The sequence below is a fragment of the Anabaena sp. CCY 9910 genome (assembly GCF_963920875.1).
GTDB lineage: Bacteria > Cyanobacteriota > Cyanobacteriia > Cyanobacteriales > Nostocaceae > Trichormus > Trichormus variabilis.
In genome coordinates this window covers 115,344-217,684 of record NZ_CAWUDJ010000005.1, presented here as the reverse complement: position 1 = coordinate 217,684, position 102,341 = coordinate 115,344, and the positions used below count along the sequence as shown (strand labels likewise).

Genomic DNA, 102,341 nt, shown 5'->3' with positions numbered 1-102,341 from the left:
TTGCTTTGTCTGCTTTCTTCCTGATTATACTCTCCCCGTAGTAACAAAAGAGGGACTAATACCAATTTGAAAAAAGAATGCGACAAATAAACCATTTGTAGAGACGCGATTCATCGCGTCTTCACCCAAGGATGTGTTGCTAGAGTTTTATTCACACCCCTACACCCCTACACCCCTAATTAACTAGCCTCAGCCAATTTATTTTCTATTTCTGATAACTCGATGCCACCAGAGAAAGTTTTACTATTCATAATGAAGAAAGGTGTGCCAGCAATAGCTAACTTTTGCGCTATTTGGATATCTTTACTAATTGCGGCATCAGCAAGCAGGCGATCGCTGTTAAACTTTTCTAAATCCAGATTGAGTTTTTTGGCAATATCTAAATATAAAGCTTCGCCAAGTTGCTTTTGATTAGTAAACAAAGCATCGTGATATTCCCAGAACTTACCTTGCTGAGTGGCTGCCCAAGCCGCCTTGGCTGCTGGCATAGCTTCATTATGAATAGGTATCAAAGGTAGATGTTTATAAACTAAGGTTATTTCACCCGGATGCTTGGCTAGTAACTGTTTCAATGTGTCATGGGCTTTCGCACAGTAAGGACATTGAAAGTCAGAAAATTCCACGACTACCGCCTTTGATTGAGTGGCGCTAGTAGTAGGAGAATCGCCAATTACCGCTTGCGGATTAGTTTTTAAATCTTGAAGAAATGCCTGCCGTATTTGATTTACTTGCTCTTGTTGTTGCTGCTGATAAACTTGAACAGAATCAATAATTACGTCTGGATGTTCGCGGAGAATTTGTAAAACCTGTTCTTCTAGTTTGGGACTGATGCGGCTGGCTGCTTGTACCGGCAAAGACCAACTTAAAACTAGGCACAATAGACCAAATATCACCCAATTACGTAGATACTGAAATAATTGACGCATAGAAATATCTGGGAGAAAATAACACCTCCCTAGTATTCCCTGGAATTGCACGAAGTAATAGACTTGTTGCAAAAATCCAAAATGTTATACCAATGGGAAAAAAGAATGCGGCAAATAAACCATCCGTAGAAGACGCGATCCATCGCGTCTTCACCCAAGGATATACTGCAATCATTAATTAAATCTGTATTATAAATTATTACAAATCAATTACTTGACTATCAATAGGTAAAGAAAAGTCACGCGACCACTCATTCCAAGAGCCAAAATAATTCCTAGCAGCAATTCCCACTTCATAGAGAGCCATAATTGTATTAGCAGCCCTAGAACCTTTAAAGCAATAAACATACACAGTAGACTCGGAAGTAATACCAACAGATTGACAAATGTCTAAGATTTCTGCTGGGGAACGGAACATGGGGATTCCCGCCTCAGATTTCATGAAAAGATGCCATTCCAACCAGATAGCGTTAGGGATTCGTCCTTTGCGGGGGCAAAAATCAGTACCGTAGGGAGAAGAACTCAGTCCTTGCCATTCCTGGCGATCGCGCACATCTAATTTTATAATGGCTGGATTATCCAGTGCCTCTAACATCTCACTTGTCGTCACTATCATCTCGGCTTGAGGACGTAATCTAAAGATACTGCTATCCCCTTGCGGAACTTCATCAGTGGTAGGTAAACCAGCCGCCAGCCAAGCTTGATATCCTCCGTGTAAAACAGATACTTGAGGACAACCCAAATACTTGAGTAAAAAAGCGGCTCGACAAGATTGTCCGTAGCCTCTATTAAACGCATCTTCATAGACAATTATTCTCTCCCCTCCAGATATTCCTAAATTGCTCATAATTTTTGCAAAATACTCTTGCAAGTTCTTTAATCCGGTAAGAGAAGAATCTTCTAAAAGATAAGTGAAAAAATCTCGAATATTGACAGATTCAGGAATGTGAGCAACTGCATAATCTTCTGGAGCGCGTGTATCGATAATGACGGTTTTAAATGACTTTAGTGCTAATAAAGACGTGAGTTCTTGAGGAGTGATGAGGAGTTTTGTATTCACGCTTTCATACTTCTGTTATCGTGCTATTGGGCATTATCGCGCCCAGTTAATTTGCACTTTGAAGTCAAAATAACAGAAGTTGACTATAAATCTAGGTAAACGCTAGGGTTAGGCGATCGCTTGTGAAAATTTAGGTGTATTATCTGCCATAAATACTTTCATCACCTGACTAACTCTCACTTTACTGTAAGTTGACTAACAATACAGACAGGCTCGGAATTAGATCAAAATAGAAATGTAACTTGTTGTTTATCCTAACCCCGTGCGTAATCTCCAAGAAACTCATCTAAACCGCGCCCGTGCCAGCTTGAGACAAGCACTGTCTTGGTATGGATATCTTCGTAAATCGGGGCATTTATCATCTAACCCAGAGTTGGCAGGTTTGGTGAAACCAGAAATTGAAGCTTTAAACTCCACACTGAACAAGCTGGACTCGAATGTGATTAGAATCGCCGCTTTTGGTTTGGTGAGTCGCGGTAAGTCGGCGGTGTTAAATGCTTTATTGGGCAGTAAAATTTTGCAAACTGGCCCCCTCAACGGTGTAACTCAATGGCCGCGTTCTGTGCGCTGGCAGCCAGGGGGCAAGGTGATAGTAGAGTTAATTGATACCCCAGGACTGGATGAAATTCAGGGCGAGTCACGCGCACAAATGGCGCGGGATGTGGTGCGTCAAGCTGATTTGATTTTATTTGTGGTGTCTGGGGATATTACCCGGACTGAATATCAAGCACTCTTGGAATTACGGCAGGCACAGAAACCGCTAATTTTGGTGTTTAACAAAATCGACTTATACCCAGATACAGACCAGGCGGCAATTTATCGAAATTTACAACAACTAGGCGCAGGAAACCCCCAAGCCAAGCCTTTGTTACCTGATGAAATTGTTATGGTGGCGGCGGAACCTGCACCGATGGAGGTGCGAGTTGAGTGGCCTGATGGGCGGGTGAGTTATGAATGGGAAACACCACCACCCCAAGTAGACGAACTCAAGCAGACTATTTTAAACATTCTCAACCGGGAAGGCCGATCGCTCCTAGCTTTAAATGCCCTGATTCAAGCACGGGAAGCAGAAGCAGCGATCGCCCAAAAAACTATTGACATCCGCCAACAAGAGGCGGAAGATATCATCTGGCAATTTACTAAATACAAAGCCCTCGCTGTAGGACTAAATCCCATTGCCTTTTTGGATATCTTGGGCGGAACCGTGGCTGATTTGGCTTTAATTCGCTCTCTGGCGCGGTTATATGGTCTGCCTATAACTAGCTATGAAGCCGGAAAAATTTTAAAAACAATCTTCATCAGTTCCGGTGGCTTATTGCTGGGAGAATTGGGCAGTAGCTTTTTATTAGGATTAGGTAAAAGTGCTGCGGCTTTAAGTAGTGGCGATAATCCGACAAATGTTACTGCCTTTGCTGGTAGTGCGATCGCTCAAGCTGGAATTGCCGGTTATGGAGCCTATTCTGTTGGCAAAGCTGCCCAAGTATATCTGGAAAAAGGCTGCACTTGGGGGCAGTTAGGCGCTAGTACCGTGATTACAGAAATCTTGTCTCAAGTTGACCAAAATACAATTCTGTATCGGCTGCAACAAGAATTAGGCATGAAATATTGAGAATAAATAAATAATATTGCCCTAATTATTACTATTGTTGAGAAATTGTCAATTTCCATCAAATTCCTCTGATAAACGTGTTCAAATCCGATTTTCAGAGGCAACATAAAAGATATGGCAGTTATTTGCTAATAGTCCAGTTAGCACAGCACTTATACCTGTTTCCATTCAAGATGAAAAGAGAGGAATTCCCAATAAGATTGGCTCACAAAATGGCGGTGTTCACCACTACAATCTTGGGAAAGCCTATCTAAACTGGAAATATCTGCTCTGAAATCAGTTAACTGTTAACTGTTAACAGTCACAGCGTAGTCATAAAAAGGCGAAAAACCATGACAATGACCTTCAATGTAGCCCCAGCAGCCGCAAACTCTGACAACAACGGGACTACAAATTTAGAAAAAGCCATCCTCGCAGCGATCGCTGAAGCTCGTAATACTTGCGAACAAAACGGTGATGGTTCTCCCAACTGTGCCGTAGCTTGGGATATTGTGGAAGAATTACAAGCTGAAAAGTCTCATCAACAGCAAGCACAAAAACGTAAAAATTCTCTAGAAAGTTTCTGCGACCTCCATCCAGAAGCCTTGGAATGTCTGATTTATGATGTTTAATCAATAAGACTTACGCAACCAGATTTTCTGTTGAGACCGGGTGTAAGGGTGTAAGGGTTTCCAACATTTATACCCATAACGGCTAACTGGTAAAACACAATTACCAATTAGCCATTATCAATTTCTTGATAAATATTTAACTAGACTTGATATCAGTCATAGCCAATTGAGTAACTTGTTGAATCGCATTTAAATCTGGTGGTGGCGTTTCGCTTTCCATGTTTAACCATAGGAGATATTCGATATTTCCCGCCGGGCCAGTAATCGGTGACCAAGTTAAGCCCTTATACTTCCAGCCTAATTTATCAGCCGCTTGCCACACCTGAAAAATAGCGTCAGCTTGGTCGTGGGGATCGCGAACAACGCCTTTTTTACCCACACGCGATTTTCCCACCTCAAACTGTGGCTTAACCAATAGCACTGCTTCTCGCGGGGGTTGAGTTAATTGCCATAAAGCTGGCAAAATCTTCGTTAAAGAAATAAAAGAAACATCCACCACCGCCAAATCGGGGATAGCATCCCCATCACCATATAAATCCCCAGGTTGCAATTGACGTAAATTAGTACGTTCACGCAAAATCACCTGGGGATTGTTTCGTAAACCCCAATCGGTTTGTCCGTAACCCACATCGATACCGTAAACTAGCTTTGCCCCAGCTTGGAGTAAACAATCAGTAAAACCACCAGTCGATATACCCCCATCCAAGCAAACACGACCATTTACAGAGATGGCAAATAATTCTAAACCTTTAGCCAGTTTCTCACCACCACGGGAAACAAAGCGCGATCGCTCTTTAATTTTAATCTGAGCCGCAACATCAACCTCTGTCCCCGGCTTATCAATTACCTGCTCATTAACAGTCACTTCCCCCGCCTGAATTAGCCTCTGTGCTAAAGTGCGAGAATTACATAAGTTTAACTCTACTAATAAATTATCTAATCGCTGTTTAGCCAAATTTACCTTCCACAAATATTCTGGAAATACTAATAATATCAATTCTGGCTAATTACTCACCTTATTCTTAACCTCGTTGCAGGCTATTACAAATTACCCAAGTCTGCTTAAAACATATTCACGAGTGCGAGAATCATGAGGGCTGTTAAATATTTTCTTAGTCAGACCAAATTCAACTAATTGACCAATTCTACTTTCATTGCCTTTAAAAAATGCAGTGAAATCTGATATACGACTAATCTGAGGTAAATTATGGCTGACTATCACCATCGTTAATTCAGAACGAAGACGTAAACTCTGAATTAAACTTTCTACTTTCATACTAGCTATAGGGTCAAGACCAAAACAAGGCTCATCCATTAACAAAACTTTTGGCTTAACTGCTAAAGCACGGGCAATACAAAGTCGCTGCTGTTGACCACCAGAAAGGTCTAACGCGGATTTGTGTATTTTATGTTTTATTTCATCCCACAAATCAGCATCTTTAAGCGCGGATTCTACAATATCATCTATTTCTAATTTTGGTCGCCATCCAACTATTTTCACTCCATAAGCCACATTATCATAAACACTCATGGGGAAAAGATTCGGTTTGGGATGTACCATACTCACTTGTCGGCGTAGCCGATTCAAGTTAACTCGACGCTCATAAATGTTTTGATTAAAAAATTCTACCCTGCCTTCTACACGCACTTCTGACTCTAGTTCATTCATCCGATTGAGACATTTAAGAAAGGTAGATTTTCCACAACCACTAGGGCCAATAATAGCAGTTACTTTGCTCTGGTATATCTCCATAGACACCCCCTCAAGTATTTTTTGGGTGTCATAATAAAAGCTGAGATTGTTGACTTTAATGGCTGGAATTAGTTTACTCATAAAAAGGCTGGCAATAAATATTGACTCGACAAAGTAGTAGAAATCAGTGCTGTTGTTTCACGATTTGTGAAGCCAATATTGAATAGTCATGCTTCCAGATTGGGAAGACCAATATTCATTTATAGCTAGATAGCATTTTTTATCAAACAGATATTTGCATCACAAGCATTTTCCTTATCAAAGATATGTGGTATTATTCAATCAAGTTAAAATCAAGCAGTTAGCAAACCAAACTAAACCTACACTTACTCATGAGTTTAAGGTAAGGTAATTTTTTGTTTATCGTTTGAAATTATCTCATTCCTGTGCCCCAATATCAGGAAGTATATTACTTTTATTGCCTAAAGATTGAAAATACTAGTGTATACACTGACTAAATTTAATTTAGACGCTCTGATAAATGGTGATAATTAATTCATGAGACAGATATCTAATACAACACTTACTTAATCATTTATATCTCTGTATTTTACAAAGTATATAATAATTACTATTTTATAAGATGTATTAAAAGTCTTGGTAAACTCATTCGCCCATAAGCGATAAAGTTTACCAAGACTTTATATTATTTAGACGCAAGAAATTTACCCAAGAAATTAGTTGGTCATTTTTATAAATATAGGGCTTACGCAAGTGTCATCATCAAACTAACTGTAGTGTGCGTCAAACCGGATATGGTGGGCAATGCCCACCCTACAGATACTTACCGTTGTTCAATAATCAAATATAATTCCTGTAGTTAGGTTCTATCGCACTGACGCACTTTACCAAACCATCTATTTCAGATAATTTATTGTTTGGTGTTTCCTAAATACCTCACTTTAGCCAAAGCGACCTGAAACATAATCACGGGTGCGAGAATCGAGGGGGTTGCTAAAGATTTGAGTAGTTACACCAAATTCCACCATTTGACCAATACGACTTTCATCCGTACTGAAAAAAGCTGTGAAATCAGATACGCGAGTTGCTTGCTGCATATTATGCGTGACGATCGCAATGGTCAATTCTGAGCGTAAACTATGAATCAGTTCCTCAACTTTCATCGTAGCGATGGGGTCTAGTGCAGAACAAGGCTCATCCATTAACAAAACTTTTGGTTTAATTGCTAAAGCACGCGCAATACAAAGCCGTTGCTGTTGACCTCCAGAAAGCCCTAAAGCTGATTTATTTAGCTTATCCTTGACTTCTTGCCATAAAGCTGCACCCTTGAGGGCAGATTCAACAATTTCATCTAAATCTGCTTGTGGTAATTTAGCAGATATTCTCACACCATAAGCCACATTTTCATAAATACTCATGGGGAAGGGATTAGGTCTTTGAAAAACCATACCAATTTGGCGGCGTAATCTATTAATATTGATGCGCGGGTCATAAATATTTTGACCAAAGAAATCAACAACCCCTTCTACCTTGACTGGGCCTTCTAATTCGCTGATACGGTTGAGGGTTTTGATAAAGGTTGACTTACCGCAACCACTAGGGCCGATAATTGCTGTTACTTTATTGCGGTAAATATCCATTGAAATCCCTTCAATGGCTTTTGATGTGTTGTAATAAAAACTCAGGTCTTTAACTTTAATTGCAGGGATTAATTGTTGATTCATAGTGCTAAATTAGGTCAGTATAAATAATTGACTTTAGGTACAAGTAAATTAAGTATTATGTTTCTGCTGGGCATTGCTCATTATATAAGTGCCGAGATTTTTGAGAAAATCCCATCAGATTCCCACATAAAATCAAGAAGAAGCTGTTGTCTTATACCAACTTTATATAAGATTTCACATAATATAAAATTCATTGATTTATCCGCATTTATCTGCGTGCATCTGTGTTCAATTATTCTCGGCATATCATTCTATTTAGCTTCATATTAATTTTGTATGAGTTTGGGTTATATTTTCTATTTAATCTTCTTCTTACGAGTAACTAAACGAGAAAGCAAACTAAAGCTCAAAACTAAGCCTAGTAAAACAATAGAAGTTGTCCAGACGAGTTGATTTTTCTGGGGGTCAGGGTCGTTGTAAAGGTTGTAAATTAAGACTGGTAAGGAAGCTGTGGGGCCGAGTAATCCGGCTGACCAATCTAGACTAAATAAGGCTGTAAAAATTAGGGGTGCTGTTTCACCAGCAGCACGGGCTACAGCTAGTAAAATACCTGTGGTAATTGGGGGTATAGCAGCAGTAACAACAATACGAATCGTAGTTTGAAAGCGTGTTCCTCCCAAGGCTGCTGAGGCGAGGCGTTGGTCTATGGGAATGAGTTTTAACGCTTCTTCGGTAGTCAGGGCGATGATAGGTAACATGATTGTGGCTAAGGCGAATCCACCAGCGATCGCGCTAAATTGTTTAGTAGCCAAAACTATTAAACCATAAGCGAAGATCCCAACAACAATTGAGGGAACACCAGTCAGGATACTAACGATGAAGCGGACAAAGCGAGCTAAGGGACTAGTTTGGCCAAATTCTGCTAAAAATATGCCTGTAAACAACCCTATAGGAATACTGAATAAAGAACCAAGAGCAACAACTGTAATAGTTCCTAAAATAGCATTACCAAATCCGTTATCGATGACAGATTTGACAAACATTTCTGCTTTTAAACCGATGATTCCTCGTGTAATAATTTCCCAAAGAATCGAAAATAAAGGAATTAAAGCTAATGCAGAGAATGCAAAAGCGATCGCATTCATTACATAAGTAAAGAAAAGTCTTCTTGGTGGTAGAGGACTACATAACTCTGACGCTAAAAGCTGGTCAATTTCTGACGGTTGAGAACTGGTCATATCGTTGACTATTGACTATTGACTATTGACTATTTATTCTTACTACCAACCCACTGCACTAATAACCTAGCGCTAATATTTACAGCTAGAGTGACAGCAAATAATACTAATCCCAAATAACATAAAGCCCCAATGTGTAATCCAGGTTGAGCTTCGGCAAATTCATTCGCTAATACCGAAGGAATTGTATAAGCTGGATCAAGCAAAGAAAGACTAATTTGCGCTGAGTTTCCTATCACCATCGTTACAGCCATTGTTTCGCCTAAAGCTCTACCTAAAGCCAGCATGGCTGCACTGACAATTCCCGAAAATCCCGCAGGTAACAATACCCGAAAAATTGTTTCCCAACGAGTACCACCCAAAGCCATAGAAGCACTACGTAATTCTTTAGGGATGGCTCGCAATACATCACGGCTAATTGCTGACATTGTTGGCAAAATCATAATGGCTAAAATAATCCCAGCCGTTAACATATTTGTGCCAACTGGAAATTCAGAATTAAATAATGGTATCCATTTAAAATTAGTTCCTAACCACTTTTGTACAGGTTCTAAAACTGGAATAAAAATAAAAATCCCCCACAAACCAATAATGACGCTGGGGATAGCAGCAATTAACTCTACAACAAACGCTAAAGTTGTTTGTACAGATGGTGGTAAAAAGTTTTCACTAGTGACTAAAGCAACAGCTATACTCACAGGGACTGCGAAGAAAATAGCGATTATGCTACTCACCAAAGTGCCGTAGATATAAGGTAATGCTCCGAAAATCTCATTAGCTGTATCCCAATCTTGACCCCAAAGAAAACCAATACCAAACTTATCAATGGCTGGTTTAGCTTCGAGGAAGATAATCCAACTCATCACGAATAATACAGCAACGGCGATCGCTGCAAAAGTATAAACTAACCATGTAAATCCTTTGTCTAGCAAAAAATTTCTGCCGTCGTTAGCTGTTAATCCGAGATTTTCATGATCAAAATTGGGTGGAGCTAAATTTGTCATATAAATTTTAGTAATTATATTAATCAATATCTTGGGACTCGTAAGGGTGGACATATAGCCCACCCAACTTAGAAAAGCCAGTATTAAAATTCCTGACTATGGTTTGACGTTGCTATTGACTGTTTGCAACACACGATTAGCTACAGCATCAGGAATTCTTGTGTAATTAAGGTCATCATTGAATTGTTGACCGTCTTTGAGAACCCAGTTGATCCATTTCTTGATAGCTTGAGACTTAGCAGCATCAGCATATTGTCTATAAACCATCATCCAGGTGAGTCCCACAATGGGATAACCTTGTCCTGGATCTCCCACAAAAACGCGGAAATTGTCTGGGAAACTGACAGCTGATAAAGCAGCGTTAGCAGATTGGAGAGAAGGGGCTACAAATTCTCCTTTTCTGTTTTGAATCTGGGCTGATTTGAGGTTATTTTTGGCTGCATAAGCATATTCAACATAACCAATAGAGCCAGGAGTACGAGCCACTAATGATGCTACACCAGGGTTTCCTTTACCTTTGAGAACATTAGGTAAAGTCCATTTGGGTGCAGTATTAGCTCCAATTCTGCCTTTGAAATAACCACTAATAGCACTCAGGTGGTTTGTAAAAATGAATGTGGTACCACTACTATCCGCACGCACAGCAAATCTAATTGGCTGGTTTGGCAGATTTACACCAGGATTATCAGCTTTAATTTTGGCATCATCCCAGTTGGTAATTTGACCAGAAAAAATTGCTGGTAGTGTAGTACGGGATAATCTCAGATTGTTGACACCCGGAACGTTATAGACGACGGAAACAGCACCGCCGGCTGTGGGAACAAGGATGACACCATTTTTGACTTTAGCAATTTCAGCATCTGTCATTGCCGCATCACTACCACCGAAGTCAACAGTTCCGGCTGTTACTTGCCGAATACCACCACCACTACCAATTCCTTGATAGTTAATTCTCAGTTCTGGATGCTTCTTTCTAACTTCACGAGCATACCGTTCATAAAGTGGAGCCGGAAAAGTCGCTCCTGCACCGTTGAGAGTTTGAGCTTGAGCGATCGCTGTAAAAATAGGAGTAACAACAACAGCAGATGTTACCACAGCAGTAGTAAATACACGCTGTAAGACGGTGGTGGAAAAATTCATATTACCTCGTAACGTAGCGATTACTTTCGACTTTCATCACAGCAATCAAAAGGTTATATTTATTACCTTTAATTCAAGTTAAGTATAGGTAAACGAGAAGTTAAGATATCTTTAAACTATGCAATTTTCTTCTTTAGGTTTTTCAATAAACTTTTGAAATAATTCTTGGCAGCAATGATGGGTTAAATTTAAGTGCTTACGGAAAAGGAGCTAATCTAATTATTCGGATATCCCAAAATAAATAAACCCAGCAGGGGCTAAAACAGCAGACCACCCGCCAGGAAGGCACGGTATATTCTCGCCATGTTTGATCGGGGTAGAGCTTATTTATGAGAAATAATGCCTATCCGTAATCAGGATAACTGAACTAGTTATAACTAAGGGTTAAGAAAATTCAGTGATATGGTTAATTTCAAGTTAAAATATACAAATACGGGAAAGAAAAGATATTACAAAAAAATATTGTTTTATTGTGAATTGATTCATCAAAATTTTTAAATGAATTATGTCTTACGAAATAAATTTGTAGAGGAATATTTGGTTATTTTAGTTTTTTAAAATATAATTAACATAAATTTTACAGGACTTAATTTAAAATATAGATTATCTCCAATTATCATTGGAAATAAATGTCATCTTTTTAAGTGCTTGATTTTACAACATAAGTAGAACGACTTGAGAAAACAACCTATGTTAAGTGATGTAAAATACTAGGCTTCAGTTCGCAGTAAGGAATTTAGTCCTTGTTTGAGAACTAAAGTTTTCACTACAAAAATTTAATTATTTACCCTGTTCTACTTAGTAAAAAGTTCAGCAGAAATAAATGTTTCTCCTATTGCAAGTTAAGGAAACTCAGAACTAAATGTACAGCAGATAAGAGCATAATACTTGAATTAGAGCAATCCCCTAAAGGAAAGATAATTTTAGATTTTTGTATATTCATATCTCATTTTTTGAGATTAAAGCTAAATATATTTAGTAGTAGATTAAACTAAAGCAAGGCAGTTCCCCCGAAAATCCCAGGGTGAATTTATGCGGGTTATGTGTCTAAAGAAAAAACTAAGTTATCCCAGCTAGAAAATATGACGGCGGAACTAAAAGTGGCTAGTATTGATAATCACATCTCCTCCTTGTCAGGCGAAGTATCAATTCCCCAAGCTCCACCTGAATTTAAATCAGGGTTTATCGGCATTATCGGTCGTCCCAATGTCGGCAAATCTACCTTGATGAATCAATTAGTAGGACAAAAAATTGCCATCACTTCACCAGTAGCCCAGACAACACGCAATCGTTTGAGAGGAATTGTTACTACACCAGAGGCGCAGTTAATCTTTGTTGATACGCCAGGAATTCACAAACCCCATCATCAATTAGGTGAAGTACTGGTAAAAAATGCCAAACTCGCTATCGAATCAGTGGATGTAGTATTGTTTGTTGTCGATGGTACAGTGGCTTGTGGTGCAGGCGATCGCTTTATTGCCGATTTACTAATTCATAGCAAAACCCCAGTTATCTTGGGTATCAATAAAGTAGACCAACAACCCTCCGACTCCCAAAACATAGATGATAGCTACCAGCAGTTAGCAAGTGCTTATCAATGGCCGACGGTAAAATTCTCGGCTAAGACTGGTACAGATTTGCCCCAACTACAACAATTATTAGTAGAGCATTTAGAGCATGGGCCGTACTATTATCCCCCAGACTTGGTAACAGACCAGCCAGAAAGGTTTATTATGGGGGAATTAATCCGAGAGCAGATTTTGCTGTTAACTCGTGAAGAAGTACCTCATTCAGTAGCGATCGCCATTGACTTAGTCGAAGAAACACCAACTATTACCCGTGTTCTCGCAACAATCCACGTTGAGCGGGATTCCCAAAAAGGCATTCTCATCGGGAAAGGTGGCTCAATGCTCAAATCCATCGGTAGCGCAGCCCGCGAGCAAATTCAAAAGCTCATTGCTGGTAAAGTCTACCTAGAGCTATTTGTCAAAGTCCAACCAAAATGGCGACACTCCCGCGTCAGACTAGCAGAGTTAGGCTATCGCGTGGAAGAATAGAAAGTTAGTCATTGGTCATTAGTCAACAGTCAAAACAGTTTTAGACTCTGAACTATAGACTATAGACTATAGACTATGGACTATGGACTATGGACTATGGACTCTTAACTATTGACAAAAAAATGTCTCCAAATACCGGCTATTTTCTCAATCTGCCAAGTAATGCTCCCCGGTTGCGAATTTTGATTGTAGAAGATGATCCGATGATGCAACTGGGGTTGGAACAGTCATTAATGGCTCATCCCCAATTAGAGATTGTGGGACAAGCAGAAGACGGCTATTTAGGTGTACAAGCAGCACTAGCACTGAAACCGGATTTGGTAGTCATGGATATTGGCTTACCGCGACTTGATGGGATTGCAGCCACACAGCAAATCAAGGCCGCACTACCAGAAACTCATGTGGTTATGCTGACATCCCATAAAACAGAAACAGAAATTATTGCCGCACTTTCTAGTGGTGCAGATGCTTATTGTATCAAAGGCGCAAGCATCGAGCGATTATTGAACGCGATCGCCGCCGCCGTTGATGGTGCAACCTACCTCGATCCCCAGATTGCGCGACAAGTAATTGATCATCTCAAACCCCCCTCAGCCAAGGGAAATACCGCCAATCTATCTGGACGAGAGTTAGAAGTATTAAAACTCATGGTAGAAGGACTGAGTAACCCAGAGATAGCCGAAAAACTATATCTCAGTCCTAATACTGTGAAAACCCACGTCCGGGGAATTATGAATAAATTAGCGGTTGACGATCGCGTACAAGCTGCTGTTGTAGCGCTACGTTCTGGTTTAGTGTAGTTGGCGTAGCATCAGCAACAACGACTGATACCGGTTGAAGTTGACCGATGGGTGCTGGCTGCATATCGCGGTAATCTAAGATTTGGACAACGATCAGATAGGCGATCGCTAAAAGAATCGAAATAGCCCCTGTAATAATTGCCACAATTTTTTTGCGATCCATCATTAGTGCCTAAAATTCAATATTATTCGTCCTTATCTATAATCTACTGAATCCAGCAAAGATAGGATCAATACTAGAAACTCTGCTGGAACTCAAACTTATGTCCCTAACTGAAGAAATTCTCTCCCAACTACCAGGAGACGTTCTAGGAAATTTACGCCGTGCTGATGATGTCCTCAAATCTATTCGAGAAAACACTGCACCGACACCCTCAGTAGTTAAAGAAAACCCAGCAACCTTAGGTACTGTAGACTGGGATGCAATTATTTGTGGTGGTACACTAGGCATTTTAATTGGTTGCGCCTTAGCTGTACGGGGATTGCGGGTGGCGTTACTTGAGAGAGGTAGTTTGCGGGGTAGGGAACAAGAGTGGAATATCTCCCGTAAAGAGTTAGAAGTCTTTATGGAGTTGAATCTGCTAACACCAGAGGAGTTAAACAAAGCGATCGCCACTGAATATAATCCAGCCAGAGTCCAATTTAAAGATGGTGCAGAAGTTTGGGTAAAGGATGTCTTAAATATTGGTGTAGATCCAGTTTATTTACTAGCTACCTTAAAACAGAGATTTTTAGATGCTGGTGGTCAGTTATTTGAACATACACCTTTTAGTGAAGTCGTCATTCATCCAGATGGGGTAATAGTCAATCAGCAATTTACAGCTAAATTATTGATAGATGCAATGGGACACCTTTCCCCCATCACCAAACAAGCACGCCAAGGCAAAAAACCAGATGCACTTTGTCTCGTGGTGGGTAGTTGCGCTCAAGGTTTTAGTGAAAATTCTGCCGGTGATTTAATTTTATCTTTTACATCTTTGCAAAACCAATGTCAGTATTTTTGGGAAGCCTTCCCCGCAAGGGATGGTAGGACAACATATTTATTCACCTACATGGATGCTCATCCCCAACGCTTGAGCTTAGAAGACTTGTTTGCAGAATACTTACGTCTCTTACCAGAATACCAAGGTGTAGAATTACAGCAGTTAAAATTTCAAAGAGCCTTGTTTGGATTTTTTCCGAGCGATCGCCAAAGTCCATTAAAAACCCCTTGGAACCGTATCCTACCAGTAGGAGACAGTAGCGGTAATCAATCACCCCTGAGTTTTGGCGGTTTTGGTGCAATGGTGCGTCACCTGAAGCGTTTAACATTGGGTACACAAGAAGCCTTACAAACTGAGCAATTATCAGCCACAGCACTAGCATTACTGCAACCATATCAACCAAGCCTCAGTGTTACTTGGTTATTTCAAAAAGCCATGAGCGTTAGTATCAATCAAAATATTGCTCCAGAGCAAATTAACCAACTACTATCAACGGTGTTTCAAGAAATGGCACAACTCGGAACACCCGTATTAAAGCCCTTTTTACAAGATATAGTCCAATTCTCAGCACTGACACAAACACTAGCAAAGACTGGCTTATCTCATCCAGTATTAGTTGCTAAAATAATTCCCCAAGTAGGTTTAGTCAATCTATTAGATTGGCTAGTGCATTACACCAACTTAGGCATTTATACTGCGCTGTTTGCACTAAGTCCAACCTTAGAAATATGGATTAAGAATTTTCCACCTACGCAACAATACTATTGGCATCGTTTAATGGATGCTTGGAAATTCGGTTCTGGCGGTGATTATAACGTTTAAATCCCCACTCACAAGGGCGGGGATTTGGTAACGGGTAATAGGCCAATTACCCATGATTGATTCTTGGATGGAGTATAGTGCGCTACTTTACCAGACTTAAATACTTACCCAAATGCTGCCTTCTTCCACACGGGTAGGAAAGACAGATAGCCCCTTTTCTTTAGAAATCATACCCATGACTTTCCCAATACCGGGAGGAAAGGGAGTCCATTCAGTAGGATTACCAGTAGTCAGATCAAAGGCGCTACGGTGAAAAGGACAGACAATCGCTCCATCATCTGTGATTTTGCCCTTTTGTAAAGGTAGTTTCAAGTGGGGGCAAGAATTTTCCACCGCAAAAACTTGGTTGTTATGGTTCAGTAGCAAGATGTTCCGTTGTTCAACCTTGACCACTTTACGCCCATTGGGTGGTAATTCATCTTGGCCAATAACTTTGATCCAGTTCATTAATACCTCTCTTATCGATCAGCCTGTTAAGTACATCATTTCACAAGTTTGTGACTGTATATAGTAATGAGGGGTAGATAAGAGCAACTGAGTTTAAGTCATCAACGATTGATATAAGTATGAATTTCAGCAAATCTTATCAATAAATAGAGTAAATTCAATAGTCTTTTATGTATTTGTCATGTATTAAAATTTGCACACTCTTTATTTAAAGCAAGTAGGATAAAGAATACATAAATATTTATCTTATACAATTAAGTTCCTTTATAAAACTCCTTTAATAAGAAGCTACATTAAAGCTTATATCTTACAGCAACTTCAAATAACTTGTAGAGTTAGAGAATAATTTACCCCACATTTTATTGAAACATCATCAGATAAATCCTTAGTGAGATTCACACAAAAAATAAACTTACTTTCAGGATATTTACGGGTCACTGTCAGTATTTTCATGGAACATAATGGATGGCATAGCAAGTAAATCAAAGTAAAAACCATGAAAACTAAAAACTTATATATAACTGTCGGATTGCTTGTCAGTACAATACTAACTACAGCTAATTCTGCTCAAGCAGCTATTTTCACCAGCAATGTCAGTCAGAACACTAATCCCAAGGCTAATATTTTCTTAAATTCCATTACTCAAAATGGCAAGACATTCAGCAATTTCTCGTATGTAAATAGTGCCAACATATTGTTCAATACTCCTAGAACTATCAAACCAGTTAATGAAGGCGGTGCTAGCACTGATAAAGGAGATAATGCCAATGCTCCTCTACCAACTAACGAAGAGCCAACTGGTGCCGAGATTGCTGCATATTTAGGTAACAACAACCTGAACAATATTATTGACACTGAAGACACAGGTTCCTTTGAGATTGATATCTTCTTCGAGCATAAAATAATCAAAGATAACTCAGGACTTGATAATATCTTCTATTGGGAACGTGGTCAGAATAGCTCCATCGGTATTCAGGCTATTGATCATCTGGGAAATACCATTGGTAATTTCATCACCATTACTAAAAATGATCTTACTTACGCAAACTTCGACATTAATACCAAAGAAATTTCTAGCGCTCAACCTGTCGGTTCTGTAGGTATCAGTCTCGACGCATTGGGAGTAACTAGCTTGAGTGGTTTAAAACTTACAGCACATGGTAGCTATCATGGCCCTGACTTCAAATTAATTGCCAGAAAAACAACACCAGAACCAACAACTGTTCTGGGTTTAGGTGCAGTAGCAACCCTTGCTTTCTTACGCCGTCGCCAATTCAAGTTTAATTCTGTTAAATAATCATGATGAGGTAAGTAGGAAAACTGATAAAACAGTGAGTGGATAAATTAGTTAAGCTAATAAACATCTGAATTGCATAACTACTAATAAGGTCTGTTGACTGTCAATGGTTAACAGACCTATATCTTTACCCCCTTATACTCAGCCTCAAAAGACAATCTGGGTGCGTCAGACCCAATAATTTCGTATACATTAGAAGATTTTCCACATCTGGCGCACCCTACTATTGTGCCAGTTGCGTAAATCATATATCTAATTTACAGACTGTAATCTGTTTTGAATGATGGCATTAATTGCTGCATAGTGTGTTTTATAGTTGGGAAGTGTAGCTTGAGCCTGTTGATAAGTAAAGCTATTTTGCGGGATAGCTTCCAATAATGTAATAGCCTGTAGCCATTTATCTTTTGATTGCTGCCAAGCTAATAATGAATTTGGCGAATTTTTTATAAAAAACGCAGCTTCTGTAGCTAGCTTTTCGGCTGCTTCTAAGTTCATTAACGCTTGTTTTTCAGATGCTGCTCTTTTATTAATCGCATCATAATTACGTCTGTAACGAATCAGTCTATCGTGTGCCTTTATAGAAACAGATGTTCCTTCGGGAATCAAGTTTAAAAATTTTATTGCCTGCTGCCATTTACCTGCGGCTTTTTGCCAAACTTTCACAGGATGGGGCGGATTTTGAGCTATGGAAGAAGCTTCCATTCCCAGTTTTAAAGCAGATTTGAAGTTACTGGCAGCTTGTGTTTCTGGATCAACATTTTGGGTAGTTTGTTGAGGTTGATTGATTTTATCTTTGATCATGCCAATACCAAAGATTAAAATAACTAAACTTGATGTTATAAATAGAGTTGTATGTAATATTGGTGAGAAATTATTAGCTAGTTTTTCTGTACGTCGATTTATATACTTGTTATTAGTTAAACTTTGCTGTGCCTGCTCTTTTAATTGTTGGCATTCGGTTAAGAAAGCAGTGAGTCTATACTGAAATTTTTGGCAATCATCGAGAATATCAGTCAATTCTTGAAACTTATTTTCACTAGATATAATTAATTCGTGCGTATCATCTAACCATTCTATAGCAAAGCCTGATTGACCACAAAATGATGATATCGCCAGTAGAATTGTTAATAATCCCTGACTATTCTTAATAGTGTTGACAACATAAAATAGTCTGTCTTGAGCTTTTAATACTTCCTCTTCAATGTTAATAATTTGCTGAATTTGCTTTTCTAAAATTTTAGGATTACTAAAAGCTAACTTGATATCTATACTCTTGCTTAAATGTTCAATATGAGTGCTTAAGCTGGGATGACTAATATCTGCATTGACTTTATTGACCAGATGAGAATCGCTTAAAATATCTGCGGCGATCGCCTGTAATAAATTCCCCCACTCTAACCAGTAATTTATTTTCGATTTTAAAGTATCTAAAGATATTTCTATGGCGGGATTGCCAAATTTTTCAGTAATTAGTCTTGTGTTACCAGTGATAGTTGGTTCTACCCGCAAAATACTAGGTAATAACAAACATCTTGCAGCACTCAGCTGAGGCGGGGTAGCAGTACCTTTGTGGGTAGCAAGACTTAATGGTTGAGTAATTGCCTCCGCCAGTGCGTAGCTAATCGCCTGTTGAATATTGTGCAGTTGCTCCTGAGCCTGATTAATCAGGACAACTTGTTGTATGATCTCCTGAGAATTACCTAAAGTAAGTCTTAGACCATAAACAATTTTTGGCAAATTATTAATAAGTATTTCCAAATCTGTCATAGCTATCCCTGGGGGATGGAACAAAAATTTATGTAAGACCGTGAAAATAACAATTGGGGATGAGGGACTGGGAACTGGGAAAAGGAATTTTTACTTCCTTGTTGTGTGAGTGATTACATGACTACTATGAAAGAGTTCTGAGTAAAAACCACTAGCCCAAGTACCTCTATTGTTTAAACTTTGAGAAAATGTCTAATAGCACTAGTGAAACTGCTTAATTGTTAAATCATAGGAACGATAGATTTATATTTCCCAGAAATTTTGCTAAAGTAACGAGTCCAGTTTTTGAGTTAAATATCGGGCGTTTCTCCTCTGACTTTATGAATGAAACTGATTTAGCTTTTACCCCAGCACTAGAGTTGGCGCAATTGATTCGCCACCGGGAAGTATCGCCGTTAGAGTTGGTGGAAATATATTTACAAAGGATTGAGCTGTTAAACCCGGAATTGGGAAGTTACTTTACGGTGACGGCAGAATTGGCTAGTGCTGATGCTAAAGCCAAAACAGAATTACTCACAACAACCTCAGAACTGCCTCCATTTTTCGGCGTACCAATTTCCATCAAAGACCTTAACGCCGTGGCTGGTGTCCCTTGTACCTACGGTAATCCAGCTTTGTTAAACAACATCCCAGAATTCGACGATGGTGTAGTGACACGCATTAAACAAGCTGGGTTCACAATTTTAGGTAAAACAGCCACCTCCGAACTAGGTTCATTTCCCTACACAGAACCTACGGGATTTGTCCCAGCCAGAAATCCTTGGAACTTAGAATACACCCCTGGTGGTTCTAGTGGTGGGGCAGCTGCCGCAGTTGCAGCCGGTCTATGTGCGATCGCCCAAGGTTCCGATGGTGGTGGTTCGATTCGGGGGCCTGCGGCTTGTTGCGGTGTGGTAGGCATTAAACCAGCAAGGGGTAGAGTTAGTAAAGCGCCAGTGGGCGATCGCTTGGCGGGTATTTCCACTAATGGGCCAATTGCCCGTACTGTTGCCGACGCAGCCGCCCTATTAGATGCTATGTCTGGTTACGTGACGGGTGATCCTTATTGGCTACCAGATCCTGAACCGTCGTTTTTAACCGCCGCACAAACACCACCCACTCAGTTACGAATTGCATTTGCCACGGATATTCCTCCCTTGGGTGAAGCAGACACTAATTGCCAACAAGGTGTGTTGACGACAGTTAAATTATTAGAACAACTCGGACATCACATAGAACAAAAGTCTTTAGACTTGAGTGGGTTAGTAGAACCATTCCAAATCGTTTGGCAATCTGGTGTAGCTGGATCAGGTTTACCACCGGAAATATTACAGCCAGTTAATCGTTGGTTATTGGCCAGAACTGGTACTGTTGCTGATTACATCCAAGCCGTCTACAAAATGCAAATAGTAGCACGGCAAATTGTGGCATTTTTTGACAATATAGACGTATTAGTATTGCCAGTATACCTGCACTCACCTATCCGTGTTGGGGAATGGGCTGCTTTGAGTCCAGAAGATACATTCCAACAAATTATTAACTGGGTAGCCCCTTGTCCACTAGCCAATGCTACCGGACAACCGGCGATCGCTTTACCAGCAGGTTTTGACCGTAACGGTTTACCTATTAGCGTTCAGCTAATTGGCAGACCTGCGGCGGAAGCTACTTTAATCAGCCTGGCAGCACAAATAGAAGCTGCTAATCCTTGGAACAAAGATCGTCCAGCCTTTGCCGTCTTTAGCTAAATTAGCTAACACTACATCTGGCAGAAAGCCGAGGATTTATTGTGGCAAGACTGAAAGCTAATTTATAAAGTCAAGCACAATAATCAAACTGTTGTCCTGATAGATGCGACAGGAGAGCCGATTTTAGCGAATGACCCGTATATTTTGCGTCAACAGCCGAAAAGTATCTTGTGTAGTCCGATTTTGCATCAAGGCAAGTTGATGGGGATTTTGTATCTGGAAAACAGTTTAGTTATAGGGGCGTTCACGAGCGATCGCGTTGAAATACTGAATTGACTTTGCGCTCAAGCCGCCATTTCTCTAGAAAATGCCCGACTTTATGAAAATTCCCAAAACTATGCTTAACAATTGACACAATCTCTCTCACAATTGCAGGCTAATGAAATCCGCTTTCAAAATTTGGCAAATAATATTCCGGGTATGGTATACCAATTCCATCTGGCGGCGGATGGTTCCACTTCTACACCCTACGTTAGTTCTGGCTGTTGGGACTTGTATGAGTTAGATCCAGAGTTGGTGATGGCGGGGATACATAATTTTTCTACAATGCACCATCCTGACGATCACGCAGCAATGGTAGAAGCCCTCACTTACTCTGCACAAAATCTCACACCTTTTGAACAAGAATGTCGCCTTGTCCCGCCTTCGGGAAGGGTGAAATGGGTGCAATTTGCTTCTCGGCCAACGCGACGAGCCGATGGGGTAACTGTATGGGATGGAGTAGTGATGCACCCACCACATTGTCTAAGCGATAGAGTTTTCATACTTCTTTGACGACACGACCTTGACGGTTATTGAGTTTCAAGCAAAATCGCACACGTTCAATAATCAATGCTACTGCCAAGATAGAAAAGCCCAATAGCGGTCACATCACTACGCCGCCAGTCGCAAACAGATTCTTAATTCCCATGCCAAGCCTTGTAACGCCAACAACAGAAAAACTACATAGCATCGTCAGATAAATTGAGAGTTATTGTCAAGACATTTTTCAGAGTTTTGCTAAAATTATGCAACTAGGCTGATAGCATTTCTCTAGAAAAAATCGCTATAAAACTCTATTATGCAAGGTTTTGGGCATTAAATACAGTTAATAGCTTGACTAAATAATCACTTGATATTTCTAACTAAGCATCTTACTATATCTAAGTTAGTAATATTAAATCGCAATAAATTATGACCTTTTCGGGCATAGCTGTGGAGCCGCGTTCTAAAGAAACTAAGGCTCTCAGGTATTTTTTGATGTGAAGTCTAATGGGTTCGGTAAAGTTGCATATGGAGGATGCAATATGAGCCTAAAGTTACGCAATCATCACCCCAATCACAACCAACAGCAACTTGACGACTGCGGCAGATTTCAGAACGAAGGACTCGGCTGATAATGCTAGCAGTTCCAGGAGTGCCTTGTATCGTTCTCCTCAACAATCTCCTACTCAACCTGTATCAGAATGCTCCTACCCATACTAAGAATAAAAATTAATAATTTTGTGGATAGAAAATAATAGTTGGCTAAACCTGAATCATCTGTTCCCTCTCTACCATCAAAAGCATGACAAGAGCAACTACAGCATCACCTAGAAACTGGAAAATACCGCAAGTATCACCATTAGCAGGTCTGATTTTGGGGATAATGATCCTGCTAATTTGCTTAGTTTATAGTGTCACTTTAGGGGCAGCAGAAATACCTTTAAATAAAATTATCGAATCTTTCATCATCTTTGATGGTTCTTATGAACATTTAGTGATTCAGACGGTGAGATTACCGCGATCGCTTGTCGCCCTGCTGGTAGGATCATCCTTAGCAGTCGCCGGTGCATTAATGCAAGGCTTGACACGTAACCCCCTAGCAGATCCAGGTATTTTAGGTATTGAATCAGGAGCCGCATTAGGTGTAGTTACCACAGTTTTTGTGTTTGGTAGCTCCTCTTTGAATGTGTTAACGATGGTGGCTTTTTTGGGTGCTGGGGTGACAGCAATCTTAGTCTATCTCTTGGGTTCTCTAGGAAAGGGAGGAGCAACACCCTTAAATCTCACCGTTGCAGGTGCAGCGTTAACGGCTCTAATTTCTGCCCTGACTACTGCTATTTTGATTGTAAGTCAACGCACCTTAGAAGAAATCAGATTTTGGTTAGCGGGTTCTTTGGCTGGACGGGATTTCAACATTTTATTGTCAGCATTACCTTTCGTCGTCATGGGCTTAGTAGTCGCCTTCCTTCTGGGTAGACAAATTACAACCATGAGTCTGGGTGAAGATGTGGCTAAAGGCTTGGGTCAACAAACAGCCTGGGTAAAAATTACGACTGGTGTTAGCGTAGTTTTACTGGCGGGAAGTTCCGTTGCCCTTGCTGGGCCAATAGGCTTTATTGGCTTAGTTGTTCCCCACATGGTGAAATTTTTTATCAAAGCAGATTACCGTTGGATTTTACCCTACTCCGCAGTAGTGGGGGCAACTTTATTGTTAGTTGCAGATGTGGCGGCGCGTGTCTTACTCAAACCCCAGGAATTACCAGTGGGAGTCATGACAGCCTTGGTTGGCGCACCCTTTTTTGTCTACTTGGCTAAATCGAAGGTGAAAAGATGAAATTGGACTGGCTTGTATTCCGTTCTGAGTCGATATCTTGGCGAATTGACCGCCGTGTGCCACCAATGCTGCTATGTTTGGCAGTGGCTATTGTGGTGGCGATGGTGATGAATTTAGGACGGGGTGAATATCCGATTTCTCCCTTAGATATCGTCAAAACTGTCTTGGGTATAGATACAGGCAACCCAGATCACGCTTTTGTAATTTATAATCTGCGTCTACCCCGTACTTTGGTAGCCGTCATGGTGGGTATGGCATTGGCTGTTTCTGGGACTATCTTTCAAGGCATCACACGCAATCCATTAGCTGATCCCGGTATTATTGGTATCAATGCGGGAGCAAGTCTAGCAGCCGTTTCAGTCATTGTCTTATTTCCATCAGCACCCATTTACACTTTGCCTTTATCAGCCTTTGCGGGTGCTTTATTGATGGCTGGTTTAATTTACTCCTTAGCCTGGAACAATGGTAGTTCTCCCGTTTTGTTTATTTTAATGGGTGTAGGATTGTCTGCGATCGCCAGCGCATTCACCAGTTTATTAATTACTTTTGGCGATATTTATAGCGTCAGCGATGCCCTGGTGTGGTTAGCTGGTAGTGTTTACGGACGCACCTGGGAACAAGTCTTTTCCTTCTTACCTTGGTTAATCGTTTTTGTCCCGATGGCGTTGATACTAGCTAGACAGTTAAACGCCTTAAATTTGGGGGATGATGTCGCCCAAGGCTTAGGTACTCGCGTGGAATGGCAACGGGGTTTACTGGTGTTAGTGGGTGTCGCCTTAGCCGGTGCAGCAGTCGCCACCGCCGGAATGATTGGTTTTGTCGGATTAATTGCACCCCACATAGGCAGACAGTTAGTAGGGACAAATCATGAAGGATTGCTCCCTACCTCTGCATTGTTGGGAGGAATGATTGTTGTAGTGGCAGATTTATTAGGAAGAACCCTTTTTGCACCTATCGAAATTCCTTGTGGAGTGGTGACAGCCGCTATCGGCGCGCCTTATTTTCTCTATTTGTTGATTCGGAATCGGAAAAGATAGTTTTGGGGATTGGGGACTGGGGATTAGGGACTGGGGATTGGGGATTGGGGATGGGGAAAAAGCGAGTTTTTATGAATTTAAAATGGTAGTCAATATGAAAGGATTGTCAACGAAAGGTTTATCTTTAGCTTATGATGGTGCGCCAATTATTCGTGATCTGAATTTGGTAATTCCTAATGGTAAAGTTAGTGCTTTAGTGGGTGCAAATGGTTGTGGTAAATCTACTTTATTACGAGGTTTAGCTAGGTTGCTTAAACCCTACGGGGGGACAGTTTATTTAGATGGACAATCTATTTTTAATCTTTCTACTAAAGAAGTAGCACAACAATTAGGAATTTTACCTCAAAGTCCAGTTGCACCAGAAGGATTAACAGTCAGAGATTTAGTAGCACAAGGACGTTATCCTTATCAAAATTGGTTGCAACAGTGGTCACAAAAAGATGAAAGAATTGTCCAACAAGCTTTAGAGATTACAGATTTGTTAACTCTAGCAGATAGAGCCTTAGATACTTTATCAGGTGGACAACGTCAACGTGCTTGGATAGCAATGGCACTGGCACAAGATACAGATATATTACTGTTAGATGAACCAACTACTTTTTTAGATTTGGCACATCAAATAGAAGTTTTAGATTTATTGTATGAATTGAACCAGCATCAACAGAGAACTATTGTCATGGTGCTGCATGATTTAAATCAGGCTTGTCGTTACGCAGACTATTTAGTTGCAGTCAAACAAGGCAGAATTTTTACGGCTGGAGAACCCAAACAGGTAATGACTGAAGAAATGGTAAAAGAGGTTTTTGGTTTAGAATGTCGTATTGTTGCTGATCCAGTGGTAGGAACACCGATGTGTGTACCAATAGGACGCAAGGGAGAAAGGCAATTACAAGCAAATTCTTGTAATTTGTAGGAAGATTTAGATATTAGGAATCTGCGATGAAAATGACAGTTAAGCCCTAATTAATGTTGTTAATATTTATCTAATAGCTTGACTGGTTTTAAGATAGCGATCGCAGCCACCATCCACTTTTCAAAACTACAGTATCACTCATCACTTTATTAAAAGTATTTGTCATCATACTCTATTAGATGAGGTGACATTACTAACCAAGTCTTTACTATGACCCTGACCTTAAAACAGCAAGAATGGGAAGAAATGTGGAATACAACAGCCCAAAATGTTACATCTAGCTCAGATGTGCAATTATTTGAGTATTTATTCCAATTTCCTCAGCAATTTGGTCAAGGTGGAAGAAAAGATGTTGAGGTGCATCCAGAAATTTGCTTATCAATTTTTGATTATGAGTTGCATGAAAATGTCGTGGTACAAATACCAGAGTGGGAACACCCTTTACAATTTAGTGTGAGTCTCTCTGGCACAGTCATCGATGAATATGGCGGGAAGTTGGGAGGAGGGTATACTTGCATTTCTGGGGCTGGAATACAACGTCAGATGTTAGTCACGAGTTCTAAATCTCGACATATAGGGATAAATATTCATATGTCCCCTGATGTGCTGCGAACTTTCTTCCCCCATTGTGATGGTGAAATGCTTCCCCAGTTGCGTTTACTAGCTAACGGTGATGACTGGCAATCCTTAATTTATCCAGAAATTACATCCGCCATAGAACAAGTAGTCAAGCAAATGATGTCCTGTCCTTACCAGGGAACGACAAAACAGATATATTTGCAAGGAAAAGTCATAGAACTTATGGCTTTGCAGTTAGCCCCAATTTTAAATAACCAAGCAGAACTAGCACCATCACCACACCTTAAACCCACAACTGTTAACCGCATTCATCAGGCTAGGGAAATACTGCACTTTCGTTTAGAGAACCCACCATCATTAGTGGAATTAGCAGAAATTGTCGGTATTAGTGAAAGAACTTTACGTTATGGATTTAAGGCATTATTTGGTACAACTGTATTTAGTTATCTGACACAGAAGCGTTTAGAGCGTGCCGAGGAACTTCTGCGACATGGTGGGGTAACTGTAGCGGAAGTGGCGAATTTATTAGGTTATTCTCATTTAGGACATTTTGCGGCGGCTTTTAAACGTCAGTTTGGGATTACACCCAGTGAGTGTTTGCTAGGTAAAAAATCTATTTCTCCTTACTAATGCCGTTTTAGGATATTAACGCCATTTTTGGATAGACGCGATCGCACCAACTTTCCTAAACTACTTCTAGATACAACTGAGAACTTTACGCAATAATTCTATTTACTGGTGTGGAGAGGGGCGTGGCTAAATTGACATTTCTACCAAATGTGCGTTTTTGGTTAGGTATTAGTTTATTAGGATATTTTATTAATTGTGCTACCGCCCAAACGGCTGTGGCTGAGGTGAAAGCCAAAGGGGAAAATCCAGAAATCATGGAACTAGGGGAGTTTAAAGCCCCAGTTACTAGTATTGATGGTTTGTTGTCTCAATCACCAACACCACCTAATTCTCCTGCAACTACAGCAGCTATTACCATCACGGGTGTAAAAGCAAATCCCACAGACAAAGGTGTCGAGGTAATTTTAGAGACTACCCAGGGAGACAGACTGCAAATCACAAATCGCAGTGAGGGTAATAACTTTATTGCAGATATTCCCAATGCTCAGTTACGTTTATCTTCGGGAGAGGCTTTTACATTTCGTTCCGAAAAACCGCTTGCGGGAATTACTGAAATTACTGTCACAAATATTGATGCTAATAATATACGAGTCTTGGTAGTGGGTGAGAACACTTTGCCCACAGTTGAATTATTTGATGGAGATGAAGGGCTAATTTTTGCAGTAGCATCTACAACAACAGCAACGCAGCCGGAAGAAAAGCCAGTCAGTGAAACACCACCAGCAGAACCAACAGCGCAGCAAGATGAACCAATTGAGTTGGTAGTGACGGGAGAGCAAGATAGATATCGTGTCCCCAATGCTTCGACTACAACGCGGACAGATACACCCCTGCGAGATATTCCCCAATCAATTCAGATTATTCCTCAACAAGTGTTGCGGGATCAAGGTGCCGATATATCTAGTGCGCTGCTGAACGCTCCCAGTGTACGTAATGCAGCACCTTCTAATTTTGACTCGTTGCGATTGCAAGTACGGGGATTTTTTAGCCAACCTACATTGAATGGTATTAAAGAGACTAACGGTTTAGCCTCTAACGTGGGGCCTGATTTGACAGGAATTGAAAACATCGAAGTTCTGCTAGGGCCAAACTCAGTTTTACTAGGTTCAACATCTCCAGGTGGAACAGTCAACTTTGTCACCAAGCAACCTTTACGAGATCCTTACTACTTCGTTGAAGCAACTGTGGGTAGTTTTGATTTTTATCGTGGTGAGGTGGATTTATCGGGGCCGCTAGATGATGAGAAAAAAGCACTATATCGGCTGAACGCATCTTACAGAGATCAAGGATTTTTCACTGATCTAAGCCAAACTAGAAATCTAGTAATTGCGCCTGTTTTAAGTCTAGAACTGAGCAAAAATACAAATTTGACCATTGAAGGAGTTTATAAGGATTTAGAGCAGGAGAATTACAATTTGGGCTTACCTGCGGTGGGGACGATCTTTTCTAATCCTAATGGCAATATACCTCGTACCCGCATTACCAATGAAGGTGAGCTTGATGTCACAACTGCCAGGATTGGATATAGACTAGAGCATAAATTTAATGAGAATTGGTCATTAAATAATTCTTTTCGGTATGGCTACGTTAACTATGACGGTACTGGTGTTAACGTTGGTACAAGGCTTTTAGACGATAATCGTACCCTACTGAGAACAGCTAACGATTCTAGCGATCGCTATCGTGATTATAGACTAACAGCAAATGTGATTGGTAAGTTTGCCACAGGTGCAATCCAGCATCAATTACTATTTGGTATCGATTTAGGAAGGTTGAACAACAGCTTAAAATTTACAAGTAGAACCGGCGCACCTATTGACTTATTTAATCCGATTTACGGTCAAGCACCAGGAGCAATCACATTTGAGCTTGATACTAATGCCGTCACTGATGAACTTGGCATCATCATACAAGACCAGGTAACAATTGCGGACAACTTAAAATTACTCGTCAGTGGTAGATTTGATACCTTCACCCAAAATAACAAAGATTTTCTCGCTGGTACAGACACAAGTCAATCAGGTAGTGCTTTTAGTCCCCGCATAGGTATTGTATATCAGCTGATTCCACCTATTTCTCTCTATGCTAACTATAGCCGTTCCTTTGAACCTGCTCTTGGTCAAGCCTTTGATGGGAGTGACTTTGAGCCGACAAGGGGGACGCAGTACGAAGTTGGGGTAAAAGCAGATTTGCATAGTCGGCTTTCAACGACACTAGCTTTCTATGACATTACCCAGTCAAATATTTTAACTGACGACCCAGATAACCCAGGCTTTTCCATTCAAACTGGAGAACAGCGCAGCCAAGGTATTGAACTGAGTCTTGCAGGTGAAATTTTACCAGGATGGAATGTGTTTGCTAGCTACGCCTATAACGATGCCCGTGTCACGGAAGATAATAGCATTCCCGTAGGCAACCGCGTACAACGCACAACTCCCCATGCTGCTAGCTTATGGACAACCTACGAAATTCAGCGAGGTAATTTGCAAGGTTTAGGCTTTGGTTTAGGATTGTTTTATGTAGGCGATCGCGCTGGAGATGCTGGAAATACATTTGAAGTCCCTAGTTATTTAACAACTAATGCAGCTATCTTCTACAAACAAGATAGATTCCGTGCGGCGATTAATATCAGAAACCTCTTCGACGTAGACTATTTTGAAAATGCTTTCAATCGTTTGCGCGTCTCTCCTGGTGAACCATTGACAATCCAAGGAACTGTTTCTTGGACGTTTTGACAATTGCCTAATTTCCTAACTCACACTGGAGGATAAAAGCTAGCAGGATTTATTTAGACATCTTCAGAAACCATAATCTTCTCAATTTCTGGAGATGTATACTAATCCTGTTTTATCAAGCACAAATCTATGAAAATAATTTCACATCGTTTTGTTGTCCTACTCTTATTAGGAATTTTGATATTTACTGCTATTTGGGCTAGTAGTAAAAGTTTTACCTATGAAGCGACAAACTCAATATCTCCACAACAAAACGCAAAATGTCGAGTAGTGCAACACGTCCAAGGAGAAACTTGCATTCCCCTCAACCCCAAACGAATTGTCACCTTAGATTTTAATAGTTTTGCTGCACTTTTAGCCTTAGACACCAAACCTATAGCCACTTGGATTACAACGGAAATAGAAGATAACTTTCCTTACTTTCAAGGAAAAGCAGAGGGAGTAGAAATTTTACATAGTTCCAGTGGTCAAATTAATGTAGAAAAACTTGTACTACTTAATCCTGATTTAATTATTGTGATTTCCCATCCAGGATTTGCAGGGATTTATAAATATGCTGCACAAATCGCACCGACAGTAGTGCTACCTTGGGTAGAAACTAGAGGAAATTGGAAACAACATATTCAAGATACTGCCAGAATTTTAAATAAAACAGCAACAGGTATTCAGCTAATAAATTACTATCACCAACGTGTTAACCAATTAAAGCTAGCAATTGGTAATAACCAACAAAAGAATAGCATATCATTTGCTTATGTCGCTGCCGGACAATTAGTTATAACTCGTCAAAAATCTTTTGCAGGGGAAATTTTAAATGATATTGGTATACTAAACCCTATATTTGCCGAATCTGGTGATTATGATTTACCTCTTTCGGAAGAACTATTACCCAAGATTAATAGCGATATCTTGTTTATTGCACCGCTACGCAAAGATGACTATTCTGTGATCAAAAAACTTCAGGAAAAACCTTTATGGTCTAAACTCAAAGCTGTGCAGCAAAATCAAGTTTACATAGTAGATTTTTCCGTTTGGCGGGGATTGAATATGCTTGCAGCTTATGCAATGCTCGATGACCTTGATAAATACATAGTTAACATCACTTAAAATTATGCCAAAATATAACTTACTTGTCTGCAAATCTTGTCACCGTTCTTCTCAGGAAAGACCAGAAAACCCTCCTTTTGATGGTGATATTTTACTTGAAAAACTCAACGATTTATGTAGTGAAGAATCGTCACTTCATGAGCTAGAAATTAAACCCGTTGAATGTTTATGGGCTTGTAATCACGGCTGTGTTGTGGCTGCTTCTCACCCAGACAAACCCACCTATCTTTTCGTCAATTTGACTCCAGAAGAAAGCGCAGCATCGTTACTGGAATTTATGCAATTGTATATTAAGAGTCGCAAAGGTAACGTAGCTTGGAAAAAATTATCTGAAGTGTTACAAGCTGCTATTTTCGCGCAAATTCCGCCTGGGGATTAGCGGCGATTATCTCTTTTTAGCATTATCCTGACTCAACTTCAGCGATTAAACCAAGCTTCTAAATCAGCCATTCCCTGAAAATCTAACAGTGCTTCGCCAAGATTTTCCAATTGTTCTAAGGACAAAGATTCGACTTGCTGCCGCACCTCTGGAGATAATTCTCCCACACGACGAGTTAATAGACGCAGAACAAGCGATTTTTCTCCTTCTTCTCGTCCTGCTTCCCGTCCTTCTTCCTTAATTTCACGGTAAACTCTTGTTTCCTTGAGTGTAATCCCTAACATTTCTTCAACCTCCCGTTGACTTTTATCTTCAAACTTGTAGACCATGATAGTTGTCAATAGCTCTATTATGGCGCGATTTTGGAGTTGAGGTATTTCTTGTTGACTCCTGGCTAGCAAATACCTTGCTTCCTGTGGTGCTTGCTCATCATCTAAGGTAGTTAACACCATTAACGCCACCCATATAGGTAAAGAGCGAATATCCCCCAACTCATCTAAATATATACGATGCACTTGGTCGCCATTGAGGTGGTTTCTATGGGGATAAATATCGCTTTGCTCGATACTACCGGAAGGGTAAATGATCACAACTTGCCAATCTGTAAATCTATTACGCTGACGATAGAAATATAATGATGATTCTGCAAATACCCTTTCGTAAAGCTGTTCATCCCTTTGAAATTGCACTTCACAAAAATAAACTATCCCTGGTCTTTCATCCTCTGGTGGTAAAAAGACCCCATCAATTTCAAACTTCGGTTCTTTGACTGCTACTGAATCAAACCGATAGTCCTCAGCATTTGTGGGAGGACTAGTTAACAATTCAAACAACAGAGTTGGTGATTGTTGAAATAGCTTGTAAAAAATTGAGTCACGCCGCATGAAGCATTTTAGTTAAATCCTATTAAATATCTAACCATACTTACCTTGACACTCAACTTATCCCTAAACCCAGATTACTCTTAAGTATTTGACATTCTTCACCTTGTCAGCGATCGCCAAAGTCTCAAAACAGTATATGCAACTATCACAAATTGCTATCACATAGCTGTTTGAGTATGTTGGTAGCGATAAATGGCAAACTCCTCTACAGGCGATCGCGCTGATAGATACACATAGTTATTGAGAATTGGGGATAAATCCTGTATACTTATTGCAACTTATTCTTATTTGTCTCGCAAAACATTAATCGGGTTTAGTTTTGCTAAATTCCTATGAAAAATCACAGTTTGCAGGTATTAAAATCTGATTGCTCAAATTTGTTAGTAACTACTGAAGAAAATAAAAATTGCGATCGCACCCCAGATTTTTTAGAAGAAATTATAGAATATCCCCCAGAATTAGGTCGGGGTTATATTCAGGAAGTTGAACTAAGTCGAGGATTTTCCTTAACAATTCGAGATTACCAACATCACAACACCAATCTCACTGAAATTTCACAAGCACACGAACATCCTTTACAGTTTTGTTTTAAAATTAAGGGTCAGACTATTAGTAACATTGAATATGCTTCATTAAAAACAGGCGAAACTGCTTTGTGTGGCTGTGGAATGTCTCCCAAGATGTCGTATAGTTTCTCAGAAATAAATCAAGAAATTGATATTCACATCGAAGCGAAATTATTGACCCAATTATTCGGGATTCAAGATGATGCAATTGCACCACATTTAAAACATTTGTTTCGACGACCAGAGGAAGAATATTCTGTAAGTACGCGAGCAATTACCACCCAAATGCAGGTTGCGTTACAGCAAATTTGGCAATGTCCCTTTCAAGGTATGGTCAAACAGGTTTATTTGCAAGCAAAAGTTTTAGAATTAATGGCTTTGCGATTACAGCAGGATATGAGTGGAGAAATTATCCAATGCCATAATTATCAACCAAAACGCAAAATAATTGAGCAAATGTATCAAGCAAAAGAAATTTTAGAAAGCCGTGTAGAAAATCCACCTTCTTTAATTGAATTAGCAGAAAATGTTGGACTGAGCCTCTATCAATTAAAACAAGGTTTTCAGAAAGTATTTGGTCAAAGTGCTTTTCAATATTTACATCAATATCGGATGGAACAAGCGCGACTTTTGCTGTATGAGGGTAATATGCGTGTGGCAGATGTGGCAAATACTGTAGGATATTCTCACTTAGGGCAATTTTCAGCAGCGTTTAAACGTAAGTTCGGTATCAGTCCCCGCGATTGTCTAAAGGGGAAAGTGTAATAAAATTTTTATATAAACCTCCTTTTTGGGATAATTAACCGCCATTTTTAGATAGACTCCCACCCTGAGAAAATCCTAAGCTCAGTATAGGTTCTAATTGATAAGTTTTCTCTGTAAGTTGACCGTTGCTCACTCAAAGCAGAGATATCAAGGAAAATAAAAGGTGTGGGAGTCATCAATGAAGCTGCAAAAATTACTACATATATTGTTTGTTTCTGGTTCGATTTGGGTGGTAACGGTGAATAGTGCGATTCCTGCGGAGCGCGTCTCTACGAGACGCTACGCGAACGCGATCGCACAACCAGATTCCCAACAACAGCCCAGAAAAATCGAACCCAATACAAGCAGTCATATCAAAACCCCACATATCGCTTCTTCTTTAGCCCAAGCACCCACACCAGAAGTTATCGCCATTACAGGAGTAAAAGCAAATCCCACCGATAAAGGTGTAGAAGTAATTTTAGAGACAACCCAAGGTGAACAACTGCAAGTCACCAATCGCAGCACCGATAATAACTTTATTGCTGATATCACTGGCGGACAGTTGCGGCTACCTAACGGTGACGCTTTCACATTTCGTTCCGAAAAACCACTTGCGGGAATTATTGAGATAACGGTTACGAATATTGATGCTAATACTATGCGGGTAATAGTGGTAGGTGAGAAAACGTCACCTACAGTTGAATTATTTGATGATAATACAGGGTTGATTTTTGCTGTAGCATCTACAATAACAGCGACTCAACCGCCAGAAACGCCGCCAGTTGAAGAACAGTCAGCAGCACAGCAGGATGAGCCGATTGAGTTGGTGGTGACAGGTGAACAAGATGGGTATCGTGTACCGAACACCTCAACTGGGACAAGAACTGATACATCTTTACGTGACATTCCCCAATCAATTCAAGTAGTACCGCAACAGGTATTGCGCGATCAGAATATTACTCGTTTAGATGATGCTTTAAGAAATGTTCCTGGTGTAACTCAGGATTTTGGCCCTGGTCAGTCTATCTTTTACAGGATTCGGGGATTTGAAAACACAGGTAATAACTTCCTCAGAAATGGACTACCCGATCCCGGTGCTGGAGAATTGGTCGAACTTGCTAGTGTGGAACAAGTCGAAGTTCTCAAAGGGCCAGGATCAGTGCTATTTGGTTTAGGTAATCCTGGGGGAAGTATCAATTTAGTCACTAAGCGTCCCTTGAATGAACCTTTTTATGGTGTTGATGCAACTTTTGGTAGTGATAGCTACTACCGGGGTGCGATTGATTTATCTGGGCCATTGAATGACTCGAAAACAGTCTTGTATCGTCTGAATACAGCCTACAGAAACTCAGGTAGTTTTGTCGATTCCTATACAAGTGAAAACTTCAATATTTCACCTGTGATTAGTGTCGCAATTGGCAAAAATACTAACTTAACTATAGAAGGGGATTACATCAATGCAAAAGATTTTTTCCGATTACCTGGTGTCCCAACAATAGGAACGATATTTCCTAACCCTAATGGCAAAATACCCCGTAATCGTAACTTGGCTGAACCTTCCGATATCATTGAACAAACAGTTACAAGAATAGGCTATCAGCTAGAACATAAATTTAATGACAGTTGGTCATTACGCAATGCTTTTGTGTATAACTATCGTGATTATTACGATAGAATACACCTTCCCTCTGGTTTACAGGCAGATAATCGCACTCTGAATCGTTTTTACCGAGAATTTGACTTTGTAAGTACAGCTTATACTTTCACTACAAATACTGTTGGCAAGTTTTCTACTGGTGCAATTGAACATCAACTATTATTTGGAATTGATGTGCATCGTTTTGAAAACAGAACACCAAAATTTAGAGGTGCAGAAGGTGCGCCAATTGATATTTTTAATCCTGTTTACGGTCAGCCACGCCCTCAGCTTGGGGATGAATTTAGCGATGCAACCACCACCAACTCATTAGGAATTTATTTACAAGATCAAATTGCTCTGACAGATAATTTAAAGGTGCTATTAGGTGTGCGGTTTGATACTTTTGATCAGAAGGCAGAAGATTTTACTTTTCAATTAGCAAGTAGTAAGTCAGATAGTGCATTTAGTCCTCGTTTGGGAATTGTCTATCAACCCATACCAGCGATTTCACTTTATGCTAGTTACGTTAGTTCATTTGCTCCCGCCAACGGATTAATTTCACCTGGTGATGCTTTGAGTAATTCCTTTGAACCGGAAAGAGGGAGACAGTATGAGGCTGGGGTAAAGGCAGATTTTAGCGATCGCCTTTCGGCAACATTAGCATTCTATGACCTAACTCGGAGTAATGTTTTAACAGCAGACCCCAATAATCCAGGTTTTCAAATCCAAACTGGTGAACAAAATAGCCAAGGTATGGAACTGAGTCTGACAGGGGAAATTTTGCCAGGATGGAATATTATTGCAGGCTACGCTTATACTGATGCACGGATTACTGAAGATAATACTTTTCAGCCAGGAAACCAATTGCCAAATACGCCATATCATTCTTTCAATTTATGGACAACCTATCAAATTCAACAAGGTAATTTACAAGGTTTAGGCTTTGGTTTAGGCTTGTTTTTTGTAGGCGATCGCGCTGGAGATTTAGCCAATACTTACGATATTCCTAGCTATCTTCGCACTGATGCAGCAATTTACTATAACCGAGATAAATTTAGAGTTGCACTTAATTTTAAAAATCTCTTTGACGTAGAATATTTTGAATATGCCGTGAATTCTACTCGCGTTAACTACGGGCAGCCTTTGACGATTCAAGGAACAGTTTCCTGGCAATTTTAATAACTAAATCAATCATGCGATATTTTTTGGGTTGGTTAATATTAGGCATCTTGGGATTTACTCTGCTTACAGCTTGCAATCATCATACATTTCAAAATATATCCTCTTTACCTAAACAACCAGCAGCAGAATGTCGCATGGTTAAACACACAATGGGGGAAACTTGTGTACCTATTAACCCCCAACGTGTGGTTACTTTATCTGTATCTACTTTAGGTAATACACTAGCACTTGGTGTTAAACCCATCGGTGCAACTAACGAAGTCCAGATAGACAACAACTCTTTGACATACCTTCAGGAAAAAACAGAGGGAATAAAACTCCTCGGAATTTCTCGACCCGATTTAGAAGCAACATTATTACTCAAACCTGATGTAATTATTGGTTTAGATTGGTTCAAGCCAATTTATCCTTTATTATCCCAAATTGCTCCTACAGTGTTGGATAAAAGTGATTATGCAAACTGGCAAAAACATCTGAGCTTTGTCACTGAAGTATTAGGCAAACAAAAAACTGAAAAAGCACTTTGGCAACACTATCATCAGCGCATGGAACAGCTACAACAAGCATTAGGAGATCGCTATCAAAACAAAAAAATATCTTTTATATATATCGGACGCAACCAAATAAACATTGATGCCAAAAACTCTTATGCTGGATCAATTATTAGAGATGCTCATTTACAACGTCCAGCCCCACAAAATGTTGATGCGCCCTATGGAGCTTTCCCTATTTCCCTAGAGGAATTAAAAAAAGCAGATGGTGATATTTTATTCGTGACAACTTTTTCCAAAAGTGGCAATGAATTTTTGAAAAATAAACAACAAGAGCCACTTTGGAAAAAGCTTAAAGCTGTGCGAAATAATCAGGTTTATTATGTTGATTTTATGTCATGGGCTGCATCAAATATGTTAGGAACTGATGCAGTTATTGATGACTTATTTAAATACTTAGTTCACACACCTTGAATCAGGCTTAAACCCACTTAGGACTTACGCAAAAGTCACGGAATTACCTCATTACGAGCGTAGCGACGTAATCGCCTAAAATTATGGGATTGCTTTCTTACACTACGTTCCGGTCGCAATGACGAATTTTGCTTGCGTAATTCCTAAAACTATTGTATGTATATTGACATAATTAATGATAAATTACGTTTTTGGGATAGAATTTTGCCGTTTTCGGCTAGAGTTCACATATCAAAAAATAGTACACTTGATATATTTTGATTAAACTGCAATAGCAATTGCTAACTAGAAAATATCAAGTCATAAATTTGACATCTGACAATGACAGCAACATTTCTTCCCAGACTACATAAACCCTCCCCACTCCAACGCTTACTTAACTATGGACAAAAATATCGAGGACAAATTTATCAAGCATCTACCTATTCTGTAATTAATACTATTTTAGATATAGCACCACCTTGGTTAGTTGGTATTGCTGTAGATATATTAGTCCAACAACAAAATTCTGTTATTGCTCAGTTTGGTATTAAAGAAGTAGTATGGCAATTTGCTCTACTGTCGTTAATCACCGTTATTATTTGGGTATTTGAATCACTTTCTCAGTATGCTTACGATCGCCTTTGGCGCAATGTGGCACAAAATATCCAGCATAATTTACGTTTAGATGCCTATAATCATTTACAAAAATTAGAATCAGCTTATTTTGAAGACAGCAGTACAGGTGGTTTGATGTCAATTCTCAGTGATGATATCAACCAACTTGAAGACTTTTTAAATGGAGGAGCAAATGAAGTTATTCAAGTGACAACTTCATTAATAATTTTGATGGTTGGTGCGTTTTTCATTTTGCCAGTTAACATTACTCTAGCAGCAATGTTACCTATGCCCTTTATTCTGTGGGGTTCATTGATATACCAAAAACGCCTTGAACCCCGTTATGCTGATGTCAGAGAAAAAGTTAGTTTCCTCAACTCGCGGCTTGCTAATAATATTAGTGGTATTACCACAATTAAAAGTTTCACGGCAGAAAATTATGAAAATGCCAGATTAGCAGAAGAAAGTGAAGCTTATAGAAAAAGTAATACCAAAGCAATTAAACTTTCTGCGGCTTTTGTCCCCTTAATTAGAATGTTGGTTTTAGCAGGGTTTACGGCTTTATTATTTTTGGGAGGAATGGCAGCTTATTCACAGAAAATATCTATAGGTAATTACAGCGTTTTACTAGTGCTGGTGCAGAGATTGTTGTGGCCATTGGTCTTTTTAGGAGAAACTTTTGACCACTATCAAAGAGCAATGGCTTCTACTAAGCGGGTGATGGATTTGTTAGATACTCCTATCCAAATTACTACGGGAGATGTGCCTTTAGTTGTGGAACAAGTGCGGGGTGAAGTTGATTTGAAAAACGTTACCTTTGCCTATCGCAATAGTACTGCTATCATTAAAGATTTATCATTGCATATTCCTTCCGGAAATACTATTGCCATTGTTGGTTCTACGGGTTCGGGTAAAAGCACTTTAGTGAAATTATTATTGCGTTTCTATGATGTTTCTAGTGGTGCAATTACGATTGATGGCATTGATATTCAAAAGTTAAATATGTATGATTTGCGTCGTAGTATTGGCTTAGTCAGTCAAGATGTATTTTTATTTCATGGTACGGTGGCAGAAAATATTGCCTACGGTACTTTTGATGCGACTGATGAAGCCATTATTCATGCTGCAAAAGTAGCTGAAGCCCATGATTTTATTATGCGACTTTCCCAAGGTTATGAAACGATAGTTGGGGAACGTGGACAAAAGTTATCTGGGGGACAACGCCAACGCATTGCGATCGCTAGAGCCGTTTTGAAAAATCCACCAATTTTGATTTTAGATGAGGCGACATCTGCGGTAGATAATGAGACAGAAGCTGCAATCCAACGTTCTTTAGAAAAGATTACCGTAAATCGGACGACTATTGCGATCGCTCACCGTCTTTCCACAGTTCGTCACAGTCATTGCATATATGTCATGGAGCATGGTCAAATTGTCGAGCAGGGTACACACGAAGATTTAATCGCGCTGAATGGGATTTACACCAGCCTGTGGCGTGTACAGTCTGGGGTGTATTAAATCGTTTAGCCATAATATCTGATGTATTCATTACATAAGTCCCGAAAAATCAACAATCAAAACATTGGCTGATGTTCACTATCCCAACATTGATTATCACGCCAATAACGTCCAGTGTATTCGCATTCAGATTTACTATGTAACCAAGGTATGGCTGTAGACTCAAACTTACTACCACTGGCAGCAGATAAACAAGATATCAGGAAGGGATAAAGAGCTGTAGCTGTAGCGTATGTACAAAGCAGGATGGTTATGGTCAAACCTATGTATAACAAATTGCTCAAAGTTGGCAGTTTTTTATTCTGCTTAGTTTGACGAAAAATTTTTGGAGATTTTGAATTTATTGAAGTCATATCTAAATCCCTATGAATATTAGTCAGTTCATGGGATGCACCTTGTTGTAATTCAATCTTGTTCTGTAAATAAGACGATTACTAGGGAAATATTACTGGTTTTAGTTGTTAACTTAATTGATAGCCTCAATAATTAAGAAAAGATAAAAAAACCTATTAGGTTCAGTTTTTAGGCTGAGAGAAAAGTAAAGTTATCATATACTCTTTATGTATTTTTTTTTAATCTACAATGATATTTAGGGCTTTATGGGAAAAACCTTTGAATTTGTATAAAAAAGACTGTATCTAAAAATACATTCGACACGTATCTTCCAGGAACGATTGTCTGATAAGGCATATCAGGCTTTTAATCTAGAAAAAAAGTTTAAAAATACTCATATATTTCGTATAAAATAACGCTTACACAACAGGGAATGAGCCATACGCTAGGTGCAGTTCAACTAAGCACTTGACGAACTTCTGAGAGAGTATCTCTAATTTTGCATTTTGTAGGCTTACTCCCTGCACCCTAACTCCTCTTCTTAATTTTTCGCAGCTGTGATGGCTACTTCTGTTGTTTGATATTGCTCACTAAATTGTCTAACTCATATTGCGTTTTCGTATAGACTAATTCATAGCAACTATTTACATAATCACGATCCTTAGCTGCATCTTTTCCATAACGTTCAAAAATAATCGGACGACAGACACGAGTGTGAATCTGCACAGGTAGGGGAATATTTGGTAGGGGGCCTATAGACAAACCCCAAGGTAAACCCAAGTATATTGGGAAAACTCCTGGATCTACTTGATAAAACCACGGTAAGCCCCATTGATGGAATTGTTTGACTAAATCATAGCAATCACATAAAACAATCAATGTGTCGTGGGCACCTACCGATATGAGGGGAATGATGGGTACTTCTTTTTTCAAAGCTAGCTTGATAAAACCTTGGTGTCCGGCAAAATTAATTTTGTGGCGTTGGCTGTAAGGACGGAACATATCATATTGTCCTCCAGGGTAAACAAGAACGCTAGCACCCAGATCAAAAGCATTGCTGGCTATTTTTGGATGCGCCACAATAGCGCCGATTTTCTGTGCTAGGTGGGCTATTTGAGGACTTACCTTCCAAGCGTAAGGGTGCATCAGCCCATACACTAAACGCTTAGTCCCAAATCGAGAAAACCAATCATACATCATCATTATCAAGTCAGGGGAAGCCATTCCACCATTGTGAGAACCAACCAGCAGTACTTTGCCTTCTGGTGGGATATGATGCCATCCGTCAGTTGTGACTCGAAAATAGTAACGATAAAACCATTCCCAAACTGGCATCAATAATTCAATAACCTGAGGATCTCGCTCTATTAATGATGAACCGGGGAGTGAGGTAGATGTAGGCATTATTTGATTGCTTATAAACATACTTGTAAATAACGTAAGTTCGATGAACTAAAAAACGGCAGGTAACTCTTACCGTGGCGATCATCTACTTTAATGTTTACAAGTATTAGAGCAGAAAGCCCACCAGTAACAGGCTGAAAATTTTTTGGATTTTCGGCCTGTTAGAACTGATTCGTAAAGTAAATATTAAATAGCCAATCGCCTAACCATAAGACGAAGCAAGGAGCCATAAATCATAGCTTCACTTACCTCTGAATACACTTCATAATCTTTACTCAAGCGTCGAAATCGATTCAGCCATCCAAATGTTCCTCTAAGTATAGTTTCTGAGACACGTTGGGGGAAAGCTTCAGCTAAATTGCTATCAAGCCATCAAGCCATAACTCATACCAATCTAAAAACGTTGCTGATGATTCAAAAGTAGGTGGACCCCAATCACCTAGAAACCAACCAATTCGCCCTTTCAGCGATCCATTCAAGACCATAAACCCAAACGGTCCACATTCATCCTTAGAAACAGTAATTGTTCCAAATTGTGGTGACCAGAGTTCTTGCTCGTACTTCTGTTCCCAATGTTCGCCAGCGATCTCGACAAGCCATCGCTCCCATGCTTCATCACTTTGGTACTCTTCAAGCAAAAGGCAAGGCTGACTTGGAGCTATGAGTGCTTTGTCTTCATCGCCGAAACACAGACCAACAGCCCAATCTTCTAGCCGCAGCATTTCCATCCCATGAACGTCCCCGCCTCCATTCCCAATTTGTTCAAGAAAACTTCGGTACTCTACTGGAAGACAAGTGTTATACTTAGTTTCCCAGGCATCAATTTTATGCGAACTGAGTGGAGGATTGAATTTAAAGCTATAGTTCAATGGATCGGTTGAGGGGTAAAACTCTTGGTAAAGTTGATTCTGAACACTTTGAAGTTGTCTAGCTTTCTCAAGCTTTTCTTTGATGCGTTCAATCTGAATTGTAATGTTTGTACCTGGAGACCACTGCCAATTGTGCTTACACTTGGGACATGCCAGTCTTAATTCACCTCGATCAATTGGAGTACGTAGTTTTTGAGAGCAGTTTGGACATATAACTATAACCTTTTCTGTATGTGATAACTGTTGTTCACCGGATGATCCTATATTCATCAAGCTCTTACCTAAAATCGGAGAACCATAACGTACAGCAGTTTGGCAAGTTGCAACTTTCTGTTATACACCAAGTTTAGCGTGTCAGAAGTATAGGGAAGCGATCGCCAAGGCGCAAGTGAATTGCTTTGGTTCTTGTCAGATTTTGGTGATGATGAAAGCTTACGCACTTTAAGGCAGTCCCAACTGTGACTTAAAGGAAAAGATTGCCGGAAATTAAAGGATAAGCTTGCTGAACCATGATTCAGACTGGCTTTAAGCATTTTCAACTGAACGGCGAGCTTCCCAGAAAGCATCGACAACTTCCTTTTTCCATAAAGCAGAGGGTTTAGTCATAAACTGACGAATATTTTTAAGTGCAGGATTAATACCCTGAGCATAAAGTTGTGGAACAATTTGTTGAACTTCCAAACAACCTTGGGGTAAAAGTAGCCAAGACATATTTTGCCGCCACGTAAAGCTTGAAAGGCTTGCTGTGACGGAGTTACAGAAATAAAATCACTCTTTTCATTAAAAAAGGAGAAAAAGCTGGTTTTGACTGTACCAATAAACCTATAAGCTGTTACGCATTTAAATTGTATATTTCGCACTCAGGTTGTCAAAAGTCCACAGTCCACAGTCCAAGCTAGCCTTTGACTCTGGACTCTTGACTATGGACAGCCCTGACGCATGAATATTTGATTTAGGTGCGTATCACCTTAGTTTATTTGATACAGCATTTTACAACGTAGCCATAAGGATTTCAGGCTACAAAAACTAGAGGGGTTTAAATGGTACAGTTTTATCCATGTCAATCAGGATGTTATCAGCAGGTCATCAATTCCTTATGGTAACTTTCTGGATGGCTGCTCATTTTACCCCTGCTCCCCCTGTACATACTAAGTAATAAGGGGTGGACAAAATGCCCCACCCCACAAAATGAATCATTTAATTTTTGATAACGGCATATCAAGTCAACCATGAAAGAAACACAATACAAGAACTCTCGAAGCACCTGATGCTTAAAAAGCGGAAACTTTGGTAAAAGGTTCAAAGTTATTGGTGTTTGATATTACCACCTGATGGGAATGATTTGATTGCTGGCTGTCAGCAAAATGCTTATTCATCAGCTGAGGAACCTGGTCTGCTTGAATACGGGTGTAGCGAGTTTTATCTGGCATCACTAAGTTAGGCCCAGCTTTGCAGTTTTTCATGCAGCCAGTACCTTTAATGGTTACTTGGTCTTCTAAACCGCGATCGCTTAAAGTTGCTTCTAATGCTTGACAAAGTGCCTTCCCGCCCCGTTTCATGCAGTCGGACTTCTGACATACCAAAATCGTAGCTTTAGCTTTATCTGGTTTTGGTTTTGTGTTTTCCATTGCTGGGAGTTGCTTAACGGCTGGTGATGTCTCTGTTCTAGCCGCCATCACAGCTTCAGCTTTGAGAGTAACTTTGCCAGTTTTAGCATCATACTTTTTTTCACCAATCACTTGTAACAAAGTACCAGTAGGTAAACGCCAGTCAAAAGTAAATCTTAATTGCTTGGATAACTTAACGTAACATTCACCGTCAGCAGTTAGCAGTAATAAACCTTTAAGCTTATAGCCATCTTTAATAACAAATTCAATAAATCTGCCTTCAAGGCAAAACTCTGATACATCTTTACTGTGGCATACACCCATATTGTTCCACCTTTGTTTAACTAAAGCGAGTCTGAGTAATTAAGTGAGAAAGATTGCAGTCATCCATCAGGAATACGGATCACCGCTTTGCCAATTAATTTCAAGAGAGTAAATTAAATCTCGGCGAGAAGATGTGAACTGTCGCATTACACTCCAAAGCTGAACAACTGTCATAGGGGTGACAAGTTCAACCTTCAATGGCTGGTTAGCTTCACACCAACAAGGAATTTCTAATTCCTGTAAGCGCTGATATACCTGCCAACGATCTGCCCAATCTACTTCTACAACGGACTTTTCTTCTACTTCGGAACTGAACGGTTTCAAGCGACTAGCCCTCAAGGTGCAACTAACTTGCAGTAATCATCGAACTTTTACTCCCCAATATTGAGAATTTTTAGGAGTGCAGTTTCTTCTATTAGCATATCGTAAGTGCAAACAATTCTCAGTTAGTTCAGCAAAAAATTCTCAACAATTTTTTTGATCCCCAAACTCAGGTTGATTCGTCGATATCGAAGATGGGACACCTGAGTGAGTAAAAATGCGTCACCATAGTTAAGAGTCAACCCCCTGAAGGGGAATTCAAAATTAGAGAATAGCTTACTCAGCACTCAGTATTAAGAACTGCATCGAAACAAATTAACGATGGTAAGAACTATGCGGCCTTTACTCAGTACCCTTTCATTAGTACTACTACTCCAGGGCTTCCCAGTAATTGTTCAAGCCCAAGGAACCGAAAATACTGGGGATGTGGCATCCACAGCAATTCAACAAGTAATTGCTGCCAATTTGATGACTAATTCCGCAGATGGGAACTTTTATCCAGAAAGGTTAATGAATCGCGCCGAACTAGCCTCGATTTTGGTAAAAGCCTTCCGCCTCAATAAACAAGAAGCTGCTAACCAACCAAAATCAATCACAGTTGCAGATGTACCTCGTTCTCACTGGGCGTATCAAGATATTCAAACAGTTTTGAAGACAGATGTGATGAAAGGCTATCGGGGGAATTTGTTCTTTCCTAATCAACGGGTGACAAGGGCAGAAGCCCTAGCAATTTTTGCCCAAGCTTATGGAGTATTTCAATTTTCTGATGATGTTGTCAACGAAATACTCGCACCCTATCCAGATGCAAATTCTATACCAACTTGGGCAAGACGAGCGATCGCCACAGTCATTACAGAAGGATTCATTAACACTGATGCTCAGAATAACATCACCCCATTAAGACCTATGACCCGTGGAGACATGGCTTACTTGCTGAGTAAATATTTGCAAAGACAGCAAAAGCAGCCAGACACACCAGTAGTTCCTACGACTACAGATAGTCCACAACTACCTTAATACCCAAACTACGTAAAAATCAGCAGATAAAAGTAAAATGACAACATAGCCACACGGTGCTATTTTTGCTTAAGAGTAGTATGTCTATTTTCGTTGCACCGTATCATAGTACATTTGGATAGAATAGACTAAATATAGGCTCTATTCCCTAGCCTCTAGACTCTTACCACTCTTGCATAGTGTGTTGTTAACAACCTATCAGCAAGATATTCTTCTACTTTGCTAATTTTGCAAAAATGAATCCAATTACACTTTTTCAAGTAATTTTGCGGTGTAGGTTGTAAAGCATGATTACTAGTAAAAAATGCTGACAGCTTAGTGCTTAATTACCCATCCTTAGTGAACACTTTTTAGGCTGCTACTTAGTAACAGTCTAATTCTCCGGGCTACCCGACCGTGGGAAAATCAGAATACCAAAAGTAGAGATTAGAGAGGAAAACCCTATAATATGCATCTGAGTGAAATCACCCATCCCAATCAGCTGCACGGTCTATCCATCCGGCAACTGCAACAAATTGCCCGTCAGATTCGAGATAAACACCTGCAAACAGTAGCCGAATTTGGTGGACATCTGGGGCCTGGCTTGGGTGTTGTAGAGTTAACACTAGGGCTTTACCAGACTCTAGATTTAGACCGGGATAAAGTTATATGGGATGTAGGACACCAAGCTTATCCCCACAAATTGATTACAGGACGCTACAGCGACTTTCATACCCTCAGGCAAAAAGATGGAATTGCTGGTTATCTCAAGCGTGGTGAAAATAAATTTGATCATTTTGGTGCAGGCCACGCTTCAACCAGCATCTCCGCAGCATTGGGTATGGCTTTAGCACGAGACATGAACGGGGAAAAGTTTAAAGCCGTGGCCGTGATTGGCGATGGTGCATTAACAGGTGGTATGGCGTTAGAAGCTATCAACCATGCTGGACACTTGCCGAAAACCAACTTATTGGTCGTTCTCAACGACAATGAGATGTCTATCTCTCCCAACGTCGGCGCGATTCCTCGCTACCTCAACAAAATGCGCCTCAGTCCCCCGGTGCAGTTCATCAAGGATAATTTTGAGGAACAGTTCAAACACATTCCCTTTGTCGGCGAATCCCTATCTCCCGAACTAGGAAGAATTAAAGAAGGGATGAAACGTCTAGCTGTTCCCAAGGTAGGTGCAGTATTTGAAGAACTGGGCTTCACCTACATGGGGCCAGTTGATGGGCATAACTTAGAGGAATTGATTGCTACCTTCCAACAAGCACACCAAATAGCTGGGCCAGTGTTAGTTCATGTAGCCACTATCAAAGGTAAAGGCTACGAACTCGCAGAAAAAGACCAAGTAGGCTACCACGCCCAAACTCCTTTTAACCTGACAACTGGCAAGGCAATTCCCTCCAACAAACCCAAACCCCCTGCTTATGCCAAAGTCTTCTCCCATACCTTAGTTAAATTAGCAGAACAAAACCCCAAAATTATCGGGATTACTGCGGCGATGGCGACAGGAACAGGTTTAGATAAGCTACAAGCAAAACTGCCCAATCAATATATTGATGTGGGTATTGCCGAACAACACGCAGTCACCCTTGCAGCTGGGTTGGCTTGTGAAGGAATGCGTCCTGTAGCGGCCATATACTCTACTTTCTTACAACGGGCATACGACCAAATTATCCATGATGTCTGTATCCAAAATTTACCAGTATTCTTCTGTTTGGATCGGGCGGGAATTGTCGGTTCTGATGGCCCTACCCACCAAGGTATGTATGACATTGCCTATCTACGGTGCATTCCCAACATTGTAATGATGGCACCGAAAGATGAAGCAGAAATGCAACGGATGGTAGTTACTGGTATTGAACATACCACCGGGCCCATCGCTATGCGTTTCCCTCGTGGCAATGGCTACGGTGTACCCCTGATGGAAGAAGGTTGGGAACCTTTGGAAATCGGTAAAGGTGAAATTCTCCGCAACGGTGATGATGTGTTGATCATCGGTTACGGCACAATGGTTTACCCCAGTATGCAGGCGGCAGAAATTCTCAGCGAACACGGGATTGAAGCGACTGTGATTAATGCCCGGTTTGTGAAACCCTTGGATACTGAGCTGATTGTGCCTTTAGCTCAGAAAATCGGCCGAGTTGTCACTCTAGAAGAAGGCTGTGTGATGGGTGGCTTTGGTTCAGCCGTAGCAGAAGCATTGCTAGATGCAGATGTTGTGGTTCCTGTCAAGCGCATTGGGATTCCCGATGTGTTGGTAGAACACGCTACTCCAGATGAGTCTAAGGCGGAATTAGGTTTAACTAGCCGTCAAATTGCTGAAAGAGTTCTACAGGCTTACTTTCAAAAGCAAGTATCTGCGGTGATTTAGCTTTGGTGAGTAGTTAGTTTTGCGAAGTACAAATTGAGCATCAGGTGGGTATTACCCACCTTTTTTATGCTTCAAGGTGCCCAGGAATTTAATAACCGCATTACGGGATCAAGAAATTGTTCACCCCAAATACTTGATAGTAAACCACATGATATAACCAGCATGGATGCAATACCAATTTGAACTAGATTTAAATCTATGGATGATCCATAGGAAATAGGAATGATGACTATCAGAGTACCGAGTGCAGCGCCCCCAAAAAATCGGTAAATAACCTTACCACGAGAATGTTGCTTGGAATGAGTGTCTTCTGAGTTCATAAAACTAAGTTTAATTGTTCAAATTGAGAGTATAACGTTCGGAGAATCAATCTATTGAAAGAGCGAATTTCTCTAACTACTAATGATTATAGAACCTCTGCCCAGAGAACGATATGGCTGATGAGCTAGATCAAGTAAAACTAGAATGCTTAATCTCAAGCAAATTACATTCTATGAAACTGAATTTTTCTATGAAAAAGCTCTCAAATTTAGGACGTTGGATAGCTACAACTGTATTTTGTTTATCAGCGATCGCTTTCGTTTGGCAAGGTGCATTTTTCGCCAACACCTCAGCAATGGCTGATACCTCTACATATTTAATCGCAACTGCCGATGCAACCGATAGTCTACGCGAAAAATCCAAAGAGTTCATCCGCGACACCAAAAATAACGTTAAAGAAGCAGCAAGAACAAATGCTAGCCGTGTCGATGATGCAACCGATAGGGGTAGCGCAGCTGAGCGCAAAGCCAACAAAGATGCGTCTCGGATTCAGAAAAGAGCAGAAGAAGATGCTGCCCGTACAGAAACAGCAGTAGACAAAAATCTAAATGCTGTTGAGCGTACTATTGATAATATCAAAGGCGCTTTCACCAATAATTAGAAAAGAAATATCAAGGGTGCAGATATCCGATTTCTTGAAGAAATCGGATATCTTGTTTTTTGAGTTTTTACCAGGAGACTTTTTCCATCAGCCATTGCCCTGATTCTATGATTTTTGGGTTTAAGTAATCGTGAGTAAATTTTCTGAAAGTGAATTAACCACCTGAATCAGTTCTTGCAATTTTGCCGCTACTACCCCACTATTTAATAATTCTTCTGCCTTAGCAATACCCGATCGCATATCCGCACAAATTCCACTCCGCCAGAGGTAAAATCCACCATTCCACAAGGCTGTTTGTTGTAATTCACTAGAGTTACCAGCAATCAAGTCATGTATTTGAGTTAGTAATTCTTCGGTGCTACCCAAAGGTACATTCTTGGTCGTAAAACCATATTCATGGGGTGAAAGGAAAACTCTTTCTAGCTCTGGTGATGCTGAAGATAAGCTAATAATGGCAGTGCGATCGCGTGGTAAATCACAACTCCCTTCTAATCCCTTCACTAAGGTAAATTTAGTAACTCCCCGCAGTTCCAATGCTACTTGTAACATCCCTTCTGTGGGCGGATGAACATACCCAGCAATTACATGAGCATCCCCAGCATAGGGACACCAAATTAATTCCATCGTTGCCAATGGTGGACGCTTACCTAATTGGTCACGGTATTCCCAAATACTATTAGTTAAGGGAAAATGCCGTGGGGTATAAACAAAGCCGATTCCTGTTTGTGCAAATACTTCTTGGGTTTTTTCTAGTGATAGGGTAGTCCAATTTACTCCTAACCCTTGCCAAATCTCAGTTAAGGGTAAACCATATTTCGTCGGTAGGCGATCGCCTCCGTGCATCACCACTGGTTGTCCGACTGCGGATAGTAGTAGTGCTGTTACCGGACTGATTGGTGCAGTGCGTGTTCTGCCATCATAAGGTATACCAAAAACTATAACTGGGCGTTGAGACGAGATTGGTTGCAGTTTTGGCCCCAGTTCATCGAAAGCATCTAACATTCCCGCTAATTCTTCTCCCGTTGGGCGCTTAATCCGGTGGGCGATCAAAAATGCGCCTATCTGGGCTGGTGTAGCTTCACCCAAAAACATCATCTTAGTGGCGGTGGCGGCTTCAACACGGTTTAAACTTTCTCCCGTATGGTTCCCACTCCCTACTTTTTTCAGCAGATCCCTGAATACAATACTCATAAAAGTCATTCGTCATTGGTCAATAGTCAATAGTCATTCGTCATTGGTCATTCGTTGTGTTGTTGCTTTGGACTGTGGACTTTTGACTGTGAACTATGAACTATTGACTAATCCTATACCTTATATAGGAATCCGATTAGATTTGTGTTGGCGCAGCCTTTCCTGCGGAACGCTACCGCGTTCGCCAAAGGCGTTCTTGCAGAGTACCCGCAGGGTATGAGTGAATTTTGAATTTTGTTGGCGTAGCCTTGCCGTAGGCTATTTTGAATTTTGAATTGGTACTACGATGCTGATCGCTGCCGCTCAACTACTGGTGGAATATTTTCTCTCACTAGTTGCCAAAAATGTTTGATGGGAGGAATTTGTAGACGGTCTTGAGTTGTGACCATAACTACTCGACGTGTTAAGCCAGAATTTTCCGGTAATGCACTATTAGCTAAGGGACGCACTGCTAAGGTGGGGTCAAGGCGCGCTTCTACTAATGCGGAAGTAGGAAGCAAAGCAATTAATTCCCCTTGGCGCACAACTCCCCGGAAGGCATCTAGGGTGTTGACTTCTAAAGCCGCTTGTAGGGTGGCTTCCAATCGCTCGAATTTTTCCTGCACTAAGCGTTGCATCCCATAGCCATCTTTAAAAACCACCTGGGGATAGCGTACCAACTCCGACCAAGGGACGCGCTCATATTCCGCTAAGGGATGATTGGCTGCGGTTAAGAGTTCTATCGGTTCATCATAAAGGACTTCCACCACCATATCCCTACCAGTGGTGAGGAAGCGATTATTCATGACAATTGCCAAATCTACCAAGCCATCTTTGAGGACTTTCAAGGCGCGATCGCTACCTAAAGATGTCACCCGTAATTGTACTTCTGGATAATCACGGCAAAATTTTTGTAACACTGGTGGCAAATAAGAACCACATAGGGAATGAATCGCCGCAATACACAATTCTGGTTGCTTACCGGCAATTAAATCTCCTAACTCCTGTGTAGCAGTTTCCCACTCCAGACAAATTTTGCGGGCGCGCGGTAACAAACGCTCGCCACCCAAGGTCAGCTTGGCATGATTTGTTCTGTGAAACAGTTCTAAACCCAAATCAGCTTCTAATGACTGGATTTGACGACTAATTGTCGATTGGGTGACACCACATTTACCAGCAGCTTTTTGAAAGCTGCCAGTTTCCGCGATCGCCAAAAAAGCTTGCAACTGCTCTAGTCGCATTTGTATGTAGCCTGAATTACATTTATCGCACTCATTTAAGTTAGCGGATTTTGTTCCCCAATTTGGTAGATTCTGCTACATATTTGGTCAAGTCGCTTCTCTACGAGACGCTACGCGAACGCTCCAATTCAAAATTCAAAATTAAAGACAGTCCCAATATAGGGTGCGTCAGTACGAGAAAACCTAGCTGTACCAAGAAATTATTCATACTGACGCACCCTACTAACTTGCGGTTAGCGGCGAGAGAATGTCAATTTTTTTAAAAGGTAAAAGTAGTTCGCAGTACACCTACAGTTGTCGTTTCATTTCGGCTGTCACCTTCTGGGTTAAATAAAATAAATGCACCAGGAGTAATACTGATGTTATCGCTGACTCTGACGCGATAATAGGCTTCTAAATGGTAAGGCGTAGCACGATTTGAACCAAGTACAGCCGCACCGCTAGCATCAGTACGGTAAAGTGGCTGACCAAAAATAATTCCTCCATTATTCCCAGATTTGAATAAATCTTTGAAGTGAACTCCCGCCATCCAACTTGTAAAAGTGGTTGAAGCATCAACGTTATTAGCAGAATCATCAACAAACAGTGCTGCACCATAGCCAGATAAGGCTACTTTGGGAGAAAATCGCCATGTTACAGTACCCCCAAAAGAGTTGAGTTTCACTGGTGTGCCAGGAGAAACACCAGATAAAGCACCGATGTCACCGCTAATTAATCCTGTACCTAAAATATTAATTTCGTGGTAGCTGTTGGCATAGTTTAGACCAATATCAATGTCACGGCTGGGCTTGAAGGTTAACTGTGCAGCAATAACGCTACTACCACTAAATAACCCTGCACCTAAAGGTGTAGTAGATACTCCTGGTAGGGCTTCATTTGGAGATTTTTGAGGAAGATTAGCATTAACACTGCCATATAAAGCGCGGAAATCCAAATTTGGAGAAATGCTATAAATAAATCCCGCCGCCGATGCTAAACCAGAACCAGAAGTTCCACCAGAAACTCGTACCACAGGATTTAAACCTGCAAAACGAGAAATTGATTCTTGTCCCTCGCCATAAAAAGGTGTAATTGCTGGGAAAGCATCTGATGTTTCCGCCGCAGTTCCCGCAAATAAAGTTAATTTATCAGCCACGGGAAAAATATACAACAATTTGTAAAGCTCTAAACTATTAGCCCCAACGCTGGACAAATTCTTGACATTAAGGCCAGGAAACTGTGGTTCAAAACTAGTACGAGCGCTACTAGAACTTAGTATGGGCGAAGCTAATCCTAAGCTGTTCTGCACGCTACCTTCGCCCGTAGCCCCACCTAAAAAGTTGTAAGCTTGCAGACCAGTAATTAATAAATCTTTGCCGGTAAAGCTAGTAGTGAGATTTAACCGTACTCTATTGACGAGAATGAGATTAGAATCATTGCTTCCAGGAGCGCCGCCTGTCGCACCAATAGCGGCAATAATTGCCTCACCATTGAGTTTGGTGGTAGTAGAAAACTGATTTGCTTCTAGTTCTGCGGTACGAGCTTCTAGAGCATCTACTCGACCCCGCAATGTCGCCAATTCCGCCGCAAATTGTTCTTGCAATTTTTGCAGGGTTGCTAAATCTTCTTTTTTGACTAAATCAGCAGTTGCTGTAGCAATTAATTCGTTGACTCTATCAAGACACGCATTTAAGCCAGCCGCAAATTCATAGCGAGTCATCGCCCGATTACCACGGTAGGTAAGATTGGGATAACCCGCTATACAACCATAGCGCTCCACCAAGGATTGTAATGCGCCAAATGCCCAATCAGTAGGTTGTACATCAGATAATTGGGATACAGATGTGACTTGGGCCAATTGGTCTGATGGAGGAGATGAATTTGTGGATTCTTGTATGATTAATGGTAAAGAATTAATAGTGTTATCTGAGTCTAAATTTTCACTTTTTTGTGCTTGATTACTTGAGGTTAAATCTTTTTGGGTTAATTCCTGAGATACAAGAGAATCAATATTTTTATGGTTGATATTATTTTGAGCAATTTCGGGATTTTTATCTGAATTATTTAAATTGGTAATGGCTTGTACAGGAAATAATCCGCAAATTAACCATAAAAAACCTGCTCCACCAGCAGAGGCTAGTAGATATTTTGCCATGATAACTCCTAAGATATTATGAATTGGAAAAACCTTAATTGTGATGTTTAAATATGATTGATAAGTAAATATAAAGTGTATTTAATCAGCTAACACTGCTTAACTTTAAATCTCAGGAAATTAATTCACTGAAATGGCTTATCAATCTATAAATTTCATCGCAAGTAGTAAATTCTAGTAAATACTATTTTCGAGAACAAATTAACATCAATACTATTGGGTAATTCTATAATTACTATTGACTAATACCCACCATAATGATGACTATTTATGGTATTTGACGGGAGAGAAAAATCACCTTAAGTCTGTATTTGCTTATTGTGGTTTCAACTTATACAGCAGAAGGGGCTAGCTTAGTCAGTGCAGCGATCGCATGAACTCGGACAAGTTCATCTGTATCTTGTGACAGCATGGTTAAGCTTTCCGTTGCTTCTGGACTACCGATCTGACCCAAAGATAAGGCGATCGCACTTTTCACACTATTCGTTTTTATAGCTGGATGTGACGAGTTCAGTATCTCTAACAGAATGGCTGTGGCTGGTATTTTTAACTCAGGCTTTTGTGTTCTCCCTAGAACTGTAACAACTTCCTGGCAAAGAGTTATGGAAGTGAGTTGATTTAAAGCTTGTCGTAAATACTCCAGCGCCGTTAGTGACTCTAGCCAATTCAAAGCGCGAATAATTTCCAGTTGTAAGGTAATAGGTGTGTGGGGTGATATCAAACCTGTGAATAGGTGCTTGGCTGCGTCATCGCCACCCATCCGGGCAAGAGCATTGGCAGCTGCACAACACACCTCCACACTAAAGTCGTACAATTTGGGTTGTAATGTGGCGACTAAATTTAATTCTGAAGATAAATCAGAGCGAAAACTTAAACCCTGAATCGCTGTACGCCTGACTGCGGCGGATAAATCATTTAAAGCGTTCAACAGTATGGGTGGTACACGTTCATCATGAAAACTGCTGAGGGCTTCGAGTGCGGCGGCGCGGACGGAAGCTTGAGCATCTTGCACCACACTTAATAAAGGCGCAATAGTTTCTGTACGCCGAATATAAGCAAGCGATCGAACTGCCAAAAGTCTTGTATTTTCATGTGTTAGCAGTTCTACAAGCACAGGAATAGCCATACTACCCATTTGCGCTATTGCGGATGAGGCGATCGCTTTCAGTTCATCCTCCTCACTAGTTTTCAATAGTTCTACCAGAGGCATAATCGCATCTGGGTGCTGTAATTCACCTAAAATTCGGGCAGCAAACCAGCGCAATTCATCCTCTGTATCTTCATCTTCTAGGATGTCAATTAATGGGTTGATGGTCGCAGTTCCCAAATGAACTAACACCTTGGCAATATCCCAACGTTGCTGAAAATCTCCCATCTCAAAAATAGAGAGTGCTAATTTCAGCAGTTGTTCTGAGTGACCTATTTCATCTCTATCCACTAAAATCAACTGTTGCAGATCATTAATCACCAATGACAAATCATCTGCACTATGCGCCGCCTGCGCTTGTACTAAAAGTTGACCGATATTATTCACAATACCTTTGGAATGGTGAAGTTATGAGTGCTGTAAAGCCCTGTGGGCATAGCTGCGGCGTTTAGCCAGTGCTGAGTCGGGAGTGATAAGTAATAAATTTATTCTTCCCCTGCTCCCTGCTTGCTCACACTAGCTTTGCTTAACTACAACTGAATCACCCTCAATCTTGGCGGCGTAAGTTTTGAGTGGTTTTGTAGCTGGGTCTTTCTGCACTTTACCATCAACTCCATATTCTGCGCCATGACATGGGCAGACAAATTTTTTGGCTTGGGCTTGCCATGCTACAGTACAGCCTTTGTGGCTACAAGTAGGATTAACAGCAATCAGATTTGCGTCCTTCGATGTACCCACTACCAAAACCGGGCCAATTGGTGAATTTTCGTTGAGTAATTGACCAGTTTTATCTAATTCGGCAACAGTCCCGATCGCTTGCGCCTCTGTAGATGTTACAGGCTGGGAAGAACAAGCAGCGATCGCTATAGGTAGGCTACTAGCTATCCAGCCCAAACCTACCCAATTGATGAAATCCCTTCGTTTCATAGTTTTTAGTCAATAGTCAATAGTCAATAGTCAATAGTCAATGGTCAATGGTCAATAGTTAATAGTCAATGAAATTCCAGGACACCAATCCAAGGATGAGGTGTTAGAGCATATTCACTAACAACTGAGATGGAAAGTGTAGCAATGCTTTACAGGCATTTTGGGCTACTTGTTAAGTATATGTGATGCAGAAAACGCATCTTAATTATTTAATTTAAGCATTAATACTAGAATTCTGTAGCTACTTATACTATTTTACCTGAGATCCCAACATAACCTTAGAAGTATCGAAATTGTTACATAAACATTTACACAAGCCACTTGAAAAATTTAGCCAATGTAAAAGATTACAGTTTCCCCCCGGTTTAGTTCTAGAGTTACCTTCAGTGAAACATCGGCGGCGTGTCATTCATTGAAGTAACAAACAAGTCATCCTAGAACAGTCTTGAGTACAAGTAATCAGACATAAATAAATATTTCGTTTTTCATTACTAGACCTCGTAGAACCAGCAAGACTACGAGCTGATTGATCTTGAGCAAATACAAATTTATGAGAACCAGCTCATGACAGATACAGTAACTACCCCCAAAGCCAGTCTCAATAAGTTTGAGAAATTCAAAGCCGAAAAAGATGGCCTTGCCATCAAGTCAGAGATTGAAAAAATTGCCTCTTTGGGATGGGAAGCAATGGACGAAACAGACCGAGATCATCGCCTCAAATGGGTGGGTGTATTCTTTCGTCCAGTCACCCCTGGCAAATTCATGATGCGGATGCGGATGCCTAATGGTATTCTCACCAGCGATCAAATGCGTGTTTTAGCTGAAGTAGTGCAGCGTTACGGAGATGATGGCAACGCTGATATTACAACTAGGCAGAATATCCAACTACGGGGAATCAGAATAGAAGACTTACCGCACATATTCAATAAATTTCAGGCAGTAGGTTTAACCAGTGTGCAGTCAGGGATGGACAACATCCGCAACATCACAGGCGACCCGATCGCCGGGTTGGATGCGGATGAATTGTATGATACTCGTGAGTTAGTGCAGCAAATTCAAGATATGCTCACCAACAAAGGAGAAGGTAATCGAGAGTTTAGTAACTTACCACGAAAATTTAATATTGCGATCGCTGGTGGACGGGATAATTCAGTTCATGCGGAAATCAACGATTTAGCCTTTGTTCCCGCATTCAAAGAAGGGATTGGAGATTGGGTTTTGGGGGGTGGTGAAGAATCTTCTACTCACCAAAAAGTATTTGGATTTAACGTGTTAGTTGGTGGCTTCTTTTCTGCCAAACGTTGTGAAGCGGCAATTCCTTTGAATGCTTGGGTAACACCTGAAGAAGTTGTAGCCTTATGTAGAGCAGTTCTGGAAGTCTATCGTGACAACGGACTCAGAGCTAATCGGCTTAAGTCTCGCTTGATGTGGCTAATTGATGAATGGGGTATAGATAAGTTCCGGGCAGAAGTCGAACAGCGTTTAGGTAAATCCTTACTACACGCCGCACCCAAAGACGAAATTGATTGGGAAAAACGCGACCATATCGGAGTCTATAAACAAAAGCAAGAGGGATTGAACTATGTAGGCTTACACATACCCGTAGGTAGGTTATATGCCGAGGATATGTTTGAACTAGCTCGGATAGCCGATGTTTACGGTAGCGGTGAAATCCGCATGACTGTTGAACAAAACATCATCATTCCCAACATTACCGACTCGCGGTTAAAGACTTTATTGACAGATCCTTTACTAGAAAGATTTTCTCTTGATCCGGGAGCATTGACGCGATCGCTAGTTTCCTGCACAGGCGCACAATTTTGCAACTTCGCCCTCATCGAAACCAAAAACCGCGCTCTAGAAATGATTAAAGACTTAGAAGCAGAGTTAACATTCACCCGTCCAGTGCGAATCCATTGGACAGGTTGCCCCAACTCCTGCGGACAACCCCAAGTTGCAGACATCGGTTTAATGGGAACCAAAGCTCGTAAAAACGGTAAAGCCGTCGAAGGCGTTGACATCTACATGGGAGGCAAAGTCGGCAAAGACGCACATTTAGGTAGTTGCGTACAAAAAGGCATCCCCTGCGAAGACTTGCACCTAGTATTACGAGACTTACTCATTACTAATTTTGGAGCCAAACCCAGGCAGGAAGCTTTAGTTAGCAGCCAGTAGAGGGAGCAGGGGGAGCAGGGGAGCAGAGGAAGCAGAGGGAGTAAAGAAGAATAACTATGGACTAATGACTAATGACTAATGACTATTGACTGTTGACTAATGACAACTGACAACCGACGAATTAACAACATACAAAACATGACACAGGTTTCCAGAAGAAAATTTCTATTCACCACAGGCGCGGCGGCGGCGGCTTCTATTTTGGCTCATGGTTGCACCTCCAATAGTTCCCAATCAGCTACCACAGGAGAACAAGCGCCTTCAGCAGCACCAGCAGCTAACGTCTCAGCCACTAACGCACCCAAGGTAGAAACAACCAAAGCCAAGTTAGGATTTATCCCGCTTACTGATGCTGCACCCCTCATCATTGCTAAAGAGAAGGGCTTTTTTGCTAAATATGGCATGACCGATGTTGAAGTCATCAAGCAAAAATCTTGGCCTGTCACCCGCGATAACTTAAAAATTGGCTCATCTGGTGGTGGTATTGATGGCGCACATATCCTTAGTCCCATGCCATACCTCATGACCATCAAAGATAAAGTGCCAATGTACATTTTGGCTAGGTTAAATACAAACGGTCAGGCTATTTCTGTAGCTGAGAAATATAAAGACCTGAACATTAATTTAGAAAGCAAAAACCTCAAAGACGTAGCCGCCAAAGCCAAAGCTGATAAGAAAGCCTGGAAAGCTGGTATTACCTTTCCTGGTGGGACACATGATTTGTGGATGCGCTATTGGTTAGCGGCTGGTGGTATTAATCCTGATCAAGATGTTGTGTTGGAACCTGTACCACCACCACAAATGGTAGCAAATATGAAAGTTGGGACTGTCGATTCCTTCTGTGTAGGAGAACCTTGGAATGCTCAGTTAGTCAACCAAAAATTAGGTTATTCCGCTTTAGTTACAGGCGAATTGTGGAAAGATCATCCAGAAAAAGCCTTTACCATGCGACAAGATTGGGTTGATCAAAATCCCAATGCAGCCCAGGCAATTTTGATGGCGATTTTGGAAGCACAACAGTGGTGCGACAAAGCAGAAAACAAAGAAGAAATGTGTCAAATCTGCGCTGACCGTAAATACTTAAATGTTGCAGCAGCAGATATTGTAGAAAGAGCTAAAGGCAATATCGATTATGGTGATGGTCGTAAAGAACAAAACTTTGCCCATCGGATGAAATTCTGGGCAGATAATGCTTCCTATCCCTATAAGAGTCACGATATTTGGTTTTTAACTGAAGATATTCGCTGGGGTTATTTACCAAAAGATACCAAAGTTCAAGATATTGTTAATCAAGTCAATAAAGAAGACTTGTGGAAGAAAGCAGCGAAAGCAATTGGTGTGGCTGATGCCGAAATTCCAGCTAGCAGTTCCCGTGGGGTGGAAACTTTCTTTGATGGCGTGAAATTTGACCCAGAAAAGCCAGAAGAATATTTAAATAGCTTGAAAATCAAAAAAGTTTAATTGGGCTGTAAATTTTGAATTTGGAGTAAGGCGAAGTGACAGCTATTTTAGGGAATCGCGCTAGGGTAAGAAAGTCTCAAAGAGCTATCAATAATTTCTTGTGGAAAAAAGTTGTACCACCACTAGTAGCATTAGGAATTTTTTTGGTAATTTGGCAACTGCTTTGTTTGAATCCTAACTTTAAATTACCAGGCCCTATAGAAACTTTTTCGGAAACTTGGGACCCTTTTATTATCAATCCATTTTTTGATAACGGTGAAAGCGATAAGGGTTTAGGCTGGCAAATTTTGAGTAGTTTGGGAAGGGTTGGTTTAGGTTTTTCTTTGGCAGCGATCGCCGGAATTATATTAGGCATTTTAATCGGCGTAAATCCGTTAGTTTACAATGCTGTAGATCCTATATTCCAAGTGTTGCGAACAGTCCCGCCTCTAGCGTGGTTACCAATTTCACTGGCAGCATTCCAACAGGCTAACCCCTCAGCAATTTTCGTTATTTTCATCACTTCAATATGGCCGATTCTGATTAATACTACAGTCGGTGTACAACAAATTCCCCAAGATTACATCAATGTAGCTAAGGTGTTACGGCTGAAGGGAGCAAAGTACTTTTTTAAAATTGTCTTTCCTGCCACGGTTCCCTATATCTTTACGGGTTTAAGAATTGGTATTGGTTTATCTTGGTTAGCTATCGTGGCGGCGGAAATGTTAGTTGGTGGTGTGGGGATTGGTTCGTTTATTTGGGATGCTTACAACACAACTACTGAAACTAATTTGAGTGAGATTATTTTGGCACTTATCTATGTTGGTTTGGTGGGTTTGTTGTTAGATAGATTGGTGGGTTTTGTTGCTAGTAAAGTTGTGGCGGAGCAGAAGTAGTTAATTAAGATTTAAACGCGGAGGGGCGCTGAGGTGAGCGCTGAGGTACGCGGAGAGGTGGGAGAGGGAAGAGAGGGAAGGAATTAGTTAAGGACTAATGACCTCTTTAATTTTGAATTTTGAATTTTGAATTCCCCAAAGGGGTTGAGTAATGCCTACTTTTGTTGAAGTTGATCACGTTGATCGGATATTTGATTTACCTAATGGTGGTAGATATATTGCACTGAAAAATATTGAGTTGAAAATTAAGCAGGGGGAGTTTGTTTCTTTAATTGGACATTCTGGTTGTGGTAAGTCTACTTTGCTCAATATTATTGCTGGGTTAGATCAAGCTAGTATTGGCGGTGTGACTTTGGAAGGGCGGGAAATTCGAGAACCTAGTCCAGATAGGATGGTGGTTTTTCAAAATTATTCCCTGCTTCCTTGGTTAACTGTGCGGGAAAATGTTGCTCTGGCTGTGGATGAGGTTTATCAGGGTAAGTCTAAGGGTGAGCGTCGGGTAATTGTTGAGGAACACATTGATATGGTGGGACTGCGCCTAGCGGCGAATAAACGTCCTAGTGAGTTATCTGGGGGGATGAAACAACGGGTAGCGATCGCCCGTGCTTTAGCTACTCGTCCCAAGTTGTTGCTGTTAGATGAACCTTTTGGGGCTTTGGATGCTTTGACAAGGGGGAGTTTGCAAGAACAGTTGATGAAAATCTGCAATGAACATCAAATTACTTGTGTGATGGTGACACATGATGTAGATGAGGCGCTGTTGTTGAGCGATCGCGTCGTCATGCTCACCAACGGCCCAGAAGCCCACATTGGGCAGATTCTCGAAGTCCCTATCCCCCGTCCCCGTCAACGTTTGGAGGTCGTCAAACATCCCAGCTATTACAATCTGCGGAATGAGATAATTTACTTCCTCAACCAACAAAAGCTAGCTAAGAAACGTCAGACACAGCAGGCTTCTGCACCATTGGGAACAGCCAAAGCCGTGATTGAAATCGGCTTTATGCCTTTGACTGACTCTGCACCTTTAATTGTCGCTAAAGAAAAAGGCTTCTTTGCCAAATACGGCTTAGATAATGTTATCCTCAACCGGGAAACCAACTGGCAGGCGATCGCTACTGGTGTAGTAACTGGCAAATTAGATGCAGCCCAAATGGTTGCAGGAATGCCGATTGCGTTAACTTTAGGTGCTGGGAGTCAAACGCCAACTCCTGTGATCAACGCCTTAAATCTTTCTCGCAACGCTAACGCCATCACCTTCAGCAAGAGACTATATAGCCAAGGTGTGAGAAGCCTAGCTGACTTAAAAGCAGTAATTGATAGTTCTCCAGATCAAATCCTCACCTTGGGGGTAGTTCATCCCGCCTCCATGCAAAACCTAATTCTGCGTTACTGGTTAGCGGCTGGCGGTATAGATCCCGATAGAGATGTTAGCTTAACAGTCATTCCTCCAACCCAAATGGTATCTCAACTCAAAGCCGGCAACATTGACGGTTACTGTGCAGGAGAACCTTGGAACTATCAAGCCGTCCATGATGATTTAGGCTTCGTTGCAGCTACAGCTTTAGAAATCTGGTCAGGACAGCCGAAAAAAGTCTTGGGAGTCAGAGAAGATTGGGCGCAAAAATACCCAGAAACCTACCTTAACCTCGTCAAAGCACTAATAGAAGCCTGCAAATATTGTGACGACCTCCGCAACCGCGAAGAAATTCTCCAATTACTCTGTCGTCCCGAATATCTAGATGTCAATCCCGCCTACGTCCGCCCTGGCTTCATCGACCCCTACGATCGCGGCGACGGTACACCACCCCAACAACTCACAGCCTATAACCAGTTTTACCTCAACAAAACCAACTATCCCAACCGCACCGAAATCTTGTGGATGATAACACAAATGGCACGTTGGGGCTTAACACCATTCCCCAAAAACTGGGTAGAAATCACCGAAAGAGTTTGCCGCACAGACATATTCGGTGCAGCAGCCCGCGACCTCGGCTTACTAGATATCGGTGAAGACGACCCCATCCACCTATTCGACGGTAAACTATTCAACCCCTCAGAACCAATCGAATACCTCAAAAGCTTAGAAATCAAACGGCAAATACGTATAGAGGAAATATTTATTTAGTCATTAGTCATTAGTCCATAGTCAACGGTCAACAGTCAACAGTCATCTCTCCGCTCCTCTCCTCCTTTGCGCCTTTGCGCCTCTGCGTGAGCCAATCATAAATCCATCCAGCACCGAAAATAATATGCAAATAATCAATAGAAATAATCAAACCAACCCAAAACCCCAAAAAACAGATAACTTCCTAGTAGTTGAAGGCGTAAGCAAAATCTACCCCACCCCCGAAGGCCCCTACACCGTCCTCGATGGAATTGACCTAAAAGTTCGTGAAGGCGAATTTGTCTGCTTAATTGGTCATTCCGGCTGCGGTAAATCAACCCTGCTCAACATGATTTCCGGCTTCAACACCCCCAGCGAAGGCGTAGTTCTCCTACAAGACAAACCCATCACCGAACCAGGCCCCGACCGGATGATGGTCTTTCAAAATTATTGCTTACTCCCTTGGCTAAGTGTTTTTGAAAACGTTTACCTAGCCGTAGATGCAGTATTTCCCCACAAACCCCAAGCCGAAAAACGCGCCATCGTCAGAGAACACCTAGCAATGGTGGGACTGACAGAAGCCGCAGAGAAAAAGCCTAGCCAGATTTCCGGCGGGATGAAACAACGAGTGGCGATCGCTCGCGCTTTATCCATCCGCCCCCAAGTATTGATTCTCGATGAACCTTTCGGCGCATTAGACGCAATCACCAAAGAAGAATTACAAGAAGAACTACTACAAATTTGGAGTGATCATCAAGTCACCGTCCTCATGATTACCCATGATATTGATGAAGCTTTATTCCTAGCCGACAGAGTTGTCATGATGACCAACGGCCCAGCCGCCCAAATCGGCGAAATCCTCGATATTCCTTTCGATCGCCCCCGCAACCGTCGCCGCATCATGGAAGACCCCGAATATTACAACCTCAGAAATTACGCCCTAGATTTCTTGTATAACCGCTTTGCTCATGAGGAGTAGTCAGTTGTCAATAGTCCATAGTCAACAGTCAATAGTCAACAGTCCATAGTTATTCTTTTTTACTTCCCTTGCTCCCTCTGCTCCCCTGCTCCCCCTGCTCCCACTAAATTGTCTTTAATTTTGAATTTTGAATTTTGAATTTTGAATTCGGAGCGAAGCGACGTGACTGAATCTACCAAAACCCTATGTCCTTATTGTGGTGTCGGCTGTGGACTAGAAGTAACACCACCAGCCCAACTCAACAAAGCCACAAATCGAGATAGCCAAGGAAATCCAATTTGGCGGGTGCGGGGTGATAAAGCCCATCTATCGAGCCAGGGGATGGTTTGTGTGAAAGGGGCAACGATCGCCGAATCTTTGGATAAAAATAGATTACATTACCCAATGGTACGGGACTCATTAGATCAAGAGTTCCGTCGCGTGAGTTGGGATGAAGCTTTTGACCTCATCACCAAGCGTATTCAAACTGTGCGCTTTACTCAAGGGGCGGAAGCTATATGTATGTATGGTTCCGGTCAATTCCAAACTGAAGATTACTACATAGCCCAAAAACTGATGAAAGGTTGTTTGGGTAGCAATAATTTTGATGCTAACTCCCGCTTATGTATGTCCAGTGCGGTATCTGGGTATATTCAAAGTTTTGGGGCTGATGGGCCTCCCTGTTGTTATGAAGATTTGGAGTTAACTGACTGTGCATTCTTAATTGGGACAAATACTGCCGAATGTCACCCCATTGTTTTTAACAGACTGGAGAAGTACCACAGAAAAAACCATCAGGTGAAAATGGTTGTGGTTGATCCTCGGCGCACACCTACCGCCGAAGCTGCTGATTTACATTTGGCGATTAAACCGGGTACAGATATTGACTTGTTAAATGGGATTGCTCATTTATTAATGCGTTGGAACATGATAGATGTCGGTTTCATCGATGACTGTACCAGCAACTTTTCAGCCTACGCTGAGGTAATTCGCCACTATCCACCGGAGGTAGTAGCCCGTCAATGTGGTATCACCGTTGAGGATTTAGAAATAGCTGCCCGTTATTGGGGTGAATCGCAGCGTGTGTTGTCTTTGTGGTCGATGGGTGTGAATCAATCGAGTGAAGGTACAGCCAAAGTCAGAACGATTATTAACTTACATTTGATGACGGGACAAGTCGGTCAACCAGGGGCTGGGCCTTTCTCCCTCACCGGTCAACCGAATGCGATGGGAGGACGGGAAGCAGGCGGTTTAGCTCATTTATTACCGGGTTATCGATTGGTGAAAAATCCCCAACACCGGGCAGAATTAGAAGCATTTTGGGGATTTCCATCAGGGCAAATTTCACCCCATCCCGGTTTAACTGCGTGGGACATGATTACTGGTTTGGAAGACTGTAATGTGGGTTTACTGTGGATTGCAGCTACTAACCCAGCTGTAAGTATGCCAGATTTGGAACGGACGAAAAAGGCGTTATTGCGATCGCCTTTCACAATCTACCAAGATGCTTACCACCCTACAGAAACTACAGCATACGCTCATGTTCTGTTACCAGCAGCCCAATGGGGTGAAAAAACTGGAGTCATGACCAACTCAGAACGCCGCGTCACCCTATGTCAAGCCTTCCGCCAACCACCAAGAGAAGCCAAGCCAGATTGGGAAATCTTTGCAGAAGTTGGACGGCGATTAGGTTTTGAGGACAAGTTCGCTTTTGGAAACTCAGCCCAAGTCTACGCCGAGTTTGCCCAACTGACCAAGGGTCGCCCTTGTGATATGTCTGGTATTAGCCATCAACAATTACAAGCCCAAGGCCCCACCCAATGGCCATATCCAGAAATGGAGAGTGGGGATAAGCATAAAAGACTCTACACTGATTTACGCTTTCATACCCCTGATGGTCGCGCACGCTTTGGGGCATATTATTCTCAGGGATTAGCAGAACCACCAGACCCCGCTTATCCTTTTGTGTTGACTACTGGACGATTATACGGACATTGGCACACCCAAACCCGTACCGGTCGGATAGAAAAAATCCGCGCCATGCACCCCGAACCATTCATCGAGATACATCCTCGTGATGCGGCGAAGTTAGGCATTATAGATCATCAGGTGGTAGAAGTGCGATCGCGTCGAGGTAGTGCTAAGTTTCCCGCCAAGGTGACAAAAGCTATTTCTCCAGGTACAGTTTTTGTCCCCATGCACTGGGGTAAACTCTGGGCAGAGGATGCGGAAGCTAATGCCCTAACCCATTCAGAATCTTGCCCCGATTCATTACAACCAGAGTTAAAAGCCTGTGCAGTCCAATTAATACCAATTTCTGTAGAAATTACAGCCGAAAATTATCAACTCCAGTCATCTCAGTGGTAAGCTTCTAGGTATCGATAATCAATAATAGAATAAAATCAATAGTTACCATTAGTACTTAATATGTAATAACTATTGGGCTATCAGCTTTATTTGATTACTGTTACTGGATAGTAAGAGTTATAGAAAAGTCAATTTTTCTCTTTTTCTTATTTTTTATAAGAGAGAACTTTTAATCCTCTAGATTAATCTACGGGATTTTTATTTTGACTGAATCAAGGTTTACCAAAACTGGGGTGTAGGTGATGAAGAGATTAATTAAAAGAATTGTAGGAATTGGTAGCGATGAGAACTTCATGCACATTATTGAAAATGTAGAAGTGCTTGTTTCTAAAGTTCTATCTATTTTTATGGTATTGGTAATTTTGGTGGCGATCGGTGATTTAGGAATCTTTATTGTTAAAGAAGTTTTTACTGTCCCATATGGCAAAATTAACACTACCCTATTCAAGGTTTTCGGTCTATTTCTAAATATTCTCATTGCTTTAGAAATTTTAGAAAATATCACCGCTTATCTCAAAAGACACGTTTTTCAGGTTGAATTAGTAATTGTTACCTCTTTAATTGCCGTTGCTAGGAAAATCATTATTCTTGATTTAGAAAAGGTCAATGGTGTTGATATTATTGGTTTAGGTGTTGCCGTACTAGCACTTTCAATTAGCTATCTAATTATTCGTTCCAGTAATTATGGTAATAGAAATTAAATATTTAATTGTATTATTATGCTGATATAATTATAGTCTGACAAGATTGATAGATTTTGGTGTTGAAATTATAGTTTCAATCGCTAATTATGGCAGACTTCTTTAAATTTGAAGCAGACTTTGTTGATTCTCTACGTTGCATACCCATGCAGGTGCGCTACAAACTTGATACCTGCGGCATTAAACTTAAATTATCTGATTGGAACCAAATGAATCAAGCCGAAAGAGAAGCTTTAGTCGAACTACCATGCACTACAACCGCAGAAATTCAATCTTATCAAGAATATATCCAGCAGCTGATTGTAAATCGAACTGGCACACTACCCACAAAGCTACCAATTGAGTCTGAACCTGCATGGCTAGACTCTAATACCATACCAATTAGTATTCAGGATAAAGCTCAAGAAACAGGCGTGATTGTAACTTTATCACAGTGGGAGAATTTAAGCCCATTACAGCGTTTTGCCTTGATTAAACTCAGCCGTTCAGGACATGAAAACAAAAATTTCCCCAAGGCGATCGCAGAGTTTAATATAGTTTAAATTTAAACCTAGCGAATTTTTATAAGAAAATCTCTGCGTGCCTCAGCGCTAACTACCCTGCGGGTACTCCTGCGGAGAACTCGTAGAGTAGCCGAAGCGTCTACAAGGTGACTCTGCGTTAAAAAGGCTAAAATTTGGCACAGCTTTATAAAGAAACGGCATAAATAAAACCCCATTTATTCAACGGGGTTTTATCTGCGGCAATTTTGTAGTGCTGCCAATATATGAAATTTTTCAGGCACAGCAATCATCTTGATTCAAATAAAAATATACCTTGTATGGATAAGGTATCTTTTCTATCTTTATAAAGATATAACTATCTATCAATCGGCTGAGTTTTGGGATTTGATCAAGGGAAGAAGATGTTGTAAGTATCTTTTCCCCTTGCTTTTACCTTAGTTTACTTTTGGCGATCGCACTAGCGAGACTTACTAGTCTTGGAACCACCTGCTGATTGGGCTTCTTGAATTAACTGCGGCAGATGTTGTTCTATTTTTTGAGCTGTTTGTTCCTCTTGCTGTAAGTTTTGCCGTAACAGTTGTACGACTTGATCTTGTCCCATCTGTTCGGCAGCTCTAATCAAACCACGGTAGCAGGCAATTTCTAACTGTTCTACCTTCGCTTGACCACCAGCCAACCCCAAATTAAGAATTGGTTGATTCTCTGAAGCTAGGAGCATTAACTTTTGACCGTCACTGATCAGACCAGCCGCAGCATCGCAAGTGACCCGCGTTGGTTGCTGTCCCAAAGCGTTGAACACCTGCTCTAGATTCCGAATTTGTTGTTCTGTTTCTCGGATGTGAGTTTCAATCAAAGACCTGAGTTGATTATTTTGGCAACACTGCAACATTGTCTGCTGGGCCTCCCAAAAGCGATGTTCCGCGTCATAAATCGCACCAACTTCGTAGATAAACTTTTCTTGGAAGTTGTTGATTCTGGCAGTCCCTGGACGTTCGCTTAGTTGAACCATTGTTCTTCACCTGAACTTCGGTTGACCCCTCTAAACTACGTTTGTCACTCAAGGCTTCTCGTCTTACCTAAGACACAACAGACATTAAATACTGTTAATTCTCAATGCTAAGACAGATACAAAAAACTCTACATAGGCGGAAAACACTCTACTCTCATTCCTGAACCCCCGACCAAGCCACATGAGAGATCAGGTAAAGTAAAGTAAAGATACATTAAGAATGCGCTGGGAATTAAATGACTGTTTCACAATTGCAGGAAATTTCTGCTCAGTTAGAAAGTCCAGATTTGCGCGATCGCATGGTAGCTCTTGCTAATTTGCGAAATATAGCTGCTGAGGATGCTGTACCTTTAATTAAAAAGGTATTGGATGACGAATCTTTGCAGCTGCGATCAATGGCAATTTTTGCTCTAGGCATCAAACAAACAGCAGAGTGTTACCCAATTCTGGTAAAGATTCTCGAAAATGACCCAGATTATGGCATTCGCGCTGATGCGGCTGGCGCATTGGGATACTTGGGTGATATTAGAGCCTTTGAAGTGCTGTCACGAGCATTTTATGAAGACACCGATTGGTTAGTCCGTTTTAGTGCAGCAGTTTCCCTGGGTAATCTCAAAGACCCACGCGCCCATCAAGTCTTGATGCAGGCGTTAGATAGCAAAGAAGGAGTCATCCAACAAGCTGCTATTTCTGCCTTAGGTGAAATACAAGATATTGAATCTGTTGATAGTATCCTGCGCTTTGCTCAGTCAGATGATTGGTTAGTTAGGCAACGTTTAGCAGAATCCTTAGGTAATCTTCCGACCCCCAAAAGTGTATCAGCTTTAAAATATTTAGAAAAAGACAGCCATCCTAATGTTGCTGAAGCTGCGAGGATTGGTCTGAAAAGACTTGAGGAAATGGGTAATCAAGCTTAATATCACGTCCCATACTAGCTTTTAATAATAATAAGTGGGATTTTTAAATTAAGACTCAGGGAATTTAATTCATGAATATTGAAGAATTTTTTGAATTGAGTGCAGGTAAATGGTTTTCTCATCGCACTAGCCATCATTTAGCTTTTAAGCAATCGGAAGATGGCAAGTCTGATCTGGTAATCGAGTCACTAGCCGCAGATCATCCAGAAGTCATCAAGTTGTGCGAATTGTACGAAGTTCCTGCTAGTGCTGCTTCATGCGGTGCGAGGGTTAGCTGGAACGGTACTATGGAATGGGATGAAGAAAAACATACTGGATCTACAGTGTTAGCTACTGTACCAGATGTGGACAATCCCAACGAAGGCAGATTACTGCGGGAAATGGGTTATGCCGAGAAAGCCCCTGTAGCTGGACGTTACAAGATGGGTGATGATGGCGCTTTAACTCTCACGACAGAGTACGAAACCATGTGGTCTGAAGAACGCTTATGGTTTGCTAGCCCTAATTTACGGATGCGCGTCAGTGTGTTAAAGCGGTTTGGTGGCTTCAGTATGGCTTCCTTTACTTCTGAGATTCGTATGGGCGGAAGTCCAGCTACAGCAAAAGCTGAAGAAGCGGCTAATTCTGCATCCAGTTAAGAATAGGCAGGGAATGGGGAATGGTAAGGCTTGTGAAACTTCCTTCATCATGACTCCTCCTGCCTCCTGCCCCCGTAAATCAGGCTAATTATGCAGGCCTCCCTAGAACAACTTTCACAGATTATGGTGTTTGTGAGTATAGAAACCTCAGACAAGGAAAGTTTGCAACCTTACACTCAGGTGCAAGGCTACAAAAAAGGAGAAATTATTCTGCATGAGGGCGATCGCCTGCCTGCTAAGTTATATGCTGTAGTTAGTGGCTCAATTCAAGTCACCAAAACAGCAACCACAGGAAAAGAAACTATTTTGCGGGGACTGAATGCTGGGGAAATGTTCGCTGCCCCTGCATTGCTAGGAGATAGCATTGCGCCTGCAACTGTGACTGCTGAATCTGATTGTGAAATTCTCACTGTCCAACGGGATGCTTTATTACAAGCCATCCAAAGTAATCCAGAAATTGCTTTACGAATGTTGATGGTTTTTAATACTCGGATTCAGCAACTCCATGAAACAGTTCACGGGTTAGTTTCGGAGAGGGCTATTGTTCGTCTAGCTAGGTTAATCCAATATTTCGCCACGGAATCGGGAACTGAACCAAGTCCACAAGGTCAGATTTTAAAAATCAAGTTATCTTACTATCGGATGGCTCGCAGCATTGGTATTACCTATGAAGAATGCGTGCGGTTAATTAAAACACTCAAGTCAGTTGTTGCCTATAGTCGAGGTGGCAAAATCATTATATTGGATGTTGAGAAATTGAATGCGATCGCCTGTGGTCAGTCAGAGACCATCACCTGTGGAACATAGATGAAATTTGACATCTTTAGGAATTTGCTAAAGCTCCTAAATTTAATCTATCCTGTTCACGAGATGCGACAACTAAAACTAAACACAGCGCTGCAACAGCTTTTTGCCATTCTTGCCTGATTTGTTCGTCTTCCACACCTGCGAACACCCCTACTAAGCGAGGAACAGAAGCTTCTAACGCTGGACGCGGGACGGGACGGTGTAATTCAACTAAATGAGTGAGACTTTCCTGATTATTTACAAAACCCACGACCCATTTTGTTGTATGGTCTGGACTATCAGGAACCCGCTTGACTCCTAACTCATTTTTTAACCAGTTGTAAAAAGGTGGGAGTTCCTTAGCTAAAACTGCTCCGGCGGTGGGTAAGGTTTCTTTTAGTACAACGATATCTAAACTATTTAGTTCTTGTTGCAATTTGGGTGAATTGAGAACCTCATAAAGTGATTTTGAAAGGATCACTTCTAATTCAATAGAGGTAACATCTAAGTGTTGGGTGAAGGTAGAAAATAAGGATGACATTGTACAAAAACCCCAAAAATTATTGATTATTTATCTGTATTCTTTTCAGAAAGTGTGAGCAGAAAAGCTAGATTTTCTTCGGACTTTAGAGCATGAGGTGCATTAGCAGGAATCAAGATAAAAACACCAGGAATGAGAGTGATATCTTGACCTGATAAATTCAGGAGTCCTTTACCTTCCAAAACATAAATGGCGGCGTTGCGAGTAGAGGTATGCTCAGAAATCTCTGTTGTAGCTGCCAGACAAAACAGCGTGTATTGGCAAGCTGTATCTTGAAATATGACTTGGCTTTTAATTCCTGAATGGGGATATTCAATTTGTTCTTGTAGTTGGATAACAAGAGATTTGTTAGTTATTGTTTGGTTAGTCATGGTTGATAAACTCTGATTATTGTGTGATATTTATGGCGCTATCAATTATCCTCTTGATACCGTTTCTTAATGAATATCCGACTTATTCTGGACTGTAGAGACGTTGCATACAACGTCTCTACATCATTTATTTGCTGCAACTTCATAGAGAATTAGTATGAGCTACAGCACAGAGAATGATATAGCCTAATTCGTGGCGGTATTTGTTAAAGATGTGACGCATTGCTAAAACTCTTTCACGGATAGATTTATGCGTCAAAATATTCACTAAAATCTGGATAGTTGGGAAAATACCTTCATCTTGAAACATCCGCCATAAGTTCAATAAATTCATCGAGCCGATTTGATGTTTTTGTACTTTTAATCCTGCTGTTTCACAAGCTGCAATCCAGTTAGCCTCTGAAAGTGGTGTAGAATTTACTCGAATTACTCTTGCTAAATCAGCACGAATTTGTTCTTCTTTGTCATTAGCTAATAATTCATGGGAGAGAAACTTACCCCCCGGTTTGAGTCGATTGTGAATTTCCGCTAACAGCTTAGCTTTCCCTAATGGGGATTGCATTGTGAGAATGGCTTCGGCTAAAACATAATCAAACTTCCCTGGCATTGCATCCAGATGGAAAATATCGCCTTCGATAATTTCAATTTGATTTTCTAAACCAGCCACGCAGACATTTTCACGCGCCCGAACTACGCTATCAGGATTTTTTTCTACCCCGACTACTTTCACACCATAGCGTTGAGCCAGGGATATTGCACTGTATCCAAAGCTAGAAGCTAACTCTAAAACTGTTTCGCTAGGCTGGAAATTCGCCCACCGGCATAATTGTTCTGTAGCTATGCGTCCACCGGGACGCAGATATTTTTTACCGACTGCTGCGAGAACTTCGTGTCCAGAAGTATTTTGGAAATTGAGGGTTGTATTGGTCATTTCTTTGACCCTCTGAATTTGTTATACCCTCAATTTGCCAGAAATTTATAATGCTGTCTCTGAGGTAGCTCAAAGAAGGAGATAAAATAACGCCGTGTGCAACTTTCTCTCAGACCTAACCCCCAACCCCTTCCCTATAAGGGAAGGGGAGTAATAATTGAAGCCTCTCTCCTTGCAGGGGAGAGGTTTGGAGAGGGGTTTTAAGAATAAGTCGCACATCGCGTAAAATAAAGTAAAATCATCAAAAAACTCGCAGAACTATAAATGGACTGGATTACGCTACTGCGATCGCTACAGTCTGATTTTATTAAAAGGTTATCATCTGGTTGTCTGCTGCATTGCGAAATCGAAGGTCAATATAGTGAGTTAACAGTCATCTCTGGCGAAAGATTAAAAACCCTACGAGACTTTTGCTGGCTGATGGCTGAAAAATACAAGCGGGTTTCGCCAGTTCGTGATGTTTTTATTAGCTACCTCAAGGGGAAATTAGGTGAGGAAGTTGTTAAAGAACGTTTAGCTGATTTGATTACCGAAGTAGATTATGAGAAGCGGCTTGGTGGCGATGGCAAGATAGATTTTACTTTAACTGCTAACCCTGCAATTGGCATTGAAGTTAAATCTCGTCATGGCAACATTGATAGAGTGAGATGGTCAGTTAGTGCCGAAGAAGTGGAAAAAAATGCAGTTGTAGTTTGCATTTTTATTAAAGAAGATGTTAATGAAGCACAATCATCATATCATCTATTATTAGCTGGCTTTTTGCCTACTCAAATGATTAAATTAAAGACAGGTAATATCTCATTTGGAATAGAGCAATTACTTTATGGTGGCGGCTTATGGGGTTATTTGGAACAGTTGCAAGCTTCCACCAACTATCATCAGTTCCAGCAATCTCCGCCAATTTATCAATATAAACCCCAGCCAGAATTTTCAACTAAAATCAATCAAAGTCAATCAATCAAACCAGCTTTATTTACTGGTATCAAAAATATTCTATCTTATAGACGAGAAGAAGATATAAATATAGATTATATAAAACTTGGTGATGAGTGTTTTGCTCAAGGTGAATATACTGCATCTATTAAGAATTATAGCCAAGCTTTACAAGCAAGTAGTAATAATAGTGAATTATATTATAAACGAGGTTTAAGCTATTATCAATTAGGAGATTATGAGGCGGCGATCGCTGATTATTCTCAAGCCATAAATCTCAATCTTCACGATGCTAAATCCTATCATAAACGTGGGTTGGCTTTATCACAACTAGCAGCTTATGAAGCCGCAATTGATGATTATAATCAAGCAATTAGAATAAATCCTCATGCTGCTTCTATTTATAAAAACCGAGCAGAAGCACGCTCTCATTTAGGAGATAATCAAGGAGCGATTGAAGATTATACCCAAGCGCTCAAGATTAATCCCCAATATGCAGATATATATAAAAATAGAGGCATATCTCGTTATTTATTAGCAACACAATCAGGATTTACACAAGCAATTAAGATTAATCCTCATGATGCTAATGCTTATAAAAATCGTGGTAATGCCCGTGCTGATATTGGTGATTATGCAGGAGCGATTGAAGATTATAATCAGGCAATCCAAATTAATCCCAAGGCGGCTGATGCTTATTATAACCGTGGTAACGCCCGTTATGATTTAGGGGATGAAGAAGGAGCGATCGCTGATTACACCCAAGCAATCCAAATTAATCCTAGTTATGCTGATGCTTATTATAACCGTGGTAATGTGCGTGCAGGCATAAAAGATAAACAAGGAGCGATCGCTGACTTTCAAAAAGCAGCAGATATATATCGTAAAGAAGGTAAATTAGCAGAACTCAAAGATACAACAGAAAGAATTGTAGAATTGGAAATAGAAGAACCCATTGATATCTTAAATTTTTAAATACAAACCTCTACCTGGAGGAAAGGCTTTGACAGCGTTATTTTTCTAAGGTGCTTCCAGATAAAAAATATTCGGCGTTGCTGATTGATGGGATGATTTTTATCTCACGCATACCGCAAGCGGAACCCGCAGGGTAGGCGCAAAGGCGCAAAGAATCGACTTTCAGCTTTGTCGAGAAGTCTGAATTCATCCCGCGAATATGCAACGCCAAATATTCAAGTAGGTAGGGTGCGTCAGTGCGAGAAAACTTAGCTGCACAAAAAAATATTCATACTGACACACCCTACTAACTACTAACTGTTAACCGTTGACTGTCAAAAGTTAACAGCTATATCAGTTACCCATTAAATTACGTCAACTTAATTCCCCTGATTGAATAATCTAACAACTCCATCGGGTGCATAACACCCATTTTCTTACCTTGCAATTCTAAATGTTTAGTAATTTGCAAAGCACAGCCAGGATTAGGAGAAGCAATCAACTCAGCACCAGTATTCAATAAATTTGTTACTTTCTGCTTGCCTAATTCTTCAGCAACTTCCGGTTGCAACATATTATAAACACCAGCGCTACCACAACATAATGCTGCATCTAATGGTTCTTTAATCTGCACTCCTGGTATTTGTTTTAATATCTGACGAGGTTGCACACTAATTTTTTGTCCATGTAATAAATGACAAGCATCTTGATAAACCAAATTCAAAGGTTTATCTGTCAGTGGTGAAAGTTTAGCTGTTAATCCCACAGTAGCTAAAAACTCTTGAACATCTTTAACTTTAGCGGCAAAATCTTGGGCTTTCTCTCGATATTCTGGGTCATCTGCTAATATATGACCGTATTCTTTTAAAGTATGACCGCACCCAGCCGCATTGATAATCACGTAATCAACATCAGTATTAGCAAAGCTATCAATCATCTGTCTAGCTAAAGCTTTGGCTTGTTCTGTTTGTCCTTGGTGTTCGGGAAGTGCTGCACAACAACCTTGAGATTTAGGAATCACCACTTCACAGCCATTCGCGGTTAAAACGCGTACCGTTGCTTCATTAACTGGGGAGAAAAATAACCGTTGTACACATCCTAAAATTACGCCGACCCGATAGCGTTTCTTACCCTGTGCAGGAATAATCGTAGGCAGATTATCTTGAAAAGTTTTAATACTAATTTTTGGCAGAATCGACTCCATTGCTGCCAATCTTGGGGATATTTTTTTGAGTAATCCTGTAGTGCGAATAACTTGAGAAATTCCCGACTTTTGATAAAAGAATAAGGGTATTAATAAAATACGTAAAATATCTGGGTTAGGGAATAAAGAAAATATTAATTGACGTACTAATTTATCAGATAAAGTCCGGGGATAATTGCGTTCTACTTGATGGCGAGTTGCAGAAATTAACTTGTCATACTGTACACCAGAGGGACAGGTTGACACACAAGCCAGACAACCTAAACAAGAGTCGAAATGCTCTACTGTAGCTTTATTTAGAGCAATTTCCCCTTCATTAATGGCATCCATTAAATAGATGCGTCCTCTGGGAGAATCCATTTCCTTCCCAATCACCCGATAACTAGGACAAGTGGACAGACAAAAACCACAATGTACACAACTATCAATTAATTTTGGGTCTGGTGGATGGCTAGCATCAAATCCTTTTAAATTCTTTATACTGGCGGTATTATTGGTAGAATCTTCTGAAACCTGCATCTTCTTCTGTTCCCCTGTATATCTCTGGTAAGTAGCTTAAATACCACCTACAAACCGACCTGGACTTAAGATATTCTTACTATCAAACTGTTCTTTAATGCGTCGCATTAATGGTAAAGCATTGCCAGTGTATCCCCATACATCTATTTGTTGTTTTACTGGTGTAGGCGCTTGTAGAACTGTTAAAAAACCCTGGTGAGATTGGCAAAGCGATCGCACTGGCAAAACTTGATTTTTATCCTCGACTTGTAACACACCCAAACCGCTACCAATATGAATTAAACCAATTTTTACTTGATGTAAAATCTCCACAGCAGCATTAGGTAATACTCCTATTTTGCAGGTAATTGCCGATTCTGTGACAGGAGAATGTATTTGTTCTGACAATCTCTCCCATAGATGACTTTCATCTGCACCAGAAACAACTACTCCTGTTAAACCTAATTTTTCCCCTACTTCTAGCAACCGATTTGATTGTTCCTGCACACTTTCACTAATACTTTGAAAACGGGCAATCAATCCTAGACCCTGTCCTAATTCTAAATTAGATACTAATTGAGTAGAGATTAAATCAGCTTGGGTCGGGGTTAATGCTGAACCGCGCAAGGTTGTAGCCGCTTGAGATATTGCTTCTGCTGCACCAGTCAATACTACCGTTCCCGATGTTTCCTGAATTGGATACACACGAAAAGTTACTTGAGTAATAATTCCTAATGTACCGTATGAGCCTGTAAATAACTTCATCAAGTCATAACCAGCGACGTTTTTGACTACCCTTCCCCCAGCTTTGGCAATTTGACCATCAGCACGTACAAAGGTGATACCTAAAAGCTGGTCACGCACACTACCATAACGTTGTCGGAGGGAGTTGGTATCGGATGTGGCGACAATACCCCCAATAGTGGCTGATGCTGGTGTGGAGGGGTCAAGGGCGAGAAATTGCCTAGCATCTGCCAAAATCTTCTGGAGATGGGAAAATTTCATTCCCGCTTCGACGGTGACAGTCAAATCACCAACGGCGTGTTCAATGAGTTGATTGAGGCGTTCTGTACTCACCACCACATCAACATCTTTTGCTAAACCACCCCAACGAAGTTTACTCCCACAACCACAAGGGAGAACGCGCCAGTTATGATTGTAAGCGGTGGCGATAACTGCGGCTAGTTGTTCTTGGCTTTGGGGATAGACAACACAACTGGGGAGATTTCCACCAGCTATTGCTTGACTAAGTTGGAAATTGTTTCCTTGGTCAACGGTGTTTTCTTCACCTACGATAGATGCAAGAGTAGTAGCGTAGATGCTTGGTGGCTTGTCGTTAGACATCACGGTCATTCAGTTTATTTTTGAGTCCCTACATCCCATTCTCTGTGATGATGACACAAAATAGCCCACAGCAGTTACTAAAGGCGCGGCTGATGTGTGCTATTGGATAAAAATACATATAACGTTTCCCAATCCACTAAGGTGCTAAGTAAAAATCCTCCGCGTCCCTCTGCGCTTTCCTCCACGCCCCTCTGCGTTTAAAAAAAATAACTCTGTACCTCACTCGCTTAAGAATTGCTACAAGCATATTGCTAATACCAATTCTCTATGAAGTTGCGCCAAATAAATGATGTAGAGACGTTGCATGCAACGTCTCTACAGTAGGGAATAAAGTGCATTTTCATCAAGAAACGGTATAAGACTGCATATTCCGTCTGCGATATTCAATTCGCACTTGCTTAACATCAACTTGTTCAGACTCTAAAAATACAAGTTTTTCTATTGGTTGTAATCCCAAATTTTCCAATTGTTTGAGTTCCGATTCAGATAATGGCCAAGGCGGGCCGGAGGGTTCAGCTTCCGTTTCCCGCACACGATTAATTAATAGAAGTGTCCCATCAGGAGCAACAACAGAGGCAACTGAGGTGATAACGTCAGGACGGACATTTAATGGTAAAGCTTGAATATTACGACATTCAAAAACAAAGTCAAAGGCAAAATGCCATTGTGGGGGGATCGCTAATAAATCGGCAACTATGTAGTTAACATTTGAATTGGGGAATCTTTCACCACACCAAGCGATCGCTGTAGGCGAAATATCAAAGGCAGTTACCGCAAATCCCAGCTTGGCTAAAGCTTCTGCATCATCTCCCAAACCACAACCAATTACTAAGGCTTTTTGTCCAGATGGGAATGGTTGATGATTTGTCAACCATTCTTGTAGATAAGGGTGGGGGGTTAGTTTTGCCCAAGGAATTTGTGTTGTATCTCCATGTGCTTCAGCATATAAAACTTCAAACCATGCCGATGGTGCTGATTTTTGTATGGCTTCGTTAGCTAACTGTTTAACATGAAGTTGTAAACTTGCTTTTTGTTGTTCCAGCATAAAAACTGATGGGACTTTCTCTTATTTTTAAATAAAAAGCGATCGCTCTCTATTCACTAGTAACAAATAAAAGCGATCGCTGTAAAATTTACATTGGCAAAAACTTTACCCCAGTCCGCCCACATCTGGGTGAAAGTAAAAAGCGAATCCTAGTACTGCATAAGCAGCTAAAAGTAATGTGCCTTCTAACCAGTTGGACTTACCATCAGAACTGATACTGTTGGCAATGAGTACAGATACGACTACAGCCACTAGTTCAAAGGGTTGGAAATCCAAATCCATTGGCTGACCTAGTATCCAGCCAGCAATGACTAACACCGGGGCCACAAATAAGGCAATCTGCATACTGGAACCCACCGCCACGGAAACGGAGAGATCCATTTTATCTTTCATGGCGACGGTGACGGCTGTGGCGTGTTCAGCAGCATTACCGACAATAGGAACGAGTATCACCCCGGTAAACAATGCGGTTAAACCTAGTTGGGAGGTGGCGACTTCCAACGCATCAACTAGTAATTCCGATTCCACCGCTACCAGCAGGGTACAGACTAGCAGCACACCAGACCATAAGAAAATATTTGGCTTTGGATGGGGATTTTCTTCTGTTTCTATTTCTGCCACACCCACATCGTATAAATAGGCGTGGGTTTTCATGGAAAATATCAGCGTCAAGACATAAACCAAAATCAAGACTACAGCCACCGCTACAGATAAATATTGCAGGGTTGCTTCCCCAATTCCCTTGGCGGTGTAGTTCATCGCCGTGGGAAGCAAAATGGCAATGACTGCCAAATTCATCGCGGAAGCGTTGACCCTAGCCACGATTGGCTGAAAGGTCTGTTCTTTGTGGCGTAGTCCACCCAACAGCATGGAAAGACCCATCACCAGCAATAAGTTACCGATAATCGAGCCAGTAATGCTGGCTTTGACGACATTCACCAGCCCAGCGTTTAGGGCGACTAGGGCGATAATTAATTCTGTGGCGTTACCAAAGGTAGCGTTTAACAAGCCTCCTAAGGTCGGCCCGACAACTACGGCGATTTCTTCAGTTGCTGCACCCATCCAGGCGGCTAAGGGCAGAATTGCCAAGCCTGCGGTGACGAAAACAATTAGATCCCCCCACTCTAAATAGTGTGCTGCTAAGGACACTGGGATAAATAGCAATAGAAGGAGAAAAACAATATTTTTGCCTGACATTTGTTACTTTTAGTTGAGTGATTACTCACAGTTGTCTGTGATAAATCAATATGTACAAAGAGTTGACAATCAGACTCTAGGATACTCTCAAGCGTAAGCAAAATAGCTCAGAAATTCTACTGTCCATGCTCTACAATGAGATTTGTAACTGATAATTGCAGTTTATAAAGTATTTGCAATCTTTCGTTGCAAAACTATTAGGTGGAGGCGCAATTTTACACCCGAAATTCGGTTTAATATATTAAAAGACAATTAAATTTTTCGATTGGCATTGCCAAGGAAAAAATTCTTAACTAAATACCCCGTTGAACAAACAATCCGACAGGTTGATTCCCACAACCCAGATATAGGAACTAATTACCAATCAAAATCTAAAATTCAAAATCTAAAATGGTACAAGATGTTGTTCAATTGCTGATATTTTTGTTACCTTGATCAAACAGCTTGACGATAACGCAGATTTATTACCATAGTGAGACAGTTTTTTTCAAAATTAAGCTGTATCCTGTATCCATTAGTTTTCTCTATACCGGATTTTGGGTGCAAATCGTTGTAGAAGGATTTGACTCAAGCATTTCCGGCATACGTATAAGTTTTTTGAGTTGGAATAAATATACATGACATCTGCTGAAATGCCGGCTAACCCTGGCTCAATATCAACATCCCATATAACTAGCAAAGATACGCACCACAGCGATCCCCGGAATCAAGCTGTAGGCGTGTATGTGACAGTGCATGGTCACTTTTACCAGCCACCGCGCGAAAACCCTTATCTAGACTCAATTGAACGTCAACCCAGCGCTGCGCCTTTCCACGATTGGAATGAGCGCATCCATTGGGAATGTTACCGTCCCAATGCTTTTGCTAGGGTGTTGAATGACCAAGGCGAGGTGACGGGGATCGTCAATAATTACGAATATATGAGCTTTAACATCGGCCCGACGCTGATGTCATGGCTAGAAAGGTATGATGTCGAGGTTTATCAACGGATTTTGGAGGCGGACGCAAAAAGCTGCCAACGTCTGCAAGGTCATGGCAATGCGATCGCGCAAGTATATAATCACATCATCATGCCCTTGGCAAACGAACGGGATAAACGCACCCAAATTCGCTGGGGTAAAGAAGACTTCCGCACCCGCTTTGGCCGTGATCCCGAAGGAATGTGGTTGGCAGAAACAGCCGTAGATTACGCAACCTTAGAAGCTTTAGTAGCTGAAGGTATTCGCTTTATTGTCTTAGCGCCATCCCAAGCGCAAAGATGTCGTCCTTTCCCCACAGCCAATGATCCCCAACCAGAATGGCATGAAGTGGGCGGGAGTCAAATTGATCCCACCCGTCCTTATCGTTGCTATCTGAAATCTAGACTCAGCAATAAATCCTCTGTTTTAAGTTCCGTCAGGGATAGCGCAATTGCAGACACCAATCCTCAATCTCTGCAAGATTTACCTTATATAGATATCTTTTTCTACGATGGCCCAATTTCACGGGACATGGGTTTTAGTGATGTTGTCTATAACTCCCACCACTTTGCCGGACGCATTGGTTCAGCAGTCCGTGGGGATCATCGGCAATCACAACTGATTTCTGTGGGTACAGATGGGGAAACCTTCGGACACCACAAAAAAGGTACAGAAAAAACCCTCGCCTATGCCTTTATCAAAGAGTTTCCCAGCCAAGGTTGGACTGTAACCAACTTTGCCCATTACCTCAACTTATGTTCTCCTACCTGGGAAGTAGAAATCAAGCCAGTGACAGCTTGGAGTTGCGCCCACGGTGTAGATAGATGGCAAGAAGATTGTGGTTGTGGTGGTGAAGGTGGTATTTGGCATCAAAAATGGCGGCGGCCGTTGCGGAATGCTTTAAATTGGCTGCGGGATCAGTTAGTGGAAGTATTTGAGGAATATGGTAATCAATTATTCCGTGATCCCTGGCAAGCACGAGACGAGTATATTCAAGTTATCCGCGATCGCTCTCCGTCCAATATTAGCCGTTTTCTCTCCCGTCATCAAACCCACAAACTCACCGCCGCCGAACAAGTAGACGCTTTGCGCCTATTAGAAATGCAGCGTCACACTTTATTTATGTTCACCAGTTGCGGTTGGTTCTTTGAAGAACTTTCTCGCCCTGAAGGAACCCAGATTCTGCGTTACGCCGCCCGTGCTTTGGAACTGGGTGGGGATGTGGCTGGTGTGCAGTTGGAAAAAGGCTTCCTCAAACGTCTGGGTTTAGCCCCTAGTAATGTGGAATCCTTTAAACACGGTGGGGAAGTCTACCGTCAACTAGTACAAACAGCCCAGATTAGTTTTAAACAAGTAGCCGCCCATTACGCAATTTCCTCCCTGTTCAACAATCACAAACAGGTAGAGACGCTGCATACTAAGCCTCTACCTGGGACAAAACAACCCAATCCTCACCAAAAACGGGTTTATTGCTACACCGTCAATGAGGTAGATTACCAACTACAACGCATGGGATCATTAACCCTAGCCGTTGGTAACTTAAAACTCGTGTCGGAAATCACCTGGGAAAGCGAAAATTTAGTCTTTGCTGTCCTGCATTTAGGCGGTTGGGATTTCCACTGCTGCATTCAACTATTTACCGGACGACGTGATTACAGCCAATTGAAAGAAAAGCTGTTTACATCACTGCAACAGGCTAGCGCCGCCCAAACTATTTTGGCGATGACACAAGTGTTTGGTGATGAAACCTTCAACTTGCAAAATCTGTTTGCAGAAGAACGCCATCGGATCATGCGCTTATTGAGTCAAGAAACCCTGACAAGGTTAGACCAGTTATATACTCAGGCATACCGGGATAATTATGGTGTGTTGATGGCGTTTCACCGCGATGAACTAGCCGTACCACAAGAATTACAAGTGGCGGCGGAGATTGCCTTGGGTTATCGCTGTATGACAACATTGCGATCGCTAGACCAAGATATCACCGAACCCCAACTGAGTTGGAATCACATAGTAGAATTAGAAGCGATCGCCACTGAAGCTAAACATCTGCGTTGCCAATTAAATATTCCTGAAGGCAAGCAGATGCTAGAACAGCTGATTCTGCGCCTGCTTTGGAGATTATTACACGATACCAATGGCAGTTTTGCCATCGAGATGCAATGCTTAGAACGGCTAATTAACGTTAGCTATCAGCTAAATATTGGCATTTCCTTGCATCAATCCCAAGAACTGTACTTTAGTTGTCTACAAAATCAAATACTACCTTTGTGTTTGACTACTCTTTCTGATAAAGAAGAAACGAGTCAATGTCTACAATTGCTGAAATTAGGACAAAAACTAGCAGTTGATGTTAGTGCCATTCTGAACCAATTTAAATAGTAAAACTTAACTAAAAGATCCCCGACTTCTTAAAGAAGTCGGGGATCTTTGTTATTCTCAAAACTAATTCACCTTTGGACGCTCTTCACAATGGTAAGGATAAAGCCATTCACACTTAAATAGTCCGCCGGATTTTTGCTCAAAAAACGTCCCAGCATGGCGACTCTTTGATATATTTATGCCTGCCTTTGTTTTAATTTCATATAGCCAAGGAAAAGCTGCGAGCAAAACAGCGACAATAGCAAAAGAATAAAAAACTTTGGTTTTAAAGTTGTGGAGTTTACGGGAGTTGCTGTGACGGTTTAGAGGCATAATTCTATAACTGACAGTTCATCCAAGCCCCATCTTAGCTCAAATTTCAAAATGTCGCCGGAAGCGTGCATCCAGTTTATCAGTCTTGCGTCGGTTGCAGTCAAAACATAAAGTATGTAAGTTACTCATATCATTTTGACCACCACGAGCCAAAGGAATAATATGGTCAATAGTTAGGTCAGTTTCTAAGCCAGTCTTACCACAACTTTGACATTGAAACTTATCTCGTTGAAATACATATTGCCTAACTTCTGGTGGTATACGAATCCGAGGAGTTTTGCTCATGATGTTTCCTCATTCATCATCCGGCGTAAATCATCGAGAGGAGATTGAGTTCCACTAATTTCCGAATGTGCGTTGTTATCCATTTCTGCTTCTTCTTCAATATAAAAATCAACACTAATGCTAAACTTGACTTTCCCTCTTTTCCAACCTTGTGAACCAATCTTTAATATCTGACAGTCCAGTCCTTCATCAAACCAAATTTTAGAATGTTGCTGTTGTATAACTATGCCATTTTCATTAAATTGCTGCTGTAATCCATACGCTAAATCAGAACGATTTATCTGACGAAAAGCTTCTAAAAATTTAGAAATTTTGTAAGTGTAATCTCCGATTTCCAAAACATCATTATCATTACATTCTGCTGGTTTAAATCTATCTTCCATATCAACCTCAACTTAAAAAAATCTCTTCCTCTCTCTTCTTTGCGTCTCTGTCTTGAAAAGTTCAGATCGCCGGAAGCCGGCGCTCCGACTTTTCGCTGCGCCTCTGCGTGAGACAATAAAAACCTATTTAACAAAAAGTTAGTAGGGTGCGTCAGTATGAATAATTTCTTTGTACAGCTAGGTTTTTTCGCACTGACGCACCCTACATTTTGGACATTTTTTTATCTGGAAGTCCCTTAACAAAAAGTGAATTATAAACCCTCCAAAACCGGATATTGTGACCAATACCCACATGACAGACACTAAATTTCATCATGTTTCCTCATCAATCATACGGCGTAAATCATCAAGAGGGGATTCTGATTCATGATATGGAGGTTCATCAGGCATAAATTCTAGAGTTACTTTGATTCTTAAGCGCCCCTTTTGCCAACCTTTAGTAGCAGGCTTTAACACTTCACAATCTACACCTTCATCGAACCATTTGTGAGTATATCTATAAAATTTATTGCCAACTAAATAGCCACCAGGATCTATAGATATTCCATAGGAATTTAATAAAGTAAATAATTCTTCTGATAATTTACTACGGAAAGCTTTCTTGATTGCTTCCTGAATATGAAAAATTTTAAATACTTTATCTTTAACAGATAAAGCATCATCATGACTACAATTCCTGAGATCAAAATTTTCTTCCATCACAGAATTAGTAATAAACTTAGTGAATTTCTTATCAGTAATTATAATTCCTTTTTAAAGCGAATAAGCACACAAGTAAGCAGCGATCGCTAAAAGTGTTACTTCTTTTTACGGTTAGGAATGGCAGGTAAATTAATATTTTTACCATTAAAGAATCCTTGAATTTTCTTGTTCGGATAGGTTTTGTAATTCCATTGCAAATTAGCGATCGCCGCTTCCCATTTCCAACCTGGCTCAAATCCTACACGCACGCCATCCCAGAACAACTCATAGCCAACTTTTTGACCATCTAATACGCCTTCAACTCGTTTATCTGGATATGTTTTGTGATTCAATTGCAAATTAGCGATCGCCGCTTCCCGGTTCCAACCCGGCTCAAATCCTACACGCACCCCATCCCAGAACAACTCATAACCGATTTTCTGACCGTTGAAATAGCCTTCTATTTTCCGTTTAGGATAAGTCTTTTTAGTCAATTCTAAATGAGCGATCGCCTCAGCGCGCGTTGCCTTCTTTATCTTGCCAACAAACACACCATCCAAAAATAACTGATATCCCCGTGAATTAATTTGACTTTTATCAGGTAACGTTGCACGACTAGGGAATCTCAAGGTAATGGGTTGTGTTCGACACGTTCCCGAATTGCAGAGTTTAATCGCCCCTTGTAATTGTATCAGTCTTGAGTTTGAGAGACATCCTTCAACCCGAACACGACCCTTTGGTGTATTGATTGTGCCAAAAACTGGACAAGTTGGTTCGCTTGCACCTCCAATCGAGACTTTTTGACTAGTCAACGACCCAGAGCGAGTGTAGAGATGGTAAGAGCTTACGTCTGCTTCCACACAGATGTTCACATTCATCGCAGAGATGCAATTTAGGAAATCTGATTTGGCTTTTGCAGGCTGTGTCGATGAGAGAGTTACTAAGGGAAAACTGAGACTAAAGAGTATAAGAGCTGACAGCAGGGATTTGCGGCGAGACTGGAAATTTTGTGTAATAAACATATATTAATACTTCGATGTTTTCTGTTGGCTTTTGAGCAAACTGACTACCGACAAAAACTATAGCGGTTTGCAATTGATTCCAATACAGGCCTAACTCTCAAGGGGAACTAGGACTAAAAGCCTCTCTCTTTGCAGGAGAAAGTCAAAGTATATTGCATACAAATGAGAAGCGCTATATATCCCTTTGTGGGTGGAGTTTTTTATTGGAAGTCACTTAATCAAGCCTTCACAGAATTACACGTTGTACTTTTTAGATTTATGCACTTCTTGTTTAAAATTAGGGCTTACGCAAGTGTCATAATCAAACTAACTGTAGGGTGCGTCAGATGTGGAAAATTCCCGAATTTGTACGAAATTATTGGGTCTGACGCACCCTACTATTGTACCAATTGCATAAGTCCTGAAAATCTCAGATGGATGATGCTGTCACTGGTTTTTCTGGCGTAGCGGAAATGATTCCCTGCACTGTCAAAACTGAACAGGGAGCATGATGTAAAACATAATTGCTAACACTACCAAGGAAAAATTCACTCAAGCCATGTAAACCCCGACGACCTAAAACAATTAGGTCGGCGTTCCAACTACGGGCAATTTCACAAATCAAGCGACTAGGATCACCTAGTTCCTGGGTAAAATCAGCCGTTACACCTTGAGCGATCACCTGATTAGTGAACAGTGTCAAAAAGTCTATTCCCTCTTGCTTGAGAGCGTTCCACTTTCCCACGTAATACTCAACACTATGAACTTGAGAGGTTCCATAAGAACTTTGTGTTTCCATCTCTCCAGCAGTCAAGTAATCTTCATCGAAAGGTGAGATAACGTGTAGCAACAATAATTCAGCGTTAGTTGCTGTTGCTAATGATAAACCTCTCTCAAATACTTGCTTACCCATTTCAGTATTTTCGACAGCAACCAAAATTTTGTTAAACATAGATATTCGTCAATTGTCAGTTGTTAGTTGTCAGTTGAGACTGGGTGTAAAACTCTTACACCCCTACACCCCTACACTTCTTTCTCCTCTGCGGCGGCGATTTCTAACAGCGTCTTGAGAACTGAATCGGGGTTGAGGCTGATGGAATCAATTTTTTGTTCGACGAGGAAGCGGGCAAAGTCTGGGTAATCGCTTGGCGCTTGACCACAGATACCAATTTTACGTCCGTATTGTTTGACTGTGGCGATCGCTTTGGCAATCATACGCTTAACGGCTTCGTCCCGTTCATCAAATAAATGGGCGACTAACTCCGAATCTCTGTCTAACCCCAGCGTTAACTGTGTTAGGTCATTGGAACCGATGGAGAAACCATCAAATACTTGACTAAATTCGTCTGCTAGCTGCACGTTACTAGGTAGTTCACACATAACGTAAACTTGTAAGCCGTTTTCACCTTGCACCAACCCATGTTTTACCATTTCGTCCAACACGCGCCGTCCTTCATTAGGAGTGCGGCAGAAAGGAACCATTAAAATAACGTTGGTTAGACCCATTTCATCCCGTACTCGTTTCATCGCCTGACACTCCAAGGCAAAACCTTCACGGTAGCGGGGGTCATAGTAGCGAGAAGCACCACGCCAGCCAATCATCGGGTTTTCTTCTTTGGGTTCAAACTGTTTACCACCTAAAAGATTGGCGTATTCGTTGCTTTTGAAGTCAGAGAGACGGACAATAACGGGTTTGGGATAAAAAGCAGCTGCGATCGTGGCAATTCCTTGAGCTAGTTTATCCACAAAGAATTGGGTTTTATCCTCGTATTGAGCCGTTAACTCAGCAATTTTGTATTTAGCTAGTTCGTCTTCTAACTCATCAAAGTGAATCAATGCTAAGGGGTGCGCTTTGATATGGTTGTTAATAATAAATTCCATCCTTGCCAATCCCACCCCATCATTAGGAATACTAGTTAAGCCAAAAGCTTCTTCGGGATTGCCCACATTCATCATAATTTTGGTGTGTGTGGAAGGTAGTTTCTCTAAAGGAATTTCTTGGACTTCGTAGGGTAATAAACCGGAATAGACTTTACCTGTTTCCCCTTCCGCACAACTAACAGTAATTTCTTGTCCAGTTTTTAAAACAGTAGTTGCATTACCACAACCCACGATCGCAGGTATTCCCATTTCCCTAGCAATAATCGCCGCATGACAAGTTCTACCACCGGAGTTAGTGACAATGGCGCTAGCACGTTTCATAATTGGTTCCCAATCAGGGTCAGTACGATTAGTTACCAGCACTTCCCCCGCTTGAAACTGGCTAATCTGATGCACATCCAAAATCACTCTGGCTTTACCTTGTCCAATCATTTCCCCGACGCTGCGACCGGTAATAAGAGGGATTAGGGGTTGGGGATTGGGTATTGGGGATGGAGATAACCTATAATTCCGTAAGACATTGTTCACCTTTTGCGATTGCACTGTTTCTGGCCGTGCTTGGACGATGAACAATTCATTAGTCAAACCGTCTTTAGCCCATTCAATATCCATTGGTGTGTAAACACCACGTACTTGGGAATAATGTTCTTCAATGATGCAGGCCCAATGTGCTAGTTGTAGAATATCTTCATCGTTAAGGGCAAAGACGCTGCGTTCTGATGGGGTCACAGAGATGTTTTTAGTCAATTTTGAGCCACCTAAGTCATAAATCATCTTAATTTCTTTAGTACCCAGGCGTTTTTCAATAATTGAACGGTATCCCTGTTTCAGGGTTGGTTTAAATACTAAATATTCATCGGGGTTAACTGCACCTTGGACGACGTTTTCCCCCAAACCATAGGCGGCGGTAATCAAAGCTGCATCTTTAAAACCTGTTTCGGTATCAATAGAGAACATGACCCCAGATGTAGCCAAATCAGAACGTACCATTTTCTGCACGCCGACTGATAGGGCAATGTTGAAGTGATCAAAGCCTTTGATTTGGCGATAAGAGATGGCGCGGTCAGTGAAGATTGAGGCAAAACATTTATGGCAAGATTCCAGAACAGCTTGCAAACCGTGGACATTTAAATAAGTTTCTTGTTGACCGGCAAAGCTAGCATCCGGTAAGTCTTCAGCTGTGGCGCTAGAACGGACAGCAACATCAGTATCATCACCATACTCTTGACAGAGGATAGCGTAAGCTTGGGCGATCGCTGTTTGTAATTCCTGTGGAAAAGGAGTTTGCAGCATAAGCAATCTTGCTTGTTTACCACGCTGCCGCAAATTCTGCACATCCTCTACATCTAAATCAGCAAAAATTTCTCTTAATTTTGCTTCCAAACCAGCTGAAGTAATGAAATATCTATAAGCATTAGCAGTTGTTGCAAACCCAGTGGCAACTTTTACACCTTTGCGCCGCAACTGTTGAATCATTTCACCTAAAGAAGCGTTCTTTCCTCCTACTAAAGGGATATCTGCAATTCCAACTTGGTTCAAAGGTAAAACTAGAGCTTGTTCTTTAAAGACTGAATTAGATGTTTGTGGATCTATTATTATTTCTACCATGATTGATTTTCCTATAACTCAAAGAGGTACTTAATAGATGTGTATTCAAGTTATCTGTCTTTAAGCTTCACACTTATGTTTATAGGGAGTTATTTTGAGGAAGTTGTGAGGATTTAAGCTTTAAACACCAACATATAGACCTCATTTACCCAATAGTAATTACTGCAACTTTAATGTAGAAATATTACAACATATTTATAGTTATAATTTTTCTCACAAATTCCTCATGTCTAATAAATATTCTTAAGATAGATACAGAATATTTGGGTATCACTACGGTTGTAAATTAACCATAATGATATGTAATCAACACATTTTTAAAAAAGGATTTGAGATTATGATTAACTGCCCTTGCTGTTCTGGTTTACTTTTGCCTCACATACGCGGTGATTCGGAAATCCACTGGTTTTGTCGCCACTGTTGGCAAGATATGCCAGTATTTTTGTTCATAACCCCTGGTTCCTTTTCGGAAACAATTGTCAAAAGGTTGTCTCGCAGTTTTCCCAACAAAGAACAAGCAAATACCGGTGACTACATCAGCCAACGTCAAACGATTAATGGATGGGTAGAATTACAGGATGTTCCAGCTTAAGGCGATCGCTGGTGAAATTTATATTCCCCATCAATGAGAATATGTTTCTACTGCTTTTTATCTATACTTTCAAACCCTCGATCCTTACGAGGGTTTTCCATAAATATTGGTAATTTTGAGTTCAGTATTTATCAAAGATGATGTTAACTTAGAAAGCCTGTAAAAGGAAGTAATGGCTATGTTACACTGCGCTAACAAAAATCAAAGCAGAATATTATGGCTTTAGTCTTCTTCCCATTCTTCTTGGCTCAACAAGTCAATAATTCTGTCCCTGAGCAAAAATTCATTTTTTTCCAACTCTAGTTCAAAAAATGGCCAGTCGCGGTCTGGAATATATTTACACAAAGTATAAATTGGCTGTTGACGATTCACCAGACCCTTGGCAATGAGGAGACGAGCTTCATCCTTGATCACCTCAATATCATATTTGACAGCAGTATCCATAGCTTTTTCCTTTGCTCTTAATCAAGGAATAGAGAGTCACAGTAATAAATACTTTCGACTCCAACTTAAATTTATCAAAAAAATGTGAGGAAATTTTGAAAATTTATAATATTAAAATACATGGACTTTATTCATTTTTATTCCCTAAGATAGAAGCTTTTAAAAAAGCTATCTTCAAAAATCAGAGTTTAAGATAAAGCTTAAATATAGGTTGGGTAGAAGAGAGGAAAGCAACATTTAAGTAAGTCGATGCAATAAAACCAAACTATGTAAATAAAAGTAAATAAGGCTCAAACTCTTTCTCCCCCTGCTCCCTGCCCCCTGCCCCCTGCCTTATCCCAACAATATTTATTTACGCCGACCTACTTATAGTGGGATGAGTAGAGCGATAGTGCAACCCATCCCGGAAATAATGTCTCTTAGGAAAATTGTTGAGTGTAAAACCTGGCATAACGATTTTCCAGGGCTAACAGTTCTTCGTGAGTGCCTGATTCGACAATTTGTCCTCGTTCTAAAACTAAAATGCGATCGCATCTTCTCACTGTACTTAAGCGGTGAGCAATAATAAATACTGTGCGATTCTGCATTAGTCTTTCCAAGGCTTCCTGTACTAATGCCTCCGACTCAGAATCTAAGGCAGATGTCGCCTCATCTAAAATCAAAATTTGTGGGTTCAGCAGTACAGCACGGGCAATAGCTATTCTTTGGCGTTGTCCACCAGATAAATTCACACCCCTTTCGCCTACCCAAGTATTGTAACTGTCTGGGAGTTGGCTAATAAATTGATGAGCATTGGCAATTTTGGCGGCGGCGGCGACTGCTTCTAAATCAAATACGTCCTGTCCAAAGGCGATATTTTGAGCAACTGTCCCAGAAAACATAATAGTTTCTTGGGGAACAATGCCAATCTGTCGCCGCAAACTTTGTAGTCTGACATCCCGAATATCTACACCGTCAATTAAGATTTGTCCGGCTGAGGGGTCATAAAAACGGGGGAGGAGATTAACAAAAGTAGTTTTACCAGCCCCAGAAGCACCAACAAGGGCGATCGCTTCCCCTGGCATAGCTAATAAATTAATATCCTTTAAGACGGGTTCCCCTGGTTTATAGGCAAAGGTGACACCACTGTATTCTACTTTCCCCTTAACTGGAGGTAAGGTGATGGCGTTAGGCTTTTCTAAAACTGTGGGCTGTATCGCCATTAATTCAAAAATCCGGTCAACAGAGGCTTCCCCTTGCTTAAATTCGTTGTAATTATTCGTCACATGACCGATGGGGTCAATTAACAACCCGGCTGCGGCTAGGTAACTGAAAAATTCTCCCACCGTTAAATTGTTTTGCTGAATTTGCCACGCGCCCACCAAAAGTAAGGATAAAGCACTCAACGCTTCCAAAAATCCCACAATGGGAATTTGCACCGCTTTCAAGCGTTCAGCAGAGTATTTGGCTTGAAAACTGCGTTCAGCTTCGCGGCTAAATCTAGCTACCTCGTAATTCTCTGCGGCAAATGCCCTAATCAGCCGAATTCCACTGAAAACTTCTGTGAGGATTGCCGATAAATCGGACACACGATTTTGGCTCCTTAGGGAGTATTTACGCAAACGTTCCCCAAACCAACCAATTAAAATCCCCATGAATGGGGCAACAATCACCGTTGCTAATGTGAGTTGCCAATTCAGGTAAATCATGTAGATGGGGATGGCTAGCAACTGCAACACACAGGGAATAAAGTCATGAAACAGTTTATTGACAACTTCACCAATGCGGTCAATATCTTCTGTGAGGCGGTAAGATAAATCACCTGCTTTGGCTGTTTCAAAATAGCTTAAATCTAGCTTTTGCAAATGCCCATATACCTGCTTGCGGAGGTAAAAAGCCACTCGCAAAGCAGCCTTAGACATATAGATATCTTGCACAGACTGAAAAAAGCCCCGGACAAGAAACACCAAACCTAAAATAGCGGCTAATTGGGCGATCGCTGCTACATTACCTTGTCCAAAAGGATTAGCTAACTTGCCTGCAAAATTAATTAAGGTTAAGGTAGCCAGCACGTATCCCACAATGCCGACAAGTCCTTTCGTGATATTCTGCCACTGAGGTCTAATATAGGGCAGCAGTTGCCAGTAATTAGAACGGGTTTTCAAGCTCTCACATCCACAAAAATATTGTTCTTTGTTTGACGCTACCAGCTTTTGTGTAGTTTCAGCCTATTAAAAATCCTGATTCCCCTATAGTTAGGCTGGGATTAAACTGACCGCTAACCACTGACAACTGACAACTGACCACTAACAAAACTACTTGACAGAGACCGCATCGACATCAACAGTTTTTTCAGTAGCAGGAGAATCTGTTGCGGTGCTAGAATCGCCCTTGCGCGCTTTCCAACCTTCAAGCACCAGCCCAGATACCTCAGTAACTAAGATTGACAAAACTAAAAAATCATCAATCTGTCCCACAACGGGAAGAAAATCGGGAGCAATATCAATTGGGCTGAGAATATAAACAATTGTTCCTAGAATTACCCACCAACGGTACTTGGGATTTTGTAGTAACCCACGGTACCAGTTATACAGTGATTGGATTGAGAAATTCATTATTTTAACCCTCTATTTACTTTTAATTTTGGCAAACTGACCCAAGAACTTCCGGTAGGAATAACCGCCCTAGTTAGTCTGGAAGCCTCTACTCCCAACTAGGATCAGGCTTGGGTCAAAGGTCAAAATACCTACCGTAAAAATTCTGTCTTAGTTTAGGTAAGTTTCCCAGGTAGAAAGTTTTTTCGTCATACTCCCGCGTTAATACCGTTTCTTGATGTAGCTTGTCTGGCGTAGCCATAGATCCACTTTATTCTGTATTGTAGAGACGTTGCATGCAACGTCTCTACATCATTGATTTGGTGCAACTTCATAGAGAGTTGGTATAAGCTAATTCTCAAGTGTAAAATTCGAGTGTTCAATTCAAGAACCCCAACTTTAAATTCCAGATAGCCTCTAATTAGTCTGGAAATTTATTTTTGTTAGTTCTGAGTTGTGCATTAATCTTTAAAATTAAAATGCGTTGGGATAGTGGCTTGAGTAATGGAGGGAGGAAACTCAAATAGTGGATATTATAGATTTGTTTTACAAGGGTGGGCCGGCAATGTGGCCTTTGCTGGCTCTGTCGATCTTATCCTTAAGTGTAATTTTTGAGCGCCTTTGGTTCTGGTTGCGACTTTTCTCACAAGAAAAAGCGATCGTTGACCGAGTTCTAGATGCAGCTCATGATAACTGGGAAATAGCGGCGGATATTGCTAGACAGGCTACAGACCAACCAATTGGCCGATTTCTCTATGCTCCCTTACATTTACAAAAAACTGACGCGGAAACTTTTCGATTAGCACTGGAGTCCACAGCAGAGGACGAATTAGCCGGAATGCGTCGGGGCGAAAAGTTATTAGAAGCTGTTATTGCCCTCGCTCCCCTACTCGGATTGTTGGGTACAGTTTTAGGTTTAATCCAGTCTTTACGCTCAATTCGCATTGGTGATTTGGGAACTGAATCGGCGGCTGGAGTCACAACGGGTATTGGTGAATCCTTAATTAGTACGGCAGCAGGGCTAATAGTTGCCATTGTTAGTTTGGTATTTTACCGATTATTTCAAAGTTTTGTGGTCAATCAACTCAAAGTTTTCCGTAAAGCCGGGAATGAAATGGAATTGTTATATCGCCAGTCTCCACCTGATTTGAGCAACCCCACACCAGCAATTGTCCGTGATGCTTTACCTAGCAAAACTGGTAGGGGTAAGTTTTCACAACCACCTGAACCACCAAATTTACCTTAGTTAGGATTTGCGCCAGAAGACTCTTCATTTTTTGAGGATGGGACTAGGGGTTTGAATCAACTCAAAATTCAAAAACATGAAACATTTGCTGTGACTGGGTGTAGGGATGAGAAGAAGAACAATATTTATGAGGTATCTTGATTTAGTTATTAGTTCCCTTACACCCTTACACCCTGACACCCCTACCTAAGAGCCAAGAAAGCAAACTCAATATTAGGCATAAGTATGAAGCGATGAAAGTTAATTTACATACCCCAGTTGAAGACGTACAAATCCAAATTATTCCCTTAATTGACGTTGTTTTTTGTATTCTGACCTTCTTTTTATTGGCAGCTTTGCAATTTACTCGACAGCAGGCTATCAATGTTGACTTGCCAAAAGCCAGTACCAGTACAGCCGCCGGGATAAATTCTACAGGAGGTAGCCAAATTGTTAGTGTAGATGCTGTTGGTAATACTTATATAGAAAAAGAACTGGTGAGAAGAGACGAGTTAGCACAAAGATTGAGACAGTATGTGCAAGCAAACCCTAGTGGTGTTTTAGTACTCAATGCTTCACGCACAGCTACTTATAACGATGTCGTTGAGGTCTTAGATTTGTTGCGGCAGGTGGGAGGCGATCGCGTATCCTTAGGAATTATCCCTACTTCTGCCCAAACCCAACCCAATTTTTCCAATTTCCCCATTAATCCTGGTGCAGCACCCATACCCAACACCGCACCAATCCCAGGAATTAATCCCCCACCTAGTGAACTTAGCCCCCAATTACCTACAGACTCTAATCAACCTCCAAGCGGACAAGGTACTGTTCCCCTAAATCCTGACTTTTCTCCAGCCATTCCCCAGGCTCCCGTAGCACCAGGTACTAATCCTGCACCGCAACAATGAGATGTGGTAATTGGTAATTGGTAATGGGGAATACAGTCAAAATTCACCTTTTCGATTGCTCCCCTTCGACTTACCTCGACTTCACTTGGTACAAGTCCCTCAGCGTAAGCCTATTTCCTCATCTCCCCTGAAACCTAAAGATATCTAGAATATTTTTTCATTGGAGAAAATATTTCTGGTAACTTACAAATAATTGGTTAAGCTTCAAATTCAAATACAGCAGTTTGCAATTCAGGGAAGTTATGGAATCCATAACACGCCTTAGATGTTTAGAGTCTTTCACTTCTGACCTCTGACCTCTGGCTTCTGCTGTATTTTTCCATCGATACACTGGGTTATTTATCGCCAAGCACCATACACGTTTCAGGGGTTGAGGCAATGAACGAAATTGTGACGCTGCTAATTGTTTGGGTAGTTACATCTGTCAGCTTATTGATTATTAGTAAGTTGCCTTTAGGTGTTGAAGTTGACTCTCCACAAAAAGCATTTCTTTCTGCTGCTATTCTGGGTATTGTGACGGCAATAATCAGACCCATTTTACGGCTAATATTTGTAGTTCCCGATATCCTCACATTTAACTTGTTATCGGGTTTTTTCACCTTTATGATTGCCGTGGTTTGTTTTAGTATTGCAGCTTGGTTAGTCGAGGGTTTCCGTTTGCGCTTCGGAATCTGGAGTGCTGTGCTAGGCGCTTTCGCCCTGACTATTATTAACAGCTTAATCTACAAATTGTTGGGATTATAAAAATAAATTTGTCAGTTGTCAGTTGTGGGTTTTTACTACTGACAACTGACCGCTAGCTACTGACAATTTACTAATGACTACTCATTTGGCGGAGCTACTGGGGTACTAGCTTGTTGCTGACGCTGTTCGCGTTTTTTGCGGTCTGCTGTCAACATATCAGCCATTACCGCTAGAGCTTGCGTCATTTTGTCCAGATTAGAGCGATATAACTCTAAATCTTTGCTGAGTTTATCGTCAGAGAGATGTAAGCCTGCGGCAATGGTTTTTAGTGCCTCAGTGCGTTGCTTTTCATCCTTGACTAAATCTGGGTTGGACTGTTCGAGCAATGTAAATAAACCGATCGCAAATAAACGACTGTATTTAAAGTTAGGATTACTCGCGATCGCTTGTAGTTGCGCTTGTAAGTCGGCATCTTGCTGTAAATGATTAGCTTGACTAAGCCACGCTACTAAATCATTTACAGGTAAGCTTTGAGCCACAGCTTGTAACCGTTCAGCATCTTGCCTGTAGCGCTGCGGTTCTTGCTCTACAGCCTGACATATAGCACTAAAAATAGATTCCTTATCCCGTTCTGGTTGATAGCCTTGCATGAAGCGGTCAAAGGTAGTGACAACACCCAAGGCATAAATGGGATTGTAGCTAAAATCGACATTTACGGACAGCAGGTGCATTTCCACCATCAACTCTTCTACCACCCGGCGATAAATTGTGTTAATCGGTCGGGTGTGGAGGGCGTAGAAAGTTCGCTTTGTATCAGAGACAGTACGGACGTTATTCACAAAGAAAATGTTAAGGGCGAGTTTACTTTATTTTCTCCCCTAAAGGCTACTTTGCCAAGTTGGGGTTTCCGCCTAGTAATCTTTATTATATTCTGTGAGCATATTTGCTATTGTGCCTCACATTTATGAGCTTTTCGCCCCAATTAGTTAACTTAGGTAATTACTTAGCTGGAGAATTTGACAACAAAGAACAAGCTTTAGGCGAGCCGATTTGGTTTGTTCACTTACGTCTATGGCAAAGACCAGTAGGTTTGTTTTCCGACGATAGCATTACCCTGTTTGCCGAACAAGCCAACATTGTCAATCTAGACCGTCCTTATCGTCAACGGATTCTGCGGTTAATGCCCGCGCCTGACTCGGAAACTGGGCTGTATGTACAATACTATATGCCTAAAAATCCCAGTGCTTTAGTTGGTGCAGGTCGTTATCCTGAATTGCTCAAGACTTTAACTCCCCAACAGCTAGAACTACTTCCTGGTTGTGTTCTCTCAGTTAGCCAGAAAACAGTTGCACCTAATAGCTATCAGTTTACTGCTTCCCCACTGCCAGATACTTGCTGTACTTTCAGTTATTTGGGGAACACTGTACAAGTTTCTTTAGGCTTTGCTGTCACAGAGACAGAACTGCAAACCTATGATAAAGGAATTGACCAAGAGACAGGCAAGGCAACTTGGGGAGCAATTGTCGGCCCCTATCGCTACACTAAGCGAGAACAGTATTGAGTACAGAGTGCTGAGTTAAGAGAAATGACTTGTGTTAAATAGTTTTCAGCTTGAACAGTGGCCTCAATTGTTTCTACACCAATTGATAAAAAGAACGAGACGGATACAAGCTGGGAAACTTAGCTAAAATATGACTTTCTTAATCACGAATTACAAATTCGTATCATTCAGCACTCATAACTTTTCTAGCTAGCCATACTACGAGGTACACCTTCTAACGCTTCCTCCTCAGTCTCAAAGATTTCAAAGACTGTATCCATCATTGTCACTTCAAACACAAGTTTAGCTTCTGGGTGAACATTACAGATACGAAAACTGCCATTTACCTTATCAGCATCACGCATTCCAGCGACTAAGGATGTAAGTCCGGAACTATCTATAAAATTTACCTGACCAAGATTCACCACTACGTGATGACTGAGTTTAGAAATACACTCTTGTAATTTCAAGCGAAATTGCCAAGCTGTGGTGATGTCTAAGCGGCCTGTTGGTTTTAAGACAATAACTGTATTACCGTCTTGGGTTGTATATGAATTTTGTTCTATTTGAATCACTAGGCCTCCCCTTGGCACTGATCTCAAAATTGACTGTAGCTGGGTTAGTCCTGAAATTGATGAGCCAAAGCCTAAATCTTTGGCAACAATTTTTACTGATTCTCAGGCAAAAAGATTTTGAAAAAGCAGTAATTTATTTAACCCACCAATCACAGGACTGTATTTAAGTGCTGAAACTCAATATTAACAAGCTCCAGCTAAATTCATCACCTTTTTTACTAGGTGCTTACATTTAGTAGTTTAACTCACCAAAACTGAGGTGAGTACCCAGCCACAAGTACTGAAATAGAGAAAACAAAATTTTTTCACCCTGTATTAATGAGTTTGTTATCTTTGAGCAAAGCCAATCTGTATCCCGGAAGGGGGGATAGTACTGACTCTGGCAGAGACATCAATGGCCCCACATTTACAGAATTACTGTTTTGCTGTCCAGTTGCTCCAATCTTGGGGCTTGAGGAATGTATCATATAACTCTGCTTCTGGAGAGTTGGGTTCGGGTTGATAACCGTATTCCCAACGAACCAAAGGTGGTAAAGACATCAAAATAGATTCAGTACGTCCGTTGGTTTGCAAGCCAAAAATTGTGCCTCGGTCATAAACCAAGTTAAATTCGACATACCGACCACGACGATAAAGTTGGAAGTTCCGTTGGCGATCGCCATACTCTATCCCATGACGGCGCTCTACAATGGGGACGTAGGCGGGTAAAAAAGCCTTACCAGAACCCTGGACAAAACTAAACAAATCTTCCCAGTCTCGTGGTGCTGGTTCTCCTACTTGATTACTGTAATTAGCTGCTTCGCCTTTGGGGTTGGGGCCGCGATATAAAACACCTTGTCCATCTTGATAATCGAAAAATAGACCACCTACACCCCTAGTTTCATCGCGGTGTTTGAGATAAAAGTATTCATCACACCAGCGTTTAAATACTGGGTAATACTCTGGGTGATGTTCGTCACAAGCTCCCTTCAGGGTCTGATGGAAATGAGCCGCATCTTCTGCAAAGGGGTAATAAGGTGTGAGGTCAGCACCGCCACCAAACCACCAAACTGGGCCAGCTTCAAAATAACGGTAATTTAGGTGAACTGTGGGAACATAGGGGTTACGTGGATGTAAAACCAACGATGTACCTGTGGCATAAAAGCCATGTCCTTCCGCTTCAGGACGCTGGGCTAAAATTGAAGGAGGGAGATGAGAACCCCAAACTTCAGAAAAATTTACCCCAGCTTGTTCAAATATTGCACCATCACGTAGCACACGCGATCGCCCGCCACCCCCCTCAGGACGTTCCCAACTATCTTCATGAAACTGACCCACACCATCAAGTTTTGTTAAGGCTTGTGTAATTTCATCTTGCAACTGTTTCATAAAATTACTGACTCTAGCTTTAGCGTCAGTTGCTGGTAGAGACGGGGATATTTTTGCCTTTACCGTTGGGGTTTGCGAGTTTGTCACCATAGATTCCCGAACCTAAATTACAATTTCCTAAAAAAGCCACAAATCTCTAGTTTAAAAACTTGTGGGTCAAACGAGCCAAAAATTAGGCTCAATTTTTCCCAAGCAACTTTTTTGCTTGTTAAACGTTTACACGATTAATGGACATGACTAGAGTTATTTTCCCTCAAATGCGTATAGGCTTGTATATTGACTAAGTTTTTGTTGTACTTCTTGATGGAAACATTCTGGTGTTAACACCAGACTCTGGTGAACTAGTCTACAAATACCTTGGCCGTGAGGTCACGTTTTCCAGTTCTCAACGAACTGTGTACAGATTCTCTAGTGTACGGATGATGGTGATACCCCACGAGTTTGAGTTTCAACCCAAGAGCAATCTTGTTGTTCTTTATGCCTAATCAAGGTTTATCATGCTGAGGGCAATTGTGAGCAAATATGTTTTAGGGTTGAATCACAGTAGCCAACTATTCCAGAGTTACCAGCAAGTGTCTAGGTAGGAGGATTAGGCAAATGGGAACGTGGTTATCCAAATTCGTCCACCGCAAACGCCGTCGGTTTCGCGTTTCTCTGGCACAGACATATCGAGAAATTAGTTCTGCTTCCGTAGACGAACTGTGGCAGAAAGTAGTTGATTTAACAGATGTTTCTTGGCATCCATTACTTAAAAGCACCAATGTGCCATACGGATTAGTACCCAAACCAGGGTTAATTTACCAAGCAGTGACCCGCTTTTCTCCAATTCCCATTCAGATTTTTGTAGAGCGTGTTAATCCCAGAGAACTACTGTGTATCCGGGTCATGGCTATTCCTGGTGTTGAGGAAAGAGTGACTTACCAAGTGGAGTCCACAGTCTGCGGCACTTGTCTATCTTATTCAGTGACACTACGCGGATGGCTATCGCCCCTAATTTGGTCATTTTCTCGCCCTTATGTAGATCGTGTGGCACGTTCTTTGGTGGAATCTGTAGAAAAAGCCACATTACAGGCAGTATCAGGGAAAGCAAAAAGTCTCAACAATAATTGTTTTGATTTTTAGGTCGGGGGTGTGGGAATCTTACAAGTGTAGGTTTTTACTAAGCAAGTGAGTCATGGCTCTCAGACTAACGAGAGAATAATCATTTCCCTAACCCCTACACCCCTATACCCTTACACCCCAAAACCATTGACTATTAACATCCCTCACCCTGGATGACGCAACTTAAAAGCAGAATCGCTGACAGCATCCCCAGTTATTAGTCCCTAATTTTTAACACCTAAAGAAAGTTAAGATTTTATTAGGTGATAATAAAAAAATTTTAAATTTTATTACGCCGATCCATGAGGAAATACTCAGCAACTTTTGCTGATTGATTTTGCAGCTGGTCAAAAACCAGGTCGCATCTATCTCTAGCTTGCATTTTGAATTTTTAATTTTGAGTTTTGAATTGTATATGTACGATGTTCTCGATTCACAATCTGTCTTAGAAGTGTTGCGACCAGTGCAAGACCCAGAACTGCGTAAGAGTCTGGTAGAACTGAATATGATTCGCAACGTCAAAATTGATGGTGGTCAAGTAAGCTTCACCTTGGTTTTGACTACGCCTGCTTGTCCATTGCGGGAATTTATCGTTGAAGATTGCCAAAGAGCCGTGAAAAAGCTGCCAGGGGTAACAGATGTCAGTGTAGAAGTCACCGCAGAAACACCCCAACAAAAAAGCTTGCCAGACCGTAACGGTGTTCCTGGGGTAAAAAATATTATCGCCATCTCTAGTGGTAAAGGTGGTGTCGGTAAAAGTACTGTGGCAGTAAATGTGGCAGTGGCTTTAGCGCAAACGGGGGCAAAAGTCGGCTTACTAGATGCGGATATCTACGGCCCCAATGATCCTACGATGCTGGGTCTGGGTGATGCCCAAATTGTCGTGCGTTCCACAGAAAAAGGGGAAGTATTGGAACCCGCGTTTAATCATGGTGTCAAATTGGTGTCGATGGGCTTTTTGATTGACCGAGATCAACCTGTAATTTGGCGTGGGCCGATGCTGAATGGGGTAATTCGCCAGTTTCTCTATCAAGTAGAGTGGGGCGAGTTGGACTATTTAATTGTGGATATGCCCCCAGGAACCGGAGATGCTCAGTTAACTTTAACTCAGGCTGTACCAATGTCTGGGGCCGTAATTGTGACTACACCCCAAAACGTAGCCTTGTTAGATTCTCGTAAAGGTCTACGTATGTTCCAGCAAATGAACGTCGCTGTTTTGGGAATAGTAGAAAACATGAGCTACTTCATTCCCCCTGATATGCCAGATAAGCATTACGATATTTTTGGTTCCGGTGGCGGCTCCAAAACAGCAGCAGAATTAGGTGTACCCTTACTAGGCTGCATACCCTTGGAAATTTCCACTAGAATTGGCGGTGATAATGGTGTACCCATCGTTGTTGCTGACCCAGATTCAGCCTCTGCCAAAGCATTAAAAGCGATCGCTTTAACAATTGCTGGTAAAGTATCAGTCGCAGCCCTAACATAATCAAAAGTTATGCAGGCGGTAAATTCCTGTATAGATGCCCCTAGAGTAGTAATAGGGCGTTGATCGTTCTTAGTGGTGAGTGTTGAGTCAATAGTTTTACTCAACACTCCAGGCTTCTATTTTAAATTTTTGTCTAATTTATAGACAAAAGCCCAGGGATACCGAGTTATTAATAGTCAGTAAATCTCATAAGCTAAACCCTCAACTCATACGATGTTATTAAAACGATCGCTTCCCAAAGTGCGTTGGAAATCTTGGTTTAAGCCGTGGCAACAATTAGACTGGCCATTATTTTTCTTACCTTTTGGGGTCAGCATCTTTGGCGGTCTGATGATCTTCAGCACAGAACTCAAGCAGCCAGTAACAGATTGGTGGTGGCACTGGCTAATTGCTAGTATTGGTGCTTTTATTGCCTTATTTCTGGCTCGTTGCCGTTACGAGAATCTTTTGCAATGGCATTGGATCACCTACGCGTTGACTAATATCAGTTTGATTGCTGTGATGGCTGCGGGTACAAGTGCCAAAGGCGCACAACGTTGGCTGACGATTGGTGGTTTTAATGTACAACCTTCAGAGTTTGCCAAAATTGGCGTAATCATCACCCTAGCAGCTTTATTGCATAAACACACAGCCAGCAAGATTGAAGACGTTTTTCGCGCCCTGGCGATTACGGCTGTACCTTGGTTATTAGTATTTGTCCAACCAGATTTAGCTACATCCTTAGTGTTTGGTGCGATCGTTCTGGGAATGCTTTATTGGGCAAACGCCAACCCAGGTTGGTTGTTACTCATGATTTCACCAATCATCGCTGCCATACTGTTTACGATGTCTTGGCCTTTATCGACACCAATAATTTTATTTAAAGAAATTTTTATTACTCCCCTTGGTGTTGCTTGGGCAATCGCTATGGCTGTTTTAGGTTGGCTGACTCTTCCCTGGCGACGCTTCAATATAGGTACTATCGGTGCATTAAGCCTGAATTTACTCGGTGGTGAATTAGGTATTTTTGCTTGGAATCATGTACTAAAAGAGTATCAAAAAAATAGGTTGACCGCATTTATCAATCCCGAACATGACCCCCTTGGTTCTGGATATCACCTCATTCAATCACGTATTGCCATTGGTGCTGGGGAAATGTGGGGTTGGGGTTTGTTCAAGGGGCCGATGACTCAACTAAATTTTGTACCTGAACAACACACCGATTTTATTTTCTCCGCCGTAGGTGAGGAGTTTGGTCTTTTCGGCTGTTTAATTGTTTTGTTTGTTTTCTGCTTGATTTGCTGGCGATTGCTGCACGTAGCGCAAACAGCCAAAGATAATTTTGGTTCTTTGTTAGCGATCGGCGTTTTATCGATGATTGTATTTCAGTTAGTGGTAAATGTGGGTATGAACGTAGGTTTAGCACCTGTAGCCGGTATTCCCTTACCGTGGATGAGTTATGGACGTTCTGCCATGCTGACCAATTTTATTGCTTTAGGAATAGTAGAATCGGTGGCAAACTTTCGACAGCGACAGAAATATTATTTTTGAGTCAATGGTCAGTAGTTAGTGGAAAATAACTGACCGCTAACAACTGGCATCTCACAAGTATTAAGCTTAAAACAGGAAGTAAGCGAGGCAAAAAACCATGATCCTACCTGGAGCAACTGTTAGAGTCAAAAATCCCAACGATACTTATTATCGCTATGAAGGGCTGGTACAACGAGTTACTGACGGTAAAGTAGCCGTTATATTTGAAGGCGGTAACTGGGACAAGATCATTACCTTTCGTTTATCGGAACTGGAACCAGTGGAAATTACCGCCGGGAAGAAAAAAGGAAAATAATTAGATAGTTAGTAGTCAGTTGTCAGTAGCTAGTAGCAAACAACTGACAATTGACAACTAACAACTGACAAATAATAATTATGCGCCTCCCTTTACCACAGTTTGACAAAAGCGATCGCCAACCTAGCCACATTGCTGAGGTGGTGGAAACGGCTACCACTGAATTTTTGGCACAGTGTTTGGAACCAGAAGACTTGACCTTTCCATCAATGCCACCCTTTGGTAGTTGGGTGTGTGCTGTGGATGAAGAATCAGGTAATCAGGTCTATGCGGTGGTATACCATGCTACGACCATGCCTGTAGATTCCGTCCATAGAGCCGTGGC

Annotated in this window: 89 protein-coding genes and 3 pseudogenes (1 of these 92 only partly in view); 45 read left to right on the top strand and 47 right to left on the bottom strand. The window is 41.1% G+C overall.

Features of this window, described 5'->3' with window-relative positions; genetic code table 11:
- Positions 1–179 precede the first annotated feature (179 nt).
- Together ACM5QX_RS06925 and ACM5QX_RS06920 are read right to left on the bottom strand one after the other, a co-directional pair.
- Positions 180–926, bottom strand: coding sequence for a DsbA family protein (locus tag ACM5QX_RS06925; RefSeq protein WP_414752945.1), 747 nt, complete (start codon positions 924–926; stop codon positions 180–182).
- A gap of 199 nt (positions 927–1,125) precedes the next feature.
- Positions 1,126–1,986, bottom strand: coding sequence for a sulfurtransferase (locus ACM5QX_RS06920; RefSeq protein WP_414752944.1), 861 nt, complete (start codon positions 1,984–1,986; stop codon positions 1,126–1,128).
- Between the two features lie 262 nt (positions 1,987–2,248).
- On the opposite strand from ACM5QX_RS06920, the gene ACM5QX_RS06915 reads away from it, so the two are divergent.
- Positions 2,249–3,595 (top strand): GTP-binding protein, encoded by a 1,347-nt coding sequence (locus ACM5QX_RS06915; protein ID WP_414752943.1) that lies wholly within the window; start codon positions 2,249–2,251, stop codon positions 3,593–3,595.
- Positions 3,596–3,927: 332 nt separating this feature from the next.
- Positions 3,928–4,206 (top strand): Calvin cycle protein CP12, encoded by a 279-nt coding sequence (locus ACM5QX_RS06910; RefSeq protein ID WP_011321179.1) that lies wholly within the window; start codon positions 3,928–3,930, stop codon positions 4,204–4,206.
- 136 nt (positions 4,207–4,342) lie between these two features.
- Here the strand turns inward: ACM5QX_RS06910 and ACM5QX_RS06905 are convergent, their stop codons facing one another.
- The 6 genes from ACM5QX_RS06905 to pstS all read right to left on the bottom strand — a co-directional run bounded on the left by ACM5QX_RS06905 (position 4,343) and on the right by pstS (position 10,966).
- Positions 4,343–5,161, bottom strand: a complete 819-nt coding sequence (locus ACM5QX_RS06905; RefSeq protein WP_414752942.1) for a TlyA family RNA methyltransferase — start codon at positions 5,159–5,161, stop codon at positions 4,343–4,345.
- Between the two features lie 93 nt (positions 5,162–5,254).
- Complete coding sequence (locus ACM5QX_RS06900; RefSeq protein ID WP_011321181.1) at positions 5,255–6,040, bottom strand: phosphate ABC transporter ATP-binding protein; 786 nt, start codon at positions 6,038–6,040, stop codon at positions 5,255–5,257.
- 821 nt (positions 6,041–6,861) lie between these two features.
- Positions 6,862–7,644 (bottom strand): phosphate ABC transporter ATP-binding protein PstB, encoded by a 783-nt coding sequence (gene pstB, locus ACM5QX_RS06895; protein ID WP_011321182.1) that lies wholly within the window; start codon positions 7,642–7,644, stop codon positions 6,862–6,864.
- Positions 7,645–7,940: 296 nt separating this feature from the next.
- Positions 7,941–8,822 (bottom strand): phosphate ABC transporter permease PstA, encoded by an 882-nt coding sequence (gene pstA, locus ACM5QX_RS06890; RefSeq protein ID WP_414752941.1) that lies wholly within the window; start codon positions 8,820–8,822, stop codon positions 7,941–7,943.
- Positions 8,823–8,851: 29 nt separating this feature from the next.
- Positions 8,852–9,826 carry a phosphate ABC transporter permease subunit PstC gene (gene pstC, locus ACM5QX_RS06885; RefSeq protein WP_414752940.1) on the bottom strand — a complete coding sequence of 325 codons (975 nt, stop codon included), beginning with the start codon at positions 9,824–9,826 and terminating at the stop codon, positions 8,852–8,854.
- Between the two features lie 96 nt (positions 9,827–9,922).
- Complete coding sequence (gene pstS, locus ACM5QX_RS06880; RefSeq protein WP_414752939.1) at positions 9,923–10,966, bottom strand: phosphate ABC transporter substrate-binding protein PstS; 1,044 nt, start codon at positions 10,964–10,966, stop codon at positions 9,923–9,925.
- Between the two features lie 1,082 nt (positions 10,967–12,048).
- On the opposite strand from pstS, the gene era reads away from it, so the two are divergent.
- Together era and ACM5QX_RS06870 are read left to right on the top strand one after the other, a co-directional pair.
- Positions 12,049–13,023, top strand: coding sequence for a GTPase Era (era, locus tag ACM5QX_RS06875; protein WP_414752957.1), 975 nt, complete (start codon positions 12,049–12,051; stop codon positions 13,021–13,023).
- Between the two features lie 122 nt (positions 13,024–13,145).
- Complete coding sequence (locus ACM5QX_RS06870) at positions 13,146–13,823, top strand: response regulator (protein WP_414752938.1); 678 nt, start codon at positions 13,146–13,148, stop codon at positions 13,821–13,823.
- Here ACM5QX_RS06870 and ACM5QX_RS06865 read toward each other — a convergent pair.
- Entirely contained in the window at positions 13,753–13,986 is a 234-nt protein-coding gene (locus tag ACM5QX_RS06865; RefSeq protein ID WP_414752956.1) for a hypothetical protein, read from the bottom strand. The genes ACM5QX_RS06870 and ACM5QX_RS06865 overlap by 71 nt on opposite strands.
- A gap of 100 nt (positions 13,987–14,086) precedes the next feature.
- Between ACM5QX_RS06865 and ACM5QX_RS06860 the strand changes: the two genes are divergently transcribed.
- Positions 14,087–15,628: an NAD(P)/FAD-dependent oxidoreductase gene (locus ACM5QX_RS06860; protein WP_414752937.1), complete on the top strand. Its 1,542-nt coding sequence runs from the start codon at positions 14,087–14,089 to the stop codon at positions 15,626–15,628.
- 96 nt (positions 15,629–15,724) lie between these two features.
- Here the strand turns inward: ACM5QX_RS06860 and ACM5QX_RS06855 are convergent, their stop codons facing one another.
- Positions 15,725–16,075, bottom strand: coding sequence for a Rieske (2Fe-2S) protein (locus ACM5QX_RS06855; protein ID WP_414752936.1), 351 nt, complete (start codon positions 16,073–16,075; stop codon positions 15,725–15,727).
- 496 nt (positions 16,076–16,571) lie between these two features.
- Between ACM5QX_RS06855 and ACM5QX_RS06850 the strand changes: the two genes are divergently transcribed.
- A complete protein-coding gene (locus tag ACM5QX_RS06850; protein ID WP_414752935.1) occupies positions 16,572–17,372 on the top strand; it encodes an exosortase-dependent surface protein XDP2 in 801 nt (266 codons plus the stop codon).
- A gap of 252 nt (positions 17,373–17,624) precedes the next feature.
- On the opposite strand, the gene ACM5QX_RS06845 is transcribed toward ACM5QX_RS06850, so the two are convergent.
- A complete protein-coding gene (locus ACM5QX_RS06845; protein ID WP_414752934.1) occupies positions 17,625–19,139 on the bottom strand; it encodes a hypothetical protein in 1,515 nt (504 codons plus the stop codon).
- 320 nt (positions 19,140–19,459) lie between these two features.
- Here ACM5QX_RS06845 and ACM5QX_RS06840 point away from each other — a divergent pair, with 320 nt between their 5' ends.
- Positions 19,460–20,863: an amidase gene (locus ACM5QX_RS06840; RefSeq protein ID WP_414752933.1), complete on the top strand. Its 1,404-nt coding sequence runs from the start codon at positions 19,460–19,462 to the stop codon at positions 20,861–20,863.
- A gap of 54 nt (positions 20,864–20,917) precedes the next feature.
- Positions 20,918–21,592, top strand: a pseudogene (locus ACM5QX_RS06835) (GAF domain-containing protein); the annotation flags it as partial.
- A gap of 34 nt (positions 21,593–21,626) precedes the next feature.
- Here ACM5QX_RS06835 and ACM5QX_RS06830 read toward each other — a convergent pair.
- Positions 21,627–21,773 (bottom strand): annotated as a pseudogene (locus ACM5QX_RS06830) (MotA/TolQ/ExbB proton channel family protein); the annotation flags it as partial.
- A gap of 636 nt (positions 21,774–22,409) precedes the next feature.
- Here ACM5QX_RS06830 and ACM5QX_RS06825 point away from each other — a divergent pair.
- The 7 genes from ACM5QX_RS06825 to ACM5QX_RS06795 all read left to right on the top strand — a co-directional run bounded on the left by ACM5QX_RS06825 (position 22,410) and on the right by ACM5QX_RS06795 (position 30,821).
- On the top strand, positions 22,410–23,441 hold the full coding sequence (locus ACM5QX_RS06825; protein ID WP_414752932.1) for a FecCD family ABC transporter permease: 1,032 nt from the start codon (positions 22,410–22,412) through the stop codon (positions 23,439–23,441).
- Positions 23,438–24,478, top strand: a complete 1,041-nt coding sequence (locus tag ACM5QX_RS06820) for a FecCD family ABC transporter permease (RefSeq protein ID WP_414752931.1) — start codon at positions 23,438–23,440, stop codon at positions 24,476–24,478. The genes ACM5QX_RS06825 and ACM5QX_RS06820 overlap by 4 nt, the downstream gene beginning before the upstream one ends.
- Positions 24,479–24,572: 94 nt before the next feature.
- A complete protein-coding gene (locus ACM5QX_RS06815; protein ID WP_414752930.1) occupies positions 24,573–25,391 on the top strand; it encodes an ABC transporter ATP-binding protein in 819 nt (272 codons plus the stop codon).
- A 210-nt stretch (positions 25,392–25,601) separates the two neighbouring features.
- The gene (locus ACM5QX_RS06810) at positions 25,602–26,600 is read left to right on the top strand and encodes a helix-turn-helix transcriptional regulator (protein ID WP_414752928.1); all 999 of its coding nucleotides are present in this window, start codon (positions 25,602–25,604) and stop codon (positions 26,598–26,600) included.
- Between the two features lie 122 nt (positions 26,601–26,722).
- Entirely contained in the window at positions 26,723–29,335 is a 2,613-nt protein-coding gene (locus ACM5QX_RS06805) for a TonB-dependent siderophore receptor (protein ID WP_414752927.1), read from the top strand.
- 129 nt (positions 29,336–29,464) lie between these two features.
- Positions 29,465–30,442, top strand: coding sequence for an iron-siderophore ABC transporter substrate-binding protein (locus tag ACM5QX_RS06800; RefSeq protein ID WP_414752926.1), 978 nt, complete (start codon positions 29,465–29,467; stop codon positions 30,440–30,442).
- 4 nt (positions 30,443–30,446) lie between these two features.
- Complete coding sequence (locus ACM5QX_RS06795; RefSeq protein WP_414752925.1) at positions 30,447–30,821, top strand: DUF1636 domain-containing protein; 375 nt, start codon at positions 30,447–30,449, stop codon at positions 30,819–30,821.
- 38 nt (positions 30,822–30,859) lie between these two features.
- Here the strand turns inward: ACM5QX_RS06795 and ACM5QX_RS06790 are convergent, their stop codons facing one another.
- On the bottom strand, positions 30,860–31,705 hold the full coding sequence (locus ACM5QX_RS06790; protein ID WP_414752924.1) for an Rpn family recombination-promoting nuclease/putative transposase: 846 nt from the start codon (positions 31,703–31,705) through the stop codon (positions 30,860–30,862).
- 332 nt (positions 31,706–32,037) lie between these two features.
- Between ACM5QX_RS06790 and ACM5QX_RS06785 the strand changes: the two genes are divergently transcribed.
- The 4 genes from ACM5QX_RS06785 to ACM5QX_RS06770 all read left to right on the top strand — a co-directional run bounded on the left by ACM5QX_RS06785 (position 32,038) and on the right by ACM5QX_RS06770 (position 38,919).
- Complete coding sequence (locus ACM5QX_RS06785) at positions 32,038–33,036, top strand: helix-turn-helix transcriptional regulator (RefSeq protein ID WP_414752923.1); 999 nt, start codon at positions 32,038–32,040, stop codon at positions 33,034–33,036.
- A gap of 178 nt (positions 33,037–33,214) precedes the next feature.
- Positions 33,215–35,836 carry a TonB-dependent siderophore receptor gene (locus tag ACM5QX_RS06780; RefSeq protein WP_414752922.1) on the top strand — a complete coding sequence of 874 codons (2,622 nt, stop codon included), beginning with the start codon at positions 33,215–33,217 and terminating at the stop codon, positions 35,834–35,836.
- Positions 35,837–35,850: 14 nt separating this feature from the next.
- Positions 35,851–36,804: an ABC transporter substrate-binding protein gene (locus ACM5QX_RS06775; RefSeq protein WP_414752921.1), complete on the top strand. Its 954-nt coding sequence runs from the start codon at positions 35,851–35,853 to the stop codon at positions 36,802–36,804.
- Between the two features lie 321 nt (positions 36,805–37,125).
- Positions 37,126–38,919: an ABC transporter ATP-binding protein gene (locus ACM5QX_RS06770; RefSeq protein WP_414752920.1), complete on the top strand. Its 1,794-nt coding sequence runs from the start codon at positions 37,126–37,128 to the stop codon at positions 38,917–38,919.
- A 56-nt stretch (positions 38,920–38,975) separates the two neighbouring features.
- Here ACM5QX_RS06770 and ACM5QX_RS06765 read toward each other — a convergent pair whose 3' ends face one another.
- The 8 genes and pseudogenes from ACM5QX_RS06765 to ACM5QX_RS06730 form a co-directional block, all read right to left on the bottom strand.
- Positions 38,976–39,272 (bottom strand): hypothetical protein, encoded by a 297-nt coding sequence (locus ACM5QX_RS06765; protein ID WP_011321195.1) that lies wholly within the window; start codon positions 39,270–39,272, stop codon positions 38,976–38,978.
- A 544-nt stretch (positions 39,273–39,816) separates the two neighbouring features.
- Positions 39,817–40,656: a lysophospholipid acyltransferase family protein gene (locus ACM5QX_RS06760; RefSeq protein ID WP_414752919.1), complete on the bottom strand. Its 840-nt coding sequence runs from the start codon at positions 40,654–40,656 to the stop codon at positions 39,817–39,819.
- A gap of 186 nt (positions 40,657–40,842) precedes the next feature.
- A pseudogene (locus ACM5QX_RS06755) lies at positions 40,843–40,977 on the bottom strand (IS5/IS1182 family transposase); the annotation flags it as partial.
- 32 nt (positions 40,978–41,009) lie between these two features.
- Complete coding sequence (locus ACM5QX_RS06750; protein WP_414752918.1) at positions 41,010–41,795, bottom strand: SMI1/KNR4 family protein; 786 nt, start codon at positions 41,793–41,795, stop codon at positions 41,010–41,012.
- 11 nt (positions 41,796–41,806) lie between these two features.
- The gene (locus tag ACM5QX_RS06745; protein ID WP_414752917.1) at positions 41,807–42,058 is read right to left on the bottom strand and encodes a hypothetical protein; all 252 of its coding nucleotides are present in this window, start codon (positions 42,056–42,058) and stop codon (positions 41,807–41,809) included.
- Positions 42,051–42,236, bottom strand: a complete 186-nt coding sequence (locus ACM5QX_RS06740; protein WP_414752916.1) for a hypothetical protein — start codon at positions 42,234–42,236, stop codon at positions 42,051–42,053. Before ACM5QX_RS06740 ends, ACM5QX_RS06745 begins: the two co-directional genes overlap by 8 nt.
- Positions 42,237–42,796: 560 nt before the next feature.
- Entirely contained in the window at positions 42,797–43,456 is a 660-nt protein-coding gene (locus tag ACM5QX_RS06735) for a (2Fe-2S) ferredoxin domain-containing protein (protein ID WP_414752915.1), read from the bottom strand.
- A 66-nt stretch (positions 43,457–43,522) separates the two neighbouring features.
- A complete protein-coding gene (locus ACM5QX_RS06730) occupies positions 43,523–43,780 on the bottom strand; it encodes an Asr1405/Asl0597 family protein (protein WP_414752914.1) in 258 nt (85 codons plus the stop codon).
- 330 nt (positions 43,781–44,110) lie between these two features.
- On the opposite strand from ACM5QX_RS06730, the gene ACM5QX_RS06725 reads away from it, so the two are divergent.
- The 3 genes from ACM5QX_RS06725 to ACM5QX_RS06715 all read left to right on the top strand — a co-directional run bounded on the left by ACM5QX_RS06725 (position 44,111) and on the right by ACM5QX_RS06715 (position 48,072).
- Entirely contained in the window at positions 44,111–44,794 is a 684-nt protein-coding gene (locus ACM5QX_RS06725) for an S-layer homology domain-containing protein (RefSeq protein ID WP_414752913.1), read from the top strand.
- Between the two features lie 448 nt (positions 44,795–45,242).
- On the top strand, positions 45,243–47,150 hold the full coding sequence (gene dxs, locus ACM5QX_RS06720) for a 1-deoxy-D-xylulose-5-phosphate synthase (protein ID WP_414752912.1): 1,908 nt from the start codon (positions 45,243–45,245) through the stop codon (positions 47,148–47,150).
- A gap of 433 nt (positions 47,151–47,583) precedes the next feature.
- Positions 47,584–48,072: a hypothetical protein gene (locus tag ACM5QX_RS06715; RefSeq protein ID WP_414752911.1), complete on the top strand. Its 489-nt coding sequence runs from the start codon at positions 47,584–47,586 to the stop codon at positions 48,070–48,072.
- Between the two features lie 120 nt (positions 48,073–48,192).
- On the opposite strand, the gene ACM5QX_RS06710 is transcribed toward ACM5QX_RS06715, so the two are convergent.
- The 5 genes from ACM5QX_RS06710 to ACM5QX_RS06690 form a co-directional block, all read right to left on the bottom strand.
- Positions 48,193–49,263 (bottom strand): anthranilate phosphoribosyltransferase family protein, encoded by a 1,071-nt coding sequence (locus tag ACM5QX_RS06710; RefSeq protein WP_414752955.1) that lies wholly within the window; start codon positions 49,261–49,263, stop codon positions 48,193–48,195.
- Positions 49,264–49,544: 281 nt separating this feature from the next.
- Entirely contained in the window at positions 49,545–50,483 is a 939-nt protein-coding gene (locus ACM5QX_RS06705) for a LysR family transcriptional regulator (protein ID WP_011321204.1), read from the bottom strand.
- 259 nt (positions 50,484–50,742) lie between these two features.
- Positions 50,743–52,617 (bottom strand): iron uptake porin, encoded by a 1,875-nt coding sequence (locus ACM5QX_RS06700; RefSeq protein WP_414752910.1) that lies wholly within the window; start codon positions 52,615–52,617, stop codon positions 50,743–50,745.
- Positions 52,618–52,948: 331 nt separating this feature from the next.
- Positions 52,949–54,151 (bottom strand): HEAT repeat domain-containing protein, encoded by a 1,203-nt coding sequence (locus ACM5QX_RS06695; protein WP_414752908.1) that lies wholly within the window; start codon positions 54,149–54,151, stop codon positions 52,949–52,951.
- Between the two features lie 129 nt (positions 54,152–54,280).
- Positions 54,281–54,691, bottom strand: coding sequence for a ubiquinol-cytochrome c reductase iron-sulfur subunit (locus ACM5QX_RS06690; protein ID WP_414752907.1), 411 nt, complete (start codon positions 54,689–54,691; stop codon positions 54,281–54,283).
- A 564-nt stretch (positions 54,692–55,255) separates the two neighbouring features.
- Between ACM5QX_RS06690 and ACM5QX_RS06685 the strand changes: the two genes are divergently transcribed.
- The 8 genes from ACM5QX_RS06685 to ACM5QX_RS06650 all read left to right on the top strand — a co-directional run bounded on the left by ACM5QX_RS06685 (position 55,256) and on the right by ACM5QX_RS06650 (position 65,874).
- A complete protein-coding gene (locus ACM5QX_RS06685) occupies positions 55,256–56,866 on the top strand; it encodes a ferredoxin--nitrite reductase (RefSeq protein ID WP_414752906.1) in 1,611 nt (536 codons plus the stop codon).
- Between the two features lie 138 nt (positions 56,867–57,004).
- Positions 57,005–58,327, top strand: coding sequence for a CmpA/NrtA family ABC transporter substrate-binding protein (locus tag ACM5QX_RS06680; RefSeq protein WP_414752954.1), 1,323 nt, complete (start codon positions 57,005–57,007; stop codon positions 58,325–58,327).
- Between the two features lie 35 nt (positions 58,328–58,362).
- The gene (gene ntrB, locus ACM5QX_RS06675; RefSeq protein ID WP_414752905.1) at positions 58,363–59,202 is read left to right on the top strand and encodes a nitrate ABC transporter permease; all 840 of its coding nucleotides are present in this window, start codon (positions 58,363–58,365) and stop codon (positions 59,200–59,202) included.
- 151 nt (positions 59,203–59,353) lie between these two features.
- Positions 59,354–61,327: a nitrate ABC transporter ATP-binding protein gene (locus tag ACM5QX_RS06670; protein WP_414752903.1), complete on the top strand. Its 1,974-nt coding sequence runs from the start codon at positions 59,354–59,356 to the stop codon at positions 61,325–61,327.
- A 124-nt stretch (positions 61,328–61,451) separates the two neighbouring features.
- A complete protein-coding gene (locus ACM5QX_RS06665; RefSeq protein WP_011321212.1) occupies positions 61,452–62,285 on the top strand; it encodes a nitrate ABC transporter ATP-binding protein in 834 nt (277 codons plus the stop codon).
- A 162-nt stretch (positions 62,286–62,447) separates the two neighbouring features.
- On the top strand, positions 62,448–64,631 hold the full coding sequence (locus tag ACM5QX_RS06660; protein WP_414752902.1) for a molybdopterin oxidoreductase family protein: 2,184 nt from the start codon (positions 62,448–62,450) through the stop codon (positions 64,629–64,631).
- Between the two features lie 242 nt (positions 64,632–64,873).
- Positions 64,874–65,332: a phosphate-starvation-inducible PsiE family protein gene (locus ACM5QX_RS06655; RefSeq protein WP_414752953.1), complete on the top strand. Its 459-nt coding sequence runs from the start codon at positions 64,874–64,876 to the stop codon at positions 65,330–65,332.
- 89 nt (positions 65,333–65,421) lie between these two features.
- Positions 65,422–65,874, top strand: a complete 453-nt coding sequence (locus tag ACM5QX_RS06650; protein ID WP_414752901.1) for a nitrate reductase associated protein — start codon at positions 65,422–65,424, stop codon at positions 65,872–65,874.
- A gap of 418 nt (positions 65,875–66,292) precedes the next feature.
- Here the strand turns inward: ACM5QX_RS06650 and ACM5QX_RS06645 are convergent, their stop codons facing one another.
- Complete coding sequence (locus tag ACM5QX_RS06645) at positions 66,293–66,844, bottom strand: ferritin-like domain-containing protein (protein WP_414752899.1); 552 nt, start codon at positions 66,842–66,844, stop codon at positions 66,293–66,295.
- A gap of 236 nt (positions 66,845–67,080) precedes the next feature.
- On the opposite strand from ACM5QX_RS06645, the gene ACM5QX_RS06640 reads away from it, so the two are divergent.
- From ACM5QX_RS06640 to ACM5QX_RS06630, 3 genes are all read left to right on the top strand, one after another.
- Positions 67,081–67,761, top strand: a complete 681-nt coding sequence (locus tag ACM5QX_RS06640) for a HEAT repeat domain-containing protein (protein ID WP_414752898.1) — start codon at positions 67,081–67,083, stop codon at positions 67,759–67,761.
- Positions 67,762–67,832: 71 nt separating this feature from the next.
- Positions 67,833–68,399, top strand: coding sequence for a phycobiliprotein lyase (locus ACM5QX_RS06635; protein WP_011321218.1), 567 nt, complete (start codon positions 67,833–67,835; stop codon positions 68,397–68,399).
- 90 nt (positions 68,400–68,489) lie between these two features.
- The gene (locus ACM5QX_RS06630; RefSeq protein WP_414752897.1) at positions 68,490–69,206 is read left to right on the top strand and encodes a Crp/Fnr family transcriptional regulator; all 717 of its coding nucleotides are present in this window, start codon (positions 68,490–68,492) and stop codon (positions 69,204–69,206) included.
- A gap of 16 nt (positions 69,207–69,222) precedes the next feature.
- Here ACM5QX_RS06630 and ACM5QX_RS06625 read toward each other — a convergent pair whose 3' ends face one another.
- The 3 genes from ACM5QX_RS06625 to ACM5QX_RS06615 all read right to left on the bottom strand — a co-directional run bounded on the left by ACM5QX_RS06625 (position 69,223) and on the right by ACM5QX_RS06615 (position 71,028).
- Positions 69,223–69,726 carry a hypothetical protein gene (locus ACM5QX_RS06625; protein WP_414752896.1) on the bottom strand — a complete coding sequence of 168 codons (504 nt, stop codon included), beginning with the start codon at positions 69,724–69,726 and terminating at the stop codon, positions 69,223–69,225.
- A gap of 26 nt (positions 69,727–69,752) precedes the next feature.
- The gene (locus tag ACM5QX_RS06620) at positions 69,753–70,097 is read right to left on the bottom strand and encodes a cupin domain-containing protein (RefSeq protein WP_414752895.1); all 345 of its coding nucleotides are present in this window, start codon (positions 70,095–70,097) and stop codon (positions 69,753–69,755) included.
- Positions 70,098–70,239: 142 nt separating this feature from the next.
- Positions 70,240–71,028 carry an SAM-dependent methyltransferase gene (locus tag ACM5QX_RS06615; protein ID WP_414752894.1) on the bottom strand — a complete coding sequence of 263 codons (789 nt, stop codon included), beginning with the start codon at positions 71,026–71,028 and terminating at the stop codon, positions 70,240–70,242.
- Between the two features lie 264 nt (positions 71,029–71,292).
- Here ACM5QX_RS06615 and ACM5QX_RS06610 point away from each other — a divergent pair, with 264 nt between their 5' ends.
- Entirely contained in the window at positions 71,293–72,936 is a 1,644-nt protein-coding gene (locus ACM5QX_RS06610; RefSeq protein WP_414752893.1) for a tetratricopeptide repeat protein, read from the top strand.
- A gap of 349 nt (positions 72,937–73,285) precedes the next feature.
- Here the strand turns inward: ACM5QX_RS06610 and ACM5QX_RS06605 are convergent, their stop codons facing one another.
- The 4 genes from ACM5QX_RS06605 to cax all read right to left on the bottom strand — a co-directional run bounded on the left by ACM5QX_RS06605 (position 73,286) and on the right by cax (position 78,203).
- Positions 73,286–74,638, bottom strand: coding sequence for a (Fe-S)-binding protein (locus tag ACM5QX_RS06605; RefSeq protein WP_414752892.1), 1,353 nt, complete (start codon positions 74,636–74,638; stop codon positions 73,286–73,288).
- 36 nt (positions 74,639–74,674) lie between these two features.
- The gene (locus tag ACM5QX_RS06600; protein ID WP_414752891.1) at positions 74,675–75,970 is read right to left on the bottom strand and encodes an FAD-binding oxidoreductase; all 1,296 of its coding nucleotides are present in this window, start codon (positions 75,968–75,970) and stop codon (positions 74,675–74,677) included.
- Between the two features lie 334 nt (positions 75,971–76,304).
- A complete protein-coding gene (locus ACM5QX_RS06595) occupies positions 76,305–77,006 on the bottom strand; it encodes a class I SAM-dependent methyltransferase (RefSeq protein WP_414752890.1) in 702 nt (233 codons plus the stop codon).
- Between the two features lie 105 nt (positions 77,007–77,111).
- Entirely contained in the window at positions 77,112–78,203 is a 1,092-nt protein-coding gene (gene cax / locus ACM5QX_RS06590) for a calcium/proton exchanger (RefSeq protein WP_414752889.1), read from the bottom strand.
- A 617-nt stretch (positions 78,204–78,820) separates the two neighbouring features.
- Here cax and ACM5QX_RS06585 point away from each other — a divergent pair.
- Positions 78,821–81,544, top strand: a complete 2,724-nt coding sequence (locus ACM5QX_RS06585; RefSeq protein ID WP_414752888.1) for a DUF3536 domain-containing protein — start codon at positions 78,821–78,823, stop codon at positions 81,542–81,544.
- A 63-nt stretch (positions 81,545–81,607) separates the two neighbouring features.
- Here ACM5QX_RS06585 and ACM5QX_RS06580 read toward each other — a convergent pair whose 3' ends face one another.
- The 7 genes from ACM5QX_RS06580 to ppsA all read right to left on the bottom strand — a co-directional run bounded on the left by ACM5QX_RS06580 (position 81,608) and on the right by ppsA (position 87,695).
- Entirely contained in the window at positions 81,608–81,856 is a 249-nt protein-coding gene (locus ACM5QX_RS06580) for a hypothetical protein (RefSeq protein WP_414752887.1), read from the bottom strand.
- Positions 81,857–81,895: 39 nt separating this feature from the next.
- Positions 81,896–82,141: an HNH endonuclease gene (locus ACM5QX_RS06575; RefSeq protein WP_414752886.1), complete on the bottom strand. Its 246-nt coding sequence runs from the start codon at positions 82,139–82,141 to the stop codon at positions 81,896–81,898.
- The gene (locus ACM5QX_RS06570; protein ID WP_414752885.1) at positions 82,138–82,524 is read right to left on the bottom strand and encodes a KGK domain-containing protein; all 387 of its coding nucleotides are present in this window, start codon (positions 82,522–82,524) and stop codon (positions 82,138–82,140) included. The genes ACM5QX_RS06575 and ACM5QX_RS06570 overlap by 4 nt, the downstream gene beginning before the upstream one ends.
- Positions 82,525–82,836: 312 nt before the next feature.
- Positions 82,837–83,223, bottom strand: coding sequence for a KGK domain-containing protein (locus ACM5QX_RS06565; protein ID WP_414752884.1), 387 nt, complete (start codon positions 83,221–83,223; stop codon positions 82,837–82,839).
- Positions 83,224–83,321: 98 nt separating this feature from the next.
- Positions 83,322–84,083 carry a hypothetical protein gene (locus tag ACM5QX_RS06560; RefSeq protein WP_414752883.1) on the bottom strand — a complete coding sequence of 254 codons (762 nt, stop codon included), beginning with the start codon at positions 84,081–84,083 and terminating at the stop codon, positions 83,322–83,324.
- Positions 84,084–84,636: 553 nt separating this feature from the next.
- Positions 84,637–85,158 (bottom strand): universal stress protein, encoded by a 522-nt coding sequence (locus ACM5QX_RS06555; protein ID WP_414752882.1) that lies wholly within the window; start codon positions 85,156–85,158, stop codon positions 84,637–84,639.
- Positions 85,159–85,229: 71 nt separating this feature from the next.
- Complete coding sequence (gene ppsA, locus ACM5QX_RS06550; RefSeq protein ID WP_414752881.1) at positions 85,230–87,695, bottom strand: phosphoenolpyruvate synthase; 2,466 nt, start codon at positions 87,693–87,695, stop codon at positions 85,230–85,232.
- A 337-nt stretch (positions 87,696–88,032) separates the two neighbouring features.
- Between ppsA and ACM5QX_RS06545 the strand changes: the two genes are divergently transcribed.
- On the top strand, positions 88,033–88,287 hold the full coding sequence (locus ACM5QX_RS06545) for a hypothetical protein (protein ID WP_414752880.1): 255 nt from the start codon (positions 88,033–88,035) through the stop codon (positions 88,285–88,287).
- Positions 88,288–88,509: 222 nt separating this feature from the next.
- Here the strand turns inward: ACM5QX_RS06545 and ACM5QX_RS06540 are convergent, their stop codons facing one another.
- The 3 genes from ACM5QX_RS06540 to ACM5QX_RS06530 form a co-directional block, all read right to left on the bottom strand.
- Positions 88,510–88,731 (bottom strand): DUF4327 family protein, encoded by a 222-nt coding sequence (locus ACM5QX_RS06540; RefSeq protein WP_414752879.1) that lies wholly within the window; start codon positions 88,729–88,731, stop codon positions 88,510–88,512.
- 419 nt (positions 88,732–89,150) lie between these two features.
- Positions 89,151–90,875, bottom strand: a complete 1,725-nt coding sequence (locus ACM5QX_RS06535) for an ABC transporter ATP-binding protein (protein WP_414752878.1) — start codon at positions 90,873–90,875, stop codon at positions 89,151–89,153.
- Between the two features lie 150 nt (positions 90,876–91,025).
- Complete coding sequence (locus ACM5QX_RS06530; protein ID WP_414752877.1) at positions 91,026–91,325, bottom strand: YkvA family protein; 300 nt, start codon at positions 91,323–91,325, stop codon at positions 91,026–91,028.
- 505 nt (positions 91,326–91,830) lie between these two features.
- On the opposite strand from ACM5QX_RS06530, the gene ACM5QX_RS06525 reads away from it, so the two are divergent.
- The 3 genes from ACM5QX_RS06525 to ACM5QX_RS06515 all read left to right on the top strand — a co-directional run bounded on the left by ACM5QX_RS06525 (position 91,831) and on the right by ACM5QX_RS06515 (position 94,181).
- Positions 91,831–92,550, top strand: a complete 720-nt coding sequence (locus ACM5QX_RS06525) for a MotA/TolQ/ExbB proton channel family protein (protein WP_414752876.1) — start codon at positions 91,831–91,833, stop codon at positions 92,548–92,550.
- Between the two features lie 233 nt (positions 92,551–92,783).
- A complete protein-coding gene (locus ACM5QX_RS06520) occupies positions 92,784–93,437 on the top strand; it encodes a biopolymer transporter ExbD (RefSeq protein ID WP_414752875.1) in 654 nt (217 codons plus the stop codon).
- 378 nt (positions 93,438–93,815) lie between these two features.
- The gene (locus ACM5QX_RS06515; RefSeq protein ID WP_414752874.1) at positions 93,816–94,181 is read left to right on the top strand and encodes a phage holin family protein; all 366 of its coding nucleotides are present in this window, start codon (positions 93,816–93,818) and stop codon (positions 94,179–94,181) included.
- A 77-nt stretch (positions 94,182–94,258) separates the two neighbouring features.
- Here ACM5QX_RS06515 and psb29 read toward each other — a convergent pair whose 3' ends face one another.
- Positions 94,259–94,960 carry a photosystem II biogenesis protein Psp29 gene (psb29, locus tag ACM5QX_RS06510; protein WP_414752873.1) on the bottom strand — a complete coding sequence of 234 codons (702 nt, stop codon included), beginning with the start codon at positions 94,958–94,960 and terminating at the stop codon, positions 94,259–94,261.
- A 125-nt stretch (positions 94,961–95,085) separates the two neighbouring features.
- On the opposite strand from psb29, the gene ACM5QX_RS06505 reads away from it, so the two are divergent.
- Positions 95,086–95,682, top strand: a complete 597-nt coding sequence (locus ACM5QX_RS06505; protein WP_414752872.1) for a chromophore lyase CpcT/CpeT — start codon at positions 95,086–95,088, stop codon at positions 95,680–95,682.
- A 185-nt stretch (positions 95,683–95,867) separates the two neighbouring features.
- Here the strand turns inward: ACM5QX_RS06505 and ACM5QX_RS06500 are convergent, their stop codons facing one another.
- On the bottom strand, positions 95,868–96,236 hold the full coding sequence (locus ACM5QX_RS06500; protein WP_011321247.1) for an STAS domain-containing protein: 369 nt from the start codon (positions 96,234–96,236) through the stop codon (positions 95,868–95,870).
- Between the two features lie 414 nt (positions 96,237–96,650).
- Entirely contained in the window at positions 96,651–97,694 is a 1,044-nt protein-coding gene (gene hemF / locus ACM5QX_RS06495; RefSeq protein WP_011321248.1) for an oxygen-dependent coproporphyrinogen oxidase, read from the bottom strand.
- Between the two features lie 507 nt (positions 97,695–98,201).
- On the opposite strand from hemF, the gene ACM5QX_RS06490 reads away from it, so the two are divergent.
- From ACM5QX_RS06490 to ACM5QX_RS06470, 5 genes are all read left to right on the top strand, one after another.
- Positions 98,202–98,726: a hypothetical protein gene (locus tag ACM5QX_RS06490; protein WP_011321249.1), complete on the top strand. Its 525-nt coding sequence runs from the start codon at positions 98,202–98,204 to the stop codon at positions 98,724–98,726.
- A gap of 394 nt (positions 98,727–99,120) precedes the next feature.
- Positions 99,121–100,191 (top strand): Mrp/NBP35 family ATP-binding protein, encoded by a 1,071-nt coding sequence (locus ACM5QX_RS06485; protein ID WP_010994828.1) that lies wholly within the window; start codon positions 99,121–99,123, stop codon positions 100,189–100,191.
- Between the two features lie 213 nt (positions 100,192–100,404).
- Positions 100,405–101,721, top strand: a complete 1,317-nt coding sequence (gene rodA / locus ACM5QX_RS06480; protein WP_011321250.1) for a rod shape-determining protein RodA — start codon at positions 100,405–100,407, stop codon at positions 101,719–101,721.
- Positions 101,722–101,818: 97 nt separating this feature from the next.
- On the top strand, positions 101,819–102,016 hold the full coding sequence (locus tag ACM5QX_RS06475; RefSeq protein ID WP_011321251.1) for an NAD(P)H dehydrogenase subunit NdhS: 198 nt from the start codon (positions 101,819–101,821) through the stop codon (positions 102,014–102,016).
- Positions 102,017–102,096: 80 nt separating this feature from the next.
- Positions 102,097–102,341: the 5' portion of a hypothetical protein gene (locus ACM5QX_RS06470; protein WP_414752871.1), read on the top strand. 412 nt of this gene lie beyond the right edge of the window; only the first 245 of its 657 coding nucleotides appear in the window; it begins with the start codon at positions 102,097–102,099; the stop codon falls past the right edge of the window.

What these genes read in the sequence shown, in the direction of transcription:
- ACM5QX_RS06650 (WP_414752901.1), top strand. Translation starts at nt 65,422, where the DNA reads ATGGCAGACTTCTTTAAATTTGAAGCAGACTTTGTTGATTCTCTACGT.
- ACM5QX_RS06595 (WP_414752890.1), bottom strand. Translation starts at nt 77,006, where the DNA reads ATGCTGGAACAACAAAAAGCAAGTTTACAACTTCATGTTAAACAGTTA.
- ACM5QX_RS06740 (WP_414752916.1), bottom strand. Translation starts at nt 42,236, where the DNA reads ATGTCTTGGCTACTTTTACCCCAAGGTTGTTTGGAAGTTCAACAAATT.
- ACM5QX_RS06685 (WP_414752906.1), top strand. Translation starts at nt 55,256, where the DNA reads ATGACAGATACAGTAACTACCCCCAAAGCCAGTCTCAATAAGTTTGAG.
- ACM5QX_RS06630 (WP_414752897.1), top strand. Translation starts at nt 68,490, where the DNA reads ATGCAGGCCTCCCTAGAACAACTTTCACAGATTATGGTGTTTGTGAGT.
- ACM5QX_RS06585 (WP_414752888.1), top strand. Translation starts at nt 78,821, where the DNA reads ATGACATCTGCTGAAATGCCGGCTAACCCTGGCTCAATATCAACATCC.
- pstS (WP_414752939.1), bottom strand. Translation starts at nt 10,966, where the DNA reads ATGAATTTTTCCACCACCGTCTTACAGCGTGTATTTACTACTGCTGTG.
- ACM5QX_RS06560 (WP_414752883.1), bottom strand. Translation starts at nt 84,083, where the DNA reads ATGAATGTGAACATCTGTGTGGAAGCAGACGTAAGCTCTTACCATCTC.
- hemF (WP_011321248.1), bottom strand. Translation starts at nt 97,694, where the DNA reads ATGGTGACAAACTCGCAAACCCCAACGGTAAAGGCAAAAATATCCCCG.
- ACM5QX_RS06530 (WP_414752877.1), bottom strand. Translation starts at nt 91,325, where the DNA reads ATGAATTTCTCAATCCAATCACTGTATAACTGGTACCGTGGGTTACTA.
- dxs (WP_414752912.1), top strand. Translation starts at nt 45,243, where the DNA reads ATGCATCTGAGTGAAATCACCCATCCCAATCAGCTGCACGGTCTATCC.
- ACM5QX_RS06645 (WP_414752899.1), bottom strand. Translation starts at nt 66,844, where the DNA reads ATGGTTCAACTAAGCGAACGTCCAGGGACTGCCAGAATCAACAACTTC.
- ACM5QX_RS06680 (WP_414752954.1), top strand. Translation starts at nt 57,005, where the DNA reads ATGACACAGGTTTCCAGAAGAAAATTTCTATTCACCACAGGCGCGGCG.
- ACM5QX_RS06540 (WP_414752879.1), bottom strand. Translation starts at nt 88,731, where the DNA reads ATGGATACTGCTGTCAAATATGATATTGAGGTGATCAAGGATGAAGCT.
- ACM5QX_RS06555 (WP_414752882.1), bottom strand. Translation starts at nt 85,158, where the DNA reads ATGTTTAACAAAATTTTGGTTGCTGTCGAAAATACTGAAATGGGTAAG.
- ACM5QX_RS06715 (WP_414752911.1), top strand. Translation starts at nt 47,584, where the DNA reads ATGGCTGATGAGCTAGATCAAGTAAAACTAGAATGCTTAATCTCAAGC.
- ACM5QX_RS06845 (WP_414752934.1), bottom strand. Translation starts at nt 19,139, where the DNA reads ATGACAGATTTGGAAATACTTATTAATAATTTGCCAAAAATTGTTTAT.
- ACM5QX_RS06605 (WP_414752892.1), bottom strand. Translation starts at nt 74,638, where the DNA reads ATGCAGGTTTCAGAAGATTCTACCAATAATACCGCCAGTATAAAGAAT.
- ACM5QX_RS06800 (WP_414752926.1), top strand. Translation starts at nt 29,465, where the DNA reads ATGAAAATAATTTCACATCGTTTTGTTGTCCTACTCTTATTAGGAATT.
- ACM5QX_RS06750 (WP_414752918.1), bottom strand. Translation starts at nt 41,795, where the DNA reads ATGAATATAGGATCATCCGGTGAACAACAGTTATCACATACAGAAAAG.
- ppsA (WP_414752881.1), bottom strand. Translation starts at nt 87,695, where the DNA reads ATGGTAGAAATAATAATAGATCCACAAACATCTAATTCAGTCTTTAAA.
- ACM5QX_RS06770 (WP_414752920.1), top strand. Translation starts at nt 37,126, where the DNA reads ATGACAGCAACATTTCTTCCCAGACTACATAAACCCTCCCCACTCCAA.
- era (WP_414752957.1), top strand. Translation starts at nt 12,049, where the DNA reads ATGACGGCGGAACTAAAAGTGGCTAGTATTGATAATCACATCTCCTCC.
- ACM5QX_RS06850 (WP_414752935.1), top strand. Translation starts at nt 16,572, where the DNA reads ATGAAAACTAAAAACTTATATATAACTGTCGGATTGCTTGTCAGTACA.
- ACM5QX_RS06575 (WP_414752886.1), bottom strand. Translation starts at nt 82,141, where the DNA reads ATGAGCAAAACTCCTCGGATTCGTATACCACCAGAAGTTAGGCAATAT.
- ACM5QX_RS06580 (WP_414752887.1), bottom strand. Translation starts at nt 81,856, where the DNA reads ATGCCTCTAAACCGTCACAGCAACTCCCGTAAACTCCACAACTTTAAA.
- ACM5QX_RS06760 (WP_414752919.1), bottom strand. Translation starts at nt 40,656, where the DNA reads ATGCCTACATCTACCTCACTCCCCGGTTCATCATTAATAGAGCGAGAT.
- ACM5QX_RS06610 (WP_414752893.1), top strand. Translation starts at nt 71,293, where the DNA reads ATGGACTGGATTACGCTACTGCGATCGCTACAGTCTGATTTTATTAAA.
- ACM5QX_RS06765 (WP_011321195.1), bottom strand. Translation starts at nt 39,272, where the DNA reads ATGACTTCAATAAATTCAAAATCTCCAAAAATTTTTCGTCAAACTAAG.
- ACM5QX_RS06820 (WP_414752931.1), top strand. Translation starts at nt 23,438, where the DNA reads ATGAAATTGGACTGGCTTGTATTCCGTTCTGAGTCGATATCTTGGCGA.
- ACM5QX_RS06505 (WP_414752872.1), top strand. Translation starts at nt 95,086, where the DNA reads ATGAGCTTTTCGCCCCAATTAGTTAACTTAGGTAATTACTTAGCTGGA.
- ACM5QX_RS06485 (WP_010994828.1), top strand. Translation starts at nt 99,121, where the DNA reads ATGTACGATGTTCTCGATTCACAATCTGTCTTAGAAGTGTTGCGACCA.
- ACM5QX_RS06700 (WP_414752910.1), bottom strand. Translation starts at nt 52,617, where the DNA reads ATGGCAAAATATCTACTAGCCTCTGCTGGTGGAGCAGGTTTTTTATGG.
- ACM5QX_RS06815 (WP_414752930.1), top strand. Translation starts at nt 24,573, where the DNA reads ATGAAAGGATTGTCAACGAAAGGTTTATCTTTAGCTTATGATGGTGCG.
- ACM5QX_RS06925 (WP_414752945.1), bottom strand. Translation starts at nt 926, where the DNA reads ATGCGTCAATTATTTCAGTATCTACGTAATTGGGTGATATTTGGTCTA.
- ACM5QX_RS06670 (WP_414752903.1), top strand. Translation starts at nt 59,354, where the DNA reads ATGCCTACTTTTGTTGAAGTTGATCACGTTGATCGGATATTTGATTTA.
- ACM5QX_RS06795 (WP_414752925.1), top strand. Translation starts at nt 30,447, where the DNA reads ATGCCAAAATATAACTTACTTGTCTGCAAATCTTGTCACCGTTCTTCT.
- ACM5QX_RS06780 (WP_414752922.1), top strand. Translation starts at nt 33,215, where the DNA reads ATGAAGCTGCAAAAATTACTACATATATTGTTTGTTTCTGGTTCGATT.
- ACM5QX_RS06475 (WP_011321251.1), top strand. Translation starts at nt 101,819, where the DNA reads ATGATCCTACCTGGAGCAACTGTTAGAGTCAAAAATCCCAACGATACT.
- ACM5QX_RS06705 (WP_011321204.1), bottom strand. Translation starts at nt 50,483, where the DNA reads ATGCGACTAGAGCAGTTGCAAGCTTTTTTGGCGATCGCGGAAACTGGC.
- ACM5QX_RS06515 (WP_414752874.1), top strand. Translation starts at nt 93,816, where the DNA reads ATGAACGAAATTGTGACGCTGCTAATTGTTTGGGTAGTTACATCTGTC.
- ACM5QX_RS06745 (WP_414752917.1), bottom strand. Translation starts at nt 42,058, where the DNA reads ATGCTTAAAGCCAGTCTGAATCATGGTTCAGCAAGCTTATCCTTTAAT.
- cax (WP_414752889.1), bottom strand. Translation starts at nt 78,203, where the DNA reads ATGTCAGGCAAAAATATTGTTTTTCTCCTTCTATTGCTATTTATCCCA.
- ACM5QX_RS06710 (WP_414752955.1), bottom strand. Translation starts at nt 49,263, where the DNA reads ATGAGTATTGTATTCAGGGATCTGCTGAAAAAAGTAGGGAGTGGGAAC.
- ACM5QX_RS06840 (WP_414752933.1), top strand. Translation starts at nt 19,460, where the DNA reads ATGAATGAAACTGATTTAGCTTTTACCCCAGCACTAGAGTTGGCGCAA.
- ACM5QX_RS06620 (WP_414752895.1), bottom strand. Translation starts at nt 70,097, where the DNA reads ATGACTAACCAAACAATAACTAACAAATCTCTTGTTATCCAACTACAA.
- ACM5QX_RS06520 (WP_414752875.1), top strand. Translation starts at nt 92,784, where the DNA reads ATGAAAGTTAATTTACATACCCCAGTTGAAGACGTACAAATCCAAATT.
- ACM5QX_RS06855 (WP_414752936.1), bottom strand. Translation starts at nt 16,075, where the DNA reads ATGAACTGGATCAAAGTTATTGGCCAAGATGAATTACCACCCAATGGG.
- ACM5QX_RS06545 (WP_414752880.1), top strand. Translation starts at nt 88,033, where the DNA reads ATGATTAACTGCCCTTGCTGTTCTGGTTTACTTTTGCCTCACATACGC.
- ACM5QX_RS06900 (WP_011321181.1), bottom strand. Translation starts at nt 6,040, where the DNA reads ATGAGTAAACTAATTCCAGCCATTAAAGTCAACAATCTCAGCTTTTAT.
- ACM5QX_RS06725 (WP_414752913.1), top strand. Translation starts at nt 44,111, where the DNA reads ATGCGGCCTTTACTCAGTACCCTTTCATTAGTACTACTACTCCAGGGC.
- ACM5QX_RS06870 (WP_414752938.1), top strand. Translation starts at nt 13,146, where the DNA reads ATGTCTCCAAATACCGGCTATTTTCTCAATCTGCCAAGTAATGCTCCC.
- ACM5QX_RS06810 (WP_414752928.1), top strand. Translation starts at nt 25,602, where the DNA reads ATGACCCTGACCTTAAAACAGCAAGAATGGGAAGAAATGTGGAATACA.
- ACM5QX_RS06655 (WP_414752953.1), top strand. Translation starts at nt 64,874, where the DNA reads ATGAAGAGATTAATTAAAAGAATTGTAGGAATTGGTAGCGATGAGAAC.
- ACM5QX_RS06785 (WP_414752923.1), top strand. Translation starts at nt 32,038, where the DNA reads ATGAAAAATCACAGTTTGCAGGTATTAAAATCTGATTGCTCAAATTTG.
- ACM5QX_RS06565 (WP_414752884.1), bottom strand. Translation starts at nt 83,223, where the DNA reads ATGGAAGAAAATTTTGATCTCAGGAATTGTAGTCATGATGATGCTTTA.
- ACM5QX_RS06665 (WP_011321212.1), top strand. Translation starts at nt 61,452, where the DNA reads ATGCAAATAATCAATAGAAATAATCAAACCAACCCAAAACCCCAAAAA.
- ACM5QX_RS06790 (WP_414752924.1), bottom strand. Translation starts at nt 31,705, where the DNA reads ATGCGGCGTGACTCAATTTTTTACAAGCTATTTCAACAATCACCAACT.
- pstB (WP_011321182.1), bottom strand. Translation starts at nt 7,644, where the DNA reads ATGAATCAACAATTAATCCCTGCAATTAAAGTTAAAGACCTGAGTTTT.
- pstA (WP_414752941.1), bottom strand. Translation starts at nt 8,822, where the DNA reads ATGACCAGTTCTCAACCGTCAGAAATTGACCAGCTTTTAGCGTCAGAG.
- rodA (WP_011321250.1), top strand. Translation starts at nt 100,405, where the DNA reads ATGTTATTAAAACGATCGCTTCCCAAAGTGCGTTGGAAATCTTGGTTT.
- ACM5QX_RS06775 (WP_414752921.1), top strand. Translation starts at nt 35,851, where the DNA reads ATGCGATATTTTTTGGGTTGGTTAATATTAGGCATCTTGGGATTTACT.
- ACM5QX_RS06640 (WP_414752898.1), top strand. Translation starts at nt 67,081, where the DNA reads ATGACTGTTTCACAATTGCAGGAAATTTCTGCTCAGTTAGAAAGTCCA.
- ACM5QX_RS06735 (WP_414752915.1), bottom strand. Translation starts at nt 43,456, where the DNA reads ATGGGTGTATGCCACAGTAAAGATGTATCAGAGTTTTGCCTTGAAGGC.
- ACM5QX_RS06625 (WP_414752896.1), bottom strand. Translation starts at nt 69,726, where the DNA reads ATGTCATCCTTATTTTCTACCTTCACCCAACACTTAGATGTTACCTCT.
- ACM5QX_RS06490 (WP_011321249.1), top strand. Translation starts at nt 98,202, where the DNA reads ATGGGAACGTGGTTATCCAAATTCGTCCACCGCAAACGCCGTCGGTTT.
- ACM5QX_RS06860 (WP_414752937.1), top strand. Translation starts at nt 14,087, where the DNA reads ATGTCCCTAACTGAAGAAATTCTCTCCCAACTACCAGGAGACGTTCTA.
- ACM5QX_RS06570 (WP_414752885.1), bottom strand. Translation starts at nt 82,524, where the DNA reads ATGGAAGATAGATTTAAACCAGCAGAATGTAATGATAATGATGTTTTG.
- pstC (WP_414752940.1), bottom strand. Translation starts at nt 9,826, where the DNA reads ATGACAAATTTAGCTCCACCCAATTTTGATCATGAAAATCTCGGATTA.
- ACM5QX_RS06635 (WP_011321218.1), top strand. Translation starts at nt 67,833, where the DNA reads ATGAATATTGAAGAATTTTTTGAATTGAGTGCAGGTAAATGGTTTTCT.
- ACM5QX_RS06690 (WP_414752907.1), bottom strand. Translation starts at nt 54,691, where the DNA reads ATGAAACGAAGGGATTTCATCAATTGGGTAGGTTTGGGCTGGATAGCT.
- ACM5QX_RS06615 (WP_414752894.1), bottom strand. Translation starts at nt 71,028, where the DNA reads ATGACCAATACAACCCTCAATTTCCAAAATACTTCTGGACACGAAGTT.
- ACM5QX_RS06825 (WP_414752932.1), top strand. Translation starts at nt 22,410, where the DNA reads ATGACAAGAGCAACTACAGCATCACCTAGAAACTGGAAAATACCGCAA.
- ACM5QX_RS06910 (WP_011321179.1), top strand. Translation starts at nt 3,928, where the DNA reads ATGACAATGACCTTCAATGTAGCCCCAGCAGCCGCAAACTCTGACAAC.
- ACM5QX_RS06865 (WP_414752956.1), bottom strand. Translation starts at nt 13,986, where the DNA reads ATGGATCGCAAAAAAATTGTGGCAATTATTACAGGGGCTATTTCGATT.
- ACM5QX_RS06600 (WP_414752891.1), bottom strand. Translation starts at nt 75,970, where the DNA reads ATGACCGTGATGTCTAACGACAAGCCACCAAGCATCTACGCTACTACT.